Below are 115,343 nucleotides of genomic sequence, written 5' to 3'. Positions count from 1 at the left end.
TCGGACTTATGAAGCTCTTCTTCGTTATCGGCGGCGCAGGATTCTTTGCAGGCAAATCCGGCTACTGGGCGCAGCCAGCAATCATGTACACTCTTGCATGGGTTGCAGGCATCACCATCTTCTACGCTGCCCTTAAAGCAGTCATGCAGACATCTATTAAACGCGTGCTGATTTACTCCACCGTTTCTCAGATGGCATACGTTCTGCTCGGTATCTGTATAGCTACCCCGCTGACCGTATCCGGTGGTTTAATGCACTTTGTTAACCACATGTTCTTTAAAAACCTCCTGTTCCTCGCAGCAGGCGCAATCATGTACCGCACCCATGCTGATACGCTCGATGAGCTTTCCGGCATCGGTAGAAAAATGCCGTTTACACTTACCGTATTCGCCATTGCAGCATTCTCTGCTGTAGGTGTTCCGCCACTTAGCGGCTTCACCTCCAAATGGATGCTCTACCACGGTCTTATGGATCAGGGCGAAGTGCTTCTTGCACTGCTCGCACTCTCCGGCTCCGTGCTAACTCTCGCGTACATGATCAAGTTCCTGCACTCTGCATTCTTCGGTCAGCTTAATCCAAGCCTCGAAGGTGTAACTGAGGTTGGCAAGTTTATGCGTATGCCAATGGGCATTCTCGCTGGCGCGTCCGTTTTCTTCGGCGTGTTCCCGGGTCTGCTTCTGGCACCAGTTAATTCCATCCTCGAATCTACCGGCTTTGCTCCGCTCGACATCAACCTCGGCGGTATCGCAACTGGTTCCGGTTCATGGGACGCAATTTCCTGCGCTCTAGTGATGGCAATTTCCTACGGTGTGGCTCGTTTGATCCTATCCTTCATGAACAAGTCCGAGCGCATCTGTCACACTCACGGTTGTGGTGTAACAGATATCAGCCCGGAAAAATCTCATGTTAGCGGCTCAAACTTCTACGAACCTGCACTGACCGTTCTGGAACAGTGGCTGAACCTTCCGGCCGAATTCCTTTCCAGTAGAAGGAAAAAATAGTCATGTTAGATATGCTTACACATAGCTTTCACTTACTCATATTCCCGGGCGGGCTGTTCGCTCTGATTCTGGGACTTATTCTAAAAGGTTTTGACCGTAAGATCTGCGCGCGCCTCCAGCGCCGTGTGGGTCCTCCGATCCTTCAGCCTTTCTACGACATCATTAAGTTGAGTCAAAAAGAGACAATCATCCCTGATACCGCAAACAAAGCAATCTTCAAGTTTGCTCCTGTATTCGGCTTCATGGGTATGATGGTAGCAGCAATGCTCATCCCTGTTCCAGGTGTATGGGACGGTGCTTCCGGTCTTGGCGATATGCTGATGCTTCTGTACTTGCTGCCGATTCCTGCGATTGCATTTATGCTCGCAGGTTCCGCGTCCAGCTCTCCGTACGGCGCAATCGGTACTTCCCGTGAAATGGTACTCATGTTCGCGTATGAAATCCCTCTGCTTGTTGTGCTCCTCACTGTTGCACTCAAAGCAGGCGGCGCAGACGGTTCTGAGTTCTCCCTTGCACAGGTTGTGTCATACCAGCACGCAAACGGCTCCTTCGGCTTTAACCTGAGCATGATTCCAGCTTTCATCGCATTCCTCTGCTTCATTCCGGGCACAATGGGCGTAGTACCATTTGACCTGCCGGAAGCTGAGCCGGAACTGCTTGAAGGCCCGCTGCTTGAGTACTCTGGTCCGTTACTTGCCATGTTCAACCTCGCGAGCGCGCTCAAGTTGGTTGTTGTGATGGGTCTCGGCGTGACACTCTTCTTCCCGGGCACAATCCCTGGCGGCGCTCTGGCCAACCTTGCATGGTTCATTTTCAAATGCTTCATGCTCATGCTCGTGTCCGTAACCATTGTTCGCTCTGCGACCGGACGCCTGCGTACTGACCAGACTTTTAAGTTCTACCTCAAGTACCCGTCAGTGCTGGCATACGTGAGTCTTGGACTGACTCTTCTGCTCAAATAAGGAAAGCTGATATGTCTATTATCGATGCAATTAAAAGCAAAGCTGTCCGTTCTCCGTGGCTGTACCGTATTAATGCGGGATCATGTAACGGTTGTGACGTTGAACTTGCTACTACAGCGCTTATTCCGCGCTACGACGTTGAACGCCTCGGCTGCAAATACTGCGGCAGTCCGAAGCATGCTGATATTGTCCTTATCACCGGCCCTGTGACCGCTATGGTCAGAGACAAAGTGCTGCGTGTATATGAAGAGATTCCAGACCCAAAGGTAACCATTGCTGTGGGTATTTGCCCAATTTCCGGCGGTGTGTTCCGCGGCAGCTACTCTGTACCTATTATGTTGGACGATATTATTCCTGTTGATGTGAACGTATCTGGCTGTCCTCCTCGCCCTCAGGCTATTCTTGAAGGTGTAGCGATGGCACTGGATATTTGGAAAACACGGATCTAAGGAGGTAATGGTGCTTAGTATCTTTAAAGTTCTTTGGAACAACCTGAGGCAAGGCCCTTCCACCGACCCGTTTCCGTTCGGTGAAACCTTCACCCCAGCCCGCCTTCGCGGCAAGGTCACTATTGACCCTGATTCCTGTGTTGGCTGCGGTGTCTGTGCAACTGTTTGTGCAGGTAACGCAATCAAGCACGTAGAACGTGAAGACGGCTCCGGTAAGGATTTTTATGTATGGCATAACACCTGCACTTTTTGCGGAATGTGCCATCATTACTGTCCCACTAAGGCGATTAGCCAAACCAATAATTGGTCAACCGCGCATCGCAACGAAGACAAATACAAAAAGAAAGAACACGAGTTTATAGCATATGCCCGTTGTCCTGAATGTGATCAGACCATGCCGAATATGCCGCATGCAATGCTTGACCACATCTACGGTACACCAACTGAAGAACTCGAAAACATCTACAGTCTTTGTCCTGAGTGCAGACGACAGAAAGCCGCTCAACAGTTTGGAGCTCATATCCATGATTAATACAATGAAACAGCGAGTTATTAACCTCGTTGATACAATGCCAAAGGGTGCAGAACTTAGCTGGACTGCCGACCTTAAAGAGAACCAGTTCGCCTGGGTCACTCTTAACGAAGTTGAAGACCTTCCTCTGTTTGCAGAAAAAATTCTGCCTGAGGGTCGTCTTGTAACCATTTCCGCATGTAACGCTAAAGCAGAAGACAAAAAAGCCTTCCACGAAGTGTGCTACCACTTTGTCATCAAAGGTATGTCTGTCACTGTTACCTTGTTACCTACCGGTGTTGAGCCGTCTGTGCCTTCCATTACTCTATGGCACAAATCTGCTGACTGGGCTGAACGCGAAATGGCGGAAAGCTACGGTATTACCGTACGCAACCACCCAAACCCGCGTCCTTTGTTCCTGCACGAGACTGTACAGTCCGAAGCAATGGAACGACTTGTTCCTCTTTCCACCATGACCAACAGTGCGTCCACCAACTCACTGTGGGAAAAAATTATGGGTGAGAAAGGAGAGGAGAGCTAGCATGTCTAAAACATACACTATTCCGGTTGGTCCACTGCACGTTGCGCTCGAAGAGCCAATGTACTTTCAGGTAGACGTTAAAGGTGAAGTTGTTCAGTCCATCGAAATGTTCGCAGGACACGCTCACCGCGGTATGGAAAGCCTTGCGCTTGAAAGAAACTTTTTCCAGAACATCGTGCTCACAGAGCGCGTATGTTCACTCTGCTCCAACAACCACCCGCTGACATACTGCATGTCGCTTGAGAACATCGCACAAATTCAGGTTCCTGAACGCGGTCAGTACCTTCGCGTCATTGCAGACGAAGTAAAACGTATTGCTTCTCACATGTTCAACGTGGGTATCGGCCTGCACGTTATCGGTTTCAACACACTTTTCATGCATGCCATGGAAGTTCGTGAAACCATGCAGGATCTTAAAGAGTCCATCTGGGGCAACCGCATGGACATCTCCGCCAACACAATTGGCGGCGCCAAGTACGATCTTGATGACGAACTTGTAGCGTACCTTCGCAAGACTCTTGAAGAACTGAAAAAACCTATTGAAGAGTTCAGACACATGTATGCAACTCATCCACAGGTTAAAGCACGCACACAGGGCGTAGGCATCCTTCCTCCGGAAGCTGCTATTGAATACGGCCTTGGCGGTCCAGTAGCACGTGGCTCCGGCATTGATAACGATGTTCGTAAAGAAAGCCCGTACGCTGCATATGACATGCTTAACTTCAATGTTGTTCTCGGCGATGGCTGCGACGTTCGTTCCCGTGCTCTTGTACGCCTTGGTGAGATTTTCGAATCAATCAGCATTATCGAACAGTGCCTCAATCAGATGCCTAAAGGGCCTATCTGCTGCGATCCACTTCCAGATATCCCTGCCGGGCAGGCTGTGGCTCGTTCCGAAGCACCACGTGGAGAACTTATCTACTACATGCGTACCAACGGCACCATGTACCCTGAACGCTTGAAATGGCGCGTACCTACCTATGTAAACTGGGAAGGTCTTCGCGTAATGCTGGATAAAGCGAAAGTTGCGGATATCGCGCTTATCGTAAACAGCATCGATCCTTGCCTCTCTTGTACAGAGCGCTAGTGATTGGTTTTTAAGGGTATTCTGTTTGTTTGCCGCCTGTAGATGAAGGGGCAACAGCGGGGTTACGTAGAGTAAGAGGGAAAAATCTGATGCATGAATTAGCTATAACGCAAAGTATGATCACCATTGTCAACGAGACCGTTAAGGGTAAAGACGTGATCGTGCGCGAAATTCGCATAGAAATTGGTCAGCATACTTGCATAGAAAAACATACCCTAGAGGGTTGTTTTGAAATCTGCACAGAGAACACACCTCTTAAAGGTGTACAGCTGACATTCATTGACGTTCCGGCAAGCTGGAAATGCAGCGAATGTCACTACACGTTTGAAAAACGCATCGGGGATACATGTCCACGATGTTCAAATATAAATCTCACAATGGTTACCGGTCGAGAATTACAAGTAAAAAGTCTCGAAGTGGAACCTGTTAATAAGGATGATTCTTATGGAAACTAAAGAGTACGCATTAGTTGTTGATGCTGAAAAATGCAAAGGCTGTAAAAAATGTGAAATCGCATGTGTAGAAGCACACACGAACCTCACCCGTAAGGAAATCATTAAGAACAAAGCTACTCACTTAAGCCGCATCAAAGTGTGCAAAATTGAGAAAGCTAAAGTTCCTGTACAGTGCCACCAGTGCCACAATGCACCATGTGCACGCGTTTGTCCTACAGCAGCGCTCGTTCGTGAACCTGGCATGGTTCGAGTTCGCCAGCAGCTCTGCGTTGGTTGTAAAATGTGCGTAATGGTTTGTCCGTTCGGCGCTATTAACGTTGCTCATAACGAACCAATCATCGGTGACGCTGTTCCAACATCACGCAAGGTTGCTATTAAATGTGACCAGTGCTCCGAATGGCGCGCAAAGAATGGCGAAGAACTCACTGCATGTGCTAGTGCATGTAAGTTCGGCGCAATCAAGTTCGTGGAAATCCACGAATATCAGGCTCAGAAAGCTGAAGAAGCTGCACGCTGCTGCATCGCTGCTACCAGCGGAGAAGCTCAGCCTGTTAACTAGCAACTAGGCTAGTACCGTAAATGTAAGAAAAGGGCGTACCCATTTGGGTACGCCCTTTTTTATATACAAATTTTAAACGCTACAGCATACGCTTCAGACAAAAGCCGCAGCCTAGTAACCACATCCCTCAAAAACTTACTACGAATAACCACCCCCAATCGAAATCAGGGACTACCAACACGTTACCCTGTAACAACTTGGCAACTCATAATAAAAGTTTTGGATGGGGGTCTGGGAGAAACTTTTTTCAAAGCGGTAGCTGTTCTCAAGGTACGAGAGATTACAGAAAGCGACAGTGAAACAAGTTTCAGCCCAGCCGTCGGAGACAATCCTAAAAGTCGTCGCAGACCTGCCAGAGGCAAACACCAAAAGGCCGCCAATAACAATCGCCTGAACTACAAGCTCTTAACTAGCTTTTACAGACCGATATTCTGGCTGCTTTACGATAATTACTGATGCAGCTTCCTCTTTAAAAGAAGAATCACAGTTATCGCAGTCATCACACTTCATGCCGGCATTCTTGTCCGCTGTTGCGACAAAGGTGCCATCCATTTTAGCGTGTAAAATTTCTATGGCTTTGCGTGCGACATCTGCCGTGAGGCGTGCGCAGCGTTCTGAACATTCTTTGGATTTAATTGGAAACCCTGATGCATATGCCCAGCGAGCTTTAGATGCAGTACATAATACTGAGCCACTGATGCTGCTTGGAATGTCTACATCCAGCTTGCAGTTCGTTTTCGGACGATAGACTGGCAGCGCGGTTGTGTCGTGCCAGTGGAAGAGTTCACGTACGAGTTCGTTATGCTCTTTCTTCTCGTAAAATAGACCGTAGGCGAACGCCGCGCCAACGAGTGCACCGCAGGTAGATTTCCATCCACCGATGCCGGAGCGCCCTGCTTTCATGGCATGGAACGGAAAATCTTTGTATGGTGCCCCGTGCTTTTCAGCCATTTGCCCGATGATGCTATAGAACGCAGCGTAACAACAACCGTATCCCCCGATACAACCATCATATGCCATACGCTCGGCTTTTTCTGGATCAACAGGATGCGGCTGCCATGCGGGACTATCTGGAAACGTGGTTTCCAGTGTAATCTTTGCCTTGCGGCCAGCAATCGTAACGACCCCCGTTGGTGCTACGACTTCCTGCATTGTATTCTCTGATGAAAGTGTCATCATCTCTCCTACCTAATTTTCGAGTGCTATCTTTGACACCAATTTGTGCCCGTCAAAAGCAACCAAAGTCAAGCGCAACCCGTGAACAGTTTTCATTAGGCAAAAAAAAAGTGCCTTTCGGCACTTTTTACTTTCCGCAGCGTCTGCAGCCAGTACAAATGGTTCCACAACCAACTTCAGCGAATGTTGCGTCTACCAGAGCGTTCTCTAATTTTTTCCAAGCACTTTTAATGTATTTCATCTCGTTTCCCTCCGTTGAGAAAGTAACTATGCCTGACCGTCTTCGAAGTAAAATTCAAACTTTTTAGCTTTTCCATGAAAAAAATTCATGAAACCCTTTTTACTCTTGGTATCAAAGGATTAGAAGCGATTGCCCCTTCACGATCACCTTGAAACTTTTTTCAAAAAGGATCTTGCATACACAATTTTCCTCTGCACTTCTGATTTTCTACTTTAGTAGTTCTATACTTGGACACAAAAAAACCTGTAGAAACTGTTCTACAGGTGACGAGTATGCAATCTATGTTTACAAAAGAAGTAATAGCAGAAAAAACATCAATAGTGAAACTTTTCACGTTCTCCAGATTTGCTGTTCAGACAAAATAAGAAAAGCGCCTCATGGCGCTTTTTCTACTTTCTGCAACGGTTACAGCCAGTACAAACGGTACAACATCCAACTTCCGCAAAAGTCGCGTCTACCAAAGCATTCTCTAATCGTCTCCAGGCACTCTTAATGTATTTCATTTTCTTTCCCTCCGTTGAACTACAATTAAGCTTCGTCAAACGGAAAGTAAAATTCAAAGAATTCATCCATTCCATAACTTTTTTTTATGATATTTAAAAACCCTTGGTATCAAAGGGTTTGCAGTCATCGAAAAAAGTCTTTTTAGAAATAGTCATACTTTTTTAAACAAAAGTAATACTCACAATGGTCAACGTCTCCCCTCATCAACAAAAAAATCCCACAGATTGATCTGCAGGAAACTTCGTACGTGGACAACGAATATTTAACTTCTGGCGCTATAAATTTGGAACTTCTGCGAAAATGACGAACCCCAGAAACGCAGAAAAGCGCCTTAAGGCGCTTTTTCTACTTTCTGCAGCGTTTGTTGCAGCAAGTACAATAGGTTCCGCAACCAACTTCAGCGAATGTTGCGTCTACCAGAGCATTTTCTAATCTTTTCCAAGCACTCATAATGTATTTCATGTCGTTTCCCTCTGTTGATGAATATCTATGCTTGAGGGCTTTCAAAGTAAAATTCAAAGAATTCACCTTTTCCATGAATTTTTTTTATGTTGCTCAAATACCGTTCTCTTTCAAAGGGTTAAGCACAAAGATACTCAGCGAACTATCACGACCTATGTGTATTCTTTTAAAAAAAGAGTCTTGCAGGTGCTAAAAGGCTTCAACAGCACCCAAAAAGTTCTCAAAAAAAAGCCCACAGAATGATCTGTAGGATATTTCATACGAAGGCACAAATTGGGCCTACTGTCGTTCACGGGTGAAGGAGATGCTTCCTGTTGCTAAAAAATCCATACCCCAGAAACGCAGAAAAGCGCCTTAAGGCGCTTTTTCTACTTTCTGCAGCGTTTGTTGCAGCAAGTACAATAGGTTCCGCAACCAACTTCAGCGAATGTTGCGTCTACCAGAGCATTTTCTAATCTTTTCCAAGCACTCATAATGTATTTCATGTCGTTTCCCTCCGTTGATGAATATCTATGCTTGAGGGCTTTTAAAGTAAAATTCAAAGAATTCACCTTTTTCATGAATTTTTTTTATAGAACAAGTTTATTCAATAAAAACAGTCTAAAAATCATGAGGACACACTCACAACGCATTTTAAAAAGCATAAAAAAGGCTGCGCACATATTGCACAGCCTTTTAATACATTACATACGGGCTTGCCTAACGACAATACGAAGCACCCGTCAAACGTCCTACGAAATAGCTAGCTATTCATCCACAGTACAATATGCTCATGGCTATGAAGAGTGCTTGCGATAATAGCATTTCCTTCTTCACTTGGGTGAATACCATCAGACAAATTATTCAAGTACGGTTCATGCTGTGACAGCTTCGTAAATATATCTACATACGAAATGTCATAATCTGCGCACATATCCAAATACGCAGCAGATAACTCACCAATCCGAGCGCAATGCTCAAGGTTCACAACAGGAAACGGGCTCACCATAACGATATTCTTTTTGCCGTAGGTTTCTACTGCATCAACAAGGATGGTTCGTGCGTTCTCGACAGACTCTTCAATAGAAAGATTTTGCTGACCGGCAGGTGTAGCCATATCAACGACACCAAATGTGAACAAAAGACGGGGCTTACTTTCTGCAATAAGTCTGGCTTCAACTTCAGCCTTCCATCTCTTGGCTATAGCCAAACTGGAATGCTTTCGTGCGCCCATATTGTAAAAGGTAGCAGGAGGCACCGGCACGCCGGATACCAAGCTTAACTGACCAATCCACCCATGCAATGACGGATCGTTCACACCGAGAGTTAGGGAATCGCCAAAAAAGAAAAATGTTTTCATACTCTCTCCTGTTCCAATCCTACTTCGAAAAAATTAAAGTCGTGCTCCCGTAACAGCCTATCAGTACGTATCCCCATAGGCGTACAGAGAAGCTTTTCCCCTGTAGACTGCTATTATTGGAAAAAGTCAATATTATGTATGCACCATATTGAGATGGTGGGCACAGCTATAGCACAGTGGGGACTATCCGATAGTATACTTAACGCTATTCCCAATCAAATGTCTAGGTACTGAATTTCAATATCAATTTTTTCTATTTTCTGTAGTTTCGCTACATTTTTTTACGCAAAACATTGGTCTTCACACCTCAACCCAAGAGTAACACAACGGAACACATCAGTGCTACTCAAGATGTAAAAAAACACCACCTACGGCTGTATCTGCACTTTTTTTTTTCATGCATTCTGCGATGCAAATCCTACTCTATAAGAAGGCATTTAACTTTTAATAAGCCTCGCACCTTAGCTTTAAAATAAGATTTAATTCTTTACGGAACATCATCAAATATTCTTGGAATTCAAACGGGTTCCTACATCGTTCCCCCCTTGACAGCGCACCGCAAAATACTTACCAAATTCATCGGGATTACATCCCGCCAAATACTTTTTCAGGACACCAAAAATGACCGAACCAACAGAAGAACATATCAAACGTGTACGCAACTATGTTGCAAAATATTGCACAAAAACAGGACTTACCACCCACTCCATGGCTGAAGTTACCGATGCGGTAGTAACTGGCCTTGCAAGCAACATTGAAACACTGGGTAAACCTCTCTGTCCGTGCCGTTTTTATCCGGACAAAACAGAAGAAATTAAATCCCGTACATGGCTGTGCCCATGTGAAGACATGAAAAAATACAAATACTGCCACTGTATGCTCTTCGTTAACGAAGACGGTATGCCAGTGACAGAACACCTTCCGGAAGGTCACGAAGGTATTGCTACCTACGGTGTGACCAAAGACCCAGCACCGGAAAAATACAACGCGCCAAAATAAATTTTTCTTTTGTATAATTTCAAAAATCCTCGGTAGTCATTTAGCTACCGAGGATTTTCATTTTGCTCGCATAAGTTCTTATCGCACTCGCCTCTCCAAGATTCTTTCCAGCCTTGAAATGTGTGCAATATTCTAAAAATATTCATTCATTTTCTGGTAATTCAAATACCAAAAAAAAGAGGCTCCCATCACAACGATGGAAGCCTGCAAACCATATGATTAGCGGCAGACGATGCTGCCGTAAAATCTACGCTCCTTTTGCAACAAGGTTGCCCGCGTTGCAAGGAACTTTTACCTAAAACTTGCCGCATCCATGTTAAGACGCGCTAAAATTTTCTGAAGTGCTACTCGGGACAATCCGGAAACTCGTGCAGCTTCTGAAATATTGCCCGTGGTACTTTTAAGCAGGTCTGACACGTACGCTTGCGTAAAATCATCGATAACCTTGTTCTTGGCATCTTTGTACTGTGTAATGCCTGCGGCACCGTTCTCTGTCGTAACGACAGCAGTCAGTGTTCCGTTATCGACAAGACGCACCACGCTCATATCTACGGAATCACCGGAACAGAAAACTGTCAGGCGACGCACATAGTTTTGCAACTCACGAACGTTCCCCTGCCACTGCTTGGTAGAAAGATACGTGAGCACTTCCGGTGCGATACTTTTTTCCGGCAATCCCATTTCTTTACAGGACTGACGTAAGAAATGATGTGTCAGCAACGGAATATCCGTCACACGATCGCGCAAAGGCGGGATGGTGATGGTAAGAACGTTCAGGCGGTAATACAAATCTTCTCGAAATGCCTTGTCCTGAATCCGTTTTTCCAATTCCTGATTTGTTGAAGCAACCACGCGAACATTAACCTGCTCGTTGGAGTTTGCTCCCACAGGACGCACTTCACCTTCCTGCAAAACACGAAGCAGCTTTGTTTGCACTTGAAAGGATATATCGCCAATTTCATCCAGATGCAGAGTTCCACCATCAGTTGTGGCAAAAAGCCCCTTATGATCCTTATCTGCGCCTGTAAAGGCACCCTTCACGTGACCAAAAAGCTCACTCTCAAGCAACTGCTCCGGAATAGCCGGGCAGTTCACGCTTAAAAAATTCTTCTCAATACGAGTACTCAACTGATGGATCATCCGTGCAACCATTTCCTTACCGGTGCCGGATTCCCCGCGAACGAGAACTGTGTAGTCTGAATGCGCTACAGCCTGAATAGAAAGCTTAAGCTGCTGCATGGCCTGCGATTCGCCGATAAGCTCACCGGAGGCGCTGAAAGAACGTACCTGTTCTTTCAACTGTCTGTTCTCATTCATGAGTGTTGCGCGTTCCTGACTTTTTGCCACAACCCTGAATAATTCAGCAGGCTCTACAGGCTTGGTCAAAAAGTCATACGCACCATGCTTCACAGCCTGAACAGCAGTTTCAATAGTTCCATGCGCAGTAAGCATCACCATTGAAAGATCAGGACGCTGCTCCAATGCAAGCGGAAGCAGCTCCATACCGGTCATTCCCGGCATAAGCATGTCTGTGAGCATAATATCTACGTGTGTTGACTTTAACGTCTCAAGTGCAGATTCACCCGTATGGGCAAGCAGCACATTAAGATCAGGAAATTTGCGTACAATGAGACGCTGTAGCCCACGCGCGAAATCCTGCTCGTCATCAACGAGCAAAATGGTTTGTTTTACAATAGCTTGTTCCACGACTATTCCCCAAGGTTGCATGAAGTCGCAACCGGAAGCTGAACAACAAATTGTGCCCCGCCAAGATTTGTGCTTGAAGTAGCTTCAACCTTACCGCCAAGGTCAGTAACCATGCCATACACAATGGCTAGTCCTAATCCTGTGCCGGAACCGGGTCCCTTTGTTGTAAAGAATGGATCAAAAATTCTGTGCATGTTTTCCGGTGAAATACCTTCACCGTTATCTTCAATACTCATCACAACGGCATCATCATTCAGAACAACACTCAAATGAATATGCCCCTTGTTCTCTTCAACAGCATCAAGTGCATTCAACACAAGGTTTGAAAGAACCTGTTCCAACTCCTGCTCACCGATTGCGGCAAAGGCATTCTCAGTTGAAACTGATGCAGTGAGTTCTACTTTCTTTGCTGCTGCCTGAACAGAGAAAACCTCTGTAATATTCTGTACAACATGCGCTGTATCCGATGTGCCCTTATGGCTCACTTTCGGACGGGCAAAATCTAACAAATCACGTAAAATGCGCTGGGCATGTCGAGTATGACGCAGGATGATATCAATATCCTGATTCTGCTGTGCACCATCAGCATCATCTTTCAACAACTCAGCATAACAGAGAATAACTCCCAACGGGTTGTTAATCTCATGCGCAAGCCCTGCTGCAAGCTTACCAATTGTTGCCAGCTTTTCATGCTGCTGCATCTGGGCGAGCATACGTTTTTCTCGCGTGGTCTCGCGCACATGTACAACAACACGATCAGGGCGGTTGTTCCCCTGAATGACGGGATAAATACCCATTGAAAACGTACGGCTGTCATCCACCACTACTTCATCTACAAACGGAACCTTGCGGGAAAGCGCAAGCTGCATAGAGCAGCCATCCGTAGCATTGTAATCGGACAACATAGAAAGAATATTGCCGCTGACATCGCGACCGGCGCTAAATTCTGCCGAAAGATTACACGCAGCCTGATTCGCCGTGAGGACGTTACAGGATGCATCCATCAATACAAGGGGGTCTGTGATACCTTCAACAATGGTTTGCAGAGTCTGCATCTGGCGCATCATGTTATCCAGCGCCACAAGGTTTTCCCCTGCTGCGCCTAGTTGCCTGCCGAGAGCACGCATCAAACCATGATCTTGCAATGAAACGTATCGAGGATCATCCCAATACAGAATTACCACCCCTTCTGCGTTGCCTGCACTGGATTCCACAGAAATAATGATGCGGTTATCTTCAAATTTAATGCCGCTTTCAGTGATGACGTACAGCCAGTCTTCAGGAAGCTTTTGCGCTTCTGCGCCGCTCGGCCACGAGTAGCTGTTATTTGAAGAAAAAGTACAAATATAGGTAACGGTTGTTGCGTGGAATCGGTTGCCAATTTCCGGCATGGCAAGGTTTAACAACTCACCACGGGAACGGCTTTTCTGCATAAGAGACAACATAGTAATGAACAGCGCAACGTCAGCACGACGCTCCAATGCTTCATGCGTCAGCTCCTGTGTACGCTCATCAACCATAGCACGCAGGTTTTCTGCATACTCCTTCAATTGCGCACGTGCAGAGAACAAATGATTGTTTAATTCAAGCAGCCCCGATTCAAGCTCTTCAATCTCATCCTTCTCTGCAATACTATCAAGTAATTCAGTGCCGCCAGTCTCTTCGAGGTTCGCACGGAACACTGAGGAAATTCGTTTAATATTATCCACAACCAGCACTTTAAACAGCACGTTTGTAGTGGAGAAAAACACAATCGCACCCACAACAAAGAAAGCAAAGTAGCCGATAATTGTCTTTTGCAACTGGCCAAGACTTGCCATGACATTGATGCCTACCAAATCTACACCGCCGATGGAATCGGCTTCTTTGTTGAAACCACGTTTACCGTACTGCTGAACAACTTCCACTGGTGCGTCATTAATATCGCCATGACAACGCATACAGCTTTCAACATAGGTAACCGGACGCGCCATCACATAATACCGCTGTCCTGCTATGTCTTTGTAGCCCTTCCAAAGCGTATCCGTTGGGTGCTCACGAAAATATTCCACAAAACCACGCTCCAGCGTGTTTGCTTCAAACTCCGGATTACGGGAATTAATAGCAACACGGCGGTACAAATAGCCCTCTTCCCCTTTAAAACGCTCCATGACACTACGAGAAATATACGACGAGCTCATGGCCTCAATAATGAACGTACCGGGGATCATTTCATACATCTTAGGGCGCAGCACTTTTCGTACGTAGTTCTGCACAGCATCAACCTGTGTAAACGTCAGGGTCGCTTTAGCCTCAACTTCATCCTCCAATACTGTTCGCATATGGATATAGAAACCGATGGCAAATATTACCCCGAGAACAAGCGATGCCACAGCAAGTCCACTTAAGAACTGCTTTTGCAAAGAATACGGTTTACGAAAAAGCATACAGATGTGTGTCTCCAGACTATGACGCTGAAAATTGAGCAGTACAGCGTCTTTTTACCCGCATAGCAATGTATACAGGCAGGTGCGAATGGGCACCGTAGCGCAGAATGTATAGGGCTACAACTCAATATAACGCCAATTTTTGCCCAGCCCGCTAACCTGCTAAAAATACATAAAGACCCCGTAGAGTGTGCACTACGGGGTCTCAGACAAAAAATAAGCCAAGTAAAAAAATTCTATTTTGCAACTACAGTCATCGAGCGGGGCATGTGCTCGAATGTCGAACGGGCGCCTAACTCAGCTTCGCCACAAACTTCGATATCTGTGTAGAAAAACTCACCTGTTTCAATGCCGCTATCATCTATGAATTTTGCCATGGTGGTAAAACTCTCAGAGCTTGCGGTAATCGCTGGGCAAATAACATATGTGAATGACCAGAAAATGGCGAGACCGGCAATAAACTTGGTCCATCTGTAAGCTGCGCTTGTCTTATTAATTGTCATGTTCCCATTCCTTATGCGGTGTAATTGCACCGGAGAGGGTGAAAATTTGTTTTGCTCAAAAACGGGAGAGGCTTGTTGCCTCTCCCGCCAAGTATGCATTTAGATCTTAGCAGTAATCTCAGGGAATACCACGTAGAACATGAGGTATGCCATTGTGAGAGTAAGCATAAGGTTGAGAGACTGACCACAAGCGTACAGGATAAGTGGCTTGCCGCCTTTAAAGTAGCCTGCAAGTTCGCGGAAGTTGGTAGCAAGACCAATCGCTGCGAAGCTAAGGCAGAAGAACCAACCGCGGAAGATTTTAGAGAAGCCGCGGATTACACCATGGTCGACCATCGCAAAGCCTGCGTCGGAACCAAGGCTGGTGTAGATGGTTGAGAAGATGATAGATGCGATGATGAAGCCGATAACGAATTTAGGGAAACGATGCCAGATTTCCATCCAGCCAACTTTCTTACCTGCTTCGCATTCAACTTTAGTGCACCAGTAAACAGCTACACAAAAAGCTGTTACACCGATAAGTACGTTCTGAATCATCTTAATTGTAGCAGCAACGAACATAGCTTTCTCAGAAAGGAATGCGCCGGCAGCAGCTACAGCACCAGTTGCGTCAATAGTACCACCCATCCATGCACCACCGAGAACGTGTGGCATTGCAGTAGCTTTAATAACTGCAGGCATCACGATCATCATAATGGAAGTAAACACGAGGGAAAGACCGATCGCAAGTGTAAGTTCTTCTTTTTTTGCACGACAAGCAGCAGCAGTAGCAATCGCAGCGGATGTACCACATACGGACATGTCAGCAGAAATTACCATGTTCAAAGACTTAGAAGGCATTTTAATAACTTTCTGACCAAAAATGTAAGTTGAGATCAGAACAACAGGGGTAACAACCCAAGCTACGAAGATACCAGGTACACCAATCGCGATAACTTTACTGAAGAGAACTTCAGCACCAAGAAGTACGAGACCGGTTTTAATGAAGTATTCAACCTGAAGAGCAGGTTTAATCCAATTAGGAGTACCGACAGTGTTTGCGATAAGCATACCGATTGCGATAGCCCAAGCAGCGTAGCCGATACCGTAATGTTTCATAGTTGCTTGATACCCCATGAGGTATGCAATTACGCCAACTGCGAATACTGCGAAGAAACCTTTAAGGAATCCGCCAGTATCTTTACCCATAACTTTGAGACCCACTGCGAACATAGCTGCCATTGCAAGGCAGAGTCCAAGCAGGGACGGGAACAAGTTATAAGGCTTATGTTTAATTTTCTTTTGAGCTTTCTTTGAAGCCTGGCGAGCTTTACGCCATGTAGCAATTTTAGAAATTGCTTCGTCGTTGAAAGAAGCGTTTGTAAAGGAAGACTGTGCAGCGGCTTCCTGTGCAGTAAGAGCAGCCATTTTAGAAGCTTTAGTTTTAGCAGCGGCAGCATCGTACTTAGGTTTGTACTTTGCGTTCAAAGAATCTGCAGCAGCCTGATCCATGTAGAAAGCGTCAAGTGGGTTAGACTTCCACTTCTTAGGCTTGCTAGTCCAATTTTTGATCGCTTTACCAACAGGAGAACTAGTAGCTTTCAGTTTACCCTTGCTATCCTGAGCGTCATAGTAAGCAACAGTCTTAAACGGTGCATACTCAGCCTGTTCCTGCATTACGGAGTTTGCTGTTGCAATCTTCGAATCCAGATCTTTAGGAGCATTGGTGAAGTAGATAACACTACCAATCATCAAAATAAGAGCACCAAGCCAAATCGCCCAGTAATCTTCTTTCAGCCACAGATCGGAGATCTTAGAGCTACCCTCATCAACCACAATATTTTTTTGCTCAGCCATTATGCATTTCCTCCTTTGCAAGTCGGCACTACCATCTTTTTAACACCCCACGATTAAAACCCGCAGGTTTGGTAGAGAACTAGCAAAGAGGATGCCACTTTTTTCACAAATAAATTCTACTTATATTTCAGTATAATGCAGAAAAAGAATACTAAACACATCCTTCTCGACTGTTGAATATGCATACCTAAGTTTACATGCTCAAAACAAAAAATTTTAGAGAAAATGAACAATAGCTCTATAATTTCAGATAATTAAACAATGCTAACAAAACTTTGCACCACATTATTAACAACTTTTCCTAAAGTATGCGTAGTTTGCACTTGTACTGAAATGCACAAAACGGGCAGTCTTTCACGACAACTCTTCCTTATACATAGACAGATGTATATTTTCCCACTATCAGCAAACAAGTAATCACTCACGAATACAACTTTAACCATTCGACTTTATCAGGCGGAATACTATGACTCCTAAACGTAAAATACTTACTATCGCTCTTGCCGGCATTGTCGCAGTAGCTCTCATTGGCTCATTTATACTCATCAAAAAAAATAAAGAACTTGCAGTAGAAATGCTTGAAGATCTGAACAAACAAGATCTTGAAGTAACTTGCAGCAAAATAGATGCTGGGATTTTATCCATTAATTACAGTGACGTTGTAATACGAGAAAAAGGTTCAACTAACGCAAAACAAACTGTAACTATTAAAGATATCACCCTTTCCAAATCCCCTTCTCTTACCACTCTTCTTTCTATGGATATAAATCAGGGCAAAACAAGCTTTACCTGTACCAGCATGAAGCTCCCGCTCGTTGCTCCTTTAGCGGCAAAGTATGGAACTGATAATCTCGTACTAAACATCTCCGGCAGCTCTACACTCGACGGCACAAATGCAGACAGCGTTGCAACCATTCAAGTGCCGGAACTTGGCAGCATGACTTCGAACCTTGCACTCGAATTCACCCCTGAGTTCTACAAAATGATGTTGGAAAAGAAAGAAATGGATCAGGCTTCGATTGCGCGTGGCATCGGTCTGAAATCAATCAAAGTTACATTCAAAAATGATGGCGGTGTTGCAAAATTCTTAGCTGCTAATAATGTAAAAGAAGAAACACTTCCTACCATTGAGAAAGAATTGAAAAAAGTTCCTGCTGTCGATTATCAGGCAGACTTACAGAGCTTTATTTCAGGTTCTAAACAGCTTTCAGCATCATACAGCACCCCAGATGGCAAAAGCATGCCGATTCAGGCTCTCTTCATGAGTCTGTTAATGCAGTCTCCATCAAGCGAGAATAAAATTACGATTACGACTTTCTAAAAAAAAGAGCTGCCAATATGGCAGCTCTTTTTTTTTATTCTTTGTGCATCTTGCAAAAATCGACAACTAAAAAATTATTTCATTTTCGGAGGATCTATCGCTTCCGGTGAAAAATTAAATTCGACCTTAGAAGCATTAATATTGTTCCTATGGAACACCTTAATAATTTTGGACCGTATTTCGTGACCAAGCTCCCATGCAGCAGGCGGATTATCAGCCCATGCAACAACCCAGCATTTGAAGCTTCGCTCTTCCATACCGATCACCCAGAAACGTGGATCTTCGTAATCTGCAAAATGACTACAGTTCACCACTTCACGCTTAACAAGCCGTTCCACATGATCCAGATCGCAATCATACGAAACAACAAATTCAATGTTCACCCACTGGAACAAATCCGTTTTCGTATAGTTGATCACCTTCTGTGAGAGCATCATACTGTTAGGAAAGATTACCCGCTTCCAGTTCCAAAGCTTTAACACCGTATGAATCGTGGTAATATCTTCAATCGTGCCGTAATGCCCATCCACAATTACGGTGTCATTCACCCGAAAGGGCTGTGAAAAAGAAATGACTATCCCCGCGATGGTATTTTCAATAAGTGGGCGTGCCATAATACCTACAACCACACCGACAGATGCAGCAAATATAGATATATATGTTGCCGGAATATTTCCAATATATGGAAATATCAAAGCGATCATCCATAGAATAATCAAGGAAAACAAAGAAATGCGGCGAATAATGGTGAAACGATTTTCAATCGATTCCATCGCCTTCTTGCGTGCCCGCCTGTTGGGGCGATCTTGAGGTGAGTCTGTGTTTTTTGCTAAAAACTTATCCTGAGCAGAAATTCGCTGCTGCCGCTGTGACTCAGTATTATCAATTTTCTTTTTTGCCCACAAAAGGGTTAGCACTCCGAAAAGTGCCGTCAACATTGTCGCTAAGGGGAGCCCCTGTAAATATAAGAGTATCTCTTTAACCATAAGATCATATTAGCGTTACAGAACAACATGCGCAACTTCTTTCCTTGTAGTACATAGCCATTGACCTCTTAGCCACTCTCCACTATTTTTCATCACATATGCGACGCAATATTTTAGTAGTAGATAAAGACAACGGCTCCCTTGCAGCTCTTCCAGAAATTCTGAAAGTTGCAGGCTATGACGTGATTCATGTTCATAACCACCATGAAACACGTGCAACTCTTGCAAAAGACCACTTTGCGGTAGTCATTGCCGGACTGGAAGACCACCACGCACAAAAACAAAACTTGCTAAAATCCATCAAAGTAAACACGCCCGAAACTGAAGTCATTCTGGTTTCACGTTCCGCTCGTGTTGATGCAGCAGTGCGTGCAATGCAAATGGGTGCGTTCCACTTTTTATCCCTGCCAGAAAATCCAGCAGACCTTCTTGTTATCATCGAGAAGGCAATGGAAAAAAGCCTCCTGCAATCAGAAGTAAACGAGCTTCGTCAGATTCTGAAAAAGCAGCAAACAATGCCGACACTCATCGGCAAAAGCGCTCCTATGCAGGAGCTCAAAAAAGAGATCGCCCGCATCGCTCCACTCGACTGTACTGTCCTTATCCAAGGAGAAACAGGTACAGGTAAAGAGATGGTCGCTAAAATGATCCACAAGCTTAGCTCGCGCGGTCAAAAACGTTTTTATGCCATCAACGCTGGTGTATTTAGTGCAGAACTGCTTGCTAACGAACTCTTCGGGCACGAAAAAGGTGCCTTCACCGGCGCGCAATCTACCAAAGAAGGTATCTTCGAGGCTGCAAACAACGGCACGCTTCTTCTTGATGAGATTGGTGAGATGCCTGTTAATATGCAGGTTCAGCTGTTGCGTGTTCTTCAGGAACGCACGATCACCCGAGTTGGCGGAACATCAGACATATCTATTAATGTTCGCGTTATCGCTGCAACGCACCGTAATCTCGAAAAACTGGTAGAAACAGACCGATTCAGACAGGATCTCTTCTACCGCCTGAACGTCTTTACTCTGCGCCTGCCAGCTCTGCGCGAACGTCCTGACGATATTCCACTCTTCTGCAATTTCTTTATGGAAAAATACTGCACAACTTTCGGCAAAGAAGTCACAGGACTTTCGGAAGATGCCATGCTCGCACTAATGCGTCACTCCTATCCAGGAAACGTACGAGAACTGGAAAACATCATTGAGCGCGCAGTTGTGCTTTGCGACAGCGGAACCATTCATCTAAATCACCTTCCTCAAGAATTTTCTACAGGCAGTAAAAAACGTAGAAAAGCTCACATCGGCAATGCCCAGAGAACCCTTGCAGACGTTGAACAAGAGCACATTACACAGGTGCTGAACAGCGTCGAAGGTAACAAGGCAACAGCGGCTAAAATCCTTGGAATTGACCGCGCTACACTCTGGCGTAAATTAAAAAAGTATTCTTTGTAAAATCAATCAATTACTTTCTTATCCTACTTGTTGCACTTTGCAACGCGTTGCATTATGCAACAAAAACCCGCATTCCCCTAAATGACAGTGGTTTTCAATTCACCAAATTCAAAGCGTTGCATAGTGCAACGCTTTTATTTTTTAACTATTTTATTATCAAATATTTTAACTACTGATAATTCAATATGTTACAAATTTATTTCGTTTTGGCACGGCATTTGGATATAGTAAAGTGAACAGTAACTAGGCTCATTTGGACCTCCTCCAATTTGTCTATACAGAAACGTAAATCGTCGGCAACCGAGATACGTTGATCCACACATAGTGCTCCTCTCACTAAGTTTCAGTGTCGCACGGAGGACCCACCTCCTCTTCCACCACCATCCATCATTCGATACTGGAACAGAAAAGGCTTCATGACGTCAGCGCGTCATGGAGCCTTTTTTGATTTCCAAATACCACTTATGCGTATATAACCGTGCAACCACAACACTTTTCCCATTCCCTGTAGAATCTTGTGACCATAGCGCGCACAAGACAAACTGGAGGCTTCATGTTTTCTGCTGCTACTTATGTTGAGCGACGAAAAACCCTTTGCGCTCGTCTTACAGAGCGTGGTGAAAAAGGCCTGATACTGTTTCCCGGGCACTCCGCTTCCCCAATGAACTACACAGACAACACGTATCCTTTCCGTCAGGATTCTTCTTTTCTCTATTTTTTCGGGCATGATCATGAAGGAGTCACCGGTGTCATAGACCTTGATGCCGGAGAATCATGGTATTTTGATCAGGGCTTCTCCATGGACGACATCATATGGTCCGGTGCTCAAGCAACTCCGGAAGAACTCGCAGCCCGCTGCGGAACTGAAAAATTCGGTGCAGAAAATACGCTCAGCCATATGGTTGCTGACGCGAAAAAGAAACAGCGGACTATTCACATTCTACCTGTATACCGTTCAGATACGCGAATGCGACTTGTTCAGCTCTTTGACTGTGGCGTGATGGAAGTTAATTCTTTCATCTCTACTCCGCTCATTGAAGAAGTTGTTGCGCTTCGTTCCATCAAATCCATTGAAGAAGTAATGGAAATAGAACAGGCATTGGAAACTTCGTACGCAATGTACGCAAATGCACTTTCTGCTGCGCGTCCCGGAGCTTCTGAACGTCAAATAGCTTCCCTGCTTCACTCCACACTTGCACTTGCAGGCTCTTCAGCGTCCTTCACTCCAATATGTACCGGACGCGGACAAATTCTTCACAACCATGAATACAGCCACATGCTCCATTCCGGTGATCTGCTGCTTATCGATTCCGGCGCCGAGTCTCCAAATCATTATGCATCAGACATCACAAGAACTTTCCCTGTAGCCGGAACATTTACCGAACAGCAGCGCGCTGTATATTCCATAGTGCTCGCGGCACAGGAAGCAGCTATTTCCAAATGTGCACCCGATGTACCATTCATCGATTGCCACCTCACCGCCGCCACAACGATCGCATCCGGCCTACGTGATCTGGGAATCCTCAAAGGAAGCGTGGAAGACATTGTAAATGCTGGTGCTCATGCACTCTTCTTCCCGCATGGTCTCGGGCACATGCTTGGACTGGATGTGCACGACATGGAAGGACTCGGGGAAGACTTTGTCGGTTACGACGAAACCATCACCCGTTCCGAACAATTCGGGCTGCGCGGTCTACGCCTTGCGCGAAAACTCCAACGTGGATTCGTTGTGACAGTCGAACCAGGTTGCTACTTTATTCCAGCGCTTATGGATCAATGGGAAGCCGAAGGCACCTGCAAAGATTTCATCAATTTTGAAACTGCAAGACAATTCAGCGAATTCGGCGGCATTCGTATCGAAGACGATATTTACATCTCCCGCGACGGCCACCGAGTACTCGGACAGCAAATTCCAAAAACAATCGCAGGAATTGAAGGCAGAATGCACGCCTGTTCACAGCGGACGTACTAAAGCAGACTTCGACTATCATAGTCGCACACACAAAACATACGCTAAACTCTTCTCCAAATAACAAAAGGATTGCGTCAGCATGCTGACCCGTCAATACCTTTAGGAGAATACTGCATGAGTAAGTCTGACAAAGATGCCCGTCGTCAAAAGGTCATTGAAGTATTGAATAAAGCGCGGAGTATGGAACTGCACGCCATTACCCAATACATGAACCAGCATTACGGGTTGGATGACATGGATTACGGAGAACTGGCAAAGCAAGTTAAGCTGATTGCGCTTGATGAAATGCGACATGCAGAAATGTTTGCAGAACGCATAAAAGAACTCGGCGGTGAGCCTACAGCAGAGCTATGCTGCCCAGTGGAGCGCAAGCAGGCCGTGGAACGTATCTTCCCTTATGATGCAAATCAGGAAGATGACACCATAGAGCAGTACAACCAGTTCCTTATAGTCTGTAGAGAAAACGGTGACAGCGGGAGCCAAAAGATATTTGAGACCATCATCGAAGAAGAACAAATGCATTACAACTACTTCGATTCTATCTCAAGCCACATCCAAAAGCTCGGCGACGTGTTCCTAAGCAAAATTGCCGGTACGCCTGCCTCGACAGGACTGGTTGACCAAGGTTTTGCTGTCGGCGGTGGTGAATAGTTTTTTTTTAGGCTTCGACGACGCTTAAATGGGTTGCCTTTGGCAAGTCTGCGACGCTTTCTTGTCTACGACGTTTGCCGCGCTGCTATCGCTATCCGTAATCTCTCGAACCTCGAGAACGGCTACCGTTCCGGCGGCTTAAGAACCTCTTGCAAGAGGTTCTTAAGAATCTCCAGAAACCTTTATTATGCGAAGTAAGCTTATTGCTTATATAGCCTCGCGGCTTTATCCCACTACCTTTCATTTAATAAATAAGGGCTGTTCTACATTACGTAGAACAGCCCTTTTTCATATCATTGTGGAAAGTTAGCGAACATCGCGGCTTCCAACATTATGTAAACGTGACAAGCATCGCGTATAATCGGGGTTAAGGGGCAAGCCCCTTGCGGGTGCAGGGCAGCGCCCTTGCCCGTCGGAGACAAACATTTAACCACCAAAAAAACTGTACTAGCGACTCTCAATCACAGCATAGGCGCTGTGGTTGTGGATAGACTCAAAGCTTTCGACTTCAACTCTGTACCAGTCAATTTTTTCATGTTCGCTAAGTTGTTTTGCAACAGCACGCACAACGTCTTCCACGAAAGTCGGGTTGGCGAAGGCATCTTCTGTCACAAATTTTTCATCTTCACGCTTGAGCAGTGAATAAACCGGCGAAGAACCGGAGTTATTCGCGATTTCGATAAATTCTTCAATCCACGCGAACCCGTTCATGCTAATCTGGAGACGAATTTCCGCACGCTGACTATGCGCACCTTCATCTGAGATTGCTTTGGAGCATGGACACACTGTCATAACCGGCACGCACACTTCGAGCATACAGCTCATTTCGTTTTCTTCCAGTGCGCCTGTAAGAGTCACTTCGTAATCCATACGACTCTTACGTTTGGTTGCTGGTGAAGCCAGTGTCATAAAATATGGGAACGTAAAAGAGATAAATGCATTGCGCGCAGTAAGACGTTCCTGAATATGCGCAAGCAAGTCTTTGAGACTATTGTAGTCCAGTTTTTCGCCGAAGCCTTCTAGTGCTTCTACGAAACGGCTCATGTGTGTGCCTTTGAAAGCTGCAGGTAGATCAACCCCAACTTCCACTTGTGCTACGGTATGCTGTGCCTCGTTTTCACGATCACGCACAGAAAGAGGAATCCGTAAATTTTTCACACCTACACTATCGATAGGAATTGCCACTTCAGATGAGCTCATCTGAATATCTTGTAGAGGCTTAGGCAATGTCTTGTCCTGTTGTAGTTAAGTTTAATTTACCGTGCTTAACTCCCTTAGTGGAAGTAAGCCGTTGAGCTAATGCACGAATCTTAGCCCCGCTTCCTTTAAGAACAAGAACTTCCAGACAATTGTCATGATCAAGGTGCACATGCATTGAAGTAATAATCATGTCATGCGCATCATGCTGAATTTCTGTAAGCCGCTGTGCCAAATCACTTTTATGATGATCGTACACAAGCGTAAGTGTTCCTGCTAATTCTTTATCGTCCTGTTCCCATTCCTGCTGCACGAGAGTATTACGAATCAAATCGCGAATCGCTTCAGAACGAGTCTGATAACAGCGCTCTTCACATAGATCGTCAAACTTTTCTAACAGTTCGGAATCGAGGGATACGCCGAAGCGGATTGTACGTCCCATATATCCTCCAGATTTCCAAAAATTCTAACGGGACAGTTCCCAAAGATTAACAGTAACTTTTGATGGCTGCTCGTAGATTGCCGTTGTCTTTTCAGTAAGCAACTTGCGGGATTTCCATCCCCTTTTATCAAGCTGTGCTTTAAATTCGTTGTACACGTTTCTATTGGGTTCTGCCACCCATGCGCGGCCACCCGGCACAAGGCAATGATCCAAAAATTCGAGTACCGGCTCAACAAAACGAGTTTCGTACATAATGTCGCCGCCCCACATTACGTCCACCGACTGCGGACGAACTGCAGGGAAACGCCAGTCCATTAATGTCCACACTGGCTGCGGAACATTATTAAGCGCTGCATTCTTTCTAGCAAAACGCAGTGCTTCGAATTCATAATCCATAGCGATAACCTGTGCACCCAGCCATGATGCAACAATCGCAGTCAAACCAAGGCCGCAGCCGATATCCAGACAACATTTACCTGCAATTTCATCTTTGTGTGCAAACAAATGCTCGCCAAGAACCAAACTGGAAGGCCATAGCTCTACCCAGTATGGTAAGCGTTCGTCGTTATCGAGATCATCTTCCACCATGGATTCCCACAGTGTTTCAAGATCAGCGGCTCTATCCAGCGTCCAAGTTCTTCCGCAAAGCGGAACTTCAAGGCGCGGTGTATATTCAGAAAGTTGAGTCATTAATCGAAACTACCATTGAGTTTTGCAGAAAAACGTTCAATAGCGCACCTTGTTTCATCCGTCTACAAAGACAACTGCTCCAAAATGCGGATATATGCAATTTTAGCCAACCTAGTCACACTTGTGACCTTTTCGTATCCCAGCTACTATACGTTTCAGAGCATTATACGATAAAACACCACACAACACTCACCGCATGTTTTTATTCATGCAACGAATAGTAGGATATATATGCAACCATCGCCACTTACAGGATTACACAGACAAGTTTGGATTGCGTTACTTGCAGCACTTATAGCTGTAGGGGCACTTATTCAAATTCCAATTGGACCGGTACCGGTAACCTTACAGACATTTTTTATTGTTCTGGCAGGTTTTATTCTTGGACCAGTCAGCGGTGCAGCAGCTGTGCTGCTCTATATTCTTGCGGGCGCCATCGGACTTCCAATCTTTGCTGGTGGCAAAGCAGGGTTTGCAATCCTGTTCGGCCCTACCGGCGGCTACCTTCTAGGCTTTGTGGGCACAGCCTACATTGCAGGACTGGGAAAGCATAGCAAAAACAACATCATGCCTCTTGTTTGGGGACTCCTCGGGCTGGCATGCGTCTATCTTGTTGGTTTCCTGAGATTAAAATTTGCTCTGGATATTTCTTTTGCCAAAGCTGCTGCCATAGGTATCGCACCATTCATATGGGGTGACCTTATTAAAGTTGCTGCCGCAGTCATCGGACTCCGCTTTTTGCGTAAACAGGGATTACTGCCAGAATGATCACAGCAGAAAACCTTACATTTTCCTACCGCGGCAATCCAACGCCAGCTCTCAACGATCTTTCCTTTACTATCCCTAAAGGAGAGCTCGTTTGTCTGTGCGGCACAAACGGAAGCGGTAAATCAACACTCTTTTCTTTGCTGGCAGGCCTACAAACTCCGTCTGCTGGTGAACTCAGCGTAGGTGCCATCAGCGCAAAAGGAAACGAGCAACAACTGCGGGCACAAAGCGCGCTCGTTTTACAAGATGCGGATTTACAGATTATCGGGGCAACCGTCGCAGAAGATATGATGCTGGCGTTTCCCGCAAACGATGCTGAGGCAGAAACGACCTGCCGCGTTATGGCTGAACGCTTCTCCCTGCTTGATCATTGGGACTCTCCCGTCCATGCGCTTTCTTACGGACAAAAGAGAAAACTCTGCCTTGCCGTATCTTTGCTTTCAACTCCATCAATTTTACTTTTAGACGAGCCGTTCTCAGGATTGGATTATCCAGCCATGCTTGAAATGCGCTCCATTATGAAAGCCAACAAAGAACTGGGACTCACCCAGATAGTTTCTGTGCATGACCTTGAGCCTGTCATCGACCTTGCGGATTCCATGATTGTCCTTCACCTCGGAGAACTCAAAGGGACAGGTTCACCTGAACACCTTTTGGGATCACTGCTGGAATACGGCATCCGTCCTCCATACTCATGGCTTCGCAAGCACACTATTTCTCCTTGGGGATAACGGAGCATCAGCCTCCGACGATCAAAAGCGGACTCCAATTTTTAACTCTTATTCATAAAGAACATAAAGTCATCCTGACGTCCTTATCCATTTGAGCTAGTCATAACTACGAGAAATAGCTGAAGACTCTCCCCTCACGTTCTTTTACAATACCCATTCATTGCCACCATACACAGCACATATTCGGCAGGCGTGAACAGTAAAAGGACAAAGCACGATAATTAGCACAGAGGGAAGGATGCGACACTATGAAAAATCGGAACCAATGCCAAAGTGAAGGCTCCCCAAAGAAGGGATACGGGCCAACAAGTTTTTGGATTCAGTCACCCGAAGCGGTATTCGACCACCTGCCTATTCACGAAGGCATGACTTTTCTTGATGCAGGCTGTGGTGCAGGTGAATATTCACTACATGCCGCACGGCTTTTAGGAGACCAAGGACATGTCATCGCATTAGACTCTGTAAGGCTCTCCGTTGAGACGTTGGCAAACTACCCCCGCGAAAAGGGAGTGGCCAACATAACAGGGCACACCTGCGACATAACAAAGTCATTACCTCTTGATGCGCAAAGTGTAGACCTTATCCTGTTGAGCACTGTACTTCACATCAAAGCCGTGCGGGATAATGCTCACAATATGTTTAATGAATTTAGAAAGGTGTTGCGACCGGATGGCATGTTGGCAGTGCTTGAATGCAAAAAAGAAGAAGCGAATTTCGGTCCGCCTCTGCACTCACGCTTGTCTGCTGATGATGTAGAGGCATTGGCAGCACCATGCGGTTTCAGAAAAGAATCCGAACTGCTCCTGACACACACTTACGTGGCGTGCTTCCGGCCATTGTAGTTACAGAGAGTTATCCTGACAAAGCTTTAAAAAAAGGGCTGCTGTACATATTGTACAGCAGCCCTTTTTTTAAAACGAATTATGACATCCTAACCAGAAAGGATTTCATCGAAAACGTGCATCCGCACGCTACGAATCTCTCTATCAGCTAAAATGAATCTTCGAAAATTGCGATAACTTCAGCTTCGGAAGTTTCTACAGGGGTACACGTAAAGAGTACGCCCATAGTTTCCATGGCATTCTTTGCCATCTTCGCACAATCTTCTTTCTTTACTCCGTAATCAGCCAAGGACAGATTGCCCATGCCGATTTTTTTAATAAGCGCATCCAGTGCATCAACAAAAGCATAAGGACGTTTTTCTTCAGGCAATGCGTCAACATCAACATCCATGAAATATGCGAGATCAATCATACGTTCCGGCATATGTGGGGTGAGATGTTTGAAGTACGCTCTGGAAAGCATGAGCAAACCAGCGCCATGAGGAACTGCCGGATAATATGCAGAAAGAGCGTGCTCCATTGAATGCAAAGACATGCAAGATGACAGAGACTGACATACGCCTGCAGCGGTAGATGCCCATGAAACCATTGTTCGTGCTTCAATATTCTGTCCTTCTTCCACAATTTCAGGGAGAAAGGTATTAAGAAGCTGCACAGCCTGCTGAGAGAGTAAGTCGCTTGTGGGCTGACGCTGTGCGGAAAGATATGTTTCAACTGAATGGAAAAATGCATCCATTCCGGTAAATGCTGTCACTTTTGGTGGAACAGTAAGCGTAAACCAAGGATCGATGATGGACAGGGTCGGGTATGTTGAATCATTACCCCAGCCAATTTTTTCGTTGGTTGCACTGTTGGTGATAACAGTCCAAGGATCTGCTTCTGTACCAGTACCTGCTGTGGTTGGAATAGCTACGATTGGCAACGCAGGATTTGCAGGAGTCTTTTTGCCGCCGGTACCAGCCTGCATGTAATCCCAGTAATTGCCTTCGTTATTTGCCATAAGTGCAATGGATTTTGCAGAGTCAATGGAGCTACCGCCACCAAGGCCGATCACAAAATCACATTCATGCTGACGAGCTAATGCTGCACCTTCGGTAACATGGTCAAGAATCGGGTTTTCCTGAATCTTGTTGTAAACCACACTCTCAACATTATTATGATTCAGCATATTCTGTACAAATGTCAGATAGCTGTGGCGAATCATAGACCCACCGGAGCTGATTACAATGAAAGCTTTTTTACCCGGAACATTTGCCGGATCAGAAAGCTCTTTCAATTTACCACTACCGAAAATCAATTTGGTAGGCATGTGGAACATAAAGTCGATCATAATCTAACTCCTTGCAGTGTTGCGCTGTTTGCAAATATTTTACAGCGACGATCTTCGCCGCCTATCTATTTTTTTACTATGCACCACGTGCAACATTCTAGTCTTGCACGTAATACCGATCATCACCTAAATAAATTTCTAGTACCTGCATTCTTACTCATACCTAAACGGGCCAAGGGGGATCCCCCTTGTGGATGCAAGGCGAAGCCTGCCCGCCGGAGGCAGCAAGCTCTGCTCAAAAAGTCACTAAAAATTAAAAAGCGATGGAAACATTTCCCATCGCTTAGTCATATTATTTAGCTTCAAGGAAAGCAGAAAATGCTTTCACGGTCGCATATAAATCAGCTTTACTTGCCAGTTCGAAAGGACTGTGCATTGCCAACAGCCCCGGGCCAAAATCGACAATGTTCATACCGTACATGGCAAGGTACATAGCAACGGTACCACCGCCACCATGGTCAACTTTTCCAAGTTCAGCCATCTGCCAAGGCACACCGGCTGTGTTCATTACGCCGCGCAACCAGCCAAGATATTCCGGATGCGCATCGTTTGCTTCATACTTACCACGGTGTCCGGTAAACTTGCAGAAACATGGACCATAGCCCAATGTTGCAGAGTTCAATTTCTCGTGAACTTCCTGATAATCAGGGTCAAGCGCACCATGCACATCAGAAGAAAGCGCACGGGTTGCAAGCATTACCTGACGGAAGCGAACCTTTGGTTCCCATGCTTCAATAAGATCTTCAATGCAGTACTCTAAGAAACGAGACTTAGCACCGGTGGAGCCTTCTGAACCAATTTCTTCTTTATCCCACAGGACAATAACCTGTGTGTAATCAGACGCTTCTGTTTCAAGCAAAGCTTCGATTGCAGTAAAGCAGCAAATACGGTCATCCTGACCATAGCCGCCAATGATTGCTTCATCCAGACCTACCATACGGGCAGGGCCAGCCGGAACAGCCTGCAATTCAGAAGAGTATAGATCTTCTTCATTAATACCGTATTTTTCATGCAGAATATCAAGCACGCGCTGTTTAATTTTATCTTTCGGCGCATCTTTGCTTTCTTCGTCTTCTACTTCTACAGGACGGTGCGCAAGAATGATGTTCATTTTCTCAGCATCAAATGCTTCAGCAAGAACCTTTTTGGACTGATCCTGAGCAAGATGCGGAAGAAGGTCAGCAATTGTGAATACAGGATCAGAGGCATCTTCACCGATATTCACAATAACTTTCTCACCATTTTCTTTCACAACAACACCATGCAGTGCGAGAGGACGGGAAAGCCACTGGTATTTGCGAATGCCACCGTAATAATGAGTCTTTGCCTGAGCTACACCGCAAGTCTCATACAGTGGATGCTGCTTAAAATCGATACGCGGGGTATCTGCATGAGCTCCCACGAGATGCATACCTTCAGCCAAAGATTTGTTACCCCTGCGGGCTACAAACAATGTTTTGTCCTGAAGAACTGAATAGTACTTTCCAGAAAAAACATCCGTTGAAAATCCTGCATCTTCAAGGCGTTTCACTGCATATGCAATGGTTTCACGTTCAGTTTTGCAGGTGGAAAGAAATTCGACATAGCGTGCTGCAAGGGAATCCATCGCGGCAAGATCGCTTTCACTATTGTAAACTTCCCAGCAGCTTTTCGGCTCGTGGGATAATTTGGTAGAACTCATATAAATCTCCAATACACTTAGCAGTGCTTCATTTATTGAGAAACAGCCTGTAGGGCTTGCTGCAACGCTTCGATTACTAAAGCAAATTCTTTATCAGTTAATGTGCGCGTGTCTAAACAGAAAGCCTGCTGTTCGATTCTACCAACAAGTGGTGGGTTTGTATCGAGCAAAGCTTTTTTAAGTACTGTCTCTGAAACAGCGGACGGTTTAATTGCAACAAGCGCAGTCGGTAAATCACGCTCAGGGAAAGAACCACCGCCAACGCGGGAATTTCCATCCACTACGCTTACGGAAATCTGTTCACCACAGGCTTTTTTGATTCGGTTTGCAAGACGACGCGCGCGCTGTTTCAGCTTTGGCTGCTCTGCAAACATCATAGAAAGAGTCGGAATATCTGCGCGGGCAAGTTCCGGTTCACGATACAACCGCAAAGTTGCCTCTAAAGCGGCAAGGGTCATTTTATCAATACGCAACGCACGGTTCATCGGGTTACGTTTGATCATGTCGATGTATTTCTTTTTACCGACGATGATACCCGCCTGAGGGCCGCCAAGAACCTTGTCACCCGAGAAGGTAACAACATCCGCACCTGCTCCCACTACCTGCTGCACCGTTGGTTCTTCACCAATGCGCAAGGAGGAAAAATCTGTAAAACTACCGCTACCAAGATCTTCAATTACTGGCAGTTCATGTTTTTTGCCAAGGGCAACCATCTCTTCCAATGTCACTTCTTTATGGAAGCCGACAATACGATAGTTTGATGTGTGCACTCGAAGCAACGCACCAGTTTCTTCAGTAATTGCCTGCTCGTAATCTTTAACATGCGTGCGGTTTGTGGCACCTACTTCACGTAGAGTTGCACCACTTTTTTCCATAACTTCCGGTATACGGAAACTGCCGCCAATCTCTACAAGCTGACCACGAGAAACAGGGACTTCTTTGCCCTTACATAATGTATCAAGAACAATAAGCACTGCCGCAGCGTTGTTGTTTACAACAAGACCGGCTTCTGCGCCGGACACTTTACAAAGCAATTCTTCCACGTGGCTATAGCGGCTACCGCGTTCACCAGTAGCAAGATCAAATTCCAGATTGGAGTAATGCGCGCAAGCTTCGGTAACGGCTGCCACAGCGGTATCTGCTAAGAGAGAACGCCCGAGGTTTGTATGTACAACAACGCCTGTGCCGTTAAGCACCCTTCTAAAATGAGGACGGGACAGCGCACGGATATGTGCCTGCATACGCGGCAAGATTGTAGCCAAAGCAAGCTGTTCCGATTCTGTAATAAGCCCTGCGCGAATCTCCTCACGGCATACATCAAGAAAGCCGTTCACATGCTCACGAACAATCGAGCGAGGAATATGGGAAAACTCGCCCGACACCGTAAGGGCATCGAGGACTTTATCAACAGATGGTAAGGCGCGGAAAAGAATAGACACACACGGCTCCTTAGCGCTGTAAAAGTTCTGGGTGCAGGGCAAAAAATTCAGCAAGTAAATATAATGAACCGCACAACAGTACTGGTTTATCCCCTGCTATTTCTTTACTGCGGGTTAGAGCATCCTGTAGAGAATCGCACACAACTGCCCGCTCATCAAAATGCGTTGCAAGACGAGCTGCCGGTTCTGCTCTTTGCATATCAGTAAACTGAGGCAAAAGAATCGTATTCGCTGTGAGCGCCTGTACTTTAGGCACAAGCGTCTGGATATCTTTGTTTTCCATACAGCCGAAAATAACTACTGCCGGTTTTACTCCGGTATCTTGCAAAGCGGCAGTAAGAACATCAAATGCCGGTTCGTTATGTGCACCATCAAGATACATTTCAGGAAGAGTGTCCGTTGCCAAAATATGCTGGAAGCGCCCTGCTATCCATGCATCTGCAACACCAAGCTCCTTAACGTCATCCCAATCCATAATATCAGCAGGAGTCCATCCGTAGATACCGACAAGCTTGCTAAATGCTGCAAGAGCAAGCAAAGCGTTGTCTTTCTGATGCGCACCTACAAGGCCGAATCGACCTGTTTCCGGTAACGTTACAGTGCCCTCAGCAGTCAAAAAGTTTGCTCCGACCTTCTGTGCTTCATCTTTCAGCACAGCCATAACGTCTTTGGTCTGCATATGGGTAACAGCAGGCATATCTTTACGCATTGCTCCTGCTTTATCACGAGCAATCTCTTCTATGGAAGCGCCTAGTACGTCTACATGGTCAAGTCCGATTGGAGTATACACAACAAGATCGCGTTCAATAGCAGAAGTCGCATCGTGTGTTCCGCCAAGTCCGGCTTCAAAAATAGCAAGATCAACTTCGTAATCGGAAAACATGAAGACAGCCATTACGGTAAGGAGCTCAAAATACGTAAGTTCTTTACCTCCACATTCCATAACATCGTTCGCCACATCGCACCATTCTTCTTCATCCAGCATTTCGCCGTTAATAAGAATTCGCTCACGTGGAGTAACAAAGTGTGGAGACGTGTACAGCCCGACAGTCAGTCCCGTTGCTTGCCCAAATGCAGAAAGAAACGAGCTAGTGCTCCCTTTTCCGTTTGTGCCTACAACTTGAACCGCCGGATAGTCAGGCCGTTTCAGTTCCGCTTCTTCTAAAACAGCATCAATCCTGCTGTGCGCCAGATCCATGTGGAACAGGCCAAGCTTCAATAAATGCGCTTCAAAGTCTTCATACGTTGCAAAAAAATTTCGTTCTGTTTCGCTCATGCAGTCGCCCTAGAATATGATTGCTTACAGGTCAATGCTTTTACAGCATCCGCTTACGTTCAAAGTTACAATCTGTGGAAGTACAATTTGTACACCGAGTATTTTGCAGTAACTTTCAATACTCTGCAAAGCAATTTTGCACTGCAATTATCATCCACTAGCAATCATTTTCCGTCTAGGATTTCATATTGCTCCTCAAAACAGCAAATGAGGGTTTATTTGCTCGAAAAAGCAACAAATTACACCTAAGGACTTGACCTGCTACCCCCGTTCAGATAAACACTCCCCTCAACGAGCGCCAGTAGCTCAGTTGGATAGAGCAACGGCCTTCTAAGCCGTTGGCCGAGAGTTCGAATCTTTCCTGGCGCACCACTTGAATTCAAGGGTTTAACGGTTTTTCCGTTAAACCCTTTTTTCGTGGCGGGTAAGCTATGGGTAAGTACGTTGCTCCACTTACAACGATCGCCTCGAATTCCACAGATCCTCTTGAATTTCAGCTTCACAACTTCAAGAGGATGAGATGAATGACACCGCTGCTCCCGCTACATTTTTTTGCTTAACTACCTACCCACTTTTCTGTCGAATGATCACGTCCCAATAGTACAAAATCTATAGAGTTCCTCTAGACGTATCGAGAAAACCTATTTTTTCCTGCGTTATAACTATGATATAGCCAGTGCTCTTTGTTTTGTTCTCTTAACAGGATGCACTTATGAACACCCCTTCTTTGTCTTCAGCATGTTCCCTGCAGACCTGCGGCGCGCCGAATACGGCGAGTTATGCCCCTCAGCCACTGCATAGTGTGCATAGTGATAAATCTGCTCAACTCCCGTTTCACCCATGCTTCAATGAAAAAGCACATGGACGGATTGCCCGTATCCATGTGCCTATTGCTCCACGCTGTAATTTGGCGTGCGGTTACTGTGAGCGTGTAATTTCTCCCCCTGCAGACCTTACAGGCCCGGGGTCTACTTCTGAAGTGCTCGATCCTGAACAGGGTATCGAAAGAACAATGAAATTCCTTCAGCAATACGGTGACAACTCAATTGTCGGAATCGCCGGTCCCGGAGATCCTCTGGCAAACTCCGAAACAATCACATTTCTGGAGCAGATACAGAAACAAGCACCGCACATCGCGACCTGCTTATGCACTAACGGATTAGCACTTCCCCAATACGCAGAAAAACTTATCGCCCTCAACATCAACACGCTTACTGTCACCGTTAACGGAGTTACACCGTCTGTAATTGCACAAATGCAGCCACGGGTATTTGACTCCGGCAGATGGCTCACAGGAGAAGAAGCCGGTCATCTTCTGATTTCACGCCAGATGGAGGGACTGCGAAAAGTTGCTGGAAAAATGACATTAAAGATTAACATGGTCATCGCTCCTGAAATTAACATGAGTGAAGTAGAAGCTGTTATGCAACTTGCCGTGGACCATAACGTGCAAGTCTTTAACCCGATGCCTCTAATTCCACGCCATGCTTTGAGCTCTACACGAAAACCCACACGCGACGAGATCAAACACATTTATTCGCTATGCCCCCCTTCGCTTTCACTTTTCACAAAATGCAAACAATGCCGTGCTGATGCAGCAGGAATTCACGGCAAGGAGCACTCCAAATGTCCGACGATCAGCTAAAAGTAAATCGCCGAAAATTTTTAGCCGCTGGCGGCACAGCACTGGCGGCAACCATGGTACCAAACCTAGCAGGCGCCGCTGAAGCGGAAGCAACAACCACTATATATGAAGGACAATCACTACAGGTCTGGTCATGTGGTGGTCTGGCAGAAGCCTTTATGCCTGCAAATGCCATGTACGAACAGCAAAGCAATGCTGCCATTAGCTACACAGGCGCATTCGCAGGAGCTTTAGGAAAATCGCTTCTTGGCAGTGCCCAAACAGAAGTATTTGCACCACGTGTTCTCGGGCTTGCAAAAAAACTTAAAGCGCAAGGCAAAATGCTTGCCTTCCAGCCGCTATGTTTTACCAAGTACGTCCTCATCACGCCTAAAGGAAATCCGGCAGGCATTGAATCAATTCAGGATTTAAAACGGGATGATATTAAAACGCTCTGCTCGCCTGACTCTTCCCCTCCAGGGGGTAAGGCTGCCATGGGTGTTCTCAAAAAAAGCGGTGTGTTGCCGGAAGCAAAAGCAAAATCCATCTACATGGGTTCCTGCGTTCAGCATGATGTTGCAGACGTAGCCGCTGGCAAAGCAGATGCTGCTGTTGTTGAGCTTCGCATTACCCGCCTTCCACGCTACAAAGACGCATTTGATGTCATTGAAATTCCGGAAAAGTTCTTTCCTGCTCCACCTCTCCCATTCACTATCGGGGTTATGAAATGGGCTAAAGATCCTGACTTCGCGCACGATTTTGTATCATTCATTACATCCGAAGCTGGACAAGCGCACTTTGCAACTGCCGGATTCATCCCTGCTCTTTCTGAAGAAGGCGAAAGACTGACGGCAAAATACGGAGTTACCGATGCCTAATTCGCGACTATCACCCCTCACCCGTCTATGGCCTCGACGAGTAATACAAGCTGTATCTTTCTTTATGCTTGCAGAGTTCTCCTACTATGGAATTTTCCGATGTCCATTTGCAGTGCCATACGTAAGCTGTGCAAACTGTCCTGTCGTGCAGTGCCCGGGTAAAAAGCTCTGGTACATCGTGCTTGTTGGTATTGCAGTTTCAGCATTATTCTTTGGCAGGGCATTCTGTGGATACGCTTGTCCTGTGGGAACCATTTCCGAACTATTCAGCTCTGTAACCATTGCGAAACGAAAAATTTCTCCGGTTATCAAGTCCATTGCTCAAAAGGGGAAGTACATTGCCGCAATCGGCGCTGCGTATCTCTTCTTTGCAATGCAGAACCCGCGCTGGGCTGTTCCGATTCGCACTGGTGAATTCATCAACTCCACAATGCTTACATTCGAACATGCAAACTTGCTGTGGCTTTCCCGCACCCTATTCGTTGTTGCCGCTATCGCACTCGGGCTTGTTATTCCATACTTCTTTTGCAGATTTGTATGTCCTACAGGTGGTGTTCTGGAATTTTTCAACCGCTTCTCATTCTTCAAGTATACAATGGCATCAACGTGTACAGACTGCGGTAAGTGTTCCCGCACTTGCAAACAGGATACGCGCCCTGCGGAAGCTAACTGTACAAACTGTGGAGCCTGCAAGAATGTATGTCCTGTCGATGCTATTTCCATAACTACTCCTTTCACTAAAAAGTAACTGGTCTGCTTCATAAAATATAAAAAGGCTCTTGCGATGCTTCGCAAGAGCCTTTTTATGTATTTTCATTCAATAATTTTCAGCAAAAACAGTTACAGATCACTTCGAAGATAATCATGAAAACATTATGGAACATTTGGGCTGCTTACGGATACGAACAAGAGCATCTATGTCATATTTTTCCAACATGTTATTAAGCAGCCTTTATTTTTTTTTCACGAACCCACTGGCGAAACGAGTAACTAACATTATAGAAAACATTCCAGTTTTTTGGGTTCACTATAAAGCGTATTGAGTCTTATTGAGGCATCTTTTACTGGACCAGATTTTATACTTCTGGCGCTGTTAGGACAGTTTTTAATACATGCACAACACGTGATGCATTTTACCTGATCAATAATGGTACTATGTAGTAAATCGATAGCGCCTACAGGGCATACGTCTGCACAAACACCACACTGTGTGCATGAGTTATCTACTGCAATAAAGTCCACATCCCATAGCTTCGTCACTCCCCCATAAGGATAACTTCCGGGTACAGATACACTAGATATCTGTGAAGTTGATGAAATCGATTGTAGCTTTTCATGTATGTTCTGCCCGAAGACTTCAGCACAATTTAAGTCGTCTTCAGTGGGCCGACCCAGTGCTACTGGAGTCTCGAAATTTGAAAACGAGTGTTCGCCAACGAATGCTGCACCGGCAATGGAGATACAGCCACAATCCTGTAGCATATCCTTTAATTCAAGTAGTGCATTCTCATATTCGCGATTACCATAGACAACAACACAGACCGCGGGAGTTTTTTTAGCTTTTATCATCTGTAACCATTCAGTTAACAATGCCGGAACCCTCCCCATATATACGGGAACCGCAACTACAAGCAATTCATCTTCTGAAGTCAGTAACGGCTGTATTCTTGCCTCTGGCTTGGTTATATCTATTAGTTCCGTAGAGCTTGAATTAAGACCACGCGCAATGCCATGGATAACCGCTTTAGTTGTTCCAGTAGGTGAAAAATATACTAATTTTACAGATTCGATTTTCATTTCATTTGCTCCATCAATCACCTGTGAATTTCACATGTAATACATCTAATATACCATTTTATTAACAACTGTTTTTGACCAGTGCCTCACACAAATATCTTTTTCTAATTTCGTTACGGTACGTAACGTAAATAAACTTGCCAACAAATGTCAACCATGGCAAAAGATTCTTCAGAGGGTACCGAGGAGGAAGCATGATGAAAGCAAAAATAGGACGTCCCAGAAGCGAGAAGTCGCAGGAAGCGGTAATAAAAGCGACACATGAGTTGTTACATGAACAAGGTGGGGCTGGATTAACCATCGAGGCCATCGCAAGACGTGCTAACGTCGGCAAACCGACTATCTATCGCTGGTGGCCCACATTGGCAGACATAGTGCTGGAAGCCGTCCTCCTTCAAGCTGCTACAAAGATAATGGTTATTCATTTTGAATCGTTACAAAAAACGCTTAGTCAGTTCCTGAAACAATCGATGAAAACTATCACTGATGGCGACGGTGCACATCTTCGCTTCCTTATGGCGCATGCACAAAAGGACGAAGATTTTCGCAAAAGATTCAGGGATAATTTTACTGCACAACGACGCACGGTCTTACGCTCTATTTTTCTACAAGCAATGGAGCGTGGACGGATTAGCCCCGAACAGAATCTGGAAATGTTGATTGATATTGTTTTTGGCACCATGTGGTATCGCCTGCTCATAGGTCACGCTCCAATGGACGAGTCCTTTGCAGATGAGTTGACCGAGGTAGTCATCAAGTTAGTTCAGGTCAGCCCAGCGTAATCAGATACGGCATAGTTGATTTGATTCACCCAGTTCAAGCATACCGTGAACAACACCTTGCTCATTAAAAGTGCGAAATATCATGAACACCCGAAACATGTCCGACACCACAACCTCTTAATTTACCACCCTTATTAAACACTTCTCACTCTTCTAAGCCGTTGGCCGAGCATTCTAATTCTTCATGGCGCACCATTAAATGAACAAAGATTTACGTGTAAGCCCGTACTTATAAATACAGCAGGTTAGGTTACAACAAAGTCCTGTCATTATCTGTGACAGGGCTTTGTTGTAACTTTACTGCGCGACCTTATCGATTGACCTTGATTCCAACTTTCAAGATACTACCGATCTCCAGTATATAGTATGCATAATGAGAATCTACTTCTACTACACATTACATACTGTTCTCATTGGAGTTACTGACAAATGCGCTGCTACAACCTTTACTACCTCACCGCTATTACTAACAAATTTGAAATTAGTATGCTTTAAGCGGATTTTCCATCTAAGGATATTGTTATGAAACGTATTGTCACTCTTCTTCTTGTTGCAACATTAACGCTCCCACTTATGGGGTGCAAAGAAGATGGTCCTGCAGAAAAAGCAGGCAAGAAAATCGATCAGGCTGTCGAAGACGCCAAAGAAAAAGCCAATAAGCTTTTTGAGTAACTTACGGACACGGGAAAGAGCATCGCTCAGCACAACATTCTTATGGATAAAATATTTATCTCGTGCTCTTAACCGCATTACATTTTTCAAAACCAACTCAAGTTCAGCCCAAATAAAAACTCCCTCGCAGATTTTTCTACGAGGGAATTTTTATTTATCTTGAAAAGTTCAGCCAAGGTAAAAGCTCTTATGCTTCATCAATACCGTGCTGCTTCATTTTACGGAATAACGTACGTCTATCGACTTGCAAAGTTCGAGCGGTATGCGATCGATGCCATTCATTCGCTTTCAAAATATCCATAATATACTGACGTTCAAAACGTGACATTGCGGTATCAAGTGGCTCCTGAAGCACTTGCATTCCAACTCTGTTGCTCCCAGTAATAATACGTTCCCCGCCCAACGAAAGGGTTCCGAGGTTTAAATACTGGTGCAAAGCATTCTGCATTTCCCTGATATTACCCGGCCAGTCATAGGTCATGAATGCATTGAGGACTTCCGTTGTAATCTGTGGTCGGCCATCCAGTTCCGGCAACACTCTAAGGAAGTGATCGATAAGCAACGGAATATCTTCTTTGCGGTCGCGCAATGGCGGAATGTAGATAGGCACAACATGAATACGGTAATAAAAGTCGCTTCGCATTTGCCCTTGCTGAACCAGCTCCATCAGATCTCGGTTTGTTGCCGCTACAATGCGTGGACGAGTATGCACAAGCTCTGTGCCCCCTACTGGGGTAAACCCGCCGCCTTCAATAGCACGCAACAATTTAATTTGTCCGATAAGGCTAATTTCACCTAGTTCATCAAGGAAAAGAGTTCCGTCATCTGCCTGCTCTAAATACCCTTTGCGACTTCCTACCGCACCGGTAAATGCACCTTTTTTATGTCCAAAAAATTCACTCTCAAAAAGTTGTTCAGGAATAGCACCGCAGTTTACAGGAACATAATTTCGATTAAATCGGGAACTGTTGTCATGCACAGCACGGGACACAAGTTCTTTACCTGTGCCAGACTCGCCATACACAATCACGTTGTCGTCGGTTGCTCCAGCCTTCAGAATCATTTCATAAATGTTCTGCATCGGTTCGGAGTTGCCAACAATGTTACCAAAATAATGCGCCTTCATTTTACTTTTAAGCTGGCGGTTTTCTTCGCAGATACCAAGTTCCTGCATTTTACTTTCAGTAACGTCAGAAATAAAACCTTCAATGGCAAACGGAGTTCCGTCGTCGTCATATAGCCCTACGGCCTGTTCACGAACCCATCGGGAATCTCCCGATTTAGGCTGAATCCGGTAAACGTGTTCGAAACGCAAACGGGCAGCCAAAGCAGCCTGCAAACGTTCTGTAAGTTCTATTCTGTCATCTTCTGCGACAACAGAGATAAACGGCTCCATGCCATCTTCTGTGAAATGCGTATGGGGAAAGCCAGTAATTTCATGAGTTCCAACGCTCATAAATTGCATAGTCCGCAACTTATCCACGTCACTCCGGTAGGCAATTCCCGGTAAGTTATCCATAAGAGTATTCAGCTGGCGGCGGTTTTCACTCAGTTCCTGCTTTACGAGTACGTTCTTTTCTTCAAGACGTTCCCGCATACCCTTTAGAAGCAAATGAGTATGAACCCTTGCAACCACTTCTGCCTGATGGAACGGCTTGGTTACATAGTCTACGCCCCCAACGCTGAACGCGCGGGTTTTATATTCGGGGTCCTGCATACTGGAAATAAATATCACCGGAATGCTGCGCGTCGCTTCCTGCTGTTGTAGTTCCTCACAAACGGCAAAGCCATCCATGTCAGGCAATACAATATCCAACAGAATAAGATCCGGTCGCTGCACAACGGCATGTTCCAGCGCTTTTTCACCGGTTTTAGCCACAACCAGCGCATATTTTTCTTGAAGGTTATCTACAAGAATGCGCAGGTTTACCGGATTGTCATCAACAACAAGAATTAACGGTTTTTTTCTCACAGTGTTTCTCATCCTTCCTATGCATTTCTAAAAGTAGAAACCGACTCACATGCAAGCAAATGGCTTCGTGCTTTTTCATAGTCATACTGGAAAACTAATGATTCCAAAGCAACAGAATCCGCCTGCGGTAGGAACGCAACAGCTTGCGGCAATAATTCTTCAATTTTAACAGGATCGGCAGCCTTCAGAGCAACCGCAAGACTCTTTGCAACGGCAATATCAGAAGCGGTAAGCGGTATTCCTGCTGTATCAACAACAGGCACCTGCACAAATTCATTTTTAGCAGCCACTTCTTCAAGCAAAGGCGTTAACTCCCGATCAAGTGAAAGAATAAGATCATCCATTCCAAGCGGTGTGCTTTGCCCATTTACAACACGTTCCGCACGCATTTCAATTTGCTTAGCTATTGTGCCGCTCTGTGCTGCTCCGATATTGGAAGCCGCACCGGAAATAGTATGCGCAATCTTCATTACATGCTCATACTCATGGTTAACGCGAGCTATACGCAAAGTTTCAATAGCCTCAGCGTGTTCCTGAGCAAAAAGCTTCAGCAGACGATCAAAAGAATCCTGAGTTACTCCCAAACGCTTTGCCACCTCTGTGCAAATGCCATACGGCACAGACAATGTCTGATTGTCTCCTGAATAATCTTGCACAGATGCTTCCACTTCGCCCTCCGCGTTCAACGCATTTGCAATAGTTGAGTACAGTGACTCTTTGCCAAACGGTTTAGACAAATAAAAGTCCATTCCTGCGTCCTCAGCTCGCTGCCTGCTTCCCTTAATCGCATGCGCTGTTAACGCAATCATAGGCGGTGCAACAGAACCAAGTTCTTTAGTAATCAGCGCTGCGGCTTCATACCCGTCCATTTCTGGCATCTGGATATCCATGAGCACAACGTCATATGTAATCTTACGTACCGCTTCTACAGCTTCACGCCCGTTCGTTACAAACGTAAGCAGTCCACCTGTCGGTTCCAGAAGCATGGTGACAATTTCGCGGTTGGTCTGAGTATCCTCGGCAATAAGAATTCGCTTCCCTTCAAATCGGTCTTCATCAGGCATTCCAAGCGAACTCATTTCGGCATCAGCAAGCACCGCGTCTTCTGCTCCAAGCATGGTGCACAGAGAGCTCAGCAGCATACGCATGGTCAGAATATCTGTAACCAAATGTACATGCTCTGGGAGTTTAGAACTTCCGAGCACAAGCTTGCCGTGCTTTGCAGCCATGAGCAGAACAGGAATAGGTTCACCATTATCAGTAAAGTGGAATAAACGTTCCGGACGCTCAGCCAATGGAATATTGTGGCCGATACAAATAACGTCCGGCTTCACAACACCTGACTCAAGCTTCAACACGGCGTCGTCCACACCATAGGCAATAGAAGACATCATATCGATAGCATTAAAGTGAGAGCGGATAACACTGCCGGATTGTTCCGATTTTGTAACCACGAGAGCAACAATATTCGTCAGCTCTTCTGGTAATTCCCATTTGTCACAACAGGATGCTTCCAGTTCAAACGGAATAGAGAATGCGAACAAGCTACCAACGCCCTGTTCTGACTCTGCCCAAATTTCGCCGCCCATATGTTCAACCAGCTGCTTACAGATACTCAAGCCAAGGCCAGTACCGCCATAGCTGCGTAATTCAGGCGCACTTAATTGCTGGAATGGAATAAACAATTGTTCCATAGAACCGGACGGAACACCGATGCCGGAATCCTGCGCAAAGCACTGCAATAAAATATTGTTTTCACTGATTTGGTGATAGCGGAATGACAAAGAAATCGTACCGCCGGGAGGAGTAAACTTCAGCGCATTACTTGTGAGATTCAACATCACCTGTTGCAACTTACCCGAATCACCACATAGTTTTGTTGGCACACTGGATGGAAGATCAACAATGAATTCAAGATCTTTTGCCGCAGCTCTGCCCAGAACAAGGTTACATACTCGTTGAATAGTGCTGTCGAGATGGAAAGGCATATTTTCTACAGCAACGTGACCAGCTTCAATCTTGGAAAAGTCCAGAAGCTCGTTAATAATGTCGAGCAACGTAAAAGAGGAATCCAAAATATTTCTCAAGTACTTTCGGACAGGCGGTGATGCTTCAAGCATACGAACCTGTTCCGCAAAAGAGATAATACCATGCAAAGGAGTTCTGATTTCATGACTGATACTTGCAAGAAACTGGCTTTTTGCCTGTGTCGCCGCATCCGCAGCTTCTTTTGAACGCTGCAATTCCTTGTTCATGTCTCTCAGATCACGAGTACGTTCTTCAACACGTGATTCAAGTTCAAGGTTGGCTTTGCTCAACATTTTCTCATATTGAACACGAGTAGTTACGTTACGAACGGAACCAACAAATTCCGCCGGATTGCCTTCTGTATCAAAAAGCATTTTACCGGTCACAGAACAATGCATTGCGTACTCGCCAGTGCCGAAGACAAAAGCAAAGTCTTCTAACTTTCCACGCTTACGCAGTTCCTTTTTTAGAACCTGAACAACTTCAGGATCTAAAAAATCGTAAATAGAAGCTTTTTGTGCTTCTTCTGGAGTCCACCCGAAAACCTGTTGAATAGAAGGGCTGACCTCACGAATACGTCCGTCAGGAAGTGCCTGAAAGTATACGTCCTGAATGTTCTCAAAAATTCTTCGATAACGCACTTCACTGTTTCGCAACGCAGCCTCAACAGAGTCACGTTTAATTAACTCAGCATTCAGTTCGCTTGTTTTTTTATCTACGAGTTTTTTAAGAGAAAGGTTCCACAGCACAATAATGCATGTAGCACCGATGAGGAATGTGAAGCACATCAATATGAGAACAATAGCGCGCGTGGAAACAGGATCAACCTCTTCCATGCGAACCCATTTACCAACAATGGCACTATGTTCTTCTGAAGTAATATTATGCAGTGCCTTGTTCAAAATGCTCTGCAATATTGGCAAGTCCTTGTTGATGCCGATAGACAAACTTGCGGTTAACCCCACAACGCCGCCTACCTGCAAATCAAGTACGCCACTCTTTTTAATCTGATGTGTGATGCTGAATTGGTAATCTACAAGAGCATCCGACTGTCCGAACGCTACACGCTGCAAGCCCTCTTCACTATTATCCACCACATCAATGATGATATCCTTATAATAGTCCTCAAGGTAATCATGCCATGCATAACGGCGGACAACGGCAACACGCTTACCGCTTAAGTCATCCAGAGTAAGGTCTTTCCAGTCACCCTTTCGCACAACAATAATGCCGGGCATTTTAATAAACGGTGCACTGAAATTAAGAAAATCGTCTCGGCTGGGAGTTCGCATCAACGCGGCAATCATATCAAGCTGCCCATCGCGCATGTTCTGCATTACCTGCGTCCATTCGCCCACAGCAGAAATGACAAACTTTAACCCTGTAAGCTTTTCAAGGATACGCAGGTAATCACTTGTCATACCTACATGCTGCCCTTCGTCCGTCTTGGCTTCAATGGGGAAAAAGTTGTTATCGATACCGACACGCACAGTCCCATGCTTCGAAAGCCAGTCGCGCTCTTCCGGTGAAAAGTTCGCCCACACAAACTCTTTGTTCTCAATCAACCGTTCAACGGTATTGTCACGAGAGTCCAAAGAAAAGAGCACTGTTTTGTATATCGCTCCCATTCCTAGAAGCAACATTCCACACACAAGAAGAGTCAACATTTTTAGGCGCATTCAGCCTACTCCTGGAACCACAACGGATGACTACCGCATAGTTTATCTAATGATAATTACTCAACATATACATCCTGCTGCCACAGGATCCATATTCTTTCTTATTCACCACCCTATCATTATATATAATAGAGCGGTTAGGGCCTGACTGCATTGCGCTGCATTCAAATAAGATCTGTACATGCAGGCAAAAAGGGCTCGCAATATGTGCCATTACCTATGCAACATCCGTTCTCAACGGGTTGTTATCTAAGGCACAAGCTCTGCACACGTGCAGATTATAATAACTCGCTCACTCATCATGCTAATTTTGCACTACATTTTGGCTGGTTATAAAAAGCACATACCAATTGATTACAATCGCTAGCTGTGAAATGAGACATAATAGTCCTATTTTCCTCCCCAAGTGGAACAACGTATTCGGGACAAAATCAGTTTGGGTCATTCTTGTCTCAAAAAAGGAGGAAACAGACCTTAACATAACCAATCCGTGAGTCAAAATCGTAAAAACGTGTTGCACTTTTGCACTTAAAGTTACGACCTCAGACACCCTATTGATTTTTGGGACTTTTTTGTCACACGTATATCCCCTTGATACGCGCCTTTTTTCACAAACGACCATGGTGGGACATTTATGTCGCAACATAAATCAGTGTATTTTCAGCATGTTATCTGAAAGATGCAAAAAAAGGGACACCTCTGTCCCACTTTATTCAGGCCCGCATGCCCCACTGTAACCACCCGAAATACCAAATTGTTAACTATTACTTAATGATATCAACAAATTTTCTTACAAGTGCAAATTTTGGTCTCTTCTTTGCTCTATACTCAGCATATGGTTTATGCCCTCGGGAAACGACATGACCTGTCCCACCAGTTAAAACATGTCGTTTCCCTCCGGACAAAAATTTCTTCAGCATAAGAAATACTACCCCCGACAACTTTCGGCCAGTTGAAGGGGGGTGAATAACAACCTTATTCCATAACGACAGTTACACGCTCTGTTAGAGGCGTATCTATTGTGGAATACATTCAGGAGGAAGTATGTTTAGGAAAGCTTTAGTGCTCGTTGCACTGGTAGCAATGATGACAGTTTCATCTGTATCATTTGCACAGGATCCAAGTATTTTGCGCGTTGGCATGGGCGACCCGATTGATTCCGAAATGGGTGCTATCGCAACCCGCTTTAAGGAAATCGTTGAAGGTCGTACTGATGGCAAAGTAGAAGTACAGATTTTCCCAAGTGGTCAGCTCGGTGATGAAACCGAAATGATCCAGAACGTTCGTCGCGGCAACCTCGACATGGCAGTAGTTGGTATCGCGAACACCGTTCCTTTCGTTAAAAAGCTTGGTCTGCTTACCTTGCCTTACCTTTTTGAGAACATGTACGACGTAGTACGCGGTGCTACTGGTCCTGCTCACAAAATGCTTAACGAATTTGCAATCAACGAAGGTCGCTTCCGCGTTCTTGGTTGGACTTACACTGACTACCGTTACCTTTCTAACTCCGAGCGCCCAATCAAAAAACTTGCTGACATCAAAGACATGAAATTCCGTGTTCCACAGTCAGCAGTTATTCTTGAAACTTACCGCTCTTGGGGTGCAAACCCAGTGCCTATCTCTTGGGCTGAAACATTTACAGCTCTCCAGCAAGGCGTAGTAGATGGCCAGTGCTACGGTTACATCACTTTCCAGGCTGCTAAGTTCAACGAAGTACAGAAGTACATCACTGAAGTACATTACACTTACCAGCTCCAGCCAATGATGATCTCTGAGAAACTTTACCAGAAACTTTCTCCTGAAATGCAGCAGATCGTTGTTGAAGCTGGCCGTGAAGCTCAGGAATTCTGCCTCGCATTCCAGCTCGTAGACGCTGGCCGTGCTAAAGCAGAGCTTATCGCTTCCGGTATCCAGATTGATACTCTCGAAGACGAAGCTCAGTGGAAAAAACTCGCAATCGAAAACGTATGGCCTAAAATGACCGACTTTGTTGGCGGACAGGAAGTGCTTGATCGTTACCTCGGTTACATCGGCAAAAAATAGTCTCGCAGATACTACAGAGCCGGTGGTAACCACCGGCTCATTTCATTTTAATTAGGGGACACCTGATGTTCAAAAAAATCCTTTTTAATATTCTCGACCATGTTGAGAGTTACATCTGCCAAGCACTCCTTGCATTCTTTGTTGTGATTCTTTTCTTGCAGATTATTCTGCGCGAATTTGGCACACCATTGTACTGGAGTGAGGAAGTCGCCCGCTTCTCGTTTGTTTGGTTTGTATTTTTCGGCGCTTCCTATGCGGCAAGGCTCGCTGCTCACAACCGTGTGACGCTCCAATTTAAACTTTTCCCACCTATCGTTGGGGAAGTATCCATGCTTCTCATGGATGTAGTCTGGATCGTATTTAACAGCGTGATGACTTGGAAAGGTATTGAGATCATCCAGGACCTGACCGAATTTCCGTACGCTACCCCTGCGCTCGATTGGCAGCTCAGCTGGGTGTACATGATCTTCCCAATTAGCTTCTCTCTCATGACTGTGCGTATTCTGCAGGTCAACTACATCAAATGGATTCTGAAGCAGGAAATTGAAGACCCTGACAAAGCTGATATTGAAAAGAGTAAAAATGCTCTGAAGGGTGAGGAGGGTTAGTCATGGGTGTTGCAGAAGTCTTATTTCTCACATTTTTGGTGCTCATGCTTTTGGGTGCACCAATTACAGTAGCACTTGGTATGTCTGCCATGTTCTCATTCATGGTAGTAGGTCAGGATCTGAGCACGCTCATCCAGATCGCATTCACCTCAGTTAACAGCTTCCCGATTATGGCATTGCCTGCGTTTGTTCTTGCCGGTGCCTTAATGGAATGTGCGGGTGTATCGAAACGACTAGTTCTCATTGCTGAGAACCTCGTTGGTCCTGTTCGTGGCGGTCTTGCAATTTCGACAGCTCTTGCTTGTGTATTCTTCGGCGCTATTTCTGGTTCCGGCCCGGCGACTACTGCTGCGGTTGGTATGCTGATGATTCCAGCAATGATTAAACGTGATTATGATCCGGGCTATGCTGCAGCAGCGACTGCTACTGCAGGTGGCGTAGGTATCATTATCCCACCTTCTATTCCTATGGTTATTTACGGCGTAGCAGCACAGGAATCCATCACTAAAATGTTCCTTGGTGGTGTTATTCCAGGCCTCTTAATTGCTGTTGGTCTTATTTGCATGCATTTATTCAAATGCCGCAACATGCCAGTTCACGAAGAGATGGCTGAATGGTCAGTATCAACTCTTCTGAAGTCCATGAAAGAAGGCTTCTGGGCAATGATGGCACCTATCGTTATCTTGGGTGGTATCTACTCTGGCTTCTTTACTCCGACAGAAGCTGCAATTGTAGCAATTTTCTACACATTGTTTGTTGGCTTCTTCATCTACAAAGAACTCAGTCTGAAGTCCTTAATGAAGTCTCTTGAGACCACATCTTGGCTTACCGGTCGCGTACTCATTATTATGTTTACTGCGTATGCATTCGGCCGCCTACTTGTTCAGTACCGAATTCCAGATCAGATCGTTGAATTGCTTCTTGCATTTACTTCCAACGTAATGGTTGTTTGGATCTTTGTAGTAGTTATTCTTCTGTTCCTCGGCATGTTCATGGAAACCCTTGCAATCATCCTTCTCGTTACCCCGGTACTGCTTCCAGTTATGAAAGCATTCGGCGTGGACCCAATCCACTTTGGTATCGTTCTCGTATGTTGCTGTGGCGTAGGCTTCTCTACTCCACCACTAGGGGAGAACATGTTTATCGCCTCGGGTATTGCAGATGTGTCGCTAGAAGAGATATCGGCGAAAGCTATTCCATTCTGCTGTGTCACAATCGGGGTTATCTTCCTGCTCGTGATGTTCCCACAGCTGATCCTCTTCTTGCCTAAGCTCCTTATGTAATACCTTCAAGCTTGATGCTTGAACACTTACTCGAAAAATTGCGGAGAGCCCGAAAGGGTTCTCCGCTTTTTTTTATACTTTTTACAAGTATGATGATCTACGCGACAGTTCACAGTTCACAGTTTACGCAGTAGTGCAACAGGGGGGCAGGCTTGGGGACATTTATTACGTTGTCTCCGACGGGTAGGCGGGCTCCGCCCCCCTACACCCCCGCAAGGGGGCACTGCCCCCTTAACCCCGTTTTGACCACATTCTCTCCCTACGGGCGATTGTGAGTAAGTATTGCGTAGCAAAAATTGTTGTTGTTTTTCCCAGCGTCAGCAGAGATACTTAAAGAAGATATCTACAGTATTTCATCCAAAAACCGAGCAAAAGGAATAACTCATGCCCGCTACCCTTACTGTTGGACTTGCCCAATTTGAGCCCGCTAAAGGGAACACCGTTAAGAATCTAGCGCAGCACGTCGAACTTATTGAGTACGCGGCAAACGAACAGGTTAAGCTACTTATTTTTCCCGAACTCTCACTGACAGGATACGAGCCGGAGCTTGCTGCTGAACTTGCGATGGAATATACTTCTGCCCCACTTCAAGCACTTCACAAACTTGCTAAACAGCATTCAATGACCATTCTCGCTGGCGCACCTTTGCGTACAAAAGATAATAAGCCGGAGCTTGCTTTAGTCATATTCTCGCCTGATGAACCAATACGCCATTACAGCAAAATCCATCTTCACGGAATTGAGAACACGTATTTCACTTCTGGTAATCAGCACATGACCCTCTCCATTAGCTCTTTTTCTATCGGACTGGCAGTTTGTGCAGACACAGCAAACCCAAAGCATATTCAGAATACGATAGCCGCTGGTGCAGATTGTTACCTTGCCTCTGTGTTATGTTCAGAACAGGGCTTTTCATCTGATTCGGAAATGTTATCAAACTATGCACAGCATCATAACATTGTTATCGGCATGGCAAACTACATTGGACAATCTGGTCCATATAAATGTGCGGGCAGATCAAGTTTCTGGGGTAAAGATGGAAGCATACTGTCTCAAGCCACCAGGAATAATACTTCACTGGTAACAACCTCACTTACAAAGTAACGCTTGATTGTCGCCCTTAGCCACAATTTCTGTAAATATGACAAGAGGCCTATAGTGCGAGTATCAGACAGTGCAGGTCAACTATCGGCAAGTTTGATGATGGAATGGGAACAAGTGTCCTAGGGGTGGGTATTGTCTGTCGGAGATAAAGAACGTCACAAATATTTCAAAGACAAAAAAAAACCGGCTGCCCTTACGGACAGCCGGTTTACTATTTCTAATCGCTCAAACCTAGCGCAATGGTAACGACGCAATAGATAGCGGTGTTAACATAAGTGGCTGGCTTGGAAGATGTACAGGAAGGTTAAGCTCTTTTTCGAAGACAGTTTCAATTCCCGGCAAGCAGCAAGTACCACCTGAAAGAAGAACTGAATCAACTTTAAACCCTGTCATGTGTGATGCAACGATATCACTCACGCGTTGGAGAGTAGGACGTGCAATAGCAAGGATGTTATATTCCTTTGCTTTGCGCTTATACTCTTCTGCGACTTCAAGTTCAACGTCATAATGTCCGGCAATGGTAAGCGAAATATGTTTACCACCAGTCGGTTCATCATCACTGAAAACGATCTCGCCATCTTTAACGATTGCAGTACCAGTAGTACCGCCGCCGATATCAACAACTGCTGCTTTATCCAACTCAAGAAGAGATGCAACACAGCTTGGTTCGTCTTCAACATGGGTCACATCGAGACCTGCGGTTTCCAAAATATTTGTGGAAAGACGCGCATCGGTACCCGGAGGAAAAGAGGTGGAGGCTTCAGTGATTTCGATACCAAGACGTTCTTCCGCCATGGTTATGAATCTGCGAACAACGTCGCAGGCACCAACAAAGTCTACCACAACACCATCACGTACAACTTCTGTCCATTCCAGGAAGACAGCAACAGGCTCGCCTTCACCATCGACAGCCATAAGCACAACATCTGCTGTACCTAAGTCTATGCCGATATGAATTGGGCCTTCAACCGAAACTGGTTCGGTATCATTCATCATGGCTGCGGCGCGATCAAGTCGCTCGCATGCTAACTCCCAAGAAATGGCCATAACTAAACGATCCTAAAGCAATCTACGAGGCAACAACGACGGATACGGGTAAATGTAGCCGCGTTAGTAACGCCTTCACCTGTAGGGGTGGAGATAGTCATTGAAGTCCAACCTTCACCGCCAGCACCAAGACCGGCAACGTGAGGGCCGTTTTTAACAAAGAGGCTGGTGTTAGTAGCACGAGCCATTGCTTCCATGTTATTAACGTTTGTGGAATGCAAACCAGCTGTGTGGCTGAGACCGCGCTCAAGTTTCAATGCCCATGCAAGAGCTTCTTCGAAGTTGTGTGCACGGAGAACTGGAACGAGCGGCATCATCTGCTCTACTGTTGCAAAAACGTAGTCAGAGTCACGACCAGCGTCTACGATGAGAAGCTTGCAGGTATCTGGTACGCTGATGCCAGCGATAGCAGCGAGTTTTTTAGCGTCACGACCAACCCATTTTGGATTAGCACGAGCTTTGTCAGTGCCGTAATCGAGAATAACTGTCTGAGCGATGGTGTTAGCCTGCTCAAGAGTCAACTCGTATGCGCCAACTTTTTTCATCTCAACTTTAAGCTCATCAGCGATAGAATCAACTGCGATAATTTCTTTTTCGTCAGCGCAGATGAGGTTGTTATCGAAAGATGCACCTGTGTAGATGGAGATAGCTGCACGAGCAATGTCAGCAGTTTCATCAACAACTACAGGAGGGTTACCAGCACCAGCAGCCATAAGGCGTTTGTTGGTGGTTTTACGAGCAGCTTCAACTACAGCTTCACCGCCGGTTACTACGAGAAGGTTAATGCCTTCAAAAGTAAAGAGACGTTTAGCAGCATCGATGGTTGGTTCTTTAACAGCAACCACGAGGTTCGCAATGCCGGTTTCAGCAACAACAGCTTTGTTGATGATCTTGATTGCTTCCTGAGTAATACGCTTAGCAGCTGGGTGCGGAGCGAATACTACAGAGTTACCAGCAGCGATCATGCTAATGCCGTTGTTGATAACAGTAGAGCCAGGGTTGGTGGAAGGAGTTACAGATGCGATAACGCCCCAAGGAGCTTTTTCGATCATGGTAAAACCATTGTCACCAGTGATTGCTTCTGCAGATACTGCTTCAGTACCTGGAGTGCGGTCTGCAACAAGAAGAGTTTTCGCAATCTTGTCTTCAACGTTACCCATACCAGTTTCTTCAACAGCCATTTCAGAAAGACGACGTGCATTGTTACGTGCAGCGCGACGGATGATATCAATAATCTTGTTACGGATTGCGATAGTACCGATTTTGCTCTGTGCAACTTTAGCAGCTGCTACAGCATCATCTAATTCGTCAAAAATGCCCCAGTCGCCTGCGGTAGGTGCAGGAGCAGCAGCAGAAGTCTGTGCAGCGCCTGTCAGCTGAGTAAGAACTTCAGAAACAATAGACTCTATCTGTTCACGTGCGATAGCCATGTTAGCTCCAAACTATTTTATTTATTGTAAACTGTTTCGCCCTGTGAGGAAATCTGATCAATAATAGCGATTACACTCAGGTCAAGAGGTGGTCGATCGTTCATAGTAAAACGAGCGGAGCTACCGCGAACAAGCAGTATCATCTCACCTTCGCCGGCACCAAGGGTGTCGGCTGCAACCTGTCCAGAACGAACAACTTCACCGTCAGCGGTAATAAGATCCACTAGCAGCAAGGTAACAGGGGGCACGCCGGGATCACGAACAGTAGCAACTACTTGTCCTCGTACTCTTCCTAATTCCATATCGCATCTCCTTATTCATAGCCGCCAAGCAATCTTCCGTTGGCAGTTTACTTAGTCTTAATAGGGAAAACTTCCTCAAGATCAGTATGAGGACGTGGGATAACGTGAGCTGCAACAACTTCACCAACGCGCTGTGCTGCAGCAGCACCAGCATCGATAGCAGCTTTACAAGCAGCAACGTCGCCACGGATAAGGGCAGTAACAAGTCCGCCACCAATGCGCTCGTAACCTACGAGTTCAACACGTGCAGACTTAGTCATTGCATCAGATGCTTCAACAAGAGCAGTCATGCCTTTTACTTCAATAATACCAAGAGCGTCGCCCATGTGTATCTCCTATTTATATGCAACAACCGGAATAAGCCGGTTTATTTTTTCTTTTGAGCCGGCTTAGCAGATTTTTCTTCAGCTTTTGCAGACTTTGCCTTTGGCTCGTCAAAAATAGAACCAATTTTATTAGCAATCATTTCGCCAAGGCCATCACCCGGACGAGCGATAACGTTAGTACCAACGCACTCGCCAAGACGGGAAGCAGCAGCTTTACCAGCGTCAACAGCAGCAGCAACTGCAGCAAGGTCACCCTCACAAATAACAGTAAGCATGCCTGAATCAGCATTAGCTACGCTACGTACATGTACGCGAGCTGCTTTGGACATAGCATCTGCAGCTTCAACAGCAGCTATGAGACCTATAACTTCAACTAAACCTAAAGAGTCGTTCATAACGATACGTTCCTTTCGTTCTTCAACCGACGCACCCCAAAGGGAACGTCTACAAAATATTACGCAAAACTTCCGGAGCTGCGCTAGGAATTACGACCTTGCGAACCAGCATTGCACTTTCAGCAACAACATTTGCTGCTGCTTCTACTGCCATGCTAACTGCTGCAACATCACCGGTGAGAAGACAGAATGCCTTACCACCAAGGCCCATTGCGATGCGTACTTCTGCGATATCAACGTCAGCAGTTTTTGCAGCTGTATCAGCTGCAAGAATGGAAGACGCTGCGGAGAAAGTTTCGATAACACCAAGTGCTGAACCGGTAGGTTCCGGAGTAGCACATGCCATTGCGGAAACAACAGCATCATTGATGTTAGGGATTACAAAATGGTCTGCAACAGTACCGTCAGCGCCGCTCATACCAGCTTCTACAGCAGACTGAACTGCTGCAACATCACCATGTACTGCAGCAACAAATTTGCCCGGGCAGATGGTTTTAAGCATGAGAGGTTCTACGAGAGCAGCTTTCATCATGCGATCTGCTGCTTCAATACCTGCTGCAATGGAAGTAAATTCAATCATTCCAACAGACTGGAGTTGAGTTATCACACTATGCTCCTTTAATGACGATATTGTTGCCCACTTCTACTACAGTACCTGCAATAGAAGCATGAACGGTTGCACCAAGTGCGCCTTCCGGCACGGCACCGATGAGCTGACCAACTGTTACGGTATCCCCTACTTTCACTTGAGCTACGGAAGGTGCTCCAATGTGCATGCGAAGTGGGAGGCTTACCTGAGCTGGCTTGTAATCGCCTTCAAATTCAGGATGAATATTCATGTAATCAGCAATGCCGATTTTTGATGCAAGACGAGGTACCGGAATTTTACGGTACGGACGCATTGCAGACTGCTCGGGACGAACTTCGCGCGGTCCGGTGTACTGAACACCTTGTTCACGGAACTTACCTTTCAGCGCGCTGTTAATGCGGCGTGGGGAAAGTCCCATTGGACAGCTGAAGAGTTCACAAACACCACATTCACAACACATAGCTGCCTGAGTGGCACCCATTGCTACATCCTGTCCGCCGCCAAATGCACGCATAACTTTGTGAGTTTCAAAACTCTGACCTACGAGGTAACGCGGGCAAAGCTCTGTACACATGCGACACTGGATACAAGCAGTAGCAGCACGGCGCTGCATGGTGTGAAGGTCAACGGTTGCCTGCTGGTGCAGGTAGTGCCCACGAGGAAGCACAATAAGACCGCCGCTTGTTTTGGTGATTACTTCATTCTCAAAAGCAGCCTGAGAATCACACATACGTCCCATCATCGGGCCGCCAAGAATGTATACAGGGTCTGCGTTGGTTGCACCACCACAAAACTCGAGACAATCTTTAAGGCTAGTACCAAGCGGTACACGGATAATAGAAGGTTTGGCTACATCACCGGTGACTGTAAGTACCTTGTGGGTAAGTGGCTTGCCGTCCATGGCCTGTGCAACAGTGTGCAAAGTACCAACGTTAGCAACTACAGCGCCTACATCTTTAGGCAGACCCAAAGGCGGGATGGTTTTTCCGGTTACTTCATGAACCAGAATCTGCTCATCACCGGCAGGATAAAAGTTATCGAGCTGTGCAAGCTCAAGGCCAGTACCTTCCATACCCTTAGCAAAAATTTCTGCAATATCAGTATATTTGCGTTTAATGCCGATAACACCACGTGTAGCCCCTGTAGCTGCGACAACAGCTTGCATGGCACGAATGATGTCAGAAGCATGAGACTTCATGATGTACTGATCAGTATGGAGCAATGGTTCACATTCGCAACCATTGGCAATGACCGTATCTACTTGTGCGTCGTATTTGACGTGGGCCGGAAAACCGGCCCCGCCTTCTCCGACAACACCAGCATTCTGGATCGAACGGATAAGTGTTACTTTGTCCATGACATTCTTCTTTGTGCGTTAAGGGCTACAAAGAGCGACTAGCGCTTAAATGGAAAAACGTCTTCCAGGTCGCCGTGAGGACGAGGAATTACGTGAACCGCTACAACTTCACCGATACGCTGTGCTGCTGCAGCACCTGCGTCAGTAGCAGCTTTACAAGCAGCTACGTCACCACGAACGATAGCAGTAACAAGACCAGCACCAATCTGCTTGTAACCAACGAGCTGTACACGTGCAGCTTTTACCATTGCGTCAGAAGCTTCGATAAGAGCGGTAAGACCTTTAGTTTCGATCATTCCTAATGCGTCCATTGTATCCTCCAATTAATTAGTCAGTAACTGACTTATGTTTCACTTTGGTTGCCGTGCTACAGGCACTGGCCTACTACGGCAACTTTATAAATATCATCTGCACTACAACCACGGGAAAGGTCGTGCCAACCAGCAGCAAAGCCCTGCAAAAGCGGGCCTAATGCGGTGTAACCGCCAAGGCGCTGTGCAAGCTTGTATGCAATGTTTCCTGCTTCAAGAGATGGGAATACCAGTACGTTTGCTTCACCTTTAACAGGGCTGTCAGGAGCCTTAGATGCAGAAACGCTTGGTACAATCGCAGCATCAAGCTGCAATTCGCCATCAATAAGAAGATCAGATTCACGTTCACGGACATTTACCAAAGCTTCTTGTACAAGAGTTACTCGGTCATGCTTTGCACTACCTTTGGTAGAGAAAGACAACAGGGCAACTCTAGGTTCTTCACCAAGAAGTTTTCGGGCTTTATCCGCAGAAGCTATGGCAATATCTGCAAGTGTAGCTGCGTTAGGAGCAGGTACAACGCCACAGTCCGCGAAAATGTAGTCCTTACCGCCTTCAGGCGCAATCATGAAAAAGAAACTAGAAACGGTTTTAAGACCTTTCTGTTTAGGCAAAAGATGCAACCCGGCGCGAATAACATCACCTGTAGAGGAAATGTTACCAGCAACACCAAGCTGTGCTTCATCACGGCGAACCATCATAGCAGCACCAGCAAGTGGACAACGCATGGCTTTAACAGCAGCATCCATTGTTATTGCTTTACCTTTTTTTTCGCGTATTGCGAAAAACTCGGTTGCATTTTTTTCAAGCAGTGTAGGACTAGTGTGATCCACAACGGTAAAACCGTTAGTACGGATTTTTGCTTCGCGCATTTTATTACGCACTGCAAATGGTGACTGAACAAGCACTGGATTACAAAGACCGTCTGCCTTCAGGCGAGTAACGGCTTCGAGCACACGCTCATCAAGACAATCCGGAAACACAACAGTCTTTGGATTCTGTCTACATGCTTCTTTACAACGTTCCAGAATGCTCACATCAATCTCCGTGATTACTGGATGTTGTTTACGCAAGCGATGCGTACAGAAGATGGAGTACCGTAGGTAACAGCAACACCTTCAGGGAAGTACATCATGTCGCCGGCTTTACCAATTTTGGTTTCGCCGCCGATTGTAAGATGCAATTCACCCTCAAGGATGACGCCGATCTCAGGAGATTCTACAGTACGGGTAAAGGAAGCGCGTTCCCATTCCATGTAGCCAGCTGCGAGCTTAGCATTATCGCATGCGCCAATGGCGTCTGCGATGAATACCTGTTCGTCAAGAGCTACAGGGCTGGAACCCTGCTTTTGCAAACGCTGACCGTCGATAAAACAAACGCCGTTGCTACATGTTGCAGTTTCTGCACCTGGTGCAGATGCTACAACTGGTGCAGATGCAGGTGTGCTTGTTGTACATGCAGTTTCGCCAAGCTTAGCGGAAACAACACGACGAACAATAGCTTCAAGTACATCAATACTTGTTCCTGCAGGCAGCTTATCTTGGAGGAGCGCGCAAACCTGCAATACAACGATATCAGCTTCAGAACACTCAGATGCTGGTGCGGGAGCAGCAGACGCTGCTGGGGCAACCGGTGCAGCTGGTGCTACTACTGGAGCTGATACTGGTGCAGGGGCAGGAGCGACACATGCTTCAGGAGCAGATGCGCTACAAGCCTGTGCAGGCGCAGCATCTTCAAGAGAAGATTCAATGAAAGAGACTCCAAGTTCCAGAGCTTTGTCATGGGCCTGTGGAGTGATAATGCAATCGCAAAGAGCAAGCCTTAGGGCTTTGGTTCCGTTAGCAACGGCTTCGCGAACATCAGCCTCGGTGACTATCCGTTTTCCCATGCAGTACCTCCAATGTTGGCTGTTCTTGAATGGGGCTTTCAGTCTTTTGCTCAAGTTTTCGGGCTGAGAAAACCTGTGCGTAACATTTATATAACCTGCAAAAAATGAGAGCAGGCACTACGCTCTCTTGCAACAACCGTGCACAAAAGAACGTCACCCTATACATAATGTTAAAAGACTCGCATCAATGTGGCTGATTAGAAATAAAGTGTGGTTTTCTGCATGTTGGAAGAGGTTGGGGAAAAAATATGGAGCAGGAAAAGTTGTTGTGATTTTCGACACAAACTAAACGCACGATAGTTTTATTATGCTCTTGCATGCACAAGATGCAAATGTGCACCATCATGTTGTAATCAATATTGATTATTAATAATATAATCTAGTTATATCATTTCAACGAGTTATAATCTTCAGTTTTTCTAACAGTCAGTAACAATTTTACTGAAGCTGCGCTTTTGCAACACAGTGTTATTTCTCGCAAAGCATTGCATTCCGTGCAATTAGGTTATTTCCCATTTTTATGGTGCAAGTACGCATCAATTCACCCACCCAAAAAACACGCTCAGACATCCCTACCTAGGTGTTTTTTCAAGAAAAACTTTGATTAACTAATCAATCTGTTTTGCACAATCTTTGTCATTTCATCAAAGATTCACTTGGTTAATCCCTCGCATTAAAGCCTTTTCATTGCGTAAAATGTACTAAAAAATTCTTTTCACAAGGTTGTTCCGATCAATTCTGGCACTCTACTTGCTGTTGTACTGCTGGCAGTAATTTATATTCTACCAATTATTTTAATAACGCCTTGAAGCATACTGTTTACGCCTCAGGCGATTGATGAAAACCCATAGGGGATTTGCAATGAACGTGATTGACTTCCGTTTCCGCCCTAACACTGCGGAAACTTTGAGCGGAATCCAGAACAGCTCTATGTTCAAAGGTCTCTGCCAGCACATCGACTTTTCTAAAATGAAGGCTCAGACCGTAGCTGAGTGTGTTCAGGACCTTACTGCTAACAACGTTGTTCGCGCTGTTATCACCGGTCGTGACTGTGAAACTACCTACGGTGCTAAGACTAACAACCAGAGCGTTATTGATTTTGTTCAGGCTCATCCTGAAAAATTCATCGGCTTCTTCGGTATGGACCCACACAAAGGCATGCAGGGCATCCGCGATCTGAACCACGCAGTTCAGACTCTCGGCCTCCGTGGTGCTGCTGTTGACCCATACCTTGCACAGATCTACCCGAACGACGCAAAGTACTACCCAATTTACTCCAAATGTTGTGAACTCGATATTCCTCTCGTATTCACAACTGGTCCTGCTACTCTCGTTCCTGCTGCAGTAGTTGACCACGTTGCACCTCGCTACATCGACTTTGTTGCTCGTGACTTCCCTGAGCTCAAAATCGTTATCAGCCACGGTGGCTACCCATGGGTTAACGAAGCTATCATCGTTGCTGAACGTAACAAAAACGTTTACCTCGAAATTTCTGAATTCGAACGCTCCCCTATGTCCGAAGCGTACATTCAGGCTGCTAACACCATGATTTCTGACAAGATGATCTACGCATCTGCACACCCGTTCATTGATTTCCGCGAAGCTCTTCAGACTTACAGTGACCTTCCATTCACACCTGAAGTACGCCAGAAAGTAATGCACGACAACGCTGCTAAACTGCTCGGCCTCGAAACTGCTCCTGCAGCTTCCGTTGCAGCATCTGCTGATCTCGTAAAAGACATCGTTTCCGAAGTTCTCGCACGTCTCGGCAAGTAGTAGCACTACTTACTTAGTTTCTATATTTCTAGTTGGCGTACCACTGGGTGCGCCAACTAGAAAATACAGCACACAGTGCTAACAAATTTTTAAACCGGATGGTTGACCAGCTCCTCCTTTGATCATGCCTCTAAAGCTGTTCTACTGCTCCGGTTACCTAACGGAACACTCCATTCCGAACCCTGCTTGAGGTGACATAAGCGCAGGTACCACGCGCGGCTAGTAAGATTCTCCCCGCTTCTTATAGCTATCTTTGTCCCCTCATCTTTCAAGCCTTGTCTGGGCACGGGAGCACACTCCCACAAATGCCCTGATTTCCCTTGCCAGGAAATCAGGGTATTTTGTTATTCAAAAAATATCTTTCACAGCTTCCAAACACTACCCAGTAAATCTTTTGTGCTCAGCACTCTATAGACCTAAAAAAAGCGCCTGACAGAATCTGTCAGGCGCTTCACTATTCAATCTAACTCGAGGACTATAAAATCTTACGGTAGATTGCGATGATGTCTTCTTTGCGCATACCGCGAGGGTTTGTAACTGCACAAGCATCTTTCATTGCACTTTCTGCCATAACTTCAAAATCTTCAGGATTTACGGTTTTACCGTATTTCTTTGCAAGCATAGTAAGGCTGGCTGGAATATTCACGTCCTGCATGAGATCACGAATTGCCTGAATTACATTGCCTGCCGCTTCGCGCTGTGTACGAGCTGAGCTCTGTACACCGAAGAATTCTGCCATTTCTGCAAAGCGGTCCATAGCTGCAAGCATGTTGAATTCACATACGTGCGGCAAAAGGATTGCGTTACACTCACCATGAGGCAAGTTAAGGTAGCCGCCAAGCTGGTGTGCCATTGCATGAACATATCCGAGGCCAGCGTTGTTAAACGCCATGCCAGCCTGATACTGCGCATAACACATTGCTTCACGAGCTTCGAGGTTGCGACCGTTACCAACTGCACGACGCAGGTACTTAGAAATAAGCTTAATTGCTTTTTCTGCGTTTGCGTCAGTCATGTGTGTTGCACCAGTAGAAACATATGCTTCCACTGCATGTGTAAGTGCATCAAGACCAGTCGCAGCTGTAAGGCTTGGTGGCATACCAATCATAAGCTCTGGATCGTCCAAAGCAATGTTTGGAGTCACGCGCCAGTCTACGAGAGCCATTTTAACTTTACGTGCGGTATCGGTAATAATGCAGAAACGAGTCATTTCAGACGCGGTTCCTGCGGTAGTATTTACTGCAAGAAATGGCGGCATCGCCACACGTGCTTTATTTACACCTTCATACTGATGAATTGTGCCGCCGTTAGTAGCGACAATTCCGATCCCTTTACCGCAGTCATGAGCACTACCACCACCAAGGGTAACAATGCAGTCACAACCATTAGCGGTGTACTGTGCAAGACCATCGCTAACATTTTTGTCGGTAGGGTTAGGAACAGTTTCATCGTATATTGCGCACTGCATGCCTGCACCTTGCATAAGCTGTACGATAGAAGCGGTAACTCCAAGCTGCGTCATACCCTTATCGGTTACGAGCAAAGGCTTGGTACCTCCCAGAGACGCAAGTCTAGCTGGAATCTCTTTAACTGCGCCAGAACCGATAACTGTAACTGACGGCATATAAAATTCGACAGGCGCTACTGTCTGCTGATAGCTCATCTCAATTCCTTCCGGTGATGAAAGTTGCTGTTTGCACCAAATAAATTTAGTAACCCAAAAAACCTTTTTGTTGCTCTGCCAGAACGAGTCACTACCCCAGTGACTCAATACGCTCTTCAAATTCGTTTGTTCCGACAGGCAAAACACAGCAAAAAAACTGTGTGCCGTAATTCTGCCAAAGCAAGACGCTTTGTACGAAAATTAACAAGCATTTCTATTTAGCAATAAATGTGCAAACAACCAAGTTCTGATTACCTCATCACAAAATGAATACTGAGTTTATGAAAATATTATTTAATTTAATATAGTTATGGAAATATTTATTTTATAACTTTTTTTCTTCCTTCCATCTTTGCACTGTGCACCTGCACAATAATGTTATTTACTACCACACAACTTCTACCTTGAGTTCAATGGAACCGGTACCTCCGACTCTTTTATGCAACATTCCATCTTTACGTTGCAATAGTGCATCTTTGACATGTCAAAACGGGCCTAACCCCCCGTATAGCTTTATCGCTTTAATTTATTCTTTTTTTCACAAACCCCCTTATAAAGAACGAAATTTTCCGTAACCCGTGCTCCAAAATCACCACTGTTGCATTTTCGAAACATCTCAATTTTTGCCATAAAGAAGGATCACTACAGCATTTTACCACACAAACACTTCCAATACGCAACACACCAAAATCATGATAGTTCGCGCTTGTTAGTAACAAAAAAGTTGACGCCACCACACCTAGCTACTTATAGTTTAAAATTATTTTTCGTAACAAAGAGATTCAGTCCCTAATGCCTACCAGCACCTGTTCCTACACTGGTAACTTATCAACTCTAACTTCAACGAATTTAATGAAAATATTTATTATCAACTTAGAACGATCAACTGATCGTCGCTCCAGCATGGAAGCTCGCCTCAATGAATTAAACCTCGCCCACGAATTCATTAGCGCAGTCGACGGCTCAGAAAAGAATTTTTTATATAGTGATCGGTATGACGCAAAGAAAAGGCTCTTCATGAGAGGAAGAGAGCTACAACGGGGACAAATTGCGAACTTTGCTTCGCACATCACGTTGTGGGAAAAATGCGTTGAACTAAACACTCCGATTGTTGTCCTTGAAGATGATGCAATCCTCAAAGATAGCTTCCCCGAAGCAGTAAGCGTTGCAGCACAGCAAATTAACGACCTTGGTTGCATCAGACTCTACGGCAACAAGCTCAACAAACATAAAATTGTACGCGAGCTAAATGATACGTATAAGATTGCTCTTTCCTTCTTTGGAACAACTTGCAGCAACGCGTATGCAATCCAGCCTGCTGCGGCTAAAAAACTTTTGGCACACTGTACTCAAATTCTTCACTCCATTGATGTCTACATGAACCACTCATATAATCACGGTGTTCCATGTTACGTTTTACTCCCAATGCCTGTTGAGCATGACACTTCACGTCCAACAACCATTGCGGATCGAGTAAAAAGTAAAAAAACACTGCTCCAAAAATGTGTTCGAGAACTTGATATTTCGTACATCAGGCTTGCTACACTGCTCACTTCCCTTCGTCATCTCAAACGATAATAGATAACTAGCGACTAACAATATGAAAAACGTTTTCGAATCATCCAATGTTTATGGTATGGCAAAAACATTTGTGCTTCTTTCTCTCTACGCCCTGCTCATAGCCATTGGCATGCATAAAGGCGTCAAAATATTTCTCTACATCGCAGGAATAAGTGGCGCGTTGCTACTCACCTACGAGTGGTTCAAAATGGATCGCCCTTCGATTCCAACGTTCTTCATCGCACCTTTGTTGTTTCTTATTTATGTACTTATTTCCCCGGGCACTTTTTTTCATTGATGCACGACTGGCAGGGCGATTTGCATGTGCGCTATTTGCTGGTGTTGCTCTTCAATTCTTCTTCTCAAAAGCAACCCACAAGGTGCTTTTATCACAGTGTGCAGCGTTCTTAACCACTCTCTTCATAGGTGTTACCTATGCATGCATTTGGGCGCCAGAGATGTTTGATGACCGCCTTATCTTGTCGTATGGAAATCCACATCGACTAGCGGTAGCAGGCGCATTTTCAATCTTCACACTGTTCACGTACCTGAGCATCTTCTCAAAAAAGAAGCGGCTTATCGTATATTGTTTATTTGTAATTATCGGCACAGCAATCTTCATGACAGTGAGCCGGTCAACTATCCTTGGCCTACTCTGTGCCATTGCTGCCTACATACTATTCTATCGTTCTAAGCATCTAATTAAGGTAGTTGTCGTTGCAGTACTTATCAGCCTTATTATTTTTACTATCTTACCGCCGAGGCAACAACAACGTTTAATCGACCCACTCTCCGCCCCTCTTCATGACAGAACTACCAAACAGCGTATAGGAATTTGGTACACAGCCTTACAAGGAATTAAAGAGGCTCCTATTCTTGGTCATGGATTACGAGCCTACAGTGACTATGACAGCGACTATAAAGAAGCACATCGTGCAGAAATGGTAGATAAAAATATTCTAATTATAGATAGCCGTTGGGCTCATCCTCACAGTCTTTATTTAGGGTCACTATTTGGATGGGGGATTGTAGGCACTCTGCTCCTCATCGGTGCATTTATTCCCGCATTCCGCCACTCTTCAGGTCGGATTAAAACTTTCTTATTTTTAATGACATTCTTTAGCTTGGGTTATGGACTTACAGAGCTTCGAATAAAAAGTGATGATGGGGCTTTTATCCTATTCTTCCCATTGGGACTTGCATATGGCTCAATTCTTTTTGAACACTTATCTCAAAAAAACAAAACTACTTCAGAAGATCAGATCCAAGCGAAACCATTTACTACTAAGATTCTTACTTTGCTAAATTAAGTTCTAGAAAACTAAATCAAAACCAAAAGGCTGCCCTCACTATGAGAGCAGCCTTTTTTTGTATTGAATTGTAACTTTCGACATATATACACGTAACAATCATTTCGTAACTACCAATGAAGTTGCAGCAAATGGCTCTTCGTTTCTTATACTGCTCCATGAAGTAGAAACGAACGAGTGCAGAATCATTCACGCGTCTCACCAAAAAACATGAAATTATTTCTCATGAACCTAAAGCACAACACTAGCTAAAAACCAAGAGTTTCCCCACCAATTGTAAGCGCTATCAGCCTTGCCTTTCTAACCTTTTATGATATGTAACCATATAATATTTTTTGAGGAGTTTATTATGAAAAAGTTGCTGTCATTTTTACTTATTGCCCTGATTGCCCTTAGTGCAAGCGTTGCCTTTGCAGGTGCCAATAAAATTGTAATCGCACACCGTGGTGCTTCCGGCTACCTGCCTGAACATACCCTTGAAGCAAAAGCTGCCGCATACTTCATGGGCGTTGACTACATAGAGCAAGATCTGGTTATGACCAAGGATGACCAGCTTGTCGTTCTTCACGATCATTACCTTGATCGCATCACTGACGTTATGGAAAAATTTCCAAAACGTTTTAGAATGGTTAATGGTGAAAAACGCTGGTTCGCAATCGACTTTACCCTTCCAGAAATTAAAACTCTTAAAGTTACCGAAGGGTTCAATGTCAAAGATGGTAAGAAAGTTCAGGGCTTCGGCACTCGCTTTCCAATGTTTTCTTCTTCATTCGAAGTCCCAACCTTTGAAGAAGAACTCCAGCTCATTCAGGGCTTAAACAAATCTACGGGTAAAAACGTTGGTATTTACCCTGAGATTAAGGCTCCTTGGTTCCACCGTGCTGAAGGCAAAGACATTAGTATGGCAGCATTAAACATGCTTAAAGCGTACGGCTACACCACTAAAGAAGACAAAGTATACGTACAGTGCTTTGATCCAATCGAAACTCGCCGCATTAGCAAAGATCTTCTTCCTAAACTCGGTATGAACGTTAAAGTTGTTCAGCTTATCGCTGAAACCAGCTGGAACGAAACCATGGAAAAGAAAAACGGAAAATTTGTTCCTTACAACTATGATTGGATGTTTGAAAAAGGCGCAATGGAGCGTATTTCTCAATACGCTGACGGCATCGGTCCTTGGAAACCAATGCTCGTTAAAAATGATTCCACTGGCAACAATCTCATTATTACAGACATGGTAAAAGATGCCCACGCCAATGGCATGGAAGTTCACCCTTACACCTTCCGTCTTGATAATGGCCGTATCCCGGCCTATGCAGCAAGCTTTGAAGACATGCTGGATATCTTCTACTACACAGTAGATGTTGACGGCGTTTTCACTGACTTCCCTGATCGAGCTGTCAATTTCCTGCGTCGCGCTGAATACCAACGTCAGGGTTTATAGCTTACTATAAGCATTCTCCTTACAATTAGTTATGAAACGAATAAAGCCCGCCTCAAAATGAGGCGGGCTTTTCTATTTTATTCTAACCTAGGGAGATTTCAATAAAGAGCGTCTATAAGAAACAGTCTTTACTTTCAAATTCCACCTAGTTCATGTCTTCTATTTATCTAATGCTAATTTAACATCGCGCAAACGGTTTGCTGTAATATCAAGCTTAGAGGCCAAGGCCTGCACCTGGTTCGGAAGCATTGAGTCACCATTTTTATTCCCGCCAGCGAATACGTATAACGGATTAAAGCTAGCAATAATGTCAAGGGTCTCCAAAGCAACAGTAATGTTCTGTTCGCCACCGCGATTCATCAACTCTGGGTATGCCTTAGTTACGGTATATAATACGTCACGTACAACCAGACAAACACCTTTAGCAAAGTAGATAGCATCATCAGCTTCAAAATGAGAATCAACCCCTGTCTTCAAACGAGACTGAGGCATTTCAATAAGTGACTCAAGAGTATCAATGAGGGTGTACAAGTCGTCAGTCTTTACATTGAATACAGCTTTGCCGCTTTCAACATCTTTCAAATAGGAATTAATTGACTTGATGCCTTCGTTGTATCTGCTCTCGGATGATGCAAACATCCAAACGTCTTCAGCGTATGGAAAAGATGATGTCTGCGCTTTCAGCAGGTCTTTGTTCACTTCCTCGCCAGAACCGCTACGTGCAAAGTTCATGGTGTACACGTTAATTATACCACGAGTGGCAAAGATTATACCGCGTTGAAGATTTCTCTTATTGTCGAGCCATGATGTCGGGGAAATCATCAAGTCGTTAGGGAGCCAACCAAGAGTAGAGTTATTCAATTCTCTATCTAAAGAAAAATATGCAGCTTTGAACACTAACGGAGCAATGTCTGCATCGCCCTTGATCTCACCATTAATTGGCATTACTGGCTGTTCGGCAACCTGAGTACGGATCCCAACAATGCTGAAGCCTACAACAATAACCAAAAGAACTGATATAACTATTAAAGACCTTGAACCACTTTTGCTTTTAAAAAGCTGTTTCAAAGAATCGAGTCCAATGCGTGACATTTACGGTCTCCTACTGTGACTATTTAGAAAAATTTTACTTTCACTTTTTTGATGCTAACAACATTGATAAGTCAAGTTATCACACATTGTCTACTACATCCCAATTGAAACAAAAAATGTAATAATTAAAAAAGTCCGCTCTCTAAAGAAACGGACTTTTTACATTCTAACGAAAAATATTTATTTAAACTATACAGCTTCAGGCATCGAAGCGGCTGTTTCACTCGTGTTCATTCTTTTCTGAGCTCCCCAGCTATCGCGAACCATATCGACAATAGTGTACTGAGCCTCCCAGCCAAGCTCTTCTTTTGCGCTAGAAGGGTCCGCCCAACATTCAGCAATATCTCCTGCCCGTCGAGGGGCAATTGCAAAGGGAACATCTACTTTGTTTTCTGTAATAAATGCACGTACTAGTTCAAGTACGCTTGTACCGTTCCCTGTTCCCAAATTAAAAACAACACAGCCGGGAGCAGTTGTAAGTTTTTTAATAGCAGCGACATGCCCTTTCGCTAAATCAACAACATGAATATAGTCTCGGACTCCTGTCCCGTCGACCGTATCATAATCGTCACCAAAAATACTTAACTGCCCGCGGAGACCGGAAGCTGTTTGGCAAATATATGGCATTAAATTATTGGGGATACCTTTAGGACTTTCTCCTAGCCTATGAGAAGGGTGAGCGCCAACAGGATTAAAATATCTCAACAATGCAATGTTCATTTCAGGATGTGCCACTTGCACGTCCATTAATATGTGTTCAATAAACAACTTGCAATTGCCGTAAGGGTTTGTCGCACTCAAGGAATGATTCTCATCAAGAGGTAAGTACTGAGGATCTCCATAAACTGTCGCAGAAGAGCTGAACACAATGTTATTAATAGAATTTTCTAAACAAACTTCACACAAAGCTAACGTACTATCAATATTATTTTGGTAATACATGAGTGGGTTCTCAACAGACTCACCTACAGCCTTGTATCCTGCGAAATGAATTACACAATCAATGTCATGCGTTTTCGTAATGTCGCGCAACACTTCAACGTCACGCACATCAGCTTCGTACCACGTCACGTATTTGCCTGTAAGATCATGAATAACGTCAAATACCTCTTTTGAACTATTTGAAAAATTATCCACACAAATTACGCTGTGTCCGCTTTCAAGCAGTTCAATTGAAGTATGACTACCTATATAACCTGCGCCACCAGTTACTAGAATATTTTTCATACGATTTCCGAACTCACTTTATTTTTTCTAAGCCCCCTTTTATAACCGCTCTGTTTTTATAACAAATCATACACATTGATGCTATATTATATTCATATTTTTCTTGTTGTTTTCATTTAAAATAATGTGAGAAATTTCTTTCAAAAATACTCAAAGCCAACATCATATTTACATGCCTGCTATCTCTGATATGCTAGAGCAAAGTCCTTTCTTTCGCCCTATAGATGCATAGCGGAGGCATTCTATGAGACACTTTCAATTACCCACCGGTAACAAAATTCCGGCATTGGGACTTGGCACGTACCTAAGCCCACCAGACAAGATAGAGCATGCCATTTTAGCTGCACTAAAAGCTGGCTACAGACATATAGACTGTGCAGCAATTTATGGTAACGAAAAACAAATTGGTGCTGCTCTGAAAAAAGCATTAAAGCTATTTCCACGCGAAGAGCTATGGATAACCTCCAAACTATGGTGTGACGCCCATAAGCCGGAGGAAGTATTGCCTGCCCTATCGCAAACACTGGAAGATCTGGGACTGGAATATTTAGATTTGTATCTCATGCATTGGCCGGTTGCATTAAAACCCGGTGTAGGACTTCCCGGAAAACGAGATGACTATTTTTCGCTGGAAGAAGTTCCGCTTCGTGACACGTGGCGAGGCATGGAAGATTGTGTAGATCGAGAGATCGTTCGAAATATTGGCGTGAGTAATTTCAGCATAAAAAAACTTACAGCACTGTTATCAACAGCAGCTATTCCGCCTGCAATTAATCAGATAGAAATGCATCCGTACCAACAGCAACGCGCACAAGTTGCATTTGCTCGCAAGCACGACATCAGGCTCACGGCTTATTGCCCGCTAGGTTCTATTGGAACTCCAATAACAACGGCAGATGGCTGCAAACCTCCACCGCTCCTCAAGCATCCTCTCATTATGACCATTGCTAAAAAACATGGGTGCACGACCGCTCAGGTACTCATTGCATGGCTTTTGAACCTAGACATAATTGCTATTCCAAAATCGATCACGCCAGAACGCATTCAGGAAAATATCAAAAGTACAGAAATTCATCTCGACACAAATGATATGACTGCCATTGCTGAGTTGGACATGGGAGCCCGTATTATCGACGGCAAGGTTTTCACCTTCTACAATTCACCATACACCATAGAAAATCTATGGGATGGAGAATTCTAGTCTAAGCGCGAGTGAGGGTGTGTAATGTAATCTCTGGCGGAACCGTGAAGCGCATTGGCGGCCCCCAGAAGCCTGTCCCTGTATTTACATACAACAAACTATCATCAACCTGATGCAAGCCTTGCACATAGGGTTGGAACAAGTGCACTGCGTATGTCCACGGAAAATATTGTCCACCGTGAGTGTGACCGGAAAGCTGGATGTCGAATTTCGCCCTACTAGCTTCAAAAATATTTTTAGGCTGGTGTGCCAACAGAATAGACAAATCATGTTCTGGTGCACCAGCTTTCGCTGCAAAAGGATCAGACGCATAGTGTTCACCAAAGCGTTCACCAGAATAATCCCATACTCCAGCCAGTAAGAGCTTGCCTTCTCCCTTTTGGATAAGAGTATGTTCATTATTTAATACAGTAAAATTGAGTGCACGCATTTGCTCAACCCAACCATCAACGCCTGAATAGAATTCATGGTTGCCGGTCACAAAAAATTTCCCTAACGGAGCCTCAAATTTTAACAGCGAATCGAGTTCCTTACCTACACGGGAAACTTTACCGTCGATTGCATCTCCCGTGAGCACAAACATATCTGCACGCAATTCCCCAACCTGACTCATCAGAGCATTGAGCCATTTTTCATCTAAAATGGAGCCCACATGCAAATCAGAAATATGCGCGATTGTCGTTCCTTCCAAATCAGGATGAAGCCCTGCAATCTTCAAAGCATTGTTTTTAACAATCGGCTTTTGAAACGCCTCTTGTATCGAAAAGGCCATGGTAGGAAGAACGGCTGCCATCACGGCTGCATTACCTGCGTTGTGTAAAAAAGCGCGGCGTGCACCATCAACAGGTTCTTTCTTATCCCCCACAACACGCCCACCAAACTGCAGCACTTCTTTTACAAAAAGAAACGGAATGGTAAGGGAAATAAAACCTAGGGAAAGGTAGCCTATCCAACGCAACGTTGTGTTCACCTCAACAGGAAGTCCTTCCTTCACAAACAACCGTGTCACGTAATACAGTACCAGAGCGGCAAGTAAGGCAGCGGCAAGCAATATTTTTGTAGAACGGCGAACAGTAAGTGGTGCAATCATGCGCCAACATATTATTACCCATAGAACAAACATTACTGATGTCATAACTATCGAAAACAAAGCCATCTGATCCTTCATTCTACCTCCAGCGATATCCAGCGTACCCCATAAAAAAGGTACTTGCTGTCATCCTTTTCAGAAAAAGGCATGTAGTATAAAAATATAAAATTGCGTTATGACACTAGCAGCAAAAAATGTCATAACTAAAATTTGAGTTCAGAGCACACTTTCCCTTTCACATCTATAATAGTCAAATATTATATACGCCGGCAGCGCAATAAAAAAGAGGCCCCATCCTGCCTGAAAGAGCCTCTTTTTGAATTCATACTGTTACTGACTGAGCAGAGTTAATCCTGCTTTAATGTGACAATCACGCCATTAAGTTCATCCGATAAATTCGCTAATGTCGCCATTGTCCTCGCGGAGTCTCCTGCAGAGGTCGCCATTTCGTCAGCCAGACGAGTTACTTCCTCAACACTCGAATTAATTTCTTCACTCGTTGCAGACTGCTCTTCAGATGCTGTAGCTATTACACGAACCATATCTGTTGATCCTTCAATCATAGTTGTCATATTCGCCAAAGCATCCCCTGCTTCTTTCGCAAGGCTTGTACAGTTCACAACTACATCTGTTGTCTGCTTCATAGCATCAATATTCTGGATTGTTCCCTGCTGAATAGCATGTACAGCTTTTCCTACTTCAGAAGTTGCCTGCATAGTCTTTTCAGCAAGTTTTCGTACTTCATCAGCAACCACCGCAAAACCGCGACCAGCTTCTCCTGCTCGGGCTGCCTCAATTGCAGCGTTTAATGCAAGTAGATTTGTTTGATCGGCAATATCTGAAATCACATCCATAATTTGACCGATACCCTGTGCATTTTCGCCAAGAGCACCAAGACTCTCCATCATTTTTTCAGACCTAACTGCAACATCATCAATAGCACTCACAACTTCCATCACTGCATCTGCTTCATGTATAACACTTTCATGCATAACTTCTGAATGCTGAGCAGCATCGGAGGCATTGCGTGCAACTTCCATCACGGCAGTATTCATCTGCTCCATTGCCGTTGCGGTTTCACCGCTACGTGCAGCCTGACGCTCCGTACCACTTCGAGTTTGTTCAACGAGTAACGAAAGCTCTTCAGAAACAGAACCAATGTTAGAAACGATAGCCTCAAGCTGACCCGCGGCCTGATTCAACCCTTCTTTACGCGCAACTTCCGCTTGTGCTTGTGCCTCTGCGGCTGCATCAAGAGCTTCACTAGCTCGTAAAGTCTGTTCTTCTGCCTCTTCAGTTTTATGATCAGCCATCTGGATTGAGCTTACAAGGCTGCCAACCATTTCTTTTAAAGCACAGTGCAAATCAAGCAACTCGCCTGAGAATTCAGACTCTGGAGGAACTTTGTTGTATTCCCCTTTGCTTACTTCTTTTGCAGAATTAATAACGCTGTATAGCGGCTTCAACGTTCGCAACACAAAGAAGTACGCTATTAAGCCAATTACTAATGTCACGCCAAAACCTACAACTAGCGTTGCGAGCAAACTCGCATCAGCAGCCTCGACGACTTCACTTTCATCCTTAATAACAAGTAGCTTGTGGCCGGTTGCTGACACAGTATGCATACGTGCCAACTGCTGACCTTTCTCAGCTTTGACCTCATACATACCGTCCTGTTTACCTGCGAGGAAGTCTAGTTCTGCGTTTCCGGTCGAACCTATCCGTTTCATGATCAGGTTGTCATAGCCCGGAGCGGCTAGAATGGTTCCATCATTTTCAAGAAGCAGTACCCGACCGGTTTCACCAATCTTAATATTCTTCATCATGCGTACCAGCATAGAAAGCTGAACATCAATCGCAACCACCCCAAGCACTTCACCTTGCTGACCGCGCACAACTGTCATGGTACTTGCCACAGGCATACCGGCTGTACTCTGATAAGCCTTGGAGACAGCTGATCCGGAAGAAGAGGCAACTGCTGCCTTATACCACGGGCGCTGACGAGGATCATACTTCGCAGGCAATGCCGTAGGATCGGACATAATAAACCCGCCTGTACTACTGCCATAGTACACGAGCTCGTAACTTGAATGCGCTGCACGCGCGTTGGAAAGTACACCTGCAATACGGCGCTCAAGCTGCGGTAGTTCTTTAGAAGTAAAATTGATGTCAGACTGAATCGTATGGTTAAATGTCAGTGCTCCTGTTGCCATTTGTAGCTCTTCTAACAACGCAAGCTCTTTTGTTGTATTTATGGCATCAGAAAAAAAGCTGCTTACAATATTTTCTACAAGAAAAGCATCAGTTTTTGATGATGCTCCAAAAGAGTCTATTGCATCTTCGCGTACAATGGCATTTGAAATAACTAAAACCAACAAAACCGAAGACAACGCAGCAATCATAACCAAGGCGGTGACTTTCGCCTTAATACTTTTAAACATTATTCCCCCAAAAATAACTATTTATTAATAAACATAACCAATCTTGAATGCATATTGACAAATACCAATGTAAACTCTCTTCAATTACAGAGTAAAACAAGATGATTTTTCATTAAACACTATTAATCATGTGCCTCTACTTATCATATATTTCGGCAATAGATTTAATGATCTTAATTTTTTTTGAGAATTAAAGTTACTACCTACTTACCAACAGTGTTTGCACACTCAATACTAAATGCCATCAATCCAAGAGTTTCTACCCAACATTGTTCCACATTCCTTTTAACGTGCGATGAATAGCCATGTTGCTTACAATGGCTAGAACAAAAAATTAATTGAGATTCCAGACAACCCCATTCTCTCCTTTACAAAGCTCTGAACATATGTGATTCGAATGTGTGGCGGTACGCCAAATTTTAACCACATATAACCAACAAATTTTTTCAATGCTCAATGCCATCCGCGCTAGTCGCATCCTCACTATGGAAGGCCATAACACTTCCCCCCGAACAGATTCGGGGTATTACTCTTTTCCAGATGTCATTGAAGACGGCGTTATCGTCCACAGTAGTTCAACTATTGTGGACGTTCTTTCGTTCAGCGACTTTTCAAAAGCCTACAAAATAGAAGCTGAAGATTTAGGCGATGTAACTCTGATGCCTGCTCTCATTAACTGCCATAATCATCTGGAACTTGCGCACCTGAAAGGCAAAGCAATCTTTGGTGAAGGATTTGAGACATGGATTGAATCAGCCCTGCCGCTCATGGCAAATCCGGTTGATGCTCAAAGTCTTGAATCCGCAATTTCTGAAATGGCAGAAAGCGGCACAGCGCATATTGCAGACGTTAACGGACGCGCGCCTAAAGCCGTGTATGATGCTGTTACTGCTCGCAATCTTAGCTGTCATATCCAGTTTGAAGTGTTTGGATACAATTTTCCAAACCTTGCCTCCGGTACTTTGAGTGCAGAAGACTTATTCCCTTCTGCTGCTGACGAATTACCAAGCGAAGCCAAAAAACGATGGATGACTCTTTCCGGTCACGCTCTCTACTCTACCAGCCCTGATGCGTTGGTTGTTGCTAAACAATGGTGCCGCTCTAGTGAGCGGTATTTTTCTGTCCACCTTGCTGAACACCCCGGCGAGGAAGAGCTGCTGACCAAGGGTACCGGTCGTTTTAAAGAACAACTTTCACGCAGAGTTCTTCCTAAAAATTTTACACCGCCTCAAATGCGCGCAGTACCATATGCAAAGCACCTCGGCCTGCTGGATAAATCCACTATCGCCGTCCATTGCGTGCATTGCACACCAGACGACATAGAAATTCTTCGAGAAAGTGAAACAACCGTATGCCTGTGCCCGCGTTCAAACAAACTTATAGGTGTAGGTACAGCACCAGTACGCAATTTTCTAGAAGCAGGTCTACAACTGACCATTGGTACAGACAGCCTTGCTTCGAACCATGACCTTAACCTTTGGAATGAAGCGCGCTACCTGCGCGACAATTTCGATATACCGACCGGTGCATTGTTACGCATGCTTACTATTGCAGGCGCCAAAGCACTGGGCATTACGAATGAACTAGGAACGTTGTCGAAAGGCAAACGATTCCAATACGCTATTTTGCCGGAAGACTTTTAGTCCTCCAAATCATCATGGGCGTTGCCCGCAAACCAGAGAAAATGAAATGCCACAAGAAAAACACTTCATCTGGCCGCACAAAGACCTTTTGGACGTTAGTCAGCTGTCACTCGAAGAAGTCTCTCATCTTCTCGATACAGCCGAGCAATTTCACGAAATCAACCAACGCCCTATTAAGAAGGTTCCGACCCTCAAGGGTAAAAGCGTTGTGCTCTTCTTTGCAGAGCCTAGTACGCGGACAAAGACCTCATTCGACGTTGCAGGCAAGCGCTTGTCTGCCGATACTTTTTCACTATCCAGCAGCAGTTCAAGTCTAACAAAAGGCGAAAGCCTTAAAGATACTGCCCTGACGCTGGAAGCTATGAACCCTGATGTTATCGTTTTGCGCCACAAAGCAAACGGCGCAGCACAGTTCATCGCGGAACGTCTGGACTGCGCTGTAGTTAATGCTGGTGACGGCTGTCATGCCCACCCGACTCAGGCAATTCTGGATAACTTTACTCTGCGCAGAGCATGGAACAACGAGTACAAAGGAAAAACCATCCTTATTCTCGGCGATGTTAAGCACAGCCGCGTTGCACGTTCCAACATCAACCTGCTCACCCGTCAGGGTGTTAAGGTTAGACTATGTGCACCGCGTACCCTGTTGCCTAAAACCGTGCATACATGGCCTGTTGAAGTCTTTAACGACTTGACCAAAGCCGTTGAAGGCGTAGATGCAGTAATGTGTCTTCGCTTGCAGCTGGAACGTCAGCAGGCGGGCTTATTGCCTGATCTCAACGAATACGCGCGCATGTACTGCCTTACCTCAAATCATATGGAAATGGCGGCTGAAGGTGCTAAAATCCTTCACCCGGGACCTATGAACAGAGGGCTTGAAATTGCCTCAGACCTTGCTGACTGCAAAGACAGCAGTGTACTTAATCAGGTATCCGCAGGTGTAGCCACTCGAATGGCGATCCTGTACCTCCACGCAACCCGTAAAGACAAAGGAGTATAGCCATGACCAATTTGTTTATCTCCAATGGTCTGCTTCGTGGAACTTCCGTAGATATTCTTGTTTCCGGCTCCACCATCGTATCTGTCACACCACACGGTGAAATTTCAGCACCGGAAGATACCGAAGTTGTAGACGCAACAGGGCTTATCGTATTCCCAAGCTTTTACGACTGCCATGTTCACCTGCGTGAACCGGGCTTTGAATACAAAGAAGACATTGAATCCGGTCTTGCAGCTGCAGCGCACGGCGGTTTCGGCGGTGTAATGGCTATGGCAAACACCAAACCTACCAACGATTGCGCATCCGTTACTGAAGCGATGCTCCAGCGTGCACAGCAGACATGGCCTAACGGTCCATATCTCTACCCTATCGGTGCAGCAACAATCGGCCTGAAAGGTAAAGAACTCGCGCCGATGGGCGAACTTGCTGAAGCCGGTTGTGTCGCAATATCCAACGACGGCGTACCAGTGGGCGGTGCCGAAATGTTCCGTCATTGCATGGAATACGCAGCAACCTTCGGGCTGACCGTCATTGATCACTGCGAAGATCCGACTCTTGCCAAAGACTGCCACATGAACGAAGGCGCAGTAAGCGAAGCCATCGGTCTAAAAGGACAGCCAGTCGTTGCCGAGTCCATGCAGGTTGCGCGGGATATTCTGCTCGCAGAATTTCTGGACTTACCAGTTCACCTCGCGCACGTAAGCTGCAAACAATCTGTAGATCTTATCCGCTGGGCAAAAACCAGAGGCGTAAAAGTGACGGCAGAAACCTGCCCGCACTACCTGATTCTTACAGATGAAATTCTCAGCAATTACTCCACTGCCGCAAAAGTAAACCCTCCATTGCGTAGCGAAGAAGATCGCCTTGCCATGAAGGAGGCTGTGAAAGACGGTACCGTCGATATTTTCGTAACCGACCATGCTCCACATGCCGACCACGAAAAAGAGCACCCGATTGAGGGCGCTCCGAACGGTATCTCTGGTATGGACAGCGCGGTAGCACTTACATGGACGCAGGTAGAAGACGGCACCATTACAGAAGATGAATTCATCAAAATGTGGGCTGAGAAACCTGCTGCAATCTTTAAGCTTCCGCTTAACACTTTCGCAGAAGGTGACATAGCAGACTTCTTCCTCTTCGATCCAAAAGAAGAATGGAAGATGACCGAAGACGCCATGTTCTCAAAAGGCAAAAATACTCCGTTCCTCAACACTTCCCTTAAAGGTCGCGTCAAAGCTCACTGGCTTGGCGGAACACGTGTTGTTTAGGTAGAGTTAACCTTAGCCTCCGGCGGGCGGGGCTTTGCCCCTGCGCCCCACGAGAGGGACGCCCTCTCGACTGCGAGGTTAACAATCCCTGTTAGTTTCGCCCGTCATTACGCCACATAAGTACATAAAAATGGGAGCTGAAAAACTTGATTGCCAAGTTTTTCAGCTCCCATTTATCGTTTGAACTAAGAAAAGCAAATAGTTGTCACCCTCTTCCCAATCATCAAAACCCTAATTGGGTCAAGGGGGATACCCCCTTGCGGGGATGCAAGGGGCAGAGCCCTTGCCCGTCGGAGACAACAGAAGCTTACATGGTAAATTCTTTTATCCACATATCGTGGAGATTACAGAAGCTTGTTGCTACAAACTTGCCTTTTTTCTTCAATATGGTTTTGGACATAGGATCATCTTTCCATGAAAATGTCTTTGCATGCACCACTTCACCGTTCTCGTCTACAATGGTGTGCCGCACTATGTAATGCTCTTCACTCATTGGGTGCGGAGTAATTACAGTTACTTCCATGTCATTTGTTTCTACGAGTGGCACATGAGTTGCTTGCTTACCTTCCCACATTCCAAGCTGCGTATCGGTATAGATAATCCCCTTATCCAGTGCAAAATCCCACGCATACGCCGGAACAGCCTTAATAACAGAAACACCGGCAAGCATTGCTGCGCCAGCTATGAATTGTCTACGAGTACTCATTTATACCTTCCTGTCTTAGTTTACCCTCAGCAGTTGTGCTGACAGCCAATAAAAAAATCGGACAGTCCTAGTCTAAAATCTGACAACTCGCTAGCAAGTTAAATGATATATTGCAGCATAAAAAAAGGCCGGACAACATATGTTGTCCGGCCTGAATAGCATTTTTGAGTAACACAGCGATGTGCTAGTTTATCTCAAACTCAACTTACATTTTGTATTCGCGTACAAAAGCAATAGCTTCTTCAACGGAAGTAACTTTGCCTTCGATCTGAGCTTTAAGAAGCTCATCACGCAGAATACCAACATGAGGACCAGGTTTGAGGCTGGTTGCTTCCATGATTTCGTTACCGTTAAGGAACGGCTCAGTCATTTCTTCAGGCATATCAGCGCGCTCAAGCCACTTCATATTGTGGTTGAATGCGGTAAGGGCAATGCCGCGACCTTTAACGTCTGCACGAGCCATTTCCATAAGGCGCGGGTAGTCGTTAAGAGATTTGAAGCGACGAATACCTTTATCGGTAAGCATGCTGTGGAAAAACTGATGATGTTTTACAAGGTGACACACAAGGTCAATATCCTGTGGAAGGAATGACAGGCGTCCCATAATTTTTCTGGTAACTTTAGCACCAACACGACAGAACTGGTTGAAGGTCCATGAGTCGTTGCTAAATTCAGCAGTGTAGAGTTTACCTACGTTGCTGCAAAGCACTGCAAAAGTACCGAACCAGTCGAACGGCAGTTCTTCAGGGTAATGACGCATAGTGTCGATGGTGTGCTGGAATACAGTCTGTTCTTCACCGGTGTCTTCATTTTTAATCTGAGTACAACGGGAAAGTGCTGCAAGTTCCGGCACCAGACCATGAAGGATCATGGAATCGAACAGAAGCTCAACAAAGCGCCACATGTTCTCTGCTTCAACTTTGCGCCATTCTTCCATAATGCTATGGGAAGGCACGTAATCAAGAATACGGGAGGTGCCTTTTACGATAGCAATCCAAGTATTCTTTTCGATTGGCAGATCATAGTTTGCAGCAAAGCGCAAAGCACGAATACCAAGCAGGTAGTTACGGCGTAATGTTTCGTCCGGAATACCTGAAAATTTAATTACACCGCTGGCGATGTCTTCGAAGCCTTCGTACATTTCAGAACCTGGAACATACGGGCAAGCGTACTGAGTAGGGATGCTGCCGAACTTCTCTTCCATGCGTTTCAGCAAGTGAGGAGTAATGCGGGCAATGCTTTCTTCAGGATGAGATGCATCTTCTACATCAGTAGGATAAAAACGGTACGTGATATCCGCTTCTTTCAGCAGAGCAACAACACCGCGTTCAGTACCTTTAGAAACGTTAGGGAACATGCGCAGAATCTCATCGAAAGGAGCTTCGCATGCAATATCCAGTTCAGTTTCGTCCGTGCCCTCAAGCAGTTCTCGCTGAAGCTGTGCGTTTACAACATACGCATCAAATCCGTTACGCATAATAGTCTTACAAATGCCTACGGCATCCTTAAAAGGCTGAGTCATTCATCCTCCAATTGCAGAATCGGTAATAAACCGAGCCGCATAGTCTCATATAATATGCTATAGTAAGAACATAGCGTTTTGATAATCTAATAAGTCAACTTGCATGTGAAATATAACACATGCTCATTATACACGCAAATAAGCATTGGCACTCTAATGTGACAATATGTATCTGATACTGGTAATTACGAATGCTCTGTTTGTACAGAGATGTGTTACCACTTTTCTTCTTTTTTCAGAATCTGCACACACTACATAAACTAGCCAAAAATGCCAGTCTATCCAAACTCATCGAGAAAGATGCAACTTTGCGACTTTCTCAAATGCATCAGTAAGCATTATGATATGACGCGTCTGCAAATTCCAGCAATGCCAGTAAAGTCTTACCGTCACAGAATAGCCTTGCACGATTGGTACAAGCTGCTTTGTTCGCAACTCTTCTTCAATCTGCAAACTCGGAATCATTCCGTACCCCAGCCCCTTTTTGCACAGATCAACAAACATATGAGAATCCGGTACATAGTGCGTCGGGAACTCACCGGCACGGATGCCGTACCGTGAAAGCATTTCATTGTTCATCTCATCTGTACGATCATATGTAAGGATAGGCGCAGCGCGAACAGCATCTGATGAAAATCCATTCGGGAACCATTTTCTTGCGAACTCTGGAGTAGCACAGCACACATAGATCATCTTGCCGAGATAGACAGTCTTACATCCCTGCATGGGTCCGGGTTGGGAACTGACACAACCTACCACTTCCCCGTTTTTAAGCATATCATGTGTTTTGTCCTGATCCCCCAGTCGAATATCTACAAGAATATTTGTAGTCGTCAGGAGTTCTTGCAGCGTGTCGGGAATCCACGTTGCGAGACTGTCTGCATTAATACCTACAGGAACCGTAATATAATCTTCTGCCGTCTTGCCCAGCGTGTCTTCAAACAAGTCCTGCTCCATGAGACTTACTTGCTTGTAGTGCCCAAGCAGTTTTTGTCCCATGGCAGTAGGCTGCACGGGTGTGGAGCGCACAATAAGCATTGCGCCGATTCTATCTTCAAGCAACCGTATACGCTGAGAAACCGCTGACTGCGTAATATGCAGAACGGTTGCCGCTTTTTCAAAGCCACCATTTTCTACCACGGCAGCAAAGGCTTCGAGCTGTTTATAATCGATCATGCGCTCACATTAGCAAAACTTATGTAACATCAAAACAATGAATTTCACTTCTAACCATTTTTCTTCTACATAAGTGTTCGCAAACAAGTTCCAGATGTGGTGACGGGGTGTTGAGCGCACCCCGTTGTTACAGCGCTCACTGAACTTCCCATTGTCTGCCGAAGGGACGCCTTCTGTATTGACCTGAATTACTATGAATTATTGCTACAATGCAGCTAAGGATTGGGAACAGATATGCTCGCTCCATTTTTTCAAGGTTTTGGTACTTGCGGTGGATTAATTATGGCGATCGGGGCACAAAATGCCTTTTTACTCTCTCAGAGTGTTCGCAAAAACCACCATCTTACTATCGCGCTCATGTGCATCGTGTCCGACATGCTACTTATCGGACTTGGTGTTTTCAGTATTGGACAGATTGTCGCTTCCTCACCTGACGTAAGATTGTTTGCCACTTTTTTTTGGCGCTGCATTTTTACTCTGGTACGGATTCCGCGCTTTCAAATCTGCCTGCAAACCAGGGATACTGACAACATCTTCAGATGCTACACGCTCTTTGCGAAATGTTGTGCTAACAACACTGGCTGTTACCTTTTTAAACCCGCACACTTATTTGGACACAGTTGTTCTTATGGGTTCACTCGGCGGACAATTTATCGGTGACGGTAGAATTTATTTCTGGATCGGCGGCGTTTGCGCCTCCGTAATCTGGTTCGGCGCTCTCGCATTTGGAGGACAGGCACTTGCACCATTATTCCGCAAGCCTTCTTCATGGCGAATCCTTGATGGCACGGTGTGCGCAATCATGTGGCTAATTGCCGCAGGGCTCATCAATCAAGGAATAGCTCTTTTATAAGAGTTTGCTGACAAAGTTGTTTTTTGACAGATTGAGACAAACTTGTGCAGTGCAAAGCACAAGAAAAAGTCAGGGGCGAAGCATAGTTAGACCTATGTGAGCATCAGATTTTTTTGAAGTAACGCAGCAATGTGCTGGTTTGTCAGCAGTCTGCTTTATAATATGATCCCCCAAGGACGCTGGTAGCTTTCCCGTACCGGTATTAAGCAATACATCGCGTAATCCCTACGCTTCCAGAGAAGAAATTTGTTTAATACACGTCCTATCCCATATTAAATGCCCCTTTTCCCGAAGGGGCATTTAAAAAGCACCGCACATCCGTTTGAACACGGAGAAAAAGAACTTCGTACCTTCCTTTTTCTCCAGGCTCAGACGGATGTTTTTTTGCGCCCATTACCAAGAATTTCCAACACTGTCGCAACCACCTCAGCCTTGCACCACTTGCGGTTACAGGCTACTCTGCTTGTTCGCCATTTAATTAAGATTCGAGGATACGATATGAAAAAAGATTTCTTCAATGTACTCAGCGTGCAGGAATTTATTCAAGCACTTCACTCATTTTCCCCGTTGCAAGCCCACACGGTATCTATTGATGCTGTAGATGGATGTGTACTTGCGGAAGATATTATTGCAGCAGAAGACCTGCCGCTTGCCAGCCGCTCATGTATGGACGGCTACGCAATTAATGCGTCCAGTGTCTTCGGTGCATCTGAAGCAAACCCTGCGTATCTCGAATCTGTCGGTGATATCGATATTGAACAACCTGCATCATATACTCTTCAAAATGGCGAATGCGCCGGAATCGTAACCGGCGGAATTCTTCCAGACGGTGCAGACGCAGTTGTCATGGTTGAACACACGGAATCTCTTGGCGCAGGAACTGTGGAAATCCGCAAGTCTCTCGCACCATTCGAAAACGTCATGCTCAAAGGTGAAGACGCAACAACAGGAAATCCAGCTCTTGTTGCCGGAACCCGTATCCGTCCTCAAGAAGTCGGAATGCTGGCAGCGCTCGGTGTTATGGAAATCCCAGTCAACAATACGCCGCGAGTAGGCATCATCTCAACCGGTGATGAACTTATCCCTATTGAGGAAAAACCTGTTGTTGGACAAGTACGCGACGTTAACAGCTACACTCTTGCAGCATGTGCTCGACGTGCAGGTGCGACTGCGAAAACCTACGGCCTTGTTGAAGACAATCTCGAATCACTCAAAACAGCGCTTGAAAATGCCCTTGCGGAAAACGATGTTGTATTCCTTTCCGGCGGCAGCTCTGTTGGTGTTCGTGATCTCACAGTGGGAGCTATTGAAGAAATCGAAGGTGCAGAGATCATCAACCACGGGGTAGCCATCAGTCCGGGTAAACCGCTCATTCTTGCAAAATGCGGCAACAAAGCCATATGGGGACTCCCCGGACAAGTTGCCTCTGCGCAGGTTGTCATGTTTATTCTCGGCATGCCGTTTTTACGCTACCTTGGTGGGGATACAAACGCGTTCGATCAAACCCGCTGGCCTTCCAAGCAAGCTGTACTTAGCCGCAACGTGGCTTCCAAACCGGGGCGTGAAGATTATGTGCGCGTCAGCGTAACAGAAAAAAATGGAAAAACCATCGCAACCCCTGTGCTCGGAAAATCCGGCTTACTGAAAACCATGCTTCAGGCTGACGGTGTCGCGCGTATTGGCGCAGACAGTGAAGGCATCTACGAAGGCACAGCAGTTGACGTACTCTTTTTTTAAATTATAGGAAGCGTCATGCGAATTTTATTCTTCGGTGACATTGTAGGCAAACCGGGCAGACTTATTCTGCGTAAACGCCTTCCTTCTCTCAGAGAAGAAAAAGGGGCAGACCTCGTTATTGCTAACGGGGAAAACGCCTCCGGCGGCATTGGTCTTTCAGGAGACACAATGCGCGAACTTTTTGGTGCAGGTATAGACATTCTTACTTCCGGTAACCACATCTGGAAGCACAAGGAAATGTACAACCTGCTTAACAATGAACCGCGGCTCATCCGCCCTGCTAACTATCCGCAGGGAGCGCCAGGCAGCGGTCTCGTTATTCATGAGCTTAAAAACGGTAGCAAAGTTGCTGTAATGAACCTACTGGGACGCACGTTCATGGACAACATCGACTGCCCGTTCAAGAAAGTGGACGAACTGCTTGCGTCCATTCCAGATGATGTGCTTATTCGCATTATTGACATCCACGCCGAAGCAACGAGCGAAAAAAAAAGCGCTCTCCTTCTATGTGGACGGCAAAGTTTCGGCTGTCATAGGCACACACACCCATGTGCAAACCGCAGACGCGATGATCCTACAAAAAGGTACCGGATATCTTACTGATGCCGGTATGTGCGGAGTCGAAGAATCCTGCCTCGGTATGGAACCAAAAGTAATTATTGAACGATTCATGACAGGGCTGCCGCAGCGATTTAAAGTTGCAAAAGGCACTGAGCATATCAACGGTCTGTTCATGGACATCAATGATGAAACAGGGCTGTGCACAGCTATTGAGCTTATTCGCGAGTAAGGTATTGCCTTCGGCGACTCTCCGAGGGGCAAGGGACCAGCCCCTTGCATCCCCGCAAGAGGGACGCCCTCTTGACTGCGACTAGGCGATACCCATTTTATTTTCGAAATAATTACGGCTTAAAAATCTTATGTAGCTTACATATTCTTACCACCAAGATCTTTCCAGAGCCCCCCTTCACCATAATCGAGGTCAAGGGGGCGTCCCCCTTGCGGGTGCTTGCGCCAGTAACCGTTCACGAGGAACGAGTGTTACGGAGACCAGTCCCCTGCGGAAGCAGAGCCCTTGCCCGCCGGAGGCTGTATGACAATTTTGCAAAGTTTGACAATTCATCAATTCTTTGTAACAGACACCAAGCTACAACATATTTTTTTGTAAAAGAGAGAATTATGGATATTCAAAAACAGCTCGAAATCATTCAGCGTGGCTGTGCTGAACTTATTGATGCCGACGAGCTTAAGAAAAAGCTCGAAAAAGGCAAACCGCTGCGCGTAAAAATGGGTTTTGACCCAACAGCTCCAGATTTGCACCTTGGTCATAGTGTTGCAATCCATAAGCTGCGTCATTTTCAGGAACTCGGTCACACTGTTATCTTCCTTATCGGTGATTTCACCGGTATGATCGGTGACCCGTCCGGCCGTTCCGACACCCGTCCTCCGCTTACTCGTGAAGATGTTCTCGCTAACGCAGAGACATATAAAGAACAGGTTTTCAAGATTCTTGATCCTGAAAAAACCGAAGTTCGCTTCAACTCCGAGTGGTTCGACAAATTCGGCGCAGCTGACTTTATTCGTCTTGCATCCCGCTATACCGTAGCGCGTATGCTTGAGCGTAACGATTTTGAGCAGCGTTACAAGGGCAACACCCCTATCGCTATCCATGAATTCTTGTATCCGCTTGTACAGGGCTATGACTCTGTTGCACTCGAATCAGATATCGAACTTGGTGGTACTGACCAGAAGTTCAACTTACTTATGGGTCGTACCCTCCAGTCTCAGGAAGGTCAGGCTCCGCAGTGCGTCATGACCATGCCTATTCTTGAAGGCCTCGACGGCGTTCGTAAGATGTCAAAATCCTACGGTAACTACGTGGGTATTGACGAAGCTCCTGCTGACATGTTCGGCAAGCTTATGTCTATTTCTGACGAACTCATGTGGCGCTACTACGAACTCATTTCTCTCAAGTCTCTTGAAGAAATTAAAGCACTTAAAGCTAACGTAGAATCTGGTGAGCTCCACCCGAAAATTGCTAAAGAAGAGCTCGCAGAAGATATTGTAACTCAGTACCACGGTGCTGAAGAAGCAGCTAAAGCTCGTGCAGGATTCAACTCAGTATTCGCTAAAGGTCAGCTTCCGGACGATCTGCCGGAATACACTTGCGAATCCGGTGACGCTTCCATGCCTCCTGTATTCCTTACAGATGCAAAGCTCACTAAATCCCGCGGTGAAGCACGTCGCCTTATGAAACAGGGTGCACTCTCCATTGATGGAGAAAAATGCAGCACTGAAGATGCTCTTACTGCTGGTGAATATGTCATCAAGCTTGGTAAAAAACGCTTCCTCAAATTATTTGTTAAATAGCGTTTTGTAGAGATAAAAAGATCAAAGCCCCGTAGCAGCTGCTACGGGGCTTTTTTTGTTTCTGCGCACTTTATTCATTGTGAAAATGAAAAAATGAGCCTAGGGAGGAACTATATTTTTTCTTTAAAAACAGATTGTTATGTTGCAGATATTCATCTTGCGACTATCGACAAGGAGACACCAATGTTTGTAGGGGAAATCGCAGCACTGGGCACAGCGTGCCTATGGGGACTTTCTACTTACATGCATACAAATGCTGCCAAACTTATCGGGGCATGGCCACTCACCTTATGCCGTACCCCGTTAGTGTTGTTTTACAACATTTGCATTGCGCTTATTATCGGTGCTGAATGGGTATTTCCAAGCCAATCCATCGGTTGGATTTTACTCTCCGGCGTTCTTGGACTTGGTGTTGCAGACACCCTCTTCTACGAGGGATGCACCCGCATCGGGGCAAGAACCGGTTCAATTTTATGGCAGATGACACCTTGTGTTACTGCTGTAATCGCATTTTTCACACTGGGAGAGTCACTGACACTCCTCAACCTTGTCGGCATGTTTGTCATCATCGGTTCAGTGTTATCAATCACAAACCAGAACGACGAACAAACAGATATTCCCGTAGACTCCAAAGAGTGGCGATATGGGTTTAAACTGGTGCTGGTTTCAGTATTAGCACTCGGCCTGTCGCATGTGTGCATTCGCAAAGGACTCTCCTACGGACTTGATCCGCTAATGGGCAGTATTTTGCGTATTGCCGCCGCTGCAAGCTGTGCCTGGATTGCAGCAACTGCTCTTGGTCAGTATCACAAAATTTTTGAGCAAAAAGAAAACATGAAAAAGGCGATGAAGATTGTACTTGTTGCAAGCTTTTTCGGCACCACAATCGGTAACTGGATTGCTTTGTTTTCTATGAAGTATGCAAAAGCCGGAATCGCAGCATCACTTATTAGTATGACACCGCTTGCCGTCATCATGATTACTGCCGTTGTTGATAAAAAAATGCCGTCACGACGTGTCGTCCTCAGCGTTCTTACAGCATGTGGCGGGTCTGCGTTACTCTTCATTTAGCGACTGCATCATAATAAAAAAGGCTTCCTTTTCACGGGAAGCCTTTTTTATTAGCAAACTAAACGTCTGGTTTTATGTTCCAGATGCCGTCTATATATTCTTGAACAGCTCGGTCGCTGGAGAAGAATCCCATGCCGGCGGTGTTCATAATGGATTTCTTTATCCAAAGTTCACGGTCAACATATTCATGCGCAATGCGCTTGTGTGTTTCCACATAGGCACGATAATCAGCAAGCACCATAAAACGATCTCCGCCGCTTAACAGGGAATCGAAAATCGCACTAAAGGCTGTGGGATTACCCGGTGTAAACTGGTCTGAATTGATCATGTCCAAAACTTCCCGCAATTCACTATCGTCTTTGTATATATCCCACGGATTGTAGCCACGCTTTTTCAGATCAATAACTTCCTGCTCGCATAGACCAAAGAGATAAATATTCGGATCTCCAACGCGCTCGGCAATTTCAATATTCGCACCATCTCTTGTACCGATGGTCAATGCACCGTTAAGGGCAAATTTCATATTACCGGTACCGGATGCCTCATACCCTGCAGTTGAGATCTGCTCAGAGACATCTGTCGCAGGAACAAGAAGCTGTGCCAGCGTAACATTGTAGTTTGCAAGGAAGACCACCTTCAACGAATCTCGTGTATGCGGGTCAGAATTCACTCGCCGTGCAACGCAGTTAATAAGATAAATGATGTCCTTCGCCATCCAGTAGCTTGGAGCAGCCTTACCGCCAAAGATAAACGTGCGAGGCTGAATCTTCACTTCTGGATTTTTCCGTATACTATTGTAGAGCGAGATAATGTGTAACACGTTCAACAACTGGCGCTTATACTCGTGGAAACGCTTTACCTGCACATCAAAAATACTGTGCGGATTAATCGTAATGCCGTTTGCCTTTTCTATATAATCTGCAAGGCGCTTTTTATTTGTAAGACGGCACTGATCCCAGTCATGGCGAAATTCCTCAACTTCTGCCAGCTCACGAATACGCTCCAGTTTATTCAGGTCTGTCACCCAGCTGCATCCCAAATGTTCACCAAGTAACCATGATAACGCAACGTTACACTGCCGCAGCCATCTACGCGGTGTTACGCCGTTTGTTTTATTATTAAACCTATCTGGGAATATCCGAATAAAATCGTGAAATACACGGTCACGCAAAATTTGCGTATGCAATGCTGAAACACCGTTAACACTAAAGCTACCAACGATCGCTAAATGACTCATACGTACTATTTTTTCTGGACCATCTGAAATGAGCGAAACACGAGAAGGAAGGTCAGGTTCGTCGCGGAAATGTAGACGGACTTCCTCAAGAAAGCGTCGGTTAATTTCATATATGATCTGCATATGGCGTGGTAGCAGACGCTCAACAAGCGTCACTGGCCATGTTTCCAACGCCTCTGGAAGAATTGTATGGTTGGTGTAGGCAAAAAGTTTTTGGCAAATGCACCATGCTTCTTCCCATCCGAGCAATTCTTCATCTACCAGCACTCGCATCAGTTCTGGAATGGCAATGGATGGATGTGTTTCGTTTAGCTGAACAACATTTTTTTCCGCTAATTGATCCCAAGGCTTATTTAACTTTTTAAATCGACGAATCAAATCTCGCATGGTGGCTGCCACGAAGAAATACTGCTGCTTCAGTCGTAGAGTTTTTCCTTCCGGCGCGTCATCGCTCGGATACAGCACCATAGAAATATTTTCATCTGCAATTTTTTCCTGAACAGATCCTATGTAGTCACCCGCATTAAACGAACTCAACACAAACTCTTTATGAGGACGCGCTTCCCACAAACGAATGCAGTTTACATGGCCATTGCGATAGCCAGGCACATACACATCATTCGCCATAGCCATAACAATATCCCCGCCGCGCCAGTCATGGTGCAGCACACCATCATCATCCAGCCATTCATGAACCTTACCGTAAAAACGGATCGGATACAGACCATGAGGACGTGGAATCAGCCAATGGCTACCTTCATGCAACCAGTTATCCGGCTGTTCAACCTGCTGTCCATTACGAATTTCTTGTCTGAACAAACCATATGAATAACGAATACCATAGCCGTATGCAGGCAATCCGAGTGTCGCCATTGAATCCATATAACAGGAAGCAAGACGCCCTAATCCGCCGTTCCCCAGCCCCGGCTCACATTCTTGCTCAATAATTTCATCTAACGAGAACCCCTGATCACGCAAAAATTCGTGCGCTTCATTTTCCAAGCCAAGCGCCAACAGGTTACTGCGTAAAAACTTGCCGGGTAAAAACTCAAGCGAAAGATAATACAATCGTTTGTCATCGTTTTCATAATATTGCTTCTGCACAGCAGCCCATTTTTCCAGCATACGATCACGAACTGCCAGCACAAGCCCCCAATAACATTTATGTTTACTGGGGTGCGTATTATCGCGTCCCAACGAATACAACACGTGCCACAAAGCATCTTCACCTAGCGCAGAGTTACGCGCTGCCGGAGCTGCTGATTCGTCGAGTGGTTTATCGAGCAGGTGTAGATAGTCTTTTACGTCTTTCGGCATAAGTCCCCCGTCATTTTCTATGTGCGAGCCTTAAAATATCATTATTATGCAACCCAATGGTGCTAACGTAATATGATACGAGGATGCCCACACTGCAGACATTATAAGGTCGCTGAGCCTGAGTACTTTTCATTTTAAAAATATTTCATTTGCGAGTGCTCTTCGTTTCTTATACTACGATGACCATCAGAGTGAGATATTGCCATATGTCTCAGGGGCACTTGCCCAAAGACATCATAAAAGCGCCTACAGCTGAATGCTGCGCAGTCGCAAACTGATGACGTGCACTCAGCTAACTTCAATCTTAAACATTTCAAGCGCAAATACTGCATATCCTACGCTGAAAAATGTCGAATAATAAAGGACTCCCATGACCACGCCCGAAATAAACGCCGACGAACTTGAAAAAGCAACCGAAGCTGAAACTACCATTGAAGCCGAAGTTGAAACTGATACCGAAACAGAACAGCCTTCTTATGAACAGTTCTACTTCGATCAGTTTTCATTTGATCAGCGTATCCGATCAGGCTTAGTTGCCTGCAAATTTACCAGACCGACTCCTGTTCAGCAGGCTGTTATTCCTGCCCTGCTCAAAAGACAGGACACCATTGCCCTTGCAAACACAGGTACAGGCAAAACAGCAGCGTTCCTTCTTCCTTTGCTCCAGCACTTAGCAGCAGAAGACGCACTGAAGCGCGGTCCAATTCGTGCGCTCATTCTCGCACCGACCCGTGAGCTTGCTCTCCAGATTCAGAAAACCTGCATTGACCTCGGCCAACAGACCGGCTTCCGTTGCGGAGCTGTCTACGGCGGTGCCGGTGCCACGCCACAAAAAAAAGCCGCAGCTGCGTCTACAATTATTGTAGCAACACCAGGGCGACTTCTCGATTTTATTAATCAGAAAGAAATCCGTCTCGGCGGCGTTGATACGCTCATCATTGATGAAGCAGACCGCATGTTCGACCTCGGTTTCTTGCCTGAAATTACAAAAATTCTGGATCACATTCCGTCCAAGCGTACAACTGCATTCTTCTCTGCAACCATGCCGAAGCCTATCGAGCATCTGGCATGCACCTACACCAAAGACCCTACAGTTATTGATGTACGCACAGATGAAGCAAAGCCGGACATCTCACACGAAATTTACACCGTAGCGCCGCATCTTAAAAAGAAACTTCTTTTAGCATTGATGCCGCTGCTGCTTAATGATTCTGACGAGCTCGTACACAAACAGAAACGTGCAGAGCACAGCCCGCATTCCAAGGAAGACGGCGGTGTTATCATTTTTACTAACACCAAAGAAACCTGCCGAGAAATCGAACGTTTTCTTTCAGGTAGATTTGGCGATGTAGCTGCGCTGCACAGTGACCTGTCACAGTCAAAACGAAACAAAATGCTTGCAAAAATGCAGTCAGGTGAAGCACGCGTACTCGTAGCAACAGACCTCGTTGCACGCGGTATCGATCTTGACCACATCACGCACATTGTTCAGTTTGACGCACCGTCTCATTCAGACATGTACATTCACCGTGTTGGACGAACAGCTCGTGCATACCGCAAAGGTACTGCCATTACCTTAATCGGTGAAAAAGACCTCATGGAAATGCTCCAGATGGAGCAGGAGATCGGCAAGGCTTTCTCAATGCGCAAACTCGGCAACTTCAACTACAACGAACCTGCCGGTAACAATATCAACATCGATTACCGACACAAGACAAGCCTTAGACGCAAGCCACAGGGTAGCTCTCAAGGTAAAAAATCAACTGGCGGACACGGCTCTAAACCGAGCAGTTCCCGTAGTTCAAAGCCAAGCAATTCGCGCAGCTCAAAGCCGCGTGGCAAACGCTAGGCTTTTGATAGGTTAGTTATTGCCATTGCCTCCGGCGGCGCTTTTCAGCGGGATGCCTCCGGCGGCTGGGCTGAAACTGTTCCACTGTCTTTATCCGTAATCTCTCATTCTTTGAGAACGGCTAAAGCTTTGTAAAAAGTTTCCCCCAGACCCGTTACACTCTCTTCGTCCGTAAAACTCGAAGACTCGTTAACGGTCAAAGGCCTTCAAAAACTTTTATTAGCGCGTTACGCCCGTAGATTATTTTTCTCGCGGCTTAATTCCACTGACTTGAATAAAAAAAGGGCTGTCCTACAATATGTAGGACAGCCCTTTTTCATTTTAAGAAAGGTAGTGGAGCGTAAGCCGCAAAGTTCCGTAAAGAACGTGCTGACCTCGCAGATAAAAGTTTTTGGAGAGTCCAGAGAATCCTTTTTACTTAAAAAGGTTCTCTGGCCGCCGGAGGCAAGCACCGCAGGTTCGCCGGAGGCATCCCGCTGACAAGCGCCGTCGGAGACATAAAATAGTACAATAAAGACAGCAGGCCTATCCGCGCAGGAAAAGTCCTTCAGAAAAATGCTCACTTTCGCATCGGATAAACCCGAACATACCGGGATGTACAACATCGACAGCTTCACCGCGATGGTTTTCCAGCTGGAAACTTCCGACTGGTAACACTGGGCGTTTAAGTCCGGGTACCATCACTTGCACTGGTCTGTCTGCTCGGAACGGAGAGCGCACAGCGATTTGCCATTTGCTGTCGTTTTCTTTTTGCACGAGCTTGGCGACGATTGGCGTACAGTCACTCTTCGGTAACGGGGACACGGATTTTCTGTGTCCTTTTGGTAAGAAGAAGCCTGTGCTTAAATTTCTTGATGCAGTGTTCTGCAGTTCACGGATGTAATCATCGTAACGGAACTGTTTGGTGGCAACGTCGTTGATGGCGGTTCTGTAGACATCCACTACGTGTGCTACGTAGCTTGGAGTCTTCATACGCCCTTCAATTTTAAGAGACGCGACGTTGTTTTTGTGGAACCAGTGCATGTATTTTACAAGACAAAGATCTTCGGGTGCCCAGAATGCACTGTGTGGTCCTTCGTGGGTTATATCCCAAGTTGGCCCTTCGCGCATGCCTTCTTCAACGGTCAAACGCATGTCTTGTACTTCAAGACCTTTGTATTCGAACCGGCACGGATGCGTGCATTCACCTAAATTCGCAGGGCGCTGATTCATCCAAGATGAGAGCAGACAACGACCTGAGAGTGCTAGACACATTGCACCGTGAACAAACACTTCAAATTCCATTGAAGGGTATGCTTTTGTAAGCTTGCTGATGGCATGTGCACCAAGTTCACGTGCTACGTTAACGCGCTCGATTCCGAGATCATGCCAGAATCCTACAGCTTCACTGTTGGATGTGTTTGCTTGTGTGCTAAGATGGATAGACTTGTTCGGTGCTATGCGGCGTGCCATACGAAGCACACCGGGGTCAGCAATGATGAGCCCGTCTACACTAGATTCAGCAAGATGTTCAAGAGATTCTTCCACACCGGCAAGATGCTGTTCATGCGGCAGAATATTGAGGGTATAGTAGATGGAAGCATTTTTAGCATGCGCTTTACCGCAGGCTGTTTCCAGTTCTTCCCAGTCAAAACCGCCGGAGCTTGCGCGCAGGCTATGTTTCTTTCCACCAAGATAACACGCATCAGCACCGTAAAGCAGTGCGGATTCGAGTCTGTCCATATCTCCTGCTGGACAAAGCAGTTCAGGCAATTTTTTAATCATAATATTCTTAGCTAAACAGGAAGCCCCTGCTTGCGGCGTAGTTCTTTTAAGTTATCGAGCACACTGTGCGGCACATACAATCCACCCTTACCACGACCAAGCGTAATATTAGGCTTCACCGCGCCGTGATAATCCGAACCGCCGGTGAGTGCAAGTCCATGTATGGCTGCAAGTTCAACAACAAGTCTAGTTGAAGCAGCCCCATGCTCGCTGTGATAAGCTTCCAACGCATCCAATCCGTGTGGTTTTAGCGTTGCGATTGTATCACTAAGATACTCTGTAGACTGACGATGAATGCACATATGCGCCCATGAGACTGTAGCTCCTTCCTCTTTCAGCAACTTAACGCCCTCGATAGGATCGAGTACTTTTTTAGGAACATATGCTTTGCCACCATCGCACAACATATCTTCAAAAACTTTTTTCACGCTTTTGAAATATTTTTTATTAACGAGAACCTGAGCAATATGTGGACGACCAACAGAACCGTCGCCTGCTGCTTCAAGTACTTCTTCGTAGGTAATGTTCATACCGAGAGTCTGAAGCTTTTCAACAATAATTTTGTTACGCTCAGCTCGGTACCCGCGCAACTCACTCATTATAGATTGCAGCTTGGGAGCCTTGGGATCAAGCCACAGACCGAGAAGATGAATTTCGCCGAACTCTGTTTTCACTCCAAGCTCACAACCGGCAATGACTTCTACTCCGAGCTCTTTACCGGTTTCCATAGCTTCTTCAACACCCGCTACGGTGTCATGATCTGTTAAGGCAAGTGTGGTTACATTACCTTTTTTTGCCAGCCTAACCAGCTCTTCGGGAGAATCGCTTCCGTCAGAAGCTGTTGAATGCGTATGTAAATCAATATATGTTCGCGCCATAATTCCTTCCATTCATAGAACTATGTAACAATGTGTATGTTTATTTCTTTCATCATACTAATTACGCCTGCGCTTTGTGGCTTGTCAAATGGCGAATTGATGACGATATGTATCCTGCTCATTTTATATATTCTTATTAGATATTTTTTCAAAATTATACTACGCCGCTTCCTGTTGCTGTACGTACAGTAACTGCGTATACTAGCCCTTCTGCACACTATGTGTGTATATTTTTTTTAAGGAGTCCCACTGTGACTGTTCAAGCTGATTTGTTAAATATTCTCGCCTGCCCTAAATGTAAGAATTCACTGAAACTTACTAAAGATAAAGACGGACTATCCTGCTCAAAGTGTAAAGTTGTATACCCTATTCGTGAAGATATTCCTGTGATGCTGGTTGAAGAAGCCGTTTCACAAGAAGCATGGGACAACGGAACACGCGACGCACGCAAGTAGCCTATTCCCTTACTGTTTAGTCGTTGACCTGCGTGCCTTTGCGTACCTTGACGGATTGCTGTCTCTGCTTATGATATATGCTGAAAGGAGAGCCGGATTATGGTTATTAACTATGGATCGTTTTACGACTTCCCTCATCTGTTTGATAAACTGATGAATGATTTGCACGACCCGCAACTCACCGCCCCACGACGCTCCACGTTTCCCCCGCTGTACATAAGCGAGGATGACACAAGCGTGTTTGTGCGGGCTTTACTGCCGGGTGCTGCAATGGAAGATGTCGAGTTGATTATTGAAGACAATACGCTTGTCCTGAAAGGCGATCTGAAGCCAATTCAAGGAAAATACCACCAGCAGGAGCGCCCGACAGGGTCATTTCAGCGGTTGGTAAAAATCAACGTACCAATCCATAAAGACGGCATTACTGCCACCATGAAATCCGGTATGCTGTTTGTTCAGCTTCCTAAGTCCACGGCAATGCAGCCGCGCACAATCCATATTCAACCAAGGTAGTGGCTATGCAGCAGATGCCTAAAATAATGGGAAAACGCCCACGAATACAACCACCGGCAGATTTTGTTGAACGCGAAGACGGGTTCTATCTCTATCTCGATATGCCGGGAGTGGACAAAGAAAAGTTGCTTTTAGACATTGAAAACGACAAACTCTCGATTCAAGCCAAGTCCGATTTCGGACTCACCGCCGGTGAACGTGTACACTCCATGGAATTTGGGGAAGTGGAGTACTGCGCGCGGTTCGAAGTAAGCGAGCTTGTGGACAAAGAGAAAGTAAGCGCAAAGTTTGAAAACGGCGTGCTCACGATTTATCTTCCTAAACGGATAGAAGCGCCGCCTAAGCGGATAAAAATAGAAGTTTTATAAAAAATTTAAAGACACACACTTAATGAAAATTTTATTTATCTCAGATTTGCACGGTTCTTACGACCGTGCAAAAACTGTTTTGGACAAGGCAGAAAATTTTAACCCAGACTTTATTGTATTGCTTGGGGATCTGCTCTACCACGGCCCTCGTAATCCTCTTCCAGAGGGACACGACCCTAAGGCAACTGTTGTTCTGTTGAACAGCTACAAAGACAAAATTATTGCGGTGCGCGGTAATTGCGATGCTGAAGTCGATCAGATGGTACTCGACTTTCCAATGATGTCTGATTTCTCATGGCTGGTAGCAGACGGTCGTCGCATCTTCCTGACACATGGACATTTATGGAATCCGGAAAATATGCCTCCGCTCACTGCCGGAGACACGTTTGTGTACGGTCATGTTCACCGTCCTAAAGCATACACCGACGAAAACGGCATCAACATTTGGAACCCGGGTTCCTGTTCGCTCCCTAAACAGAGTGACCGTCCTACCTATGCTACATTTGAAGACAACACATTCCGCGTTTTTGAATTAAACGACACCTGCATTCTTGAACAAACTTTGTAGGGGCATGCATGCACGCTACTGAATCTTTCTCTGCGCCTATTACTCTGCGCGGCAGAACCATCCAGAACCGCTTATGTCTCGCTCCAATGGCAGGACTCGGACACGTCGCCTATCGCGCAATTGCTGCGCACTACGGCGGATACGGACTATTGTTTACCGGTATGTGCAGCGCACGCGCAGTGCCTACCGAAAACCGACACAAGTCCCCTGTATTCAACTGGCAGGATGAAGAGCTACCAAAACTGGTATGCCAGCTTTTTGGTGCAGCACCAGACGACATGGTTATCGCTGCTGAGCGCATTCAAGAAGAAAATTTCTTTGGTGTTGATATCAACATGGGCTGCTCTGTTTCGCCAATCGTAGGAAAACAATGCGGTGCGGATCTCATGCGAGATGTTGACCGAGCCTGCGAGATGGTAGAAAAAATGCGCAAAGCTGTGGACATTCCGCTGTTTGTTAAATTCCGTACAGGTTGGACAAACGAATCAGGACCAGCCGTAGCTTTTGCAAAGATGCTGGAGCAAGCAGGTGCGGATGCCCTAACATTTCATCCACGAGTCGCCCCGGACAGACGTACAAAACGTCCGCGTATCGACGACATCAGGCTTGTAAAAGAAGCCGTCTCCATTCCTATTTTTGGAAACGGTGATGTATGGGACGTGCCATCAGCACAATCTATGATGGAGCGTACAGGGTGCGATGGTCTTGCCATCGGTCGTGGTGCCATATCTAAGCCGTGGATATTTGCAGAACTCAGTGAAGGATTCGAGCCAACACCCGAGACCTACAAAGAAACTCTTTTCATGTTTTTGGATCAAATCGAAAAATGGTGCGATCCTACCCGCGCAATCAAGCTCTACAAAAAATACTGCATGTATTTTGCCGCAAACTTCTTTTACGGCAACCGTCTTTTTGGGCAGTTGATTACTGGCGATTCCATGGAGAAAATGCGCGAAAACGCTGAACGTTGTTTCGGAGACACAATCCCGAAAGTTGGTAAGAGTCTCAATTCTCTTATGATGAACCGTTAGGTTTATAAGTTTGCTCGTTACCGTTAGTTGCGAGATAGAGACTTGCCTCCGGCGGCCTAGGCGCTTTATGCTTTTGTCTTCGACGAGCCTCCGGCGGCTTAAGAACCCTTTAAAAAGGGCTTTCTTAAGAATCTCCTAAATTTTTTAACTGCGAGTTAAGCTCGTTTTTTACGTAGCCTCCGGCTTATGCCTCACTACCTTTCATATAAAAAACGGGCTGTCCTATCTAAATAGGACAGCCCGTTTTTTTGTTTCATTATATGATGTAGTCTTAAACCGCAAAAGCGTGGAAAACATGCCAACAACTTATCGCTTATAAAAAGCTTTAAACACTCTTCCAAACAACTTCATCGAACAGTTATTCATAAGTTTAACAAACTATGTGTAGGCACCACAAAAAATCAACCCTTTAATCACGGTCAAGGGGGCGTCCCCTTGCGGGTGCTTGCGCCAGTGGCCGTTCACGAGGAACGAGTGCTACGGACGCCAGTCCCTTGTGGAGGCAGAGCCTGCCCGCCGGAGGCAAATCTAACGAATACCACACCCACCACAACGGATGGATTTAGCATGCAAACGTGACTGAACATAGCGCGCCAACGCTGCCACTGCTCTGTCAGCAGTTTGAAAAACAGGAACCCCTGCTTCATTCAAGGCTTCGCGCATCGGCTCAAACAGCATACCACCATCAGATGCACATACAAGCGGCTTATCGGATTGTTTTGCTAATTCCAACGCACGAGACAGCACGCTCTCTTCATTGTGCATGCTGAACGGCTCGCCCTTCTCGGTATTAAGGGACTGCATCATTGGGCTGAGCGGAGTTAACGCCAAGACCACTGCATCCACAGTAGGTTCATCAAGCATGATTTTCGCGATTTCCACGTGCAACTCATCATCCCCTGCTGGAGTAATATCCATTGGGTTTGAAATAGACACAAGGGATTCCAAACGCTTTTCTTTCAATAACGCTCGGAGTCCATTGTTAGCTTTTTCAGAAAACGGTGCGAGCTTCATGGTAAAAGTGCCCACGTCGATGCTGTCAGCCATGCTTACAGCTTCAAACCCTGCACCACTGATCGCGCCAAGACGGTTACCTTCCACTTTTTTGGAATGAAGTGTTTCCGCAAGCACAAAAAGATCCTGAAATTGTTCGACTGTTTGCGCTACAACTGCGCCTGCCTGTCGAACACAGCTTTCTGCCACCATGTAGTCGCCAGCAAGCGATGCAGTGTGTCCACTGGTTGCAGATTTGCCTTCAGGTGTGCGCCCGGCTTTGTAGAATACGACCTCTTTACCAGCCATCACTGCTTCACGCACGGAACGACAAAATGCTAATCCGTCAAGATCGTTAAATCCTTCTGCATACACAGCGATCACATCAACATTGTCATCATCTTTAAGGTAGGTAACCATATCGCCTAAAGTAAGGTCGGTCTGGTTGCCCATTGAAATCATGTAATTCGGGGAAAGGTGCGGATAACGGCTGAGTCCGAAAAGCATAAATGCTCCGCTCTGGCTAACCAGTGCGGCACGACGCGGCGTTCCAAGACCATTCTTTGGAAACTTATCTTCAGGGATGAACCATGTATTGTACCCACCCGGACGAGAGACGATACCCATGCAGTTTGCCCCGATAAATACAGGGCCGCCATCGCTGGATTCATGTGCTTTATTGATTTGCGCAATCACCTGCTGTGCACGTTCGTAACTTTCTTCTGTTTCTCCAAGTCCGCCAGCAATCAGCATCACACTGCTTGCAGCGTCTTTTTCGATAACTTCATCAACAACAGCCGGAAGATGTTTGGCAGGGACAGCCACAACGAGCAGATCAAGCTTGCCTTCTGCATCCACGGAAGGAATGCAACGCACTCCGTCAATTTCATCACAACCATCACGGATAATACGCACCTGCTCTTTAGGGTATCCCTCTGCAAGCACATTGCGAAGAATGATACGTCCAAAATTTTCACGGGAAGCAGACACGCCGATGATACCTATCGTCTCCGGATGAAGCAGATTTTTAATTTTAGCAACAGGACGGGGTGTTATAGCCTTCTCCGGCAGGGAGAATCTGCACAAACCGTCTAACGGAACCATGAGGAAATCTGTAAATGCAAACGGATTGATTTCAAATTCATCTATAATAAATGGAGCTTCAGGATTTGTCGGGGAATAGTAGTTCGCCAGCAGAATGCAGGCATCAAAACATTCCAGCAATTGATCATCAGATACAATACGTTCCTGACCGCGTGTGCGTCCGGCTAGTTTTTCAAAAGAAATAGTCTGTCTGAAATGATTAAAGAACGCTTCGCCATCAGTCAGTTTTGTTGATGCTGCAACAATCGCCTGACTTTTTTTAAACCGTTCCGCGTACAACTCAGCGTCAGTACCGCCAAGCCCAGCACTTAAGACCATTCCGAACTCACGGGTTCTTCTTAGACCGACAATAAGTTCGTTGCCGAATGTATCAGAATCCGGCGGCATGAACTGTACAAGCAGCACACCTTTCAAATCCAGAGAAATCGCTTCTTCTAAAGCACTACCGGAAAGTCCGGCGTATTCTTCAGGAGATGCTTCAGGATTCTGCTCGATCCAACGGGCATACTTCTCCGGTACTTCGTACATCATACGGCGCCACGCAGAACGAATCTTACTTGGCTCACGTTCCACAATACGTACTCCGCCCACTTCCGTTTTATGCACGATAGTAGGTGAGATAATTTTAAGCACAACTTTTTTACCGGGAAGACTCATCAGTTCATCATCAGACGGACGAGTTCCCCGTGGAATCAGTTTAACCTGCGGCGGAGTTTCGGAACCGATACTCTCCATAACACGATATACTTCGTGCTCGTATAAAGAGGTACGCCCTTCTATATGCGCCTGTGAAAAGATTTCTGTAATTGCGTCAAAATCAATATGAGCTGTAGTCTTCGCGTGCGAAAAGGCGTCGTAATTCTGCATTATCTTTCATCCACAAATTTCGGCTGTGCTCTGTAGCCCATCTGCACAGAAATCTCTGATGCAACGTCTAAGAGCCGGTTTGCAAAACTGACAATATCTGTTTCCGGACCAATAATATCGCTGGTACCACTTACGCTGATTCCACCGATGACCTTACCTTCTGCACCAAAAACAGGTGCACCAATCGTATTAAGATGAATAAGAGTTTCACCAAGAACTAGCGAATAGCCCCGTTCGCGGGTTGCACTAATTTCTTCATGCAACTCCACTGGGTCGGTAAGTGTTTTAGGGGTATAAGGAAGCAACTGTACAGTTGCCAAGTGCTCCACAAGTTCACGCATAGGAAGCTGAGACAAGATAGCCCTGCCCATGCCTGTGCAATACGCCGGAACAGTGGGACCTATGTATGAGGAAGGATGCCATTCCTGATGATCAGTACTTAATGTTGTTAAAATTGCATTATGGTACATCACCCCCACCCTGCCGATGGTATTGGAATGCTGGGCAAGGTAGGTAACAGGCGTGGCTGCCTTTCGGTTAAGCTCGTATGTAGCGGACTGCAACGAGCCAAGCTCCATAAGCTTCAGACCTAATTTATATTCTTTTGTCGCAGGATTCTGCGCCAAATAATCACTGTTAGCCAAAGCTTTTACAATGCCGTGTGTTGTGCCGATAGCAAGATCAAGTGTCTTTGCAATATCACTCACACGCCAGCTTGGATTTTCAAATGTGAACAACCCAAGTACTCGGGTTGCGCGTTCAATAGATTGTTGGGACATAGTCTCTTCCTCGACATTATCGAATTGTTTTCGAAAAAGTATACTTTCCTTCAAACTGCTGTCAACGCAACTACAGTATGATGTATACCGCAAAACTACATATGGGTATAAAGGATTACCAATAAGCTTGCATTTTTTATGAACATAGTTCACTAGCAATGTCACCGCAACTGATGATGAATACAAAGAAAGAACATTTACATTTGTCACTGTTGTATGGAAAAAATTTACTTTTACTTTTACTAAAGTTGCAAATGCCGTTCTAAAGTTTTTTTTTACTTGTCTTTGAGCCGTCAAAATATACTGCAAAAAATACAAGTTGTACGCCAAATTATACTATTAGAACTCTTACTTAATGCAACATCATCTTCAACCAAACAATTTTGTATACTGCTCTATATATCGTCCATATCCACCCTGTACACACCATTTATGATTTTCTTTTGAAATAAATTACTTAAATTTTTAGTACAATTTTTTTCTATTTATTCATTCTAAAAAACTAAATGGTACATTCGTCAGTAAGTAAAATTGCTAGTGATGCAACAAAAAACTTGCCTTACTTCTATTTTCAAATAAGGTAAGCTTCTATATACGTTGGGAAGTTTTCTATTGACTAAAAGTCATAAAGTTGACAGTCATTAGTCCAAGGGGATGCGTTAGCAGGGGGACGTAATCAATCGGAGAGGAAATGAGCCTGAACAAACTTGGAACGATTGGACAGTCATCTGTCATGCAGGATGTCTTCAGCGTTCTTGCCAAAGTAGCCCCAACAGATAGTACCGTACTTGTAACTGGTGAATCTGGTACTGGTAAAGAATTACTAGTACGCTCACTACATGCAAACAGCACCCGAGACAGTGCACCCTTTGTTCCCATTAACTGCGGAGCATCCCACGCGACCTTCTTGAATCCGAACTCTTCGGCCATGAAAAAGGCGCGTTCACTCACGCTATTCGCTCTCGTCCCGGTCGCTTTGAACTAGCGGACGGCGGCACGATTTTTCTTGATGAAATCGGCGATATGGATCTGACACTTCAGGTCAAAATATTGCGCGTACTTCAAGAAAAAGAAATCGAACGCGTTGGCGGTTCATCCATCAAAAGCGTAGACGTACGAGTAGTAGCAGCAACCAACCGCGATTTAGAAGTTGAAGTTGCTGCCGGACGTTTTAGAGAAGACCTTTATTACCGCCTGAACGTTATTCCCCTTCAGTTGCCCGCCCTACGGGAGCGCGACGGTGATATACTGTTGCTTTGCGACCATTTTTTACAAAAATTTGGCGATAAACAACAGCGTCCACGACTTACACTATCACCTGACACTCGCAAAATCCTTGCAGCATACACTTGGCCCGGAAACGTCCGCGAGTTGGAAAACTTTATGGAACGCATGACTATTTTATGCGACTCCAATTCCATTACTCCGGCAGACTTGCCTCGCAAGATCCTTGATCAAGTAGGAGTAATTGCTGAACTTCCGGAACCGATTTCACCAGCACCCGTTCGTCCACAGCAGGCCGGATTCCAATGGCCGTGCATTCAGGATTTGAACGAGCAAAAGCTTCCACTTAAAGAATTCCTCGATGCTGTCGAAGAAAAATTGCTATTGGAAGCCCTCCAGCAAGCGAATGGCATTAAAAACCAAGCCGCTGAGATCTTAGGCGTAAAACGCACCACTCTTATCGAAAAGCTTAAAAAAGAAAAAAATTGATTAAACTTTCCAAAGCGTTGCGATACAACCTATACAACATTGGGTTTTCAGGGTGCATTGCGTCCGTTTCTTGCACATTAATTGCAATGAGATAGCTGTGATAAAACATAATAGTTCCAGACTGATCTGGCTCATAGTGGCGGTAGGATATCTGTCGGTTGCATTACCCGCAGAAACACAGGCTGCATCTTGGTATTGGGGCAAACATCTAAAGTTTGAACGCCTTGTTATTTCTTTTGACGCCCCAGTCAAAAACTTTACGCTCTCCCGTACCGGGAAGAATGAGCTAACTTTTGTCACGCCTCAAATAGAGCAGGCCGTCAAATCTTTTACGCCCGCAAACAACGGGCAACGTATCAGGAACGCCAAGTTCCTTGCTGCTCCTAAAGATGCAGGAAAAACATTGCGCATTCGTACTAAGCTCAATGGATTCCGCTTCAAAACAAGCAGAGCAGCCAATAACAAAATCGCTATTGATATTTACCCTGACGGCAAAAGAAAATTTTCCCCTTCTGATGCCAAGAAAAATGAACAGGCTGCCGCCAAAAAATCGGCACCTGCCACAAAACCAGTTGTTACAAACCAGCAGCCGGAACGTGCAGCAGATCCTGTTGCTCAGCAGAAGCCTGCTCCATCACGTATTAAAGCAGCACCTAACCGTACAGGTGGAAAAAAGCCTTTTTTCACTGCCGACAATGCGTTTCGCTCCCGTGTAAACACCGGTGGCCCTGAGACATGGGTTCCTGCGCCGCAAGTACAGCAACCACAGGCAGAGACACCTTTGGTTGCGCAAGCTGAAACTAATCAGCCTGACGCGGTACAGCCAACACCTGTTCCTAAGCCTGCACCAGCAGCAATGAAAGAACCTACGCCACCAGTGGCCAAGGTTGCCATTCCTGAAAAAAAATTAGAAAAAGTAGTCAGCTCTGAAAATGCAAATACCGAAGTGGTATGGGTGGATAAAAATGGTAACGAAGTGGCACCGCCGCCAAGTCCTGAACGCCTCCTTAAACTTGCAAAAACAGCTCTGAACAACGGAGTATACTCTGAAGCTCTAGATACATACAAAGAGCTTAAACGAGTACCGACCCTGACCAAAGAACAGCGTGATGAAGTGCTTAACGGCATTGCTGACACACTGTACGCAGCCGGCAAGAACGATCTTGCTAACAACTACGAAAAAATTATTGCCGCTACTACTGAGGCAATGAACTTTGATCTTAAAAGCCATAAAGTTCCCAGCCATCTGTTGCGACTCGGGTACACCAACTTAAAAATTGGTAATATCCGTGAAGCAGGAGCGTACTTTAATATCCTGCGCCGCAATTATCCTAAAGATGATCTCGTTCCTGCTACCTATTACTATTGGGGCGAGCATTACTTTAAGGAAAAAGACTGGCAGAATGCAGCGGATAACTTCCAGTACATTGTACAGAAGTTTCCAGATACCAAGTTCGTTCGCGAAGCTGGTGTCGGGCTTGCAAAGTCCCTGTATCAACTTGCTTACTACGATCAGGCATACCAGATTGTAGACTACGTTGGAAAACGCTGGCCACGCTTCTACCTCGACTATCCACCATTCCTCAGTCAAATGGGTGATGTTGCGTATCGTCTTGGCAAAGCGGATGAAGCCCGTATGCATTACTGGACGTACTACAACATTGATCCGGACGGCGACGATGCCGACATGGTTCTTGCTCGCCTCGGCGACATCTACCTTGAAACAGAAGAATTTGATGCTGCGCGCGAAATCTATGAAGAAGCTGTACGCAAATTCCCAGATCGCGATGGTGGTCTTGTGTCACTCATGCGTCTTGCTGAAGAAGGCAAATACGACACTCCAACCATTTCCGGTATGTTCTCTGTGTTCGATAAGCCATACAGCTTAAAACCTCTTGAAATCTACTCCAAGATTATTGAGGAATATCCGAATAGCCGACTTGCACCACTTGCCCGATTGAAGAAATCAATCTGGTACCTGTGGAACAACCAGCATCCGGAAGCTCTGGCTACCGCATCTTCCTTTATGGAAAAACATCCGGATCATGAGCTTGTACCTAGAATCAAAGAAGTTGCCATGCGCTCATTCAGCGTACTGACAGCGAACAATATTAAAGAAGAAAACTACGAGAAAATTCTGCAGATCTGGGATGACTTCCCTATCGTGCATAATCAGGAACCAAAGCTTACCCCTGAAAGCCGCGTGGCGCTTGCTCTTTCCATGTGGAAAAAGAACCAGCCTACAAAAGCGTTGGAAGTTCTCGACCCGTTTTTCCAGCAACTCAAAGTTCCCGAATATTCAGAAATGGGGCTTAGCCTTGCTCTTTCCGTGTACGTAGACAACGAACGCTGGGGTGATATTATTGACCTCACTCGTCGTGTCGAACTTTGGGAACTGAATAGCGAAAGCAAAAACCAGCTCGACTACGCAGTAGCTCTTGCATACGAAAACCTCGATCAGCCTGATAACGCTGTGGCCTTGTGGACACGCTTAAAGAGCATTGACGACATGCCACGTACCAAGGAAGCATATATTAATTACTTCCTTGCCCGTGATGCTGAGCGTCGCGAAGATTTCGAACCGGCATACAAGCTAGGTATGGCAGCGCTTCGTTCATTTAAAGAACTTGCTAGAAAAGATCCTGAAAAAGCAGATACAGAAAAAATCAGAGATTTATTGAACTCGCTCATGGATATTACAGAGCGTACGGGTAGGTCTGAAGAAGCTCTTGAATGGGCTAGAGAACTGGCACTTGCTGTACCTGAAAAAGATCCGGGCTATCCGGCAATGCGTTACAGAATTGCTTCGCTTTACAAGAAGACCGGCGATACCAATAAATGGGAAGATATTCTTAACCAATTGGTTACCGCCGACCCTAAATCTCTGTACGGAAGAATGGCAACATCTGACCTGACAACACAAGGCTTGTCTAAAGATGCTTCATCATTCTCTCCTACTGGAAGTCTGTAACTCTCTGGAGCCGTAGACAATAAACGCTTTGTAAGGGGAATATCATGAAGAAAGCAGATACAACCGCTGCTCGACGTTCACCTGTTGTTGCAGGTCAATTCTACACTGCCAGTCCGCAAAAACTGCGGGCAGAAGTGGAAGTATTCCTTCAACGTGGCACAAAGCGCAGTGCACGCACTCTTCTTGCTATGGCTCCCCATGCTGGCTATATGTATTCCGGTAAAACTGCCGGCTATACTTTTGGTTCATGCAATCTTAGTAATACAATATATCTCCTCGGCCCGAATCACACGGGTCGAGGAGCTCCTGTTTCAGTATGGAGCGGCGGCGATTGGGAAACTCCACTTGGCGTTGTGCCAATCAATATTGAAGCTAGAAAACAACTTCTCGCAACAGGTTCCTTTTTTGAGGCAGACACGCTTGCCCACACTAACGAACACTCGCTTGAAGTACTTCTCCCGTTCATCCAAGTTACCAATCCAAACGCTACAATTGTTCCTATTGCTATTGCCACGAGCAATCAGGAAACTCTCGCGTTTGTCGGCACTGTCCTTGCTGGAGCATTGCAACAAAATCCGGACAGCAGCATTGTCGTCAGCTCAGACATGAGCCACTACATTTCTGCCGATGCAGCAAAAGAGCTTGATACACTCGCCCTTTCCTATGTTCAGTCAGTTGACGCTCAAGGCTTGCTTACCACAGTTGCCCGCAACAACATAAGCATGTGCGGCGTGCTTCCTATGACAGCCGGACTCATAGCTTGTGAGGCACTTGGTGCATCACGGGCTGATATTCTTGAATATACATCGTCCGGCGCTGTAACCGGAGACAATTCTCAAGTTGTAGGATACGCAGGCGTGGTCATCGACCGCCCATAACACCGCGCAAGAACGCCATTGCCATGTGCTTGCTGGGTGCGTACTGTGCGCCTATGTCTACATCTGATTCCAACAAATCCTCCCGCCACATTCACGTACGCCCTTCCCAGAAGGACGAAACTGACGTGCGCAGTTTTTTTGACAACTCAGTCGAGGGAATGTTCCGCAAAGCTCGTAACGGGCGCTTTATTTTAGCTAACCCAGCGTTGGCTAAAATTTTTGGATACCCATCCCCCGGAGAAATGCTTCGTAATTTTCCTGTCGATCAGGACAACGTCACCCTTGATGCCGGGAGATTTTTAGATCTGCTGACAGAGCTCAAGAAGAAAGGCGAAGTCAAAAATTTCGAAATGCAATTTCGCAGACGTGACGGCCTACTCATGTGGGTACTCATAAACGCACGCACTGTGTATAACGTAAAAGGCTCCATTAAATTTTACGAAGGAACTCTTGTAGACATTACTGAACGTAAGGATGCAGAGACTGAACAGGCGATTATTGACGAACAGATTCGCCAGTCACAACGCATGGAAGCCATCGGCATTCTCGCAGGCGGCATCGCATCCGACTTCAGTACGCTCATCCGGCCTATTGTAAGCAGCACAGAATCTGCCCTCAAGCAAAGCTCCGGTAACGAACAGGTACAGAGCAACTTGAATACAATCCTCGGCGCTGCAAATAGCTCCATGGCTCTCATCAAAAAATTTCAGACAATCAGCAGACAAGGTCAGGGGGAAATGCGCCCCACTACCCTGCAACCGGTTTTGGCAGAAGCCCTCAGCGACTTCCGCTCTATACTTCCTCCGCATATTCTGCTTCTGGAAGAAATTAGCGCCAACAACCGAACAGTTCTGGCAGATGCCGGACAGGTAAGACAGATCATCGACAATCTGCTTGAAAATGCACGGCTGTCCATTACTGACAGCGGCACAATTACAGTGCGCATGGCAGAAGTAGAATTTGACGAACGCACCGGTGCTTTTCGTGCCGACCTCATCCCGGGAAAATACCTTCGCGTTACGGTTCAAGATTCTGGCGTCGGGGTTCCTGAACAATTACTTCCACGCATTTTTGATCCATTTTTTACGACCCGTGGGGCAGATGACGCCCAAGGACTCGGACTTGCTGTTGCACACGGCATTGCCCGCGCTCACGACGGGGGTATCACCGTACTTTCTGAAGAAGGACTTGGTTCTACATTCTGCCTCTACATTCCATTTTATGAACAGGAAATTGATCAGTCGCGACCAATTGCACCGTCACCTAGATTAGGTAGCGAGCGTATTCTACTCGTATCTCCAGAGGAACAGGAAATTCGAAAATGGCGCAGCCTGCTTGTTCCTCTCGGATACCGCATTGAAGCTGTTTCCGGCAGTGTTGAAGCATTACGCCTGTTTCTTGAATCACCTGATACGTTTGATCTGATTATCCTAACATTTGCTATGCCGCAGATGAGCGGACTGGAACTTGCTCGAATCCTTCTCGGGGTTCATCCGGAAACCCGCCTTGTTCTGTGTGCAGATCCGACTGACCCGATTACAAGCGAAATTGCTATGGGAGCCGGTGTACCAACCCTTGCGCATAAGCCGCTCGACACAAACAGCATTTTTCAGCTGGTGCAGTCCGCACTAGAAGACCATCAGGAGTAGGCAATGGCTCGCGTTCTCATCATCGATAACGACCAAGTTTTTTCCGAAACTCTGGCCTCCATTGTCACAGGTCTCGGACACCGCAGCAAACAAGCTAAATCTCTTAACGAGGCTTTTTCCTCGGGTCGCAAGCATGACACGGACATTGTGTATCTTAATACACAGCTTCCAGACGGTAACGGCCTGCTTGCCATCGCGCAGCTGAATGCCATGCGCGGGCATCCTGAAATTATTGTAGTGACAGGTACCCCGACACCTGACGGTGCAGAAAAGGCCATCCGCAATGGTGCCTGGGATTATGTTGAAAAACAAAGCTCCGTTGACCGCATGGTGCTTCCACTTATCCGCGCCATTGACTACAGAGGTAAACGCCCAGCTAAAAACGGAGTTGTTAAGCTCAAGCGCAGCGGCATCATCGGCGACAGCGCCGGTATTAAAAAATGCTTGTCGCTTGTTGCAGAAGCCGCATCTTCTGATGCTTCCGCCCTGCTGCTTGGTGAAACTGGTGTTGGTAAAGAAGTTTTTGCAAGAGCTGTCCACGAAAACAGCCTTCGTGCTACCGGCCCGTTTGTGGCGGTAGACTGCGCATCAATGTCGCGTACTCTTGCAAGCTCAATCTTGTTCGGTCACCGCAAAGGTTCGTTTACCGGTGCAGATAAAGACAGGGAAGGTCTAGTAGCACAATCCAACAACGGTACTCTTTTTCTTGATGAAGTTGGCGAACTGCCACTTGCCATTCAGAAATTTTTCCTACGGGTATTGCAAGAGCATCGATTCCGTCCAGTAGGCGCAAGAACTGAGAAAACATCAGACTTTCGTCTCATCTGCGCTACCAACAGAAACCTTGATGAAATGGTTGCCCGCGGCACATTCCGCAGTGACCTTCTATTCCGAATCCGAACTGTTGTTATGGCATTGCCCCCTTTACGCGAGAGAACGGATGACCTGCCACGACTCATTGAGCACTATGTTAAGCAGCTCTGTGGCAAATACGGTATGCCAGCAAAAGGTATTTCTCCAGACCTGCTCGATGTGGCCTATGAATATTCATGGCCGGGGAACGTGCGCGAACTGATACACACTCTGGAACGCGCAGTACTTGCCGCTAAAGACACTACCAAAATTTTCAGCCGCCACTTACCGGATCACATTCGTATTAATATTGCCAGAGCCGCTGCTGACAAAATGCAACGTGAAGACAAAGATATTCCGTTACACAATGGTGCATTCTGTACATTATCAGAAGCGGAAAACAGTACGGACGGATACACAGCTCGCCTTGCAACTTCACCGATGGAACAGACACCTCCGATTATTGTGCGACCTGATAACTCTCCGAATACGTTAGGGATAAAGACCTCAACAGACACCGTGAGCGAACACAATAATACAACGCGACCTGCACCATCTTTGGCACAGGTTGATGATATGGCTGCCAATCCCATATCGCCACAGTTTGACACGGGACAGCATACACAAAATTCCGCGAACACGGACAAGGCATCACTTCAGTCCGTGATCACGGACACTCTTGTAATTCCTGATTCCATCACGCCTTTTTTTGAATTTAGAGATGAAGCATTCTCACAATATCTACAAAACCTTATGGCGTTAGCAGATGGAAAAGTAGCCACAGCTTGCCAATTGTCCGGTCTTTCCCGCTCCTACCTATACGACCTGCTGAAAAAGCACTCCGTAAAAAAGTAGTCTTTTTCTCGCACAAGCGCGACTCGCTATCAGCATTAAACACAAATCGTCCGAGATTGCGGACTACTTATCCGTAATCTCGGACACTCTAATCCTTTTTGTACCACTTACCGTTGAATGTCCTTATCATTTATAACCATATCTAATTTTCTACATTCTTATAAATAGGTTATGACAAACGGCACGCTTCTTGATATATAGAGCGCAGTGCAGGAGGAATGGTCTACTCCTGAAAAGAAATTTCCTCATGTGTCGGACAAAGTTGGGGGAAGCTACTTTTTTCGGACCGGCGAAAACTACCCGGTTTCCTTAATCGCATGTCGATTGAAAAAATGCGCGCTACAGCTTGCTGTGGCGCGATTTTTTTTGCACAAAATTCCGCGCTCTATTTTCTACATAACAAGCTACTATTCCAGAAAATTATCGATAAATATTCTTATTTCAAGCATAACTTACTTACTTGAAATTACTTTTTGTGTGGCGTACCACCACCTCAAGGAGATTCCATGTCACACGCATCAACCAACATCTCAACCTCTGCCCCTCGCAAACGCAAATCCAAAAGCCCAGTAAAAGCGCTTGTAATTGCCGCTATCTGTTCGCTAACAGCACTAGGTGTCATCCTTTCCAATGACCCAAGCTTGCTCACGTGGGGTAAAGCATGGCCAGGACTACTCCGCCCGCTCCTTCGGATGCTCGGCTTTCTCGGCATTGGCCTTATTGTTGGTATTGCGGTTGAAGGCATGGGCTGGGCACCACTTCTTGCCACGTTGGTGCGTCCTGTCATGCGCTTCGGGAACCTGAAAGATGAATCCGGTGCGGCATTCACAACCGCATTTTTTTCAGGAACAGCTGCAAACACCATGCTGATGACGTTCTGGAAAGAAAAAAAGATCTCCCTGCAGGAAATGAAGCTGAGTTACCTTATCAATACAGGACTACCAGTCTTTCTCCTGCATCTCCCGACCACATTCTTTATTATTGTACCGATGACGCGCACAGCGGGAATAATATACCTTTCTCTCAACGGCTTTGCTGCTCTGCTCCGCACGCTCCTGCTACTTATCTGGACGCGAATAAAACTCGCGCCCCATGCGACAACATCACCTATAAAAAAACAACCAGCGCATAGAACAACTTCCGCTGCCAAAATTTTACAGGCATTCCGTAAACGATTTATCCGCATCTGTACCATTACCGCTCCAGTATATTTCCTCATCTACGCCTTGAATCAGGCAGGCATGTTTGAATATCTTCGTACAGCCGCAGCAGGTTGGGTTACTTCTGCCTATCTTCCTGTTGAAGCTGTCAGCGTTGTTGTATTTGCAGTGGCTGCGGAATTCACAACAGGTATCGCAGCAGCGGGCGCTCTTTTAGACGGCGGAGCACTTACCACATCACAGCTTGTTCTGGCTCTGGTTCTTGGAACAATTGTCGCCACACCAATCCGCGCACTGCGTCATCAGTTGCCATCGCAAACTGGTGTCTTCTCTTTTAAGATCGGCTTCCCGATGTTACTCATGAGTCAGGCATTACGCATCAGCAGCCTCATCTGCGTAACAATCTTGTATCTTTGGATTGCCGGTTAGTAATATCACTCCTTGACCGGTCAATTTTATTACGTGTACAGTGCCTCACTTCAGGTGCTCATTGAGCCTAATAGGGAATCCCGTTTAAATCGGGAGCGGTCCCGCCGCCGTAAGTTTTATTCAATTTTTCTCCATATTGTACCACTGGTTTTACTGGGAAGGTCGGAGAAAAAGAAACAAGCCGGAAGACCTGCCTGATACTTTGTACATATTCACACCACACCTGCCATCGAATCTCTCCCCCCTTTTCACTTCGGCAGGCTGTGAATATTCGGCACGTTTTGCAGGCACGGGGCCTTGTTATGCAAAACACACTTCGCTATCGGTGCGTACTTTGCACTGTCCAAGCGTTATATTTCCCGCCCCAAACGTTGGAGGCTTTTGCCATGATCCGCAGTCGTTCTTTACGACTCATGCTCGCTGTTGTCCTTGTTTTCGTTTTGTCATTCCCTGCTTTTGCTGGTCACGGACAAGTCGAAACTCCTAAAAAGGGCATCCTGCTCGTAGCGTTCGGTACATCCGTACCTGAAGCTCGTGTATCTTTAGAAAACATTGGCGAAGAAGTTGCCAAAGCTTTTCCGGATACTGAAATCCGCTGGGCATACTCTGCTGCCATTATTCGTAATAAGATCAAACGCACAGAAAACATGATTGTTCCTTCCCCCGCTACTGCTCTCGCGCAGATGGGTGATGAAGGTTTTACACATGTTGCAGTTCAGTCCCTGCAGACAATTCCGGGACAAGAATTTTCAGACATCAAAAAAACTGCTAGCGCATTCAATGGCATTCCTAAAAGCATCAGCCACATTGCTGTGGGCACACCGCTTTTGAATTCTCCTGCTGACGTAGCTTCAATGGCAAAAATCTTGCCTGCTACCGTTCCAGCTAAACGCAAAAAAGACGAAGCAGTTATCTTTATGGGCCACGGCACACACGATCCGGGCAACATTTACTACCCGGGTCTCGCTACCTACCTCAGTGAAGAAGATTCCAACATCTATGTTGGTACAGTTGAAGGCTACCCTGCTCTCGACAACATCATTCCTAAGCTGAAAGCTAAAGGCATTAAAACAGTTTGGCTCATGCCGCTGATGTCTGTTGCTGGCGACCACGCACGTAATGATATGGCCGGTGCGGAAGATGACAGCTGGAAATCTATTCTTGAAAAAGAAGGTTTCAAAGTACAGACAGTGCTTAAAGGCACCGGTGAGTACGATGTTGTTGTTGCCCAGTGGGTCGCGCACTTGAAAAAAGCATTTAATTCTCTGTAAATCATGATCAGCTCAGCAGACATCGCTCAGCGCCGTGCCCGTCGGTGCGTCATTTTTGCCAGCATCACAGCCTTTGTCTGTGTGGTGTCTGCTGTTCTGGCTTCTGCATACGGTCCACTGGATATTCCAATCCAGCAGGCATTCAATACGTTAGTGCAGCATATTTTTCCAAGCACTCACCCCGCTGAAACAACTAATTCAATTGTTGTGTGGGAAATCAGATTCAGCCGCGTTATCCTGTCCCTACTTATTGGTAGCGGCCTTGCTATCTCCGGAACGGTCTTTCAAGGAATTTTACGCAACCCGCTTGCAGATCCATTCACTATCGGTGTTTCCAGCGGAGCAGCCTTTGGCGCATCCGTCGCCATTTTCTTTGGATTTTCAGGCGCTATTCCATATCTTGCAGGAATTGGCATTGTCCCGCTTGCCGCACTTACCGGTGCACTGCTTGCCCTTGGAGCAGTCATCACACTCGGTAGCATGGGCGGCCAGCTTAAACGCGATGCTCTTGTTCTTGCCGGTGTTGTGGTTGCAACCTTTCTTGCCGCGCTCATATCTCTCATCAAATCACTCGATGAAGATTCCGTCGCATCTATCGTATTCTGGATTATGGGAAGCTTGCAGGGAAGAAGCTGGCAGCATGTGCAGCTTCTTTTACCTTGGTATGGTCTTGGAGTAGCCATCATTTGGCGGTTCTCTCGAGAGCTGGACATCCTTTCACTTGGTGAAACGCAAGCACAGCAGTTAGGTATGAATGCCAGCCGTGTTCGTCTCTGGCTGCTTGTTGGAGCCAGCATGATCACCGGTGCGTCTGTCGCGGTTTCCGGTGTTATCGGATTTGTCGGACTTGTCGTGCCGCACCTTGTGCGTCTTGTACAAGGCGGTGAACACAGACCATTACTCGTAAGCTCCGCGCTTATTGGCGGACTGCTTCTCCTATGGTCTGATGTTCTCGCTCGAACAATTCTTCCTGAAGGTGCCGAACTGCCGGTCGGTGTTGTCACAGCATTACTCGGTGGCCCTTTCTTTTGCATGCTTCTGCATCGCACCATGAAACGGAGCAGCCAGTAATGACCGCTCGAATCAATATACAAAATCTTTCGGCGGGATACTCAAGTACACCAGTGCTGCACGATGTTTCTCTTTCTATTCAGCAAGGAGAAATGGTGGGGCTGTTGGGGCCGAACGGGAGCGGTAAAACGACCCTGTTAATGTCGCTTTCAGGAATCAGAAAGCCGCTGAAAGGTTCAGTAACGCTGAACGATACGAATCTATTACAGATTCCAGCAAAACAGCGTGCCGCTCAGATTGCATCCGTGCCTCAGTACACAGGTGAAACGCCGGATATTGAAGCTCTCTCCCTTGTGCTTATGGGACGATACCCGTACATATCTGCCCTCGGAGGATACAGCGCTGAGGACAAAGAAGTTGCCTTGACCTGTATGAAAGAAACAGCCACCGAAGGCTTTGCCTACAGGTCTGCGCGCGATCTTTCCGGTGGAGAATTTCAACGTGTTTTAATCGCACGGGCACTGGCTCAACAAGCCAAAACAGTACTGCTGGACGAAGCCACATCAGGCCTCGACATCGCACGTACCATTGAAATATTTGATTTGCTAAAACAACGGCACCACACAGGTACCACCGTCGTTGCAGCAATCCATGACATCAACCTTGCAGCCCTTTACTGTACAAGACTTGTGTTTCTCAAACACGGTCGCGTAGTACTGGACGGCACAGTTGAAGATGTTTTTACAGACGAAAACCTGACGACAATTTATGACACACCAATCCATACATTCAAGCATCCGGTTACCAATGCACCTCAAGCATTTTTTACTCCCGGTTCTGCTGCTACTCTTCGTTAGTACAGCCTTCGCGAGTAAACCTTCACCGGAAGGTCTCCCTACACCTGTCAGCATCACAGATGATCTTGGCAGGACTATTGTGTTGCAACGCCCTGCAACACGAATAATTGCGCTGTATGGAGCATTCAACGAAATGCTGGCAGAGCTGGAGAAAGAAGACACCATCGTCGCCCGAACTAAGGCCGACGCCCTGCCGCCTTCTATTCTATCAAAGCCTTCCATTGGAACACACATGCGCCCTAATCCGGAGCTTGTGGCAGGACTGCGACCAGACATTGTACTCCAAATGGGTGGCCGGAAAAAAGCACTGGAATCTGTCCGAATGCTCGAGCAACTCGATATTCCCGTTGCCTTTTTTTCCATAACTACGTTTGAAGAACTTTTTTCCGTCATAAAGCGCCTCGGCACGCTTACCAATGCCGAAGACCAAGCGACGCTTGTATGCAACGCCCTCCAAGAACGACTTGTTCGGGTTCAGCAACAACTTGTAACAGTTGAACACAAGCCTTCCGTATTTTTTGAAGTGCGATACCCCAACCTTCTCGGTGCAGGGAACGCATCTATTGTTAATGATATTATCAACCATGCAGGTGGCACCAACATTATGGATGCCTCTGTAAAATTGGTTCGCATAAACGAAGAGGAAGTCATCAAGCGTGATCCGGAAGTGTACCTTATTCAACAAGGTGCCATGAATCCGAATCCGCAACCGATGAAAACGCGTGCCCATTTTCGCACCATTAATGCTGTGAAAAACAACCGCGTCTACATTATTGATGAATCAAGCTACTCACGGCCCGGCCCTAGAGCCGTGTCCGCCGTGGAAGAGCTGGCAGCGTTGCTGCATCCGACTCGAATGCAACCTACTTCCCATATTTCAGGAGACATGTAATGCCCGCTTCCTTAGGCACACTATACGGCATCGGGGTTGGTCCCGGTGATCCGGATCTGCTTACTATTAAAGCTGCCAAAGTTTTAGCAAACGTTGATATCGTTCTTGCTGCATCATCCACAAAAAACGATTACTCAACCGCGCTCTCTATTGCAGAACCGCACATGCAAGCGGACGCCGAAGTCGTGCATCTCGGCTTTCCAATGACACGCGATGAAAAAGTCTTAATGGAAGCATGGGAGCACAACGCAAAAATCGTTGCTGACCTTCTCAAGCATGGTAAAAACTGTGCGTTCCTAACCCTAGGTGATCCGCTCATATACTCAACATTCGGATACCTGAAGCGCACTCTCGAAGTCATCAATCCAAACTTCAACATCTCAGTAGTGCCAGGCATCACGTCCTATCAGGCATCAGCTGCACGCACCGGAACAATTCTCTGTGAATCCGGCGAAAACCTGCTCCTCGCATCAGGCGTTCGTGCAACCGAAGACACCAAAAAACTTTTGCTCAGTGTGGATAACGCCGTTATCCTCAAAGCCTATAAAAACTTTGCAGAGCTTAAAAATCTTCTTCAAGAAACCAATAGAAAAGATTCCGCAATCTTTATCTCACGCCTTGGTATGGATGGAGAAATCATCGCACGTAACATTGATGATGCACCAGAAAAACCACACTACTTCTCACACATGCTTATGCCTGTAGAAAAGTAACTACGAGCGTTGATTACGACGCATGCTCGGACAGTTTTTTTTGCCTCCGGCGGCTGGGCTGAAAACTGTTTCACTGTCTTTATCCGTAATCCCTCGTGCCTCGAGAACGGCTAAAGCTTGAAAAGTTTTCCCCCAGACCCCCTTTCAAACTTTTTGTTTTGCGAGGTCTTTCTTTTTTTAAGATTACCTCGCGGCTTATGCTCCATTACCTTTCGTAAAATAAAAAAAGGCTGTCCTTCATATGAGGGACAGCCTTTTTTATTTATTCAAGTAATGAATCGAGCCACGTGAATATTTAGCTATGTCCACTTCGCATAATAAAATACTTTAATATTATTAAAAGCGAGGTAGCTTCTTCGTGGCTTCCAATGAGATAAGTTACGTGCTGAACTCACGTATAATCGGGTCAAGGGGCGAGCCCCTTGCGGGAGGTGCAGGAGGGTGGAACCCTGCCTGCCCGTCGGAGACTCCTCGAAGAGCCGCCGGAGGCACCCACACACACACCTACGCACGTCCGCACGTACGCACCAAATAAAAAATATTAATCAAACCTCAAACACAATCATCGCCCC

At 45.8% G+C, this 115,343-nt stretch carries 95 protein-coding genes, 1 tRNA gene, 3 pseudogenes and 1 riboswitch (1 of these 100 running past the window's edge); of the genes and pseudogenes, 59 read left to right on the top strand and 40 right to left on the bottom strand.

The window, feature by feature from the left end:
- The 8 genes from MKHDV_RS11600 to MKHDV_RS11565 all read left to right on the top strand — a co-directional run.
- Positions 1-1,001: the final stretch of a proton-conducting transporter membrane subunit gene (locus tag MKHDV_RS11600; RefSeq protein WP_160715462.1), read on the top strand. It extends 2,785 nt beyond the left edge of the window; only the last 1,001 of its 3,786 coding nucleotides appear in the window; the start codon falls outside the window, past its left edge; it ends in the stop codon at positions 999-1,001.
- 2 nt (positions 1,002-1,003) lie between these two features.
- Entirely contained in the window at positions 1,004-1,963 is a 960-nt protein-coding gene (locus MKHDV_RS11595; protein ID WP_160715460.1) for a respiratory chain complex I subunit 1 family protein, read from the top strand.
- 11 nt (positions 1,964-1,974) lie between these two features.
- Positions 1,975-2,412, top strand: coding sequence for an NADH-quinone oxidoreductase subunit B family protein (locus MKHDV_RS11590; RefSeq protein ID WP_160715458.1), 438 nt, complete (start codon positions 1,975-1,977; stop codon positions 2,410-2,412).
- A 7-nt stretch (positions 2,413-2,419) separates the two neighbouring features.
- Entirely contained in the window at positions 2,420-2,944 is a 525-nt protein-coding gene (locus tag MKHDV_RS11585) for a 4Fe-4S dicluster domain-containing protein (protein ID WP_160715456.1), read from the top strand.
- Positions 2,937-3,464 carry an NADH-quinone oxidoreductase subunit C gene (locus MKHDV_RS11580; RefSeq protein WP_160715454.1) on the top strand — a complete coding sequence of 176 codons (528 nt, stop codon included), beginning with the start codon at positions 2,937-2,939 and terminating at the stop codon, positions 3,462-3,464. Before MKHDV_RS11585 ends, MKHDV_RS11580 begins: the two co-directional genes overlap by 8 nt.
- 1 nt (position 3,465) lies before the next feature.
- A complete protein-coding gene (locus MKHDV_RS11575) occupies positions 3,466-4,551 on the top strand; it encodes a nickel-dependent hydrogenase large subunit (protein ID WP_160715452.1) in 1,086 nt (361 codons plus the stop codon).
- Positions 4,552-4,640: 89 nt separating this feature from the next.
- On the top strand, positions 4,641-5,006 hold the full coding sequence (hypA, locus tag MKHDV_RS11570; RefSeq protein WP_160715450.1) for a hydrogenase maturation nickel metallochaperone HypA: 366 nt from the start codon (positions 4,641-4,643) through the stop codon (positions 5,004-5,006).
- The gene (locus MKHDV_RS11565) at positions 4,996-5,565 is read left to right on the top strand and encodes a 4Fe-4S dicluster domain-containing protein (RefSeq protein ID WP_160715448.1); all 570 of its coding nucleotides are present in this window, start codon (positions 4,996-4,998) and stop codon (positions 5,563-5,565) included. Before hypA ends, MKHDV_RS11565 begins: the two co-directional genes overlap by 11 nt.
- Before the next feature lie 405 nt (positions 5,566-5,970).
- On the opposite strand, the gene MKHDV_RS11560 is transcribed toward MKHDV_RS11565, so the two are convergent.
- Together MKHDV_RS11560 and MKHDV_RS11555 are read right to left on the bottom strand one after the other, a co-directional pair.
- Positions 5,971-6,741 (bottom strand): C-GCAxxG-C-C family protein, encoded by a 771-nt coding sequence (locus MKHDV_RS11560; RefSeq protein ID WP_160715446.1) that lies wholly within the window; start codon positions 6,739-6,741, stop codon positions 5,971-5,973.
- 1,949 nt (positions 6,742-8,690) lie between these two features.
- Positions 8,691-9,287: a GDSL-type esterase/lipase family protein gene (locus MKHDV_RS11555; RefSeq protein ID WP_160715444.1), complete on the bottom strand. Its 597-nt coding sequence runs from the start codon at positions 9,285-9,287 to the stop codon at positions 8,691-8,693.
- A 621-nt stretch (positions 9,288-9,908) separates the two neighbouring features.
- On the opposite strand from MKHDV_RS11555, the gene MKHDV_RS11550 reads away from it, so the two are divergent.
- Positions 9,909-10,286, top strand: a complete 378-nt coding sequence (locus tag MKHDV_RS11550; protein WP_160715442.1) for a ferredoxin-thioredoxin reductase catalytic domain-containing protein — start codon at positions 9,909-9,911, stop codon at positions 10,284-10,286.
- Positions 10,287-10,577: 291 nt separating this feature from the next.
- Here MKHDV_RS11550 and MKHDV_RS11545 read toward each other — a convergent pair whose 3' ends face one another.
- From MKHDV_RS11545 to MKHDV_RS11530, 4 genes are all read right to left on the bottom strand, one after another.
- Positions 10,578-11,993 (bottom strand): sigma-54 dependent transcriptional regulator, encoded by a 1,416-nt coding sequence (locus MKHDV_RS11545; protein WP_160715440.1) that lies wholly within the window; start codon positions 11,991-11,993, stop codon positions 10,578-10,580.
- Positions 11,994-11,995: 2 nt separating this feature from the next.
- Positions 11,996-14,419 carry a DUF3365 domain-containing protein gene (locus MKHDV_RS11540; protein ID WP_160715438.1) on the bottom strand — a complete coding sequence of 808 codons (2,424 nt, stop codon included), beginning with the start codon at positions 14,417-14,419 and terminating at the stop codon, positions 11,996-11,998.
- A gap of 236 nt (positions 14,420-14,655) precedes the next feature.
- Positions 14,656-14,922, bottom strand: a complete 267-nt coding sequence (locus tag MKHDV_RS11535) for a hypothetical protein (protein WP_160715436.1) — start codon at positions 14,920-14,922, stop codon at positions 14,656-14,658.
- Between the two features lie 99 nt (positions 14,923-15,021).
- The gene (locus MKHDV_RS11530; RefSeq protein WP_160715434.1) at positions 15,022-16,758 is read right to left on the bottom strand and encodes a YeiH family protein; all 1,737 of its coding nucleotides are present in this window, start codon (positions 16,756-16,758) and stop codon (positions 15,022-15,024) included.
- Between the two features lie 466 nt (positions 16,759-17,224).
- Here MKHDV_RS11530 and MKHDV_RS11525 point away from each other — a divergent pair, with 466 nt between their 5' ends.
- Entirely contained in the window at positions 17,225-18,079 is an 855-nt protein-coding gene (locus MKHDV_RS11525) for a hypothetical protein (protein WP_160715432.1), read from the top strand.
- A gap of 74 nt (positions 18,080-18,153) precedes the next feature.
- Here the strand turns inward: MKHDV_RS11525 and MKHDV_RS11520 are convergent, their stop codons facing one another.
- Positions 18,154-19,017, bottom strand: coding sequence for a mechanosensitive ion channel family protein (locus MKHDV_RS11520; RefSeq protein ID WP_216846909.1), 864 nt, complete (start codon positions 19,015-19,017; stop codon positions 18,154-18,156).
- A 146-nt stretch (positions 19,018-19,163) separates the two neighbouring features.
- Here MKHDV_RS11520 and MKHDV_RS11515 point away from each other — a divergent pair, with 146 nt between their 5' ends.
- From MKHDV_RS11515 to MKHDV_RS11505, 3 genes are all read left to right on the top strand, one after another.
- Positions 19,164-20,513, top strand: coding sequence for a sigma-54 dependent transcriptional regulator (locus MKHDV_RS11515; protein WP_160715428.1), 1,350 nt, complete (start codon positions 19,164-19,166; stop codon positions 20,511-20,513).
- 553 nt (positions 20,514-21,066) lie between these two features.
- Positions 21,067-22,485, top strand: a complete 1,419-nt coding sequence (locus tag MKHDV_RS11510) for an aminopeptidase P family protein (RefSeq protein WP_160715426.1) — start codon at positions 21,067-21,069, stop codon at positions 22,483-22,485.
- Between the two features lie 114 nt (positions 22,486-22,599).
- Positions 22,600-23,136, top strand: a complete 537-nt coding sequence (locus tag MKHDV_RS11505; RefSeq protein ID WP_160715424.1) for a ferritin-like domain-containing protein — start codon at positions 22,600-22,602, stop codon at positions 23,134-23,136.
- Between the two features lie 447 nt (positions 23,137-23,583).
- Here the strand turns inward: MKHDV_RS11505 and folE2 are convergent, their stop codons facing one another.
- Genes folE2 through MKHDV_RS11490 form a run of 3 tightly spaced genes read right to left on the bottom strand, consistent with a single transcriptional unit; the run spans position 23,584 to position 25,465 of the window.
- Entirely contained in the window at positions 23,584-24,363 is a 780-nt protein-coding gene (gene folE2, locus MKHDV_RS11500) for a GTP cyclohydrolase FolE2 (RefSeq protein ID WP_160715422.1), read from the bottom strand.
- Positions 24,356-24,775, bottom strand: coding sequence for a nickel-responsive transcriptional regulator NikR (nikR, locus tag MKHDV_RS11495; RefSeq protein WP_160715420.1), 420 nt, complete (start codon positions 24,773-24,775; stop codon positions 24,356-24,358). Before nikR ends, folE2 begins: the two co-directional genes overlap by 8 nt.
- Before the next feature lie 24 nt (positions 24,776-24,799).
- A complete protein-coding gene (locus MKHDV_RS11490) occupies positions 24,800-25,465 on the bottom strand; it encodes a methyltransferase (RefSeq protein WP_160715418.1) in 666 nt (221 codons plus the stop codon).
- A gap of 231 nt (positions 25,466-25,696) precedes the next feature.
- Between MKHDV_RS11490 and MKHDV_RS11485 the strand changes: the two genes are divergently transcribed.
- The 3 genes from MKHDV_RS11485 to MKHDV_RS11475 all read left to right on the top strand — a co-directional run bounded on the left by MKHDV_RS11485 (position 25,697) and on the right by MKHDV_RS11475 (position 27,806).
- The gene (locus tag MKHDV_RS11485) at positions 25,697-26,233 is read left to right on the top strand and encodes a biotin transporter BioY (RefSeq protein ID WP_160715416.1); all 537 of its coding nucleotides are present in this window, start codon (positions 25,697-25,699) and stop codon (positions 26,231-26,233) included.
- A complete protein-coding gene (locus MKHDV_RS11480; RefSeq protein WP_160715414.1) occupies positions 26,230-26,964 on the top strand; it encodes an energy-coupling factor ABC transporter ATP-binding protein in 735 nt (244 codons plus the stop codon). The genes MKHDV_RS11485 and MKHDV_RS11480 overlap by 4 nt, the downstream gene beginning before the upstream one ends.
- A gap of 248 nt (positions 26,965-27,212) precedes the next feature.
- Complete coding sequence (locus MKHDV_RS11475; RefSeq protein WP_160715412.1) at positions 27,213-27,806, top strand: class I SAM-dependent methyltransferase; 594 nt, start codon at positions 27,213-27,215, stop codon at positions 27,804-27,806.
- A gap of 148 nt (positions 27,807-27,954) precedes the next feature.
- On the opposite strand, the gene MKHDV_RS11470 is transcribed toward MKHDV_RS11475, so the two are convergent.
- The 4 genes from MKHDV_RS11470 to MKHDV_RS11455 form a co-directional block, all read right to left on the bottom strand.
- Entirely contained in the window at positions 27,955-29,136 is a 1,182-nt protein-coding gene (locus MKHDV_RS11470) for an iron-containing alcohol dehydrogenase (RefSeq protein WP_160715410.1), read from the bottom strand.
- 292 nt (positions 29,137-29,428) lie between these two features.
- Positions 29,429-30,817 carry an aminopeptidase gene (locus MKHDV_RS11465; RefSeq protein WP_160715408.1) on the bottom strand — a complete coding sequence of 463 codons (1,389 nt, stop codon included), beginning with the start codon at positions 30,815-30,817 and terminating at the stop codon, positions 29,429-29,431.
- Positions 30,818-30,849: 32 nt separating this feature from the next.
- Entirely contained in the window at positions 30,850-32,256 is a 1,407-nt protein-coding gene (gene selA / locus MKHDV_RS11460; protein ID WP_160715406.1) for an L-seryl-tRNA(Sec) selenium transferase, read from the bottom strand.
- 10 nt (positions 32,257-32,266) lie between these two features.
- Positions 32,267-33,532 (bottom strand): folylpolyglutamate synthase/dihydrofolate synthase family protein, encoded by a 1,266-nt coding sequence (locus MKHDV_RS11455; protein WP_160715404.1) that lies wholly within the window; start codon positions 33,530-33,532, stop codon positions 32,267-32,269.
- Positions 33,533-33,827: 295 nt separating this feature from the next.
- Between MKHDV_RS11455 and MKHDV_RS11450 the strand changes: the two genes are divergently transcribed.
- The 4 genes from MKHDV_RS11450 to MKHDV_RS11435 all read left to right on the top strand — a co-directional run bounded on the left by MKHDV_RS11450 (position 33,828) and on the right by MKHDV_RS11435 (position 36,782).
- Positions 33,828-33,904 (top strand) — tRNA-Arg (locus MKHDV_RS11450).
- Between the two features lie 340 nt (positions 33,905-34,244).
- The gene (locus tag MKHDV_RS11445; RefSeq protein WP_160715402.1) at positions 34,245-35,177 is read left to right on the top strand and encodes a radical SAM protein; all 933 of its coding nucleotides are present in this window, start codon (positions 34,245-34,247) and stop codon (positions 35,175-35,177) included.
- Complete coding sequence (locus tag MKHDV_RS11440) at positions 35,159-36,034, top strand: substrate-binding domain-containing protein (RefSeq protein WP_160715400.1); 876 nt, start codon at positions 35,159-35,161, stop codon at positions 36,032-36,034. The genes MKHDV_RS11445 and MKHDV_RS11440 overlap by 19 nt, the downstream gene beginning before the upstream one ends.
- Positions 36,027-36,782 (top strand): 4Fe-4S binding protein, encoded by a 756-nt coding sequence (locus tag MKHDV_RS11435; protein ID WP_160715398.1) that lies wholly within the window; start codon positions 36,027-36,029, stop codon positions 36,780-36,782. Before MKHDV_RS11440 ends, MKHDV_RS11435 begins: the two co-directional genes overlap by 8 nt.
- Positions 36,783-37,030: 248 nt before the next feature.
- On the opposite strand, the gene MKHDV_RS11430 is transcribed toward MKHDV_RS11435, so the two are convergent.
- Positions 37,031-37,831 carry an EFR1 family ferrodoxin gene (locus tag MKHDV_RS11430; RefSeq protein WP_160715396.1) on the bottom strand — a complete coding sequence of 267 codons (801 nt, stop codon included), beginning with the start codon at positions 37,829-37,831 and terminating at the stop codon, positions 37,031-37,033.
- 194 nt (positions 37,832-38,025) lie between these two features.
- On the opposite strand from MKHDV_RS11430, the gene MKHDV_RS11425 reads away from it, so the two are divergent.
- Together MKHDV_RS11425 and MKHDV_RS11420 are read left to right on the top strand one after the other, a co-directional pair.
- Positions 38,026-38,613, top strand: a complete 588-nt coding sequence (locus MKHDV_RS11425) for a TetR/AcrR family transcriptional regulator (protein ID WP_160715394.1) — start codon at positions 38,026-38,028, stop codon at positions 38,611-38,613.
- Between the two features lie 522 nt (positions 38,614-39,135).
- Entirely contained in the window at positions 39,136-39,285 is a 150-nt protein-coding gene (locus tag MKHDV_RS11420; RefSeq protein WP_160715392.1) for a transport-associated protein, read from the top strand.
- Positions 39,286-39,472: 187 nt separating this feature from the next.
- Here MKHDV_RS11420 and MKHDV_RS11415 read toward each other — a convergent pair whose 3' ends face one another.
- Positions 39,473-41,257, bottom strand: a complete 1,785-nt coding sequence (locus MKHDV_RS11415; protein WP_174239239.1) for a sigma 54-interacting transcriptional regulator — start codon at positions 41,255-41,257, stop codon at positions 39,473-39,475.
- A gap of 17 nt (positions 41,258-41,274) precedes the next feature.
- Positions 41,275-44,964, bottom strand: coding sequence for an ATP-binding protein (locus MKHDV_RS11410; RefSeq protein WP_160715388.1), 3,690 nt, complete (start codon positions 44,962-44,964; stop codon positions 41,275-41,277).
- Positions 44,965-46,008: 1,044 nt separating this feature from the next.
- Here MKHDV_RS11410 and MKHDV_RS11405 point away from each other — a divergent pair.
- From MKHDV_RS11405 to MKHDV_RS11390, 4 genes are all read left to right on the top strand, one after another.
- Entirely contained in the window at positions 46,009-47,007 is a 999-nt protein-coding gene (locus tag MKHDV_RS11405; RefSeq protein WP_160715386.1) for a TRAP transporter substrate-binding protein, read from the top strand.
- 65 nt (positions 47,008-47,072) lie between these two features.
- Positions 47,073-47,615: a TRAP transporter small permease gene (locus tag MKHDV_RS11400; protein ID WP_160715384.1), complete on the top strand. Its 543-nt coding sequence runs from the start codon at positions 47,073-47,075 to the stop codon at positions 47,613-47,615.
- Positions 47,616-47,617: 2 nt separating this feature from the next.
- A complete protein-coding gene (locus MKHDV_RS11395; protein WP_160715382.1) occupies positions 47,618-48,898 on the top strand; it encodes a TRAP transporter large permease in 1,281 nt (426 codons plus the stop codon).
- Between the two features lie 384 nt (positions 48,899-49,282).
- Positions 49,283-50,002 carry a carbon-nitrogen hydrolase family protein gene (locus MKHDV_RS11390; protein WP_160715380.1) on the top strand — a complete coding sequence of 240 codons (720 nt, stop codon included), beginning with the start codon at positions 49,283-49,285 and terminating at the stop codon, positions 50,000-50,002.
- A 231-nt stretch (positions 50,003-50,233) separates the two neighbouring features.
- On the opposite strand, the gene eutJ is transcribed toward MKHDV_RS11390, so the two are convergent.
- From eutJ to MKHDV_RS11340, 10 genes are read right to left on the bottom strand one after another with little or no spacing between them, the layout of a single operon-like run.
- On the bottom strand, positions 50,234-51,049 hold the full coding sequence (gene eutJ / locus MKHDV_RS11385) for an ethanolamine utilization protein EutJ (RefSeq protein WP_160715378.1): 816 nt from the start codon (positions 51,047-51,049) through the stop codon (positions 50,234-50,236).
- 2 nt (positions 51,050-51,051) lie between these two features.
- Complete coding sequence (locus MKHDV_RS11380) at positions 51,052-52,479, bottom strand: aldehyde dehydrogenase family protein (protein ID WP_160715376.1); 1,428 nt, start codon at positions 52,477-52,479, stop codon at positions 51,052-51,054.
- A 17-nt stretch (positions 52,480-52,496) separates the two neighbouring features.
- Positions 52,497-52,781, bottom strand: a complete 285-nt coding sequence (locus tag MKHDV_RS11375; RefSeq protein ID WP_160715374.1) for a EutN/CcmL family microcompartment protein — start codon at positions 52,779-52,781, stop codon at positions 52,497-52,499.
- Between the two features lie 47 nt (positions 52,782-52,828).
- A complete protein-coding gene (eutM, locus tag MKHDV_RS11370; protein WP_160715372.1) occupies positions 52,829-53,107 on the bottom strand; it encodes an ethanolamine utilization microcompartment protein EutM in 279 nt (92 codons plus the stop codon).
- Between the two features lie 41 nt (positions 53,108-53,148).
- Positions 53,149-53,502 carry a BMC domain-containing protein gene (locus tag MKHDV_RS11365; protein ID WP_160715370.1) on the bottom strand — a complete coding sequence of 118 codons (354 nt, stop codon included), beginning with the start codon at positions 53,500-53,502 and terminating at the stop codon, positions 53,149-53,151.
- Positions 53,503-53,551: 49 nt separating this feature from the next.
- Positions 53,552-54,109, bottom strand: a complete 558-nt coding sequence (locus MKHDV_RS11360; RefSeq protein WP_174239238.1) for a BMC domain-containing protein — start codon at positions 54,107-54,109, stop codon at positions 53,552-53,554.
- Between the two features lies 1 nt (position 54,110).
- The gene (locus MKHDV_RS11355) at positions 54,111-55,448 is read right to left on the bottom strand and encodes a 4Fe-4S dicluster domain-containing protein (protein WP_160715368.1); all 1,338 of its coding nucleotides are present in this window, start codon (positions 55,446-55,448) and stop codon (positions 54,111-54,113) included.
- A gap of 38 nt (positions 55,449-55,486) precedes the next feature.
- Positions 55,487-55,759 (bottom strand): ethanolamine utilization microcompartment protein EutM, encoded by a 273-nt coding sequence (eutM, locus tag MKHDV_RS11350; protein WP_020000567.1) that lies wholly within the window; start codon positions 55,757-55,759, stop codon positions 55,487-55,489.
- Between the two features lie 56 nt (positions 55,760-55,815).
- Positions 55,816-56,796 (bottom strand): phosphate acetyltransferase, encoded by a 981-nt coding sequence (pta, locus tag MKHDV_RS11345; protein ID WP_160715366.1) that lies wholly within the window; start codon positions 56,794-56,796, stop codon positions 55,816-55,818.
- A 14-nt stretch (positions 56,797-56,810) separates the two neighbouring features.
- Positions 56,811-57,647, bottom strand: coding sequence for a cupin domain-containing protein (locus MKHDV_RS11340; RefSeq protein ID WP_160715364.1), 837 nt, complete (start codon positions 57,645-57,647; stop codon positions 56,811-56,813).
- An 861-nt stretch (positions 57,648-58,508) separates the two neighbouring features.
- Here MKHDV_RS11340 and MKHDV_RS11335 point away from each other — a divergent pair.
- Positions 58,509-59,423, top strand: a complete 915-nt coding sequence (locus tag MKHDV_RS11335; RefSeq protein WP_160715363.1) for an amidohydrolase family protein — start codon at positions 58,509-58,511, stop codon at positions 59,421-59,423.
- Positions 59,424-59,898: 475 nt separating this feature from the next.
- Here the strand turns inward: MKHDV_RS11335 and MKHDV_RS11330 are convergent, their stop codons facing one another.
- On the bottom strand, positions 59,899-61,086 hold the full coding sequence (locus MKHDV_RS11330; protein ID WP_160715361.1) for an iron-containing alcohol dehydrogenase: 1,188 nt from the start codon (positions 61,084-61,086) through the stop codon (positions 59,899-59,901).
- 852 nt (positions 61,087-61,938) lie between these two features.
- Between MKHDV_RS11330 and MKHDV_RS11325 the strand changes: the two genes are divergently transcribed.
- The 4 genes from MKHDV_RS11325 to glpQ all read left to right on the top strand — a co-directional run bounded on the left by MKHDV_RS11325 (position 61,939) and on the right by glpQ (position 65,400).
- On the top strand, positions 61,939-62,664 hold the full coding sequence (locus MKHDV_RS11325; RefSeq protein ID WP_160715359.1) for a glycosyltransferase family 25 protein: 726 nt from the start codon (positions 61,939-61,941) through the stop codon (positions 62,662-62,664).
- 22 nt (positions 62,665-62,686) lie between these two features.
- On the top strand, positions 62,687-62,944 hold the full coding sequence (locus tag MKHDV_RS11320) for a hypothetical protein (protein WP_216846908.1): 258 nt from the start codon (positions 62,687-62,689) through the stop codon (positions 62,942-62,944).
- Between the two features lie 160 nt (positions 62,945-63,104).
- Positions 63,105-63,956: an O-antigen ligase gene (locus tag MKHDV_RS11315; protein ID WP_216846907.1), complete on the top strand. Its 852-nt coding sequence runs from the start codon at positions 63,105-63,107 to the stop codon at positions 63,954-63,956.
- A 349-nt stretch (positions 63,957-64,305) separates the two neighbouring features.
- On the top strand, positions 64,306-65,400 hold the full coding sequence (glpQ, locus tag MKHDV_RS11310) for a glycerophosphodiester phosphodiesterase (protein WP_160715353.1): 1,095 nt from the start codon (positions 64,306-64,308) through the stop codon (positions 65,398-65,400).
- 159 nt (positions 65,401-65,559) lie between these two features.
- Here glpQ and MKHDV_RS11305 read toward each other — a convergent pair whose 3' ends face one another.
- Complete coding sequence (locus MKHDV_RS11305) at positions 65,560-66,492, bottom strand: DUF2333 family protein (RefSeq protein WP_160715351.1); 933 nt, start codon at positions 66,490-66,492, stop codon at positions 65,560-65,562.
- A 189-nt stretch (positions 66,493-66,681) separates the two neighbouring features.
- Positions 66,682-67,719: a UDP-glucose 4-epimerase GalE gene (galE, locus tag MKHDV_RS11300; protein ID WP_160715349.1), complete on the bottom strand. Its 1,038-nt coding sequence runs from the start codon at positions 67,717-67,719 to the stop codon at positions 66,682-66,684.
- 244 nt (positions 67,720-67,963) lie between these two features.
- Between galE and MKHDV_RS11295 the strand changes: the two genes are divergently transcribed.
- The gene (locus MKHDV_RS11295) at positions 67,964-68,920 is read left to right on the top strand and encodes an aldo/keto reductase (protein WP_160715347.1); all 957 of its coding nucleotides are present in this window, start codon (positions 67,964-67,966) and stop codon (positions 68,918-68,920) included.
- Position 68,921: 1 nt separating this feature from the next.
- Here MKHDV_RS11295 and MKHDV_RS11290 read toward each other — a convergent pair whose 3' ends face one another.
- Positions 68,922-70,088 carry a metallophosphoesterase gene (locus MKHDV_RS11290; RefSeq protein ID WP_160715345.1) on the bottom strand — a complete coding sequence of 389 codons (1,167 nt, stop codon included), beginning with the start codon at positions 70,086-70,088 and terminating at the stop codon, positions 68,922-68,924.
- Between the two features lie 269 nt (positions 70,089-70,357).
- A complete protein-coding gene (locus MKHDV_RS11285; RefSeq protein WP_160715343.1) occupies positions 70,358-72,451 on the bottom strand; it encodes a methyl-accepting chemotaxis protein in 2,094 nt (697 codons plus the stop codon).
- Positions 72,452-72,852: 401 nt separating this feature from the next.
- Between MKHDV_RS11285 and MKHDV_RS11280 the strand changes: the two genes are divergently transcribed.
- The 3 genes from MKHDV_RS11280 to MKHDV_RS11270 are packed head-to-tail and all read left to right on the top strand — an operon-like array spanning position 72,853 to position 76,362.
- Complete coding sequence (locus MKHDV_RS11280) at positions 72,853-74,094, top strand: amidohydrolase family protein (RefSeq protein ID WP_216846906.1); 1,242 nt, start codon at positions 72,853-72,855, stop codon at positions 74,092-74,094.
- A 46-nt stretch (positions 74,095-74,140) separates the two neighbouring features.
- On the top strand, positions 74,141-75,094 hold the full coding sequence (locus tag MKHDV_RS11275; RefSeq protein WP_160715339.1) for an aspartate carbamoyltransferase catalytic subunit: 954 nt from the start codon (positions 74,141-74,143) through the stop codon (positions 75,092-75,094).
- A 2-nt stretch (positions 75,095-75,096) separates the two neighbouring features.
- Positions 75,097-76,362, top strand: coding sequence for a dihydroorotase (locus tag MKHDV_RS11270; protein ID WP_160715337.1), 1,266 nt, complete (start codon positions 75,097-75,099; stop codon positions 76,360-76,362).
- Between the two features lie 307 nt (positions 76,363-76,669).
- On the opposite strand, the gene MKHDV_RS11265 is transcribed toward MKHDV_RS11270, so the two are convergent.
- The 3 genes from MKHDV_RS11265 to MKHDV_RS11255 form a co-directional block, all read right to left on the bottom strand.
- Positions 76,670-77,068 (bottom strand): desulfoferrodoxin family protein, encoded by a 399-nt coding sequence (locus MKHDV_RS11265; protein ID WP_160715335.1) that lies wholly within the window; start codon positions 77,066-77,068, stop codon positions 76,670-76,672.
- A 205-nt stretch (positions 77,069-77,273) separates the two neighbouring features.
- Entirely contained in the window at positions 77,274-78,590 is a 1,317-nt protein-coding gene (locus MKHDV_RS11260; protein ID WP_160715333.1) for an HD family phosphohydrolase, read from the bottom strand.
- Between the two features lie 288 nt (positions 78,591-78,878).
- Entirely contained in the window at positions 78,879-79,766 is an 888-nt protein-coding gene (locus MKHDV_RS11255; protein ID WP_160715331.1) for a LysR family transcriptional regulator ArgP, read from the bottom strand.
- A gap of 234 nt (positions 79,767-80,000) precedes the next feature.
- Here MKHDV_RS11255 and MKHDV_RS19210 point away from each other — a divergent pair.
- The 6 genes and pseudogenes from MKHDV_RS19210 to MKHDV_RS11230 all read left to right on the top strand — a co-directional run.
- A pseudogene (locus MKHDV_RS19210) lies at positions 80,001-80,162 on the top strand (LysE family transporter); the annotation flags it as partial.
- Between the two features lie 49 nt (positions 80,163-80,211).
- A complete protein-coding gene (locus tag MKHDV_RS11250; RefSeq protein ID WP_371416026.1) occupies positions 80,212-80,619 on the top strand; it encodes a LysE/ArgO family amino acid transporter in 408 nt (135 codons plus the stop codon).
- A gap of 498 nt (positions 80,620-81,117) precedes the next feature.
- Entirely contained in the window at positions 81,118-82,356 is a 1,239-nt protein-coding gene (gene glp / locus MKHDV_RS11245; protein WP_160715486.1) for a gephyrin-like molybdotransferase Glp, read from the top strand.
- Between the two features lie 15 nt (positions 82,357-82,371).
- Positions 82,372-83,146: pseudogene (locus tag MKHDV_RS11240) on the top strand (TIGR00282 family metallophosphoesterase).
- 386 nt (positions 83,147-83,532) lie between these two features.
- Positions 83,533-84,726: a tyrosine--tRNA ligase gene (gene tyrS, locus MKHDV_RS11235; protein ID WP_162859864.1), complete on the top strand. Its 1,194-nt coding sequence runs from the start codon at positions 83,533-83,535 to the stop codon at positions 84,724-84,726.
- A 183-nt stretch (positions 84,727-84,909) separates the two neighbouring features.
- Positions 84,910-85,797, top strand: coding sequence for a DMT family transporter (locus MKHDV_RS11230; RefSeq protein ID WP_160715327.1), 888 nt, complete (start codon positions 84,910-84,912; stop codon positions 85,795-85,797).
- 58 nt (positions 85,798-85,855) lie between these two features.
- Here MKHDV_RS11230 and MKHDV_RS11225 read toward each other — a convergent pair whose 3' ends face one another.
- Positions 85,856-88,351, bottom strand: a complete 2,496-nt coding sequence (locus tag MKHDV_RS11225; RefSeq protein WP_160715325.1) for a glycogen/starch/alpha-glucan phosphorylase — start codon at positions 88,349-88,351, stop codon at positions 85,856-85,858.
- Between the two features lie 370 nt (positions 88,352-88,721).
- Between MKHDV_RS11225 and MKHDV_RS11220 the strand changes: the two genes are divergently transcribed.
- Positions 88,722-90,200 carry a DEAD/DEAH box helicase gene (locus MKHDV_RS11220; RefSeq protein WP_160715323.1) on the top strand — a complete coding sequence of 493 codons (1,479 nt, stop codon included), beginning with the start codon at positions 88,722-88,724 and terminating at the stop codon, positions 90,198-90,200.
- Positions 90,201-90,725: 525 nt separating this feature from the next.
- Here the strand turns inward: MKHDV_RS11220 and MKHDV_RS11215 are convergent.
- On the bottom strand, positions 90,726-91,964 hold the full coding sequence (locus tag MKHDV_RS11215) for a peptidase U32 family protein (protein ID WP_160715321.1): 1,239 nt from the start codon (positions 91,962-91,964) through the stop codon (positions 90,726-90,728).
- 11 nt (positions 91,965-91,975) lie between these two features.
- Positions 91,976-92,842, bottom strand: coding sequence for a PHP domain-containing protein (locus tag MKHDV_RS11210; RefSeq protein ID WP_160715319.1), 867 nt, complete (start codon positions 92,840-92,842; stop codon positions 91,976-91,978).
- Positions 92,843-93,093: 251 nt separating this feature from the next.
- On the opposite strand from MKHDV_RS11210, the gene MKHDV_RS11205 reads away from it, so the two are divergent.
- From MKHDV_RS11205 to MKHDV_RS11185, 5 genes are all read left to right on the top strand, one after another.
- Positions 93,094-93,297, top strand: coding sequence for a Trm112 family protein (locus MKHDV_RS11205; RefSeq protein ID WP_160715317.1), 204 nt, complete (start codon positions 93,094-93,096; stop codon positions 93,295-93,297).
- Between the two features lie 99 nt (positions 93,298-93,396).
- Complete coding sequence (locus tag MKHDV_RS11200; protein WP_160715315.1) at positions 93,397-93,810, top strand: Hsp20/alpha crystallin family protein; 414 nt, start codon at positions 93,397-93,399, stop codon at positions 93,808-93,810.
- 5 nt (positions 93,811-93,815) lie between these two features.
- Positions 93,816-94,178, top strand: coding sequence for an Hsp20/alpha crystallin family protein (locus MKHDV_RS11195; RefSeq protein WP_160715313.1), 363 nt, complete (start codon positions 93,816-93,818; stop codon positions 94,176-94,178).
- A gap of 22 nt (positions 94,179-94,200) precedes the next feature.
- The gene (gene yfcE / locus MKHDV_RS11190; RefSeq protein ID WP_160715311.1) at positions 94,201-94,746 is read left to right on the top strand and encodes a phosphodiesterase; all 546 of its coding nucleotides are present in this window, start codon (positions 94,201-94,203) and stop codon (positions 94,744-94,746) included.
- An 8-nt stretch (positions 94,747-94,754) separates the two neighbouring features.
- Positions 94,755-95,777 (top strand): tRNA-dihydrouridine synthase, encoded by a 1,023-nt coding sequence (locus tag MKHDV_RS11185; protein ID WP_160715309.1) that lies wholly within the window; start codon positions 94,755-94,757, stop codon positions 95,775-95,777.
- A 528-nt stretch (positions 95,778-96,305) separates the two neighbouring features.
- Here MKHDV_RS11185 and MKHDV_RS11180 read toward each other — a convergent pair.
- Both MKHDV_RS11180 and MKHDV_RS11175 read right to left on the bottom strand, forming a co-directional pair.
- Positions 96,306-98,741, bottom strand: a complete 2,436-nt coding sequence (locus tag MKHDV_RS11180; RefSeq protein ID WP_160715307.1) for an acetate--CoA ligase family protein — start codon at positions 98,739-98,741, stop codon at positions 96,306-96,308.
- Positions 98,741-99,520: an IclR family transcriptional regulator gene (locus MKHDV_RS11175; protein WP_160715305.1), complete on the bottom strand. Its 780-nt coding sequence runs from the start codon at positions 99,518-99,520 to the stop codon at positions 98,741-98,743. The genes MKHDV_RS11180 and MKHDV_RS11175 overlap by 1 nt, the downstream gene beginning before the upstream one ends.
- A 691-nt stretch (positions 99,521-100,211) precedes the next feature.
- Here MKHDV_RS11175 and MKHDV_RS19205 point away from each other — a divergent pair.
- From MKHDV_RS19205 to cobI, 12 genes and pseudogenes are all read left to right on the top strand, one after another.
- A pseudogene (locus MKHDV_RS19205) lies at positions 100,212-100,687 on the top strand (sigma-54 factor interaction domain-containing protein); the annotation flags it as partial.
- Positions 100,688-100,903: 216 nt separating this feature from the next.
- Positions 100,904-101,233, top strand: coding sequence for a helix-turn-helix domain-containing protein (locus MKHDV_RS19200; RefSeq protein ID WP_371416027.1), 330 nt, complete (start codon positions 100,904-100,906; stop codon positions 101,231-101,233).
- Positions 101,234-101,330: 97 nt separating this feature from the next.
- The gene (locus MKHDV_RS11165; protein ID WP_160715303.1) at positions 101,331-104,204 is read left to right on the top strand and encodes a tetratricopeptide repeat protein; all 2,874 of its coding nucleotides are present in this window, start codon (positions 101,331-101,333) and stop codon (positions 104,202-104,204) included.
- Positions 104,205-104,248: 44 nt separating this feature from the next.
- The gene (amrB, locus tag MKHDV_RS11160; RefSeq protein ID WP_160715301.1) at positions 104,249-105,082 is read left to right on the top strand and encodes an AmmeMemoRadiSam system protein B; all 834 of its coding nucleotides are present in this window, start codon (positions 104,249-104,251) and stop codon (positions 105,080-105,082) included.
- A 53-nt stretch (positions 105,083-105,135) separates the two neighbouring features.
- Positions 105,136-106,731 (top strand): ATP-binding protein, encoded by a 1,596-nt coding sequence (locus MKHDV_RS11155; protein ID WP_160715299.1) that lies wholly within the window; start codon positions 105,136-105,138, stop codon positions 106,729-106,731.
- A gap of 3 nt (positions 106,732-106,734) precedes the next feature.
- Positions 106,735-108,438: a sigma-54 dependent transcriptional regulator gene (locus tag MKHDV_RS11150; protein ID WP_160715297.1), complete on the top strand. Its 1,704-nt coding sequence runs from the start codon at positions 106,735-106,737 to the stop codon at positions 108,436-108,438.
- 506 nt (positions 108,439-108,944) lie between these two features.
- Positions 108,945-110,027 carry a nucleoside recognition domain-containing protein gene (locus tag MKHDV_RS11145; RefSeq protein WP_160715295.1) on the top strand — a complete coding sequence of 361 codons (1,083 nt, stop codon included), beginning with the start codon at positions 108,945-108,947 and terminating at the stop codon, positions 110,025-110,027.
- A gap of 35 nt (positions 110,028-110,062) precedes the next feature.
- Positions 110,063-110,240, top strand: a riboswitch (cobalamin riboswitch).
- A gap of 173 nt (positions 110,241-110,413) precedes the next feature.
- Positions 110,414-111,298 (top strand): sirohydrochlorin cobaltochelatase, encoded by an 885-nt coding sequence (locus tag MKHDV_RS11140; protein ID WP_160715293.1) that lies wholly within the window; start codon positions 110,414-110,416, stop codon positions 111,296-111,298.
- Positions 111,299-111,301: 3 nt separating this feature from the next.
- Complete coding sequence (locus MKHDV_RS11135; protein WP_160715291.1) at positions 111,302-112,369, top strand: iron ABC transporter permease; 1,068 nt, start codon at positions 111,302-111,304, stop codon at positions 112,367-112,369.
- Positions 112,369-113,166, top strand: coding sequence for an ABC transporter ATP-binding protein (locus MKHDV_RS11130; RefSeq protein ID WP_160715289.1), 798 nt, complete (start codon positions 112,369-112,371; stop codon positions 113,164-113,166). Before MKHDV_RS11135 ends, MKHDV_RS11130 begins: the two co-directional genes overlap by 1 nt.
- Entirely contained in the window at positions 113,078-114,058 is a 981-nt protein-coding gene (locus MKHDV_RS11125) for an ABC transporter substrate-binding protein (protein WP_254060464.1), read from the top strand. The genes MKHDV_RS11130 and MKHDV_RS11125 overlap by 89 nt, the downstream gene beginning before the upstream one ends.
- Positions 114,058-114,771, top strand: coding sequence for a precorrin-2 C(20)-methyltransferase (gene cobI / locus MKHDV_RS11120; protein ID WP_160715287.1), 714 nt, complete (start codon positions 114,058-114,060; stop codon positions 114,769-114,771). Before MKHDV_RS11125 ends, cobI begins: the two co-directional genes overlap by 1 nt.
- Positions 114,772-115,343: the final 572 nt, after the last annotated feature.

This window comes from Halodesulfovibrio sp. MK-HDV (assembly GCF_009914765.1).
In the GTDB taxonomy this organism is placed as follows: domain Bacteria; phylum Desulfobacterota; class Desulfovibrionia; order Desulfovibrionales; family Desulfovibrionaceae; genus Halodesulfovibrio.
Note: the sequence above shows the minus strand (reverse complement) of the source record. Positions and strands in the feature narration are given on the sequence as shown.

Bases quoted from the DNA above. Each gene is read 5' to 3' on its own strand.
- MKHDV_RS11595 (WP_160715460.1), top strand. From the start codon at position 1,004: ATGTTAGATATGCTTACACATAGCTTTCACTTACTCATATTCCCGGGC.
- MKHDV_RS11590 (WP_160715458.1), top strand. From the start codon at position 1,975: ATGTCTATTATCGATGCAATTAAAAGCAAAGCTGTCCGTTCTCCGTGG.
- MKHDV_RS11585 (WP_160715456.1), top strand. From the start codon at position 2,420: ATGGTGCTTAGTATCTTTAAAGTTCTTTGGAACAACCTGAGGCAAGGC.
- MKHDV_RS11580 (WP_160715454.1), top strand. From the start codon at position 2,937: ATGATTAATACAATGAAACAGCGAGTTATTAACCTCGTTGATACAATG.
- MKHDV_RS11575 (WP_160715452.1), top strand. From the start codon at position 3,466: ATGTCTAAAACATACACTATTCCGGTTGGTCCACTGCACGTTGCGCTC.
- hypA (WP_160715450.1), top strand. From the start codon at position 4,641: ATGCATGAATTAGCTATAACGCAAAGTATGATCACCATTGTCAACGAG.
- MKHDV_RS11565 (WP_160715448.1), top strand. From the start codon at position 4,996: ATGGAAACTAAAGAGTACGCATTAGTTGTTGATGCTGAAAAATGCAAA.
- MKHDV_RS11560 (WP_160715446.1), bottom strand. From the start codon at position 6,741: ATGACACTTTCATCAGAGAATACAATGCAGGAAGTCGTAGCACCAACG.
- MKHDV_RS11555 (WP_160715444.1), bottom strand. From the start codon at position 9,287: ATGAAAACATTTTTCTTTTTTGGCGATTCCCTAACTCTCGGTGTGAAC.
- MKHDV_RS11550 (WP_160715442.1), top strand. From the start codon at position 9,909: ATGACCGAACCAACAGAAGAACATATCAAACGTGTACGCAACTATGTT.
- MKHDV_RS11540 (WP_160715438.1), bottom strand. From the start codon at position 14,419: ATGCTTTTTCGTAAACCGTATTCTTTGCAAAAGCAGTTCTTAAGTGGA.
- MKHDV_RS11535 (WP_160715436.1), bottom strand. From the start codon at position 14,922: ATGACAATTAATAAGACAAGCGCAGCTTACAGATGGACCAAGTTTATT.
- MKHDV_RS11530 (WP_160715434.1), bottom strand. From the start codon at position 16,758: ATGGCTGAGCAAAAAAATATTGTGGTTGATGAGGGTAGCTCTAAGATC.
- MKHDV_RS11525 (WP_160715432.1), top strand. From the start codon at position 17,225: ATGACTCCTAAACGTAAAATACTTACTATCGCTCTTGCCGGCATTGTC.
- MKHDV_RS11520 (WP_216846909.1), bottom strand. From the start codon at position 19,017: ATGTTGACGGCACTTTTCGGAGTGCTAACCCTTTTGTGGGCAAAAAAG.
- MKHDV_RS11515 (WP_160715428.1), top strand. From the start codon at position 19,164: ATGCGACGCAATATTTTAGTAGTAGATAAAGACAACGGCTCCCTTGCA.
- MKHDV_RS11510 (WP_160715426.1), top strand. From the start codon at position 21,067: ATGTTTTCTGCTGCTACTTATGTTGAGCGACGAAAAACCCTTTGCGCT.
- MKHDV_RS11505 (WP_160715424.1), top strand. From the start codon at position 22,600: ATGAGTAAGTCTGACAAAGATGCCCGTCGTCAAAAGGTCATTGAAGTA.
- nikR (WP_160715420.1), bottom strand. From the start codon at position 24,775: ATGGGACGTACAATCCGCTTCGGCGTATCCCTCGATTCCGAACTGTTA.
- MKHDV_RS11490 (WP_160715418.1), bottom strand. From the start codon at position 25,465: ATGACTCAACTTTCTGAATATACACCGCGCCTTGAAGTTCCGCTTTGC.
- MKHDV_RS11485 (WP_160715416.1), top strand. From the start codon at position 25,697: ATGCAACCATCGCCACTTACAGGATTACACAGACAAGTTTGGATTGCG.
- MKHDV_RS11480 (WP_160715414.1), top strand. From the start codon at position 26,230: ATGATCACAGCAGAAAACCTTACATTTTCCTACCGCGGCAATCCAACG.
- MKHDV_RS11475 (WP_160715412.1), top strand. From the start codon at position 27,213: ATGAAAAATCGGAACCAATGCCAAAGTGAAGGCTCCCCAAAGAAGGGA.
- MKHDV_RS11470 (WP_160715410.1), bottom strand. From the start codon at position 29,136: ATGATCGACTTTATGTTCCACATGCCTACCAAATTGATTTTCGGTAGT.
- MKHDV_RS11465 (WP_160715408.1), bottom strand. From the start codon at position 30,817: ATGAGTTCTACCAAATTATCCCACGAGCCGAAAAGCTGCTGGGAAGTT.
- MKHDV_RS11455 (WP_160715404.1), bottom strand. From the start codon at position 33,532: ATGAGCGAAACAGAACGAAATTTTTTTGCAACGTATGAAGACTTTGAA.
- MKHDV_RS11445 (WP_160715402.1), top strand. From the start codon at position 34,245: ATGAACACCCCTTCTTTGTCTTCAGCATGTTCCCTGCAGACCTGCGGC.
- MKHDV_RS11440 (WP_160715400.1), top strand. From the start codon at position 35,159: ATGTCCGACGATCAGCTAAAAGTAAATCGCCGAAAATTTTTAGCCGCT.
- MKHDV_RS11435 (WP_160715398.1), top strand. From the start codon at position 36,027: ATGCCTAATTCGCGACTATCACCCCTCACCCGTCTATGGCCTCGACGA.
- MKHDV_RS11430 (WP_160715396.1), bottom strand. From the start codon at position 37,831: ATGAAAATCGAATCTGTAAAATTAGTATATTTTTCACCTACTGGAACA.
- MKHDV_RS11425 (WP_160715394.1), top strand. From the start codon at position 38,026: ATGATGAAAGCAAAAATAGGACGTCCCAGAAGCGAGAAGTCGCAGGAA.
- MKHDV_RS11420 (WP_160715392.1), top strand. From the start codon at position 39,136: ATGAAACGTATTGTCACTCTTCTTCTTGTTGCAACATTAACGCTCCCA.
- MKHDV_RS11410 (WP_160715388.1), bottom strand. From the start codon at position 44,964: ATGCGCCTAAAAATGTTGACTCTTCTTGTGTGTGGAATGTTGCTTCTA.
- MKHDV_RS11405 (WP_160715386.1), top strand. From the start codon at position 46,009: ATGTTTAGGAAAGCTTTAGTGCTCGTTGCACTGGTAGCAATGATGACA.
- MKHDV_RS11400 (WP_160715384.1), top strand. From the start codon at position 47,073: ATGTTCAAAAAAATCCTTTTTAATATTCTCGACCATGTTGAGAGTTAC.
- MKHDV_RS11395 (WP_160715382.1), top strand. From the start codon at position 47,618: ATGGGTGTTGCAGAAGTCTTATTTCTCACATTTTTGGTGCTCATGCTT.
- MKHDV_RS11390 (WP_160715380.1), top strand. From the start codon at position 49,283: ATGCCCGCTACCCTTACTGTTGGACTTGCCCAATTTGAGCCCGCTAAA.
- eutJ (WP_160715378.1), bottom strand. From the start codon at position 51,049: ATGGCCATTTCTTGGGAGTTAGCATGCGAGCGACTTGATCGCGCCGCA.
- MKHDV_RS11380 (WP_160715376.1), bottom strand. From the start codon at position 52,479: ATGGCTATCGCACGTGAACAGATAGAGTCTATTGTTTCTGAAGTTCTT.
- MKHDV_RS11375 (WP_160715374.1), bottom strand. From the start codon at position 52,781: ATGGAATTAGGAAGAGTACGAGGACAAGTAGTTGCTACTGTTCGTGAT.
- eutM (WP_160715372.1), bottom strand. From the start codon at position 53,107: ATGGGCGACGCTCTTGGTATTATTGAAGTAAAAGGCATGACTGCTCTT.
- MKHDV_RS11365 (WP_160715370.1), bottom strand. From the start codon at position 53,502: ATGAACGACTCTTTAGGTTTAGTTGAAGTTATAGGTCTCATAGCTGCT.
- MKHDV_RS11355 (WP_160715368.1), bottom strand. From the start codon at position 55,448: ATGGACAAAGTAACACTTATCCGTTCGATCCAGAATGCTGGTGTTGTC.
- eutM (WP_020000567.1), bottom strand. From the start codon at position 55,759: ATGGACGCATTAGGAATGATCGAAACTAAAGGTCTTACCGCTCTTATC.
- MKHDV_RS11340 (WP_160715364.1), bottom strand. From the start codon at position 57,647: ATGGGAAAACGGATAGTCACCGAGGCTGATGTTCGCGAAGCCGTTGCT.
- MKHDV_RS11335 (WP_160715363.1), top strand. From the start codon at position 58,509: ATGAACGTGATTGACTTCCGTTTCCGCCCTAACACTGCGGAAACTTTG.
- MKHDV_RS11330 (WP_160715361.1), bottom strand. From the start codon at position 61,086: ATGAGCTATCAGCAGACAGTAGCGCCTGTCGAATTTTATATGCCGTCA.
- MKHDV_RS11325 (WP_160715359.1), top strand. From the start codon at position 61,939: ATGAAAATATTTATTATCAACTTAGAACGATCAACTGATCGTCGCTCC.
- MKHDV_RS11320 (WP_216846908.1), top strand. From the start codon at position 62,687: ATGAAAAACGTTTTCGAATCATCCAATGTTTATGGTATGGCAAAAACA.
- MKHDV_RS11315 (WP_216846907.1), top strand. From the start codon at position 63,105: ATGTTTGATGACCGCCTTATCTTGTCGTATGGAAATCCACATCGACTA.
- glpQ (WP_160715353.1), top strand. From the start codon at position 64,306: ATGAAAAAGTTGCTGTCATTTTTACTTATTGCCCTGATTGCCCTTAGT.
- MKHDV_RS11305 (WP_160715351.1), bottom strand. From the start codon at position 66,492: ATGTCACGCATTGGACTCGATTCTTTGAAACAGCTTTTTAAAAGCAAA.
- galE (WP_160715349.1), bottom strand. From the start codon at position 67,719: ATGAAAAATATTCTAGTAACTGGTGGCGCAGGTTATATAGGTAGTCAT.
- MKHDV_RS11295 (WP_160715347.1), top strand. From the start codon at position 67,964: ATGAGACACTTTCAATTACCCACCGGTAACAAAATTCCGGCATTGGGA.
- MKHDV_RS11290 (WP_160715345.1), bottom strand. From the start codon at position 70,088: ATGAAGGATCAGATGGCTTTGTTTTCGATAGTTATGACATCAGTAATG.
- MKHDV_RS11285 (WP_160715343.1), bottom strand. From the start codon at position 72,451: ATGTTTAAAAGTATTAAGGCGAAAGTCACCGCCTTGGTTATGATTGCT.
- MKHDV_RS11275 (WP_160715339.1), top strand. From the start codon at position 74,141: ATGCCACAAGAAAAACACTTCATCTGGCCGCACAAAGACCTTTTGGAC.
- MKHDV_RS11270 (WP_160715337.1), top strand. From the start codon at position 75,097: ATGACCAATTTGTTTATCTCCAATGGTCTGCTTCGTGGAACTTCCGTA.
- MKHDV_RS11265 (WP_160715335.1), bottom strand. From the start codon at position 77,068: ATGAGTACTCGTAGACAATTCATAGCTGGCGCAGCAATGCTTGCCGGT.
- MKHDV_RS11260 (WP_160715333.1), bottom strand. From the start codon at position 78,590: ATGACTCAGCCTTTTAAGGATGCCGTAGGCATTTGTAAGACTATTATG.
- MKHDV_RS11255 (WP_160715331.1), bottom strand. From the start codon at position 79,766: ATGATCGATTATAAACAGCTCGAAGCCTTTGCTGCCGTGGTAGAAAAT.
- glp (WP_160715486.1), top strand. From the start codon at position 81,118: ATGAAAAAAGATTTCTTCAATGTACTCAGCGTGCAGGAATTTATTCAA.
- MKHDV_RS11230 (WP_160715327.1), top strand. From the start codon at position 84,910: ATGTTTGTAGGGGAAATCGCAGCACTGGGCACAGCGTGCCTATGGGGA.
- MKHDV_RS11225 (WP_160715325.1), bottom strand. From the start codon at position 88,351: ATGCCGAAAGACGTAAAAGACTATCTACACCTGCTCGATAAACCACTC.
- MKHDV_RS11220 (WP_160715323.1), top strand. From the start codon at position 88,722: ATGACCACGCCCGAAATAAACGCCGACGAACTTGAAAAAGCAACCGAA.
- MKHDV_RS11215 (WP_160715321.1), bottom strand. From the start codon at position 91,964: ATGATTAAAAAATTGCCTGAACTGCTTTGTCCAGCAGGAGATATGGAC.
- MKHDV_RS11210 (WP_160715319.1), bottom strand. From the start codon at position 92,842: ATGGCGCGAACATATATTGATTTACATACGCATTCAACAGCTTCTGAC.
- MKHDV_RS11200 (WP_160715315.1), top strand. From the start codon at position 93,397: ATGGTTATTAACTATGGATCGTTTTACGACTTCCCTCATCTGTTTGAT.
- MKHDV_RS11195 (WP_160715313.1), top strand. From the start codon at position 93,816: ATGCAGCAGATGCCTAAAATAATGGGAAAACGCCCACGAATACAACCA.
- yfcE (WP_160715311.1), top strand. From the start codon at position 94,201: ATGAAAATTTTATTTATCTCAGATTTGCACGGTTCTTACGACCGTGCA.
- MKHDV_RS11185 (WP_160715309.1), top strand. From the start codon at position 94,755: ATGCACGCTACTGAATCTTTCTCTGCGCCTATTACTCTGCGCGGCAGA.
- MKHDV_RS11180 (WP_160715307.1), bottom strand. From the start codon at position 98,741: ATGCAGAATTACGACGCCTTTTCGCACGCGAAGACTACAGCTCATATT.
- MKHDV_RS11175 (WP_160715305.1), bottom strand. From the start codon at position 99,520: ATGTCCCAACAATCTATTGAACGCGCAACCCGAGTACTTGGGTTGTTC.
- MKHDV_RS19200 (WP_371416027.1), top strand. From the start codon at position 100,904: ATGGAACGCATGACTATTTTATGCGACTCCAATTCCATTACTCCGGCA.
- amrB (WP_160715301.1), top strand. From the start codon at position 104,249: ATGAAGAAAGCAGATACAACCGCTGCTCGACGTTCACCTGTTGTTGCA.
- MKHDV_RS11155 (WP_160715299.1), top strand. From the start codon at position 105,136: ATGTCTACATCTGATTCCAACAAATCCTCCCGCCACATTCACGTACGC.
- MKHDV_RS11150 (WP_160715297.1), top strand. From the start codon at position 106,735: ATGGCTCGCGTTCTCATCATCGATAACGACCAAGTTTTTTCCGAAACT.
- MKHDV_RS11145 (WP_160715295.1), top strand. From the start codon at position 108,945: ATGTCACACGCATCAACCAACATCTCAACCTCTGCCCCTCGCAAACGC.
- MKHDV_RS11140 (WP_160715293.1), top strand. From the start codon at position 110,414: ATGATCCGCAGTCGTTCTTTACGACTCATGCTCGCTGTTGTCCTTGTT.
- MKHDV_RS11135 (WP_160715291.1), top strand. From the start codon at position 111,302: ATGATCAGCTCAGCAGACATCGCTCAGCGCCGTGCCCGTCGGTGCGTC.
- MKHDV_RS11130 (WP_160715289.1), top strand. From the start codon at position 112,369: ATGACCGCTCGAATCAATATACAAAATCTTTCGGCGGGATACTCAAGT.
- MKHDV_RS11125 (WP_254060464.1), top strand. From the start codon at position 113,078: ATGACACACCAATCCATACATTCAAGCATCCGGTTACCAATGCACCTC.
- cobI (WP_160715287.1), top strand. From the start codon at position 114,058: ATGCCCGCTTCCTTAGGCACACTATACGGCATCGGGGTTGGTCCCGGT.